This is a genomic window from Celeribacter halophilus (genome assembly GCF_018860305.1).
In the GTDB taxonomy this organism is placed as follows: Bacteria; Pseudomonadota; Alphaproteobacteria; order Rhodobacterales; family Rhodobacteraceae; genus Celeribacter; species Celeribacter halophilus_A.
In genome coordinates this window covers 226,944-324,927 of record NZ_JAHKPE010000013.1, presented here as the reverse complement: position 1 = coordinate 324,927, position 97,984 = coordinate 226,944, and the positions used below count along the sequence as shown (strand labels likewise).

Annotated in this window: 88 protein-coding genes (1 of these 88 running past the window's edge); 39 read left to right on the top strand and 49 right to left on the bottom strand. The window is 59.9% G+C overall.

Annotated features, from left to right (window positions below; translation table 11 throughout):
- From KO492_RS03195 to KO492_RS03185, 3 genes are all read left to right on the top strand, one after another.
- A partial coding sequence (locus KO492_RS03195; RefSeq protein ID WP_436835691.1) for an AMP-binding enzyme occupies nucleotides 1-471 on the top strand: 471 nt, incomplete at its 5' end.
- 151 nt (nucleotides 472-622) lie between these two features.
- On the top strand, nucleotides 623-1,477 hold the full coding sequence (locus KO492_RS03190; protein WP_216043639.1) for a GNAT family N-acetyltransferase: 855 nt from the start codon (nucleotides 623-625) through the stop codon (nucleotides 1,475-1,477).
- A 275-nt stretch (nucleotides 1,478-1,752) separates the two neighbouring features.
- On the top strand, nucleotides 1,753-2,379 hold the full coding sequence (locus KO492_RS03185; RefSeq protein ID WP_216043638.1) for a PRC-barrel domain-containing protein: 627 nt from the start codon (nucleotides 1,753-1,755) through the stop codon (nucleotides 2,377-2,379).
- A gap of 87 nt (nucleotides 2,380-2,466) precedes the next feature.
- On the opposite strand, the gene KO492_RS03180 is transcribed toward KO492_RS03185, so the two are convergent.
- From KO492_RS03180 to KO492_RS03150, 7 genes are all read right to left on the bottom strand, one after another.
- A complete protein-coding gene (locus tag KO492_RS03180) occupies nucleotides 2,467-3,450 on the bottom strand; it encodes an ABC transporter substrate-binding protein (RefSeq protein WP_216043637.1) in 984 nt (327 codons plus the stop codon).
- Between the two features lie 65 nt (nucleotides 3,451-3,515).
- A complete protein-coding gene (locus KO492_RS03175; RefSeq protein ID WP_216043636.1) occupies nucleotides 3,516-4,292 on the bottom strand; it encodes an ABC transporter permease in 777 nt (258 codons plus the stop codon).
- Nucleotides 4,289-5,158 carry an ABC transporter permease gene (locus KO492_RS03170; protein WP_216043635.1) on the bottom strand — a complete coding sequence of 290 codons (870 nt, stop codon included), beginning with the start codon at nucleotides 5,156-5,158 and terminating at the stop codon, nucleotides 4,289-4,291. Before KO492_RS03170 ends, KO492_RS03175 begins: the two co-directional genes overlap by 4 nt.
- Nucleotides 5,155-5,595, bottom strand: a complete 441-nt coding sequence (locus KO492_RS03165; RefSeq protein WP_216043634.1) for a GNAT family N-acetyltransferase — start codon at nucleotides 5,593-5,595, stop codon at nucleotides 5,155-5,157. Before KO492_RS03165 ends, KO492_RS03170 begins: the two co-directional genes overlap by 4 nt.
- A gap of 106 nt (nucleotides 5,596-5,701) precedes the next feature.
- On the bottom strand, nucleotides 5,702-6,478 hold the full coding sequence (locus KO492_RS03160; protein ID WP_066606432.1) for an ABC transporter ATP-binding protein: 777 nt from the start codon (nucleotides 6,476-6,478) through the stop codon (nucleotides 5,702-5,704).
- 92 nt (nucleotides 6,479-6,570) lie between these two features.
- Nucleotides 6,571-8,025, bottom strand: a complete 1,455-nt coding sequence (gene hydA / locus KO492_RS03155) for a dihydropyrimidinase (protein WP_216043633.1) — start codon at nucleotides 8,023-8,025, stop codon at nucleotides 6,571-6,573.
- Nucleotides 8,026-8,099: 74 nt separating this feature from the next.
- A complete protein-coding gene (locus KO492_RS03150) occupies nucleotides 8,100-9,356 on the bottom strand; it encodes a Zn-dependent hydrolase (RefSeq protein WP_216043632.1) in 1,257 nt (418 codons plus the stop codon).
- A gap of 346 nt (nucleotides 9,357-9,702) precedes the next feature.
- Here KO492_RS03150 and KO492_RS03145 point away from each other — a divergent pair, with 346 nt between their 5' ends.
- Together KO492_RS03145 and KO492_RS03140 are read left to right on the top strand one after the other, a co-directional pair.
- Nucleotides 9,703-10,344, top strand: a complete 642-nt coding sequence (locus KO492_RS03145; protein ID WP_216043631.1) for a TetR family transcriptional regulator C-terminal domain-containing protein — start codon at nucleotides 9,703-9,705, stop codon at nucleotides 10,342-10,344.
- A gap of 95 nt (nucleotides 10,345-10,439) precedes the next feature.
- Nucleotides 10,440-11,060 carry a hypothetical protein gene (locus KO492_RS03140; protein ID WP_216043630.1) on the top strand — a complete coding sequence of 207 codons (621 nt, stop codon included), beginning with the start codon at nucleotides 10,440-10,442 and terminating at the stop codon, nucleotides 11,058-11,060.
- A 138-nt stretch (nucleotides 11,061-11,198) separates the two neighbouring features.
- Here KO492_RS03140 and preA read toward each other — a convergent pair whose 3' ends face one another.
- Together preA and KO492_RS03130 are read right to left on the bottom strand one after the other, a co-directional pair.
- Entirely contained in the window at nucleotides 11,199-12,497 is a 1,299-nt protein-coding gene (preA, locus tag KO492_RS03135; protein WP_216043629.1) for an NAD-dependent dihydropyrimidine dehydrogenase subunit PreA, read from the bottom strand.
- 3 nt (nucleotides 12,498-12,500) lie between these two features.
- Entirely contained in the window at nucleotides 12,501-13,838 is a 1,338-nt protein-coding gene (locus tag KO492_RS03130; RefSeq protein WP_216043628.1) for an NAD(P)-dependent oxidoreductase, read from the bottom strand.
- Nucleotides 13,839-14,154: 316 nt separating this feature from the next.
- On the opposite strand from KO492_RS03130, the gene accB reads away from it, so the two are divergent.
- The 3 genes from accB to aat all read left to right on the top strand — a co-directional run bounded on the left by accB (nucleotide 14,155) and on the right by aat (nucleotide 16,730).
- Nucleotides 14,155-14,646: an acetyl-CoA carboxylase biotin carboxyl carrier protein gene (gene accB / locus KO492_RS03125; RefSeq protein ID WP_216043627.1), complete on the top strand. Its 492-nt coding sequence runs from the start codon at nucleotides 14,155-14,157 to the stop codon at nucleotides 14,644-14,646.
- A gap of 10 nt (nucleotides 14,647-14,656) precedes the next feature.
- Nucleotides 14,657-16,003, top strand: coding sequence for an acetyl-CoA carboxylase biotin carboxylase subunit (gene accC, locus KO492_RS03120; RefSeq protein ID WP_216043626.1), 1,347 nt, complete (start codon nucleotides 14,657-14,659; stop codon nucleotides 16,001-16,003).
- An 82-nt stretch (nucleotides 16,004-16,085) separates the two neighbouring features.
- The gene (gene aat, locus KO492_RS03115) at nucleotides 16,086-16,730 is read left to right on the top strand and encodes a leucyl/phenylalanyl-tRNA--protein transferase (RefSeq protein ID WP_216043625.1); all 645 of its coding nucleotides are present in this window, start codon (nucleotides 16,086-16,088) and stop codon (nucleotides 16,728-16,730) included.
- On the opposite strand, the gene KO492_RS03110 is transcribed toward aat, so the two are convergent.
- From KO492_RS03110 to KO492_RS03060, 11 genes are all read right to left on the bottom strand, one after another.
- On the bottom strand, nucleotides 16,694-17,236 hold the full coding sequence (locus KO492_RS03110; protein ID WP_303578268.1) for a DUF2155 domain-containing protein: 543 nt from the start codon (nucleotides 17,234-17,236) through the stop codon (nucleotides 16,694-16,696). The two genes, aat and KO492_RS03110, sit on opposite strands and share 37 nt — an antisense overlap.
- The gene (mlaD, locus tag KO492_RS03105; RefSeq protein WP_216043624.1) at nucleotides 17,233-17,700 is read right to left on the bottom strand and encodes an outer membrane lipid asymmetry maintenance protein MlaD; all 468 of its coding nucleotides are present in this window, start codon (nucleotides 17,698-17,700) and stop codon (nucleotides 17,233-17,235) included. The genes KO492_RS03110 and mlaD overlap by 4 nt, the downstream gene beginning before the upstream one ends.
- Before the next feature lie 118 nt (nucleotides 17,701-17,818).
- Complete coding sequence (locus tag KO492_RS03100; protein WP_216043623.1) at nucleotides 17,819-18,202, bottom strand: NADH:ubiquinone oxidoreductase subunit NDUFA12; 384 nt, start codon at nucleotides 18,200-18,202, stop codon at nucleotides 17,819-17,821.
- 173 nt (nucleotides 18,203-18,375) lie between these two features.
- Nucleotides 18,376-19,644 (bottom strand): ATP-dependent Clp protease ATP-binding subunit ClpX, encoded by a 1,269-nt coding sequence (clpX, locus tag KO492_RS03095; RefSeq protein WP_216043622.1) that lies wholly within the window; start codon nucleotides 19,642-19,644, stop codon nucleotides 18,376-18,378.
- A gap of 202 nt (nucleotides 19,645-19,846) precedes the next feature.
- Nucleotides 19,847-20,470, bottom strand: coding sequence for an ATP-dependent Clp protease proteolytic subunit (locus KO492_RS03090; protein WP_066606390.1), 624 nt, complete (start codon nucleotides 20,468-20,470; stop codon nucleotides 19,847-19,849).
- 285 nt (nucleotides 20,471-20,755) lie between these two features.
- Complete coding sequence (locus KO492_RS03085) at nucleotides 20,756-21,847, bottom strand: DUF1513 domain-containing protein (RefSeq protein ID WP_216043621.1); 1,092 nt, start codon at nucleotides 21,845-21,847, stop codon at nucleotides 20,756-20,758.
- Between the two features lie 50 nt (nucleotides 21,848-21,897).
- Entirely contained in the window at nucleotides 21,898-22,911 is a 1,014-nt protein-coding gene (locus KO492_RS03080) for an imelysin family protein (RefSeq protein ID WP_216043620.1), read from the bottom strand.
- An 8-nt stretch (nucleotides 22,912-22,919) separates the two neighbouring features.
- A complete protein-coding gene (locus tag KO492_RS03075) occupies nucleotides 22,920-24,437 on the bottom strand; it encodes a di-heme oxidoredictase family protein (protein WP_216043619.1) in 1,518 nt (505 codons plus the stop codon).
- 43 nt (nucleotides 24,438-24,480) lie between these two features.
- Nucleotides 24,481-24,966: a bacterioferritin gene (gene bfr / locus KO492_RS03070; RefSeq protein ID WP_216043618.1), complete on the bottom strand. Its 486-nt coding sequence runs from the start codon at nucleotides 24,964-24,966 to the stop codon at nucleotides 24,481-24,483.
- Between the two features lie 4 nt (nucleotides 24,967-24,970).
- Entirely contained in the window at nucleotides 24,971-25,213 is a 243-nt protein-coding gene (locus KO492_RS03065) for a (2Fe-2S)-binding protein (RefSeq protein WP_216043617.1), read from the bottom strand.
- Between the two features lie 130 nt (nucleotides 25,214-25,343).
- Nucleotides 25,344-26,597 (bottom strand): imelysin family protein, encoded by a 1,254-nt coding sequence (locus KO492_RS03060; protein ID WP_216043616.1) that lies wholly within the window; start codon nucleotides 26,595-26,597, stop codon nucleotides 25,344-25,346.
- Nucleotides 26,598-27,091: 494 nt separating this feature from the next.
- Between KO492_RS03060 and KO492_RS03055 the strand changes: the two genes are divergently transcribed.
- A complete protein-coding gene (locus tag KO492_RS03055; protein ID WP_066606365.1) occupies nucleotides 27,092-27,763 on the top strand; it encodes a L,D-transpeptidase in 672 nt (223 codons plus the stop codon).
- A 245-nt stretch (nucleotides 27,764-28,008) separates the two neighbouring features.
- Here the strand turns inward: KO492_RS03055 and KO492_RS03050 are convergent, their stop codons facing one another.
- Nucleotides 28,009-28,305 carry a hypothetical protein gene (locus KO492_RS03050; protein WP_252735188.1) on the bottom strand — a complete coding sequence of 99 codons (297 nt, stop codon included), beginning with the start codon at nucleotides 28,303-28,305 and terminating at the stop codon, nucleotides 28,009-28,011.
- A gap of 118 nt (nucleotides 28,306-28,423) precedes the next feature.
- Nucleotides 28,424-29,377 carry a 2-hydroxyacid dehydrogenase gene (locus KO492_RS03045; RefSeq protein WP_216043615.1) on the bottom strand — a complete coding sequence of 318 codons (954 nt, stop codon included), beginning with the start codon at nucleotides 29,375-29,377 and terminating at the stop codon, nucleotides 28,424-28,426.
- 334 nt (nucleotides 29,378-29,711) lie between these two features.
- Here KO492_RS03045 and KO492_RS03040 point away from each other — a divergent pair, with 334 nt between their 5' ends.
- Together KO492_RS03040 and KO492_RS03035 are read left to right on the top strand one after the other, a co-directional pair.
- Complete coding sequence (locus tag KO492_RS03040) at nucleotides 29,712-29,876, top strand: hypothetical protein (RefSeq protein WP_170125644.1); 165 nt, start codon at nucleotides 29,712-29,714, stop codon at nucleotides 29,874-29,876.
- A 3-nt stretch (nucleotides 29,877-29,879) separates the two neighbouring features.
- Complete coding sequence (locus KO492_RS03035; protein WP_216043614.1) at nucleotides 29,880-30,509, top strand: ParA family protein; 630 nt, start codon at nucleotides 29,880-29,882, stop codon at nucleotides 30,507-30,509.
- A gap of 97 nt (nucleotides 30,510-30,606) precedes the next feature.
- Here the strand turns inward: KO492_RS03035 and KO492_RS03030 are convergent, their stop codons facing one another.
- Nucleotides 30,607-31,002: a RidA family protein gene (locus KO492_RS03030; RefSeq protein WP_216043613.1), complete on the bottom strand. Its 396-nt coding sequence runs from the start codon at nucleotides 31,000-31,002 to the stop codon at nucleotides 30,607-30,609.
- Nucleotides 31,003-31,265: 263 nt separating this feature from the next.
- Here KO492_RS03030 and KO492_RS03025 point away from each other — a divergent pair, with 263 nt between their 5' ends.
- From KO492_RS03025 to KO492_RS02980, 10 genes are all read left to right on the top strand, one after another.
- Nucleotides 31,266-32,261 carry an ABC transporter substrate-binding protein gene (locus tag KO492_RS03025; protein WP_216043612.1) on the top strand — a complete coding sequence of 332 codons (996 nt, stop codon included), beginning with the start codon at nucleotides 31,266-31,268 and terminating at the stop codon, nucleotides 32,259-32,261.
- A gap of 96 nt (nucleotides 32,262-32,357) precedes the next feature.
- Complete coding sequence (locus KO492_RS03020) at nucleotides 32,358-33,137, top strand: ABC transporter ATP-binding protein (RefSeq protein WP_216043713.1); 780 nt, start codon at nucleotides 32,358-32,360, stop codon at nucleotides 33,135-33,137.
- A complete protein-coding gene (locus KO492_RS03015; protein WP_216043611.1) occupies nucleotides 33,134-33,988 on the top strand; it encodes an ABC transporter permease in 855 nt (284 codons plus the stop codon). Before KO492_RS03020 ends, KO492_RS03015 begins: the two co-directional genes overlap by 4 nt.
- Nucleotides 33,989-33,996: 8 nt before the next feature.
- Nucleotides 33,997-35,295: a cytosine deaminase gene (locus KO492_RS03010; protein WP_216043610.1), complete on the top strand. Its 1,299-nt coding sequence runs from the start codon at nucleotides 33,997-33,999 to the stop codon at nucleotides 35,293-35,295.
- Complete coding sequence (locus tag KO492_RS03005; protein WP_216043609.1) at nucleotides 35,292-36,710, top strand: FAD-binding oxidoreductase; 1,419 nt, start codon at nucleotides 35,292-35,294, stop codon at nucleotides 36,708-36,710. The genes KO492_RS03010 and KO492_RS03005 overlap by 4 nt, the downstream gene beginning before the upstream one ends.
- On the top strand, nucleotides 36,707-37,318 hold the full coding sequence (locus KO492_RS03000) for an NAD(P)H-dependent oxidoreductase (protein WP_216043608.1): 612 nt from the start codon (nucleotides 36,707-36,709) through the stop codon (nucleotides 37,316-37,318). Before KO492_RS03005 ends, KO492_RS03000 begins: the two co-directional genes overlap by 4 nt.
- 37 nt (nucleotides 37,319-37,355) lie before the next feature.
- On the top strand, nucleotides 37,356-37,976 hold the full coding sequence (locus KO492_RS02995) for an NAD(P)H-dependent oxidoreductase (RefSeq protein ID WP_216043607.1): 621 nt from the start codon (nucleotides 37,356-37,358) through the stop codon (nucleotides 37,974-37,976).
- Nucleotide 37,977: 1 nt separating this feature from the next.
- A complete protein-coding gene (locus KO492_RS02990; RefSeq protein ID WP_216043606.1) occupies nucleotides 37,978-38,904 on the top strand; it encodes an isopenicillin N synthase family dioxygenase in 927 nt (308 codons plus the stop codon).
- The gene (locus tag KO492_RS02985) at nucleotides 38,901-39,689 is read left to right on the top strand and encodes a creatininase family protein (protein WP_216043605.1); all 789 of its coding nucleotides are present in this window, start codon (nucleotides 38,901-38,903) and stop codon (nucleotides 39,687-39,689) included. Before KO492_RS02990 ends, KO492_RS02985 begins: the two co-directional genes overlap by 4 nt.
- Before the next feature lie 230 nt (nucleotides 39,690-39,919).
- On the top strand, nucleotides 39,920-40,429 hold the full coding sequence (locus KO492_RS02980; RefSeq protein WP_216043604.1) for a hypothetical protein: 510 nt from the start codon (nucleotides 39,920-39,922) through the stop codon (nucleotides 40,427-40,429).
- Nucleotides 40,430-40,569: 140 nt separating this feature from the next.
- Here the strand turns inward: KO492_RS02980 and KO492_RS02975 are convergent, their stop codons facing one another.
- The 4 genes from KO492_RS02975 to KO492_RS02960 form a co-directional block, all read right to left on the bottom strand.
- A complete protein-coding gene (locus KO492_RS02975; protein WP_216043603.1) occupies nucleotides 40,570-41,760 on the bottom strand; it encodes an ABC transporter permease in 1,191 nt (396 codons plus the stop codon).
- Nucleotides 41,757-42,680, bottom strand: coding sequence for an ABC transporter permease (locus KO492_RS02970; protein ID WP_216043602.1), 924 nt, complete (start codon nucleotides 42,678-42,680; stop codon nucleotides 41,757-41,759). The genes KO492_RS02975 and KO492_RS02970 overlap by 4 nt, the downstream gene beginning before the upstream one ends.
- The gene (locus KO492_RS02965; protein WP_216043601.1) at nucleotides 42,677-43,768 is read right to left on the bottom strand and encodes an ABC transporter ATP-binding protein; all 1,092 of its coding nucleotides are present in this window, start codon (nucleotides 43,766-43,768) and stop codon (nucleotides 42,677-42,679) included. The genes KO492_RS02970 and KO492_RS02965 overlap by 4 nt, the downstream gene beginning before the upstream one ends.
- A gap of 82 nt (nucleotides 43,769-43,850) precedes the next feature.
- Entirely contained in the window at nucleotides 43,851-44,993 is a 1,143-nt protein-coding gene (locus KO492_RS02960; protein WP_252735186.1) for an extracellular solute-binding protein, read from the bottom strand.
- 287 nt (nucleotides 44,994-45,280) lie between these two features.
- Here KO492_RS02960 and KO492_RS02955 point away from each other — a divergent pair, with 287 nt between their 5' ends.
- The gene (locus KO492_RS02955) at nucleotides 45,281-46,756 is read left to right on the top strand and encodes a PLP-dependent aminotransferase family protein (protein WP_216043600.1); all 1,476 of its coding nucleotides are present in this window, start codon (nucleotides 45,281-45,283) and stop codon (nucleotides 46,754-46,756) included.
- Nucleotides 46,757-46,920: 164 nt separating this feature from the next.
- Here the strand turns inward: KO492_RS02955 and KO492_RS02950 are convergent, their stop codons facing one another.
- Nucleotides 46,921-48,411, bottom strand: a complete 1,491-nt coding sequence (locus tag KO492_RS02950; protein WP_216043599.1) for an aldehyde dehydrogenase family protein — start codon at nucleotides 48,409-48,411, stop codon at nucleotides 46,921-46,923.
- Between the two features lie 169 nt (nucleotides 48,412-48,580).
- Between KO492_RS02950 and KO492_RS02945 the strand changes: the two genes are divergently transcribed.
- Nucleotides 48,581-49,954: an aminotransferase family protein gene (locus tag KO492_RS02945; RefSeq protein ID WP_216043598.1), complete on the top strand. Its 1,374-nt coding sequence runs from the start codon at nucleotides 48,581-48,583 to the stop codon at nucleotides 49,952-49,954.
- Nucleotides 49,955-49,986: 32 nt separating this feature from the next.
- Here KO492_RS02945 and eutC read toward each other — a convergent pair whose 3' ends face one another.
- The 3 genes from eutC to KO492_RS02930 all read right to left on the bottom strand — a co-directional run bounded on the left by eutC (nucleotide 49,987) and on the right by KO492_RS02930 (nucleotide 52,929).
- Complete coding sequence (gene eutC / locus KO492_RS02940; RefSeq protein WP_216043597.1) at nucleotides 49,987-50,748, bottom strand: ethanolamine ammonia-lyase subunit EutC; 762 nt, start codon at nucleotides 50,746-50,748, stop codon at nucleotides 49,987-49,989.
- Nucleotides 50,745-52,127 (bottom strand): ethanolamine ammonia-lyase subunit EutB, encoded by a 1,383-nt coding sequence (locus KO492_RS02935; protein WP_216043596.1) that lies wholly within the window; start codon nucleotides 52,125-52,127, stop codon nucleotides 50,745-50,747. The genes eutC and KO492_RS02935 overlap by 4 nt, the downstream gene beginning before the upstream one ends.
- Before the next feature lie 133 nt (nucleotides 52,128-52,260).
- On the bottom strand, nucleotides 52,261-52,929 hold the full coding sequence (locus KO492_RS02930; protein WP_216043595.1) for a TetR/AcrR family transcriptional regulator: 669 nt from the start codon (nucleotides 52,927-52,929) through the stop codon (nucleotides 52,261-52,263).
- Between the two features lie 222 nt (nucleotides 52,930-53,151).
- On the opposite strand from KO492_RS02930, the gene KO492_RS02925 reads away from it, so the two are divergent.
- Nucleotides 53,152-54,318 carry an efflux RND transporter periplasmic adaptor subunit gene (locus tag KO492_RS02925; protein ID WP_216043594.1) on the top strand — a complete coding sequence of 389 codons (1,167 nt, stop codon included), beginning with the start codon at nucleotides 53,152-53,154 and terminating at the stop codon, nucleotides 54,316-54,318.
- An 18-nt stretch (nucleotides 54,319-54,336) separates the two neighbouring features.
- Nucleotides 54,337-57,447, top strand: a complete 3,111-nt coding sequence (locus KO492_RS02920) for an efflux RND transporter permease subunit (RefSeq protein WP_216043593.1) — start codon at nucleotides 54,337-54,339, stop codon at nucleotides 57,445-57,447.
- A gap of 75 nt (nucleotides 57,448-57,522) precedes the next feature.
- Here KO492_RS02920 and KO492_RS02915 read toward each other — a convergent pair whose 3' ends face one another.
- The 8 genes from KO492_RS02915 to KO492_RS02880 all read right to left on the bottom strand — a co-directional run bounded on the left by KO492_RS02915 (nucleotide 57,523) and on the right by KO492_RS02880 (nucleotide 71,353).
- A complete protein-coding gene (locus tag KO492_RS02915) occupies nucleotides 57,523-59,154 on the bottom strand; it encodes an alpha-D-glucose phosphate-specific phosphoglucomutase (RefSeq protein WP_216043592.1) in 1,632 nt (543 codons plus the stop codon).
- A 19-nt stretch (nucleotides 59,155-59,173) separates the two neighbouring features.
- Entirely contained in the window at nucleotides 59,174-61,051 is a 1,878-nt protein-coding gene (gene malQ / locus KO492_RS02910) for a 4-alpha-glucanotransferase (RefSeq protein WP_216043591.1), read from the bottom strand.
- Nucleotides 61,044-63,134, bottom strand: a complete 2,091-nt coding sequence (gene glgX, locus KO492_RS02905; protein WP_216043590.1) for a glycogen debranching protein GlgX — start codon at nucleotides 63,132-63,134, stop codon at nucleotides 61,044-61,046. Before glgX ends, malQ begins: the two co-directional genes overlap by 8 nt.
- Nucleotides 63,131-64,564 (bottom strand): glycogen synthase GlgA, encoded by a 1,434-nt coding sequence (gene glgA / locus KO492_RS02900; RefSeq protein WP_216043589.1) that lies wholly within the window; start codon nucleotides 64,562-64,564, stop codon nucleotides 63,131-63,133. The genes glgX and glgA overlap by 4 nt, the downstream gene beginning before the upstream one ends.
- Nucleotides 64,561-65,823 carry a glucose-1-phosphate adenylyltransferase gene (gene glgC / locus KO492_RS02895; protein ID WP_216043588.1) on the bottom strand — a complete coding sequence of 421 codons (1,263 nt, stop codon included), beginning with the start codon at nucleotides 65,821-65,823 and terminating at the stop codon, nucleotides 64,561-64,563. The genes glgA and glgC overlap by 4 nt, the downstream gene beginning before the upstream one ends.
- A gap of 31 nt (nucleotides 65,824-65,854) precedes the next feature.
- The gene (gene glgB, locus KO492_RS02890; protein ID WP_216043587.1) at nucleotides 65,855-68,059 is read right to left on the bottom strand and encodes a 1,4-alpha-glucan branching protein GlgB; all 2,205 of its coding nucleotides are present in this window, start codon (nucleotides 68,057-68,059) and stop codon (nucleotides 65,855-65,857) included.
- Between the two features lie 63 nt (nucleotides 68,060-68,122).
- Complete coding sequence (locus KO492_RS02885) at nucleotides 68,123-70,513, bottom strand: glycogen/starch/alpha-glucan phosphorylase (protein ID WP_216043586.1); 2,391 nt, start codon at nucleotides 70,511-70,513, stop codon at nucleotides 68,123-68,125.
- Nucleotides 70,514-70,873: 360 nt separating this feature from the next.
- On the bottom strand, nucleotides 70,874-71,353 hold the full coding sequence (locus KO492_RS02880; protein ID WP_216043585.1) for an Lrp/AsnC family transcriptional regulator: 480 nt from the start codon (nucleotides 71,351-71,353) through the stop codon (nucleotides 70,874-70,876).
- Nucleotides 71,354-71,474: 121 nt separating this feature from the next.
- Between KO492_RS02880 and putA the strand changes: the two genes are divergently transcribed.
- From putA to metH, 4 genes are all read left to right on the top strand, one after another.
- Entirely contained in the window at nucleotides 71,475-74,933 is a 3,459-nt protein-coding gene (putA, locus tag KO492_RS02875; protein WP_216043584.1) for a bifunctional proline dehydrogenase/L-glutamate gamma-semialdehyde dehydrogenase PutA, read from the top strand.
- A gap of 125 nt (nucleotides 74,934-75,058) precedes the next feature.
- A complete protein-coding gene (locus KO492_RS02870) occupies nucleotides 75,059-76,129 on the top strand; it encodes a CobW family GTP-binding protein (protein WP_216043583.1) in 1,071 nt (356 codons plus the stop codon).
- 135 nt (nucleotides 76,130-76,264) lie between these two features.
- Nucleotides 76,265-77,296 carry a homocysteine S-methyltransferase family protein gene (locus tag KO492_RS02865; RefSeq protein ID WP_216043582.1) on the top strand — a complete coding sequence of 344 codons (1,032 nt, stop codon included), beginning with the start codon at nucleotides 76,265-76,267 and terminating at the stop codon, nucleotides 77,294-77,296.
- Nucleotides 77,293-80,028, top strand: a complete 2,736-nt coding sequence (gene metH, locus KO492_RS02860) for a methionine synthase (protein WP_216043581.1) — start codon at nucleotides 77,293-77,295, stop codon at nucleotides 80,026-80,028. Before KO492_RS02865 ends, metH begins: the two co-directional genes overlap by 4 nt.
- Nucleotides 80,029-80,137: 109 nt before the next feature.
- Here the strand turns inward: metH and KO492_RS02855 are convergent, their stop codons facing one another.
- The gene (locus tag KO492_RS02855) at nucleotides 80,138-83,230 is read right to left on the bottom strand and encodes an efflux RND transporter permease subunit (RefSeq protein ID WP_216043580.1); all 3,093 of its coding nucleotides are present in this window, start codon (nucleotides 83,228-83,230) and stop codon (nucleotides 80,138-80,140) included.
- Nucleotides 83,231-83,232: 2 nt separating this feature from the next.
- Nucleotides 83,233-84,423, bottom strand: coding sequence for an efflux RND transporter periplasmic adaptor subunit (locus tag KO492_RS02850; RefSeq protein ID WP_216043579.1), 1,191 nt, complete (start codon nucleotides 84,421-84,423; stop codon nucleotides 83,233-83,235).
- A 221-nt stretch (nucleotides 84,424-84,644) separates the two neighbouring features.
- Here KO492_RS02850 and KO492_RS02845 point away from each other — a divergent pair, with 221 nt between their 5' ends.
- The gene (locus KO492_RS02845; protein WP_216043578.1) at nucleotides 84,645-85,682 is read left to right on the top strand and encodes an AI-2E family transporter; all 1,038 of its coding nucleotides are present in this window, start codon (nucleotides 84,645-84,647) and stop codon (nucleotides 85,680-85,682) included.
- Between the two features lie 28 nt (nucleotides 85,683-85,710).
- Here the strand turns inward: KO492_RS02845 and KO492_RS18850 are convergent, their stop codons facing one another.
- From KO492_RS18850 to KO492_RS02830, 3 genes are read right to left on the bottom strand one after another with little or no spacing between them, the layout of a single operon-like run.
- Nucleotides 85,711-87,459 (bottom strand): sensor histidine kinase, encoded by a 1,749-nt coding sequence (locus tag KO492_RS18850; RefSeq protein WP_216043577.1) that lies wholly within the window; start codon nucleotides 87,457-87,459, stop codon nucleotides 85,711-85,713.
- Nucleotides 87,456-88,052, bottom strand: coding sequence for an RNA polymerase sigma factor (locus KO492_RS02835; protein WP_066606242.1), 597 nt, complete (start codon nucleotides 88,050-88,052; stop codon nucleotides 87,456-87,458). Before KO492_RS02835 ends, KO492_RS18850 begins: the two co-directional genes overlap by 4 nt.
- A complete protein-coding gene (locus KO492_RS02830; protein WP_216043576.1) occupies nucleotides 88,042-88,194 on the bottom strand; it encodes a NepR family anti-sigma factor in 153 nt (50 codons plus the stop codon). The genes KO492_RS02835 and KO492_RS02830 overlap by 11 nt, the downstream gene beginning before the upstream one ends.
- 154 nt (nucleotides 88,195-88,348) lie before the next feature.
- Between KO492_RS02830 and KO492_RS02825 the strand changes: the two genes are divergently transcribed.
- A complete protein-coding gene (locus tag KO492_RS02825) occupies nucleotides 88,349-89,161 on the top strand; it encodes a response regulator (protein ID WP_216043575.1) in 813 nt (270 codons plus the stop codon).
- A 105-nt stretch (nucleotides 89,162-89,266) separates the two neighbouring features.
- Here KO492_RS02825 and KO492_RS02820 read toward each other — a convergent pair whose 3' ends face one another.
- The gene (locus KO492_RS02820; RefSeq protein ID WP_216043574.1) at nucleotides 89,267-89,440 is read right to left on the bottom strand and encodes a DUF1328 domain-containing protein; all 174 of its coding nucleotides are present in this window, start codon (nucleotides 89,438-89,440) and stop codon (nucleotides 89,267-89,269) included.
- Nucleotides 89,441-89,594: 154 nt separating this feature from the next.
- On the opposite strand from KO492_RS02820, the gene KO492_RS02815 reads away from it, so the two are divergent.
- The 4 genes from KO492_RS02815 (at nucleotide 89,595) to KO492_RS02800 (ending at nucleotide 91,852) form a co-directional block, all read left to right on the top strand.
- Nucleotides 89,595-89,921 carry a DUF883 family protein gene (locus tag KO492_RS02815; RefSeq protein WP_216043573.1) on the top strand — a complete coding sequence of 109 codons (327 nt, stop codon included), beginning with the start codon at nucleotides 89,595-89,597 and terminating at the stop codon, nucleotides 89,919-89,921.
- 8 nt (nucleotides 89,922-89,929) lie between these two features.
- On the top strand, nucleotides 89,930-90,289 hold the full coding sequence (locus KO492_RS02810) for a phage holin family protein (protein WP_216043572.1): 360 nt from the start codon (nucleotides 89,930-89,932) through the stop codon (nucleotides 90,287-90,289).
- Nucleotides 90,290-90,516: 227 nt separating this feature from the next.
- Nucleotides 90,517-91,341, top strand: a complete 825-nt coding sequence (locus KO492_RS02805; RefSeq protein ID WP_216043571.1) for a universal stress protein — start codon at nucleotides 90,517-90,519, stop codon at nucleotides 91,339-91,341.
- A gap of 307 nt (nucleotides 91,342-91,648) precedes the next feature.
- The gene (locus KO492_RS02800) at nucleotides 91,649-91,852 is read left to right on the top strand and encodes a hypothetical protein (RefSeq protein WP_216043570.1); all 204 of its coding nucleotides are present in this window, start codon (nucleotides 91,649-91,651) and stop codon (nucleotides 91,850-91,852) included.
- Nucleotides 91,853-91,879: 27 nt separating this feature from the next.
- Here KO492_RS02800 and aroB read toward each other — a convergent pair whose 3' ends face one another.
- Nucleotides 91,880-92,989 carry a 3-dehydroquinate synthase gene (aroB, locus tag KO492_RS02795; RefSeq protein ID WP_216043569.1) on the bottom strand — a complete coding sequence of 370 codons (1,110 nt, stop codon included), beginning with the start codon at nucleotides 92,987-92,989 and terminating at the stop codon, nucleotides 91,880-91,882.
- A complete protein-coding gene (locus KO492_RS02790) occupies nucleotides 92,986-93,570 on the bottom strand; it encodes a shikimate kinase (protein ID WP_216043568.1) in 585 nt (194 codons plus the stop codon). The genes aroB and KO492_RS02790 overlap by 4 nt, the downstream gene beginning before the upstream one ends.
- 247 nt (nucleotides 93,571-93,817) lie before the next feature.
- Between KO492_RS02790 and KO492_RS02785 the strand changes: the two genes are divergently transcribed.
- Genes KO492_RS02785 through KO492_RS02775 form a run of 3 tightly spaced genes read left to right on the top strand, consistent with a single transcriptional unit; the run spans nucleotide 93,818 to nucleotide 96,455 of the window.
- Nucleotides 93,818-93,955 (top strand): hypothetical protein, encoded by a 138-nt coding sequence (locus KO492_RS02785; RefSeq protein WP_216043567.1) that lies wholly within the window; start codon nucleotides 93,818-93,820, stop codon nucleotides 93,953-93,955.
- Between the two features lie 56 nt (nucleotides 93,956-94,011).
- Nucleotides 94,012-95,526, top strand: a complete 1,515-nt coding sequence (locus KO492_RS02780) for a hypothetical protein (protein ID WP_216043566.1) — start codon at nucleotides 94,012-94,014, stop codon at nucleotides 95,524-95,526.
- Nucleotides 95,523-96,455 carry a site-specific tyrosine recombinase XerD gene (locus tag KO492_RS02775; RefSeq protein ID WP_216043565.1) on the top strand — a complete coding sequence of 311 codons (933 nt, stop codon included), beginning with the start codon at nucleotides 95,523-95,525 and terminating at the stop codon, nucleotides 96,453-96,455. Before KO492_RS02780 ends, KO492_RS02775 begins: the two co-directional genes overlap by 4 nt.
- A 27-nt stretch (nucleotides 96,456-96,482) precedes the next feature.
- On the opposite strand, the gene KO492_RS02770 is transcribed toward KO492_RS02775, so the two are convergent.
- On the bottom strand, nucleotides 96,483-97,292 hold the full coding sequence (locus KO492_RS02770) for a transglutaminase-like domain-containing protein (protein ID WP_252735216.1): 810 nt from the start codon (nucleotides 97,290-97,292) through the stop codon (nucleotides 96,483-96,485).
- 18 nt (nucleotides 97,293-97,310) lie between these two features.
- Complete coding sequence (locus KO492_RS02765) at nucleotides 97,311-97,505, bottom strand: hypothetical protein (RefSeq protein ID WP_216043564.1); 195 nt, start codon at nucleotides 97,503-97,505, stop codon at nucleotides 97,311-97,313.
- Nucleotides 97,506-97,796: 291 nt separating this feature from the next.
- Between KO492_RS02765 and KO492_RS02760 the strand changes: the two genes are divergently transcribed.
- A protein-coding gene (locus tag KO492_RS02760) for an HlyC/CorC family transporter (protein WP_216043563.1) crosses the window boundary here: on the top strand, nucleotides 97,797-97,984 show its 5' end (the start). 1,138 nt of this gene lie beyond the right edge of the window; only the first 188 of its 1,326 coding nucleotides appear in the window; it begins with the start codon at nucleotides 97,797-97,799; the stop codon falls past the right edge of the window.

Below are 97,984 nucleotides of genomic sequence, written 5' to 3'. Positions count from 1 at the left end.
TATTACTTCTCCGGCGACGGCTGCCGCCGCGACGAGGACGGCTATTACTGGATCACCGGTCGCGTGGACGATGTGATCAACGTCTCCGGCCACCGCATGGGCACGGCCGAAGTCGAAAGCGCGCTGGTCGCCCACGCCAAGGTCGCCGAAGCCGCCGTGGTCGGGATGCCGCATGAGCTCAAAGGTCAGGGCATCTACGCCTATGTCACGCTGATGAACGGTGTGGAGCCCACCGACGAGCTGCGCGCCGAACTGGAGAAATGGGTCCGCACCGAAATCGGCCCGATCGCCAAGCCGGACTTCATCCAATGGGCGCCGGGCCTGCCGAAAACCCGCTCCGGCAAAATCATGCGCCGCATCCTGCGCAAGATCGCCGAAAACGACACCGGCAGTCTGGGCGACACATCCACGCTCGCTGAGCCCGCCGTCGTGGATGAGTTGATCAGCAATTCGCTCTATAACAGGGGCTGATGAACAAAGTCTGAACCAGACCGATCCAATCAAAGAGAAACCGCCCTTCGGGGCGGTTTTTTTGAGTATTTTTACCATCAGAAAGCCGAAACCCGCGCTTTTGTGGCGATGTTTGCACCAAATCTTAACCTCTCGGCTGCACTCTCTCCCCATGCAAACGCGCGAGATTGACAATAAGGCCGAATGGGAGGCTCTGGCGGATCAGGTGATGGCGCCCCTGCCCCAGCGCTGGATTTACGGTGCGGCGGCACAGCAGATCGGGCGCGGGGTTCTACGACTATGCGTCTATGAGGCGGCGCACCCCATGGCGCTGGCGCAGGTTGTGTTCCGCTGTCTTTTCGGTTTGCACATCTGTTTGGTGACACGCGGGCCTCTGTTCTTTGCTGCCACACGAGAGGCGGAGGTGCTGCGCCTTATACGCCGCGCGCTGCCTGTCGGGGGGACGCTCATAAGTCCGGAGCGCGGTCTGGGCGGTCTGCCTCTGTCTGCCGCACCGGAGATTGCCGAACTGTCTCTAGCGGGGGATTTGGCACATCTGCGCGCGCGGATGGATCAGAAATGGCGCAACGGGTTAAAAAAGGCGGAAAAGTCGGCGGGGTCTGTGACCTGTATCCGACCACCGCCTGCGGCGCTCATGCCGCTTTTGCGTGCCGAGAAAGCACGCCAGAGCAAGGGCGCATATCGCGCTCTGCCGCCCGAGTTTAACCTTGCGATTCAGGCCGCATCTGCGGAGGCGCTCCGGCTGTTCTCCTGCGAGGATGCGCAGATGCTCTTTGTCACACATGGCAACACGGCCACGTATCAGATCGGTCACACGGGCCCGAGAGGACGGTGCAGCAATGCCCATAACCTGATCCTTTGGAAAGCAATGCAGCACCTTCGCTCTGAGGGCATCACACGTCTGGATCTGGGCACGATCAACCGCGCCAAAGCGCCGGGTCTGGCGCGGTTCAAACTGCGCACGGGAGCACAGGCCCGCACGCTCGCACCTGCGCGTTTGCTCTGATTGCCGGATGTGCGGGAAGGTGTCTGAGATGAACACGGACATATTGCCAGAACGCGCTGCATATTGGCGAGGATCGCAGCAGACAAACGATAGGTTCTTGAGTGGCGGGATGATGCGGGAAAATTAAAACCGAAATATATTAGAAAATTTATTGTTTTAAATCAGTATACTACAGGCAAAATCCGGAATGACTTCCGTATTTCTCGGAACAATACTCCGGCGGCATTCATTGTCTCTTCATACATCATGCCAACGCATGAACGAAAGGAAAGACAATGAAAACGCTGACACAAAACCTGATGATTTCTGCCGCCGCCATGGCCCTCGCAACCGCTCCGGCTCTTGCTGATACGACAAGCGAAAGCGATGCCACCGTGGAGGACAACGCAGCGGTGATCGAAAACGACACCACCATGACCACACCGGAAACAGACGACGCGATGGAGCAGACCGAAGGCGAAATGGAAGAGGTTTGGACCGACACCAAAGACACTGCCTCCGACATGGCGGACAGCACAGCCGAGGCCGCTGGCGATGCTTGGGCCGCCACCAAGGACGGGGCGCAAAACATGGTCGCAGCACTTGACGCATTTGGCGATGAAACCGTCTCCGAGATCGTCGGCACACAGGTTGTGACCGAGACCGGCGAGGACGTGGGCGAGATTGATGCTATTGTCTCGGACGACGGGGACATCATGGCGATTGTCGGTGTGGGCGGCTTTCTCGGCATTGCCGAACATGACGTGCTGATCGGCGTCGACCACTTTACCATGGTGGATGAAAACAGCGTCATGATCGAAGGCGCGAGCGAAGAAGAGCTCAAGTCCATGCCCGATGTGGACCAGTCCGATTACACCGCCATCGAGGGCGATATGACCCTTGAACAAGTGATGGGCATGTAACCCGTCCTTCTCCATGTCCCCTCGCGGACATGTAAACCCCGCCCCGGCATTGCGTCCGGGGCGGGGCATTTCACATCTGGCGCGCGCTTATTTCAGCGCAGCATCCGTGATGTCGAGCGTATAGGCCCCGACCGGCTCTTTGGTGATGACCGGATCGGACCCGCCGGCCAGCAAAGACGCAACCGTGCGTTCGTAATCCGCCACATCCAGCGCACCATCCGTGCCCTCAATCAGCTTGGCCACTTCGGTCATCATGCGCACCTGATGCGTCATCGTCTGCGCACCGGTCTCATCATATTCGAGCACAATCTCCGCGGCCTCTTCCGGATGTTCCGCCGCATATTTCCAGCCCTCCATAGAGGCCTTCACAAAACGCGCCATTTTGTCTTTGAACGCCTCGTCTTCGAGGCTCTCTTCGAGCACATAAAGACCGTCTTCGAGCGTGGCCACGCCCTGATCCTCATATTTGAAGGTCACGAGATCATCCGGAGAAATCCCCGCGTCAATCACCTGCCAATATTCGTTATAGGTCATGGTGGAGATACAGGCCGCCTGCTTTTGCAGCAGAGGATCGACATTGAAGCCCTGTTTGAGAACCGTCACACCGCCTTCGGAACCGTCGGTCGGGATGCCCAGTTTGCCCATCCACGACAGGAACGGATATTCGTTGCCATAGAACCAGACGCCAAGCGTCTTGTTGGGAAAATCATCCGGCCCCGTGATGCCGCTCTCTTTCAGACAGGTCAGCATCATGCCCGATTTTTTGAACGGCTGCGCGATGTTCACCACCGGCGCACCGTTTTCACGCGCCGCCAGAGCCGAGGGCATCCAGTCGACCATGACATCGGCACCACCGCCCAGAAGCACCTGCACAGGCGCAACATCCGGCCCGCCCGGCTTGATCGTCACATCAAGATCGGCCTCTTCGTAATAGCCTTTTTCCAGCGCCACATAATAACCCCCGAACTGGGCCTGTGTAACCCATTTGAGCTGCAAAGTCACCTCGTCGGCAGCAAAGGCTCCTGTGGTCATGGCGGCCAGAGCGGCCGCGCTCGTCAGTAGCTTTTTCATATTAAATACAACCTCCAAGTTGTTTAAATGGCCGGATTTTTCCCCGTGCCTTTTTATGACGGACCTTACGATCCGCGTTGTGAGGGGTGCCAGAAGGTCACCCGCTTTTCGATGCCCGCGACCAGCCCGTAAAGCGCTGTGCCGGTCACGGCGGACACCACAATTTCAGCCCAAACCATGTCGGTTGCCAAGCGTCCCATCTCTGTGGTGATGCGAAATCCCATGCCACGGATGGGAGAGCCGAAATATTCAGCAACAATAGCACCGATCAGCGCCAGAGATGTTGCAATTTTAAGACCGTTGAACACAAAGGGCAGCGCCGCAGGTCCGCGCAATTTGCGAAGCGTCTGCACATGGCTCGCCCCGTAGGTGCGCATCAGGTCGCGCTGCATCGGGTCAACTGCCGCCAGTCCGCCCAGAATATTCACCAGCATCGGGAAGAACACCATCACGGCGACCACGGCGGCTTTCGACTGCCAGTCAAAGCCGAACCACATCACCATAATCGGCGCGAGCCCCACGATGGGCAGCGCGGCAAAGAAATTCGCCACCGGCATCAAACCGCGTTTCAGAAAATCGAAACGGTCAATCACCAGCGCCACCACAAGCGCGGCCAGACTACCCATCCAGAGCCCGTTGAGCGCGCCTTTCACCACGGTCTGCACCCAGTCTTCCCACAGGATCGGCAGCGAGCCCGCCATCGCGGCAAGGATCGCACTCGGCGCCGGCAGAATCGCTGGAGAGATGGCGAACACCCGCACTCCGATTTCCCACAGGACCAGAACCAGAAGGCCGAAACCCACGGGCCATGCGAGTTTTTCAAATGTGCTGTCCGTTTTCATACCGCACGCCCTCCCATCATATATCGCGCCAGTTTCTCGAACCCGCCGACGAGGAAAATCAGGATCGCCGCAAGGATTGCGGCGGCAAAGAGCGCCGCCCACATGATCATCGGCTCCCCGAATTGCGAACCGATCAGCATCCGCGCGCCCAGCCCTGCAATCGCAGAGGTGGAGAGTTCCGCGACCACAGCGCCCACAAAGGCAGCGGCGACGGAGACTTTCAACGAGGCAAAGAAATAGGGCATCGAGGACGGCAGGCGCAGTTTCCAAAACACGTCGCGCTGGCTGGCCCCGTAGGTTTTCAACAGATCAAGCTGCATCTGGTCGGGGCTCGACAGGCCTTTGACCATAGAGACCAGCACCGGATAAAAGCTCAGATAGGCGGCGATGATCGCCTTGGGCACCATGAGCGTGCCCGTGCCTGCCGCATTGGAGAGCACGACGATGATCGGCGCGAGCGCGACAATCGGGATGGTCTGCGAAATGATCGCCCAAGGCATAAGCGTCAACCGCCCCACGCGGCTCAACACGATCACCGTGGCCAGCGCAATCCCGATCACGATCCCGAAGCCAAAGCCCAGAAGCGTGGTTTTCAGCGTGATCGAGCCTTGGTAGATCATCGAGCGTTTCGAGGTGATCTTTTTCTCCACCGTGGTTTTCCACAATTCGGTGGCGATCTGGTGCGGCGCGGGCAAGAGCGGGCGCGTTTGCGACATGGTGTCTTTGACCAGTTCGGAGAAGCTGACCTCGGTGCCCGCACGTTCGGCCTGATCAAAGGTCCAAGTGCTGTTCATCTTCACCGCCGCCGCATACCAGATCACGATCAGCACGGCGAGGACGGTGAGAACGGGAACGATCTTGTTCATGCGGCCCACTCCATCCGGTATTGCGCGGGGGTTCCTTCGGCGTCGGGGGCAATCTCGCCCGTGACTCTGAAACCTTCGCGTTCATAAAATCGATGTGCGCGGGTGTTCGGCTGATGTGTTTGCAGCCAGAGAAACCTGCGCCCTTGCTTGGCCTGATCGATCAGCGCCTTGCCAAGACCCTGCCCCGTCGCGGTCAGGTAGATCGCGCCAATTTTGTCCGTGTTCGGGTCCACCGACATATAGCCCACGATGGTCTCCGGTGGCGTCTCCGTGACCACATAGATGTCGCGCAGGTCAAAGACCTTGTCCATCGCCGTCTCGATCATATCCGAGGTCGGGCCTTCCGGCATCCACGGCATGTCCTTTTCCCACGCCACAACGATCACCGCCATGTCGGGGATGTCGTCACGCGTGGCTTGTCTGATCCGTGTTGTCATGCGCGGCCCCCTTCAAAACGGCCTCGCGGCTGTGCGCAAGCCTGACCGACAGGTGTCCGACAGAAGTCCGACAGTTTGCCGACCGCTATTTTTCCCGAAAAACCACTCATAGGTCATGCCCCGCCCGCAGCCCGTCCCGCACCCGATGCGCGATCTCGATGAACTCCGGCGTGTCGCGGATTTCCAGCGGACGCTCTTTCGGCAGCGGCGAGTCGATGACATCCGTGATCCGTCCGGGACGCGGGCTCATCACCACGATTTTGGTCGAGAGATAGACCGCCTCGGGGATCGAATGGGTCACAAATCCGATGGTCTTGTTGGTCGCCGCCCAGAGCCGCAGCACCTCTTCGTTCAGCTTGTCGCGCACGATCTCGTCCAAGGCACCAAAGGGTTCATCCATAAGGAGAATTTCGGCATCAAAGGCCAGAGCGCGGGCAATGGAGGCACGCTGCTGCATACCACCTGACAACTGCCACGGGTATTTCTTGCCAAACCCTTTAAGATCAACGAGTTCGAGCACTTTCTCGACCCGTTTTTCCTGATCCGCTTTCGGAAATTCCATGATCTCCAGAGGCAGTTTGATATTGCCTGCAATCGTGCGCCACGGGTAAAGCCCCGCCGCCTGAAACACATAGCCGTAAGCCCGTGATTTGCGCGCTTCTTCAGGGCTGATGCCATTGACGGTCAGCTTCCCGCCGGTCGGGGTCTCAAGCCCCGCAATACAGCGCAAAAACGTGGTTTTCCCGCAGCCCGAAGGCCCGATGAAGGAGACGAAATCCCCCTTGTTGATCTGGAGATTTACATCTTTGAGCGCATGGACGGGACCGTCACCCGTCTGGAACGTCAGGTCCACCGCCTGCGCGTCGATCACTGGCTTTTTCATTGGCTATGTCTTTGTTTTTGCCGCGTCTTCGCGGTCTGTCCCTGTTGGCAGGCGGGCCGTTTTCCGGCCCTGCCCGATCTCTTTGTGACGCCTCAGACGCCGGTCGCGGGAATACCCGTGCGCACCACCGGTTGCGGCGAGGTCAGTTCTTTCCACTTGGACAGCGCCTTGTTCACCGTCGCATTCGGATCGCGGGCCACAAATTCGCCGTGACCTTCCTTGGCCTTCAATTCGCCCTTGTCCACGGCGACATAGCCCCGTGTGAGAACGTAACGCGGCAGCGCCGTAACCTCGATCCCTTCAAAGACGTTATAGTCGATCGAAGAGGCCTGTGTATCGGCCGAAATCGTCTTGCCCATCGACGGGTCCATCACCACCAAATCGGCATCCGAACCCACCAGAACCGCACCTTTTTTCGGGTAACAATTCAATATCTTGGCGATATTTGTTGAAGTAACGGCGACGAATTCGTTCATCGTGATCCGCCCCGTCTCCACACCTTTGGTCCAGAGCACCGGCAACCGGTCCTCAAGCCCGCCGGTGCCGTTCGGGATTTTCGAGAAATCACCAAGGCCATAGCGTTTCTGCTCGGTCGTAAACGCACAGTGATCGGTCGCCACACAGGACAATGTCCCCGACGCCAGACCGGCCCAGAGGCTGTCCTGATGCTTCTTGTTGCGGAACGGCGGCGACATCACACGCCGCGCGGCATGGTCCCAGTCCTCATTGAAATATTCGCTTTCGTCCAGAACCAGATGCTGGATCAAAGGCTCGCCCCAGACCCGCTTGCCGTTCATCTTGGCACGACGGATCGCTTCGTGGCTTTCCTCGCAAGAGGTATGCACCACATAGAGCGGCGCACCAGCCATATCGGCCAACATGATCGCGCGGTTGGTGGCCTCGCCCTCGACCTGTGTCGGACGGGAATAGGCATGGGCCTCAGGGCCGGTGTTACCCTCGGACAGAAGCTGCGCTGTGAGTTCTGCGATCACATCGCCGTTCTCGGCATGAACCAAAGGCGTCGCGCCAAGCTCTCCACAACGTTTGAACGAGGCATAGAGCTCGTCATCATTGACCATCAACGACCCTTTATAGGCAAGGAAGTGCTTGAAAGTATTGATGCCCTTCTCTTCCGTGATGATCTTCATCTCGTCAAAGACCTGCTCGCCCCACCATGTGATGGCCATGTGGTAAGAATAGTCACAGGCGGCCTGACTGGATTTGTTGTCCCAGACCTTCAATGCATCCAACAGGCTTTCACCGGGGCTTGGCAGGGCAAAATCAATCACCATCGTCGTGCCCCCCGCCAAAGCCGCACGGGTGCCGGAGGCGAAATCATCGGCGGAGAACGTGCCCATAAACGGCATCTCCAAATGCGTATGCGGGTCGATCCCGCCGGGCATCACAAAACAGCCCTCCGCATCCAGAATTTCGTCTCCGCTCAGGTCCGGCCCGATCTCCACGATCACCCCGTCCTCGATTTTCACATCGGCTTTATAGGTCAGATCGGCTGTGACGACCGTGCCGCCCTTGATCACCTTGCTCATAATCTATCTCCTTGTTGGCAAAAAGCGGCGCGCCTTGTTCCCGACGCGCTCCGGCTTTCTGATGGCTCAAATACTCATTCGACGATTTCGGCGGTTTCCAGCACCGCATGCATCAGCACATCCGTGCCCGCAGCGGCCCATTCCGGCGTGATCTCTTCCGCTTCGTTGTGGCTCAGACCATCGACACAGGGGCACATGATCATCGTCGTCGGCGCCACGGCTGCGGCCCAACAGGCGTCATGTCCGGCGCCCGAAACGATATCCATATGGGAATACCCCAGTTTTTCCGCCGCATTGCGCACGTTCGACACAAGTTCTGGCGTGAAAGTCACCGGATCGAAATGTCCGACAGGTTCCACCGAACAGCCCACGCCGATCTCCTCACAAATTGCAGCGGCACGTTCCTCGATCTGGCTGCGCATGGAGGTCAGTTTCTCGATGCTCGGTGTGCGGATATCGACCGTGAACACCACCGTTCCCGGCAAGACATTGCGCGAGTTCGGATTGAATTGCATCTGGCCCACACCGCCCACGGCGTTCGGCTGGTGGTCCATTGCCACCTCCTGCACCATCTCCAGAATCCGTGCCATTGCCAGCCCGGCGTTGGTCCGCATCGCCATCGGCGTGGAGCCGGTATGCGCCTCTTTTCCGGTGAGCGTGAATTCCAGCCACCAAAGCCCCTGACAATGGGTCACAACGCCGATGTCTTTGCCCTCGGCTTCCAAAATCGGCCCCTGCTCGATGTGCAGCTCGTAATAGGCATGCATCTTGCGCGCGCCGACCTCTTCGTCACCTTTCCAGCCAATACGCTCCAGCTCTTCGCCATAGGTCTTGCCCTCAAGATCGGTGCGGGCATAGGCGTAGTCCATCGTGTGTTTGCCTGCAAAAACTCCGGAGGCCAGCATGGCCGGTGCAAAACGCGCGCCTTCCTCGTTGGCCCAGTTGGTCACAACAATCGGGTGTTTCGTCTTGATGCCCAGATCATTCATGGTCCGCACCGCCTCAAGCGCGCCCAGAACCCCCAGAACCCCGTCATATTTTCCGCCGGTGGGTTGGGTGTCGAGATGCGATCCGACATAGACCGGCAAAGCCTCATGATCGGTGCCTTCGCGAGTCATGAACATCGTGCCCATAGCATCGACCCCCATAGTCATCCCCGCCTCTTCACACCATTTCTGGAACAGCTTGCGGCCCTCGGCATCTTCATCGGTCAGCGTCTGGCGGTTACAGCCTCCGGCCACCCCGGGTCCGACCTTTGCCATCTCCATGAGACTGTCCCAAAGACGTTCCGAATTGATTTTGAGGTTCTCACCTGCGGCTGCGCTGGCCATGGGGTTTCCTTTCCATAAATCTGTCGTTCCAAACGGATCACCCTGATCGGCACTGCGGGCGCATCGCCCCTGTCGCACCGGGATTGCAGATCACCGCCAAAACCGTTCAAGTGTCCATGTCATACGACAGACCTCTTTGCTCCGGATGTGGTGACGCTCTATCTCCCTCAAGGTTTGACCATTTGGTCAAGGGAACCCTAACAGCAACTCGCGAAGACACAAAACAATGCGAGTGCCTAAAACCCATGCAAACTTGCACCACGAACGGTTTTAAGGCAATTCCCGCTTCGGTTTGACGTTTTTTTTAGCAAGTATGTCCCTACAGGTGACAGGAAGCAGGATCAGAATGGGAATCAATCGTGATACGTTGGGGCGAAAACCCCGCACAAGAATCCAGAAAAAGAACACAGAAGCCATTCTGGATGCCGCTCTCGATGTTTTTTCCCAATACGGATTTCGCGGCTCGACACTGGACCAGATTGCCAAAGCCGCAGGGCTGTCAAAGCCGAACCTGCTCTATTATTTTCCCTCGAAAGTCGCGATCCACCGCGCCTTGATCGACGAGTTGATGCAAAACTGGCTTGATCCATTGCGCAAAATGCAGGCAGACGGCGAGCCTGTAGAAGAGATCCTTGCCTATGTTTTACGCAAACTTGAAATGGCCCGCGAATTCCCGCGCGAGAGCCGGTTGTTTGCCAACGAGATCGTGCAAGGCGCGCCCAATATCATGGACAAGATCGAGGGAGAGCTGAAAACACTGGTCGAGGAAAAGGCCGCCGTGATCAACGGCTGGATCGCCTCGGGTGCGCTGGCTCCTGTCGATCCCTATCACCTGATTTTCTCGATCTGGTCGACCACCCAGCATTATGCGGATTTCGATGTGCAGGTCCGTGGCATTCTGAAGCCCGAGGGGGACGCCCATTTCAAAGATGCCGAAGCCTATCTCGACACGCTGTTCCGTCGGATGCTCACGCCACCTGCGGGTTAACCAAGAGTCAAAATAATTGGGGATATTAACCCCTGAAAAACCGTAATCTCTTATAAAGATTCGTGGTGGGGGCTCCTGAGAAAAGGAGCTTGAGCATGACCAATGTGACGGGCGTGCCGGCTTTCGGAGGCGGTGGATTTGCATTCCGGCAACCACCTGATCCGCCAAAGCCGGACGTTCCCGAAATCGCGGAAACCGCGTTGAACGGAACGACGACTTATACCAAGGGGAACGAGCTTCCCGGCCAGAACGGCGATATCCTGACCTATCCACGCACAGAGGCCGCCGAGACTGCCTCTGGCGCAGTTCCGACATCTGTCTCGGAACACCCCTCCGCTGCGCAGAACGCCTTGCCCGAGGATGTGCTGGTCGGACCGACACCGGCATTTCAGGCCTCTGTTCTGGAGGTCAGGATGGACCTGCGCAACGCCATCGCCGAACATGCCGCCAAACGCACGCAATCAGAGGACGAGGCCGCAATCGCGCCATCGGCTCGTTCGCAGAGCACCGGAATGTCGGACGCAAGATCGGCTTCAATGCCGGATAGAGTGCCGCTTGAGAACGGGAACGAAGCGACTAGAGACGCGCACGCAGAACAACAGGCCGTCGAGCAGACATTATCTCTGAGTGCCGTGCCCGCTGAGGCCATAGATCCGGAAAGCCGTTATGCCGGACCGGCAGCGGTGCAGCCGACACCTTTTGACGGCGGATCATAGGCCCGCCTTAGGCACCGCGTCTCACATAACAAAAAGAAACCCCCGCGACATCACGGGGGTTTACTCTTTTGCACAAACTGCGCCTGCAACATAAAGACCAGCACCGAAGGAAAGCACCCTCACCTCCGGCGCGCCGGATCACTCCGCCGAGCAAGCCGCCACATTGTTGGGATGCGTCGTCCAGTTGGCATAGTCGCCAACCGTCTCTCCCGTGCGCGGATCCACCTCGCCTTTTTCAAGCGTTTTCATTGTGATGCACCCTTCAACCGGACAGACATTCACACAGAGATTACAGGCCACACATTCCTCATCCTTGACGGTAAATATCCGGTCCGCCGACATTTCAATCGCTTGGTGCGACGTATCCTCACAAGCCGCATAGCAGCGCCCGCATTTGATACAGTCGTCCTGACTGATCTCCGCCTTGGTGACGTGGTTGAGGTTGAGATATTGCCAATCCGTCACATTCGGCGTGGCTTTACCGACCAGTTCGGAAAGCGCCATCTCCTTTTCATCAAGGTATTGGCTCAGACCCGAAATCATCTCCTGCACGATCTTGAACCCGTAGGTCATTGCCGCCGTGCAGACCTGCACATTGCCCGCACCCAAAGCCATGAACTCCGCCGCGTCGCGCCATGTAGTCACGCCGCCGATGCCGGAGATCGGCAGGTTTGCGGTTTCACGATTGCGCGCGATCTCGGCCACCATGTTCATGGCAATCGGCTTGACCGCCGGACCGCAATAGCCGCCATGCGTGCCTTTGCCATCAATCATCGGCTCGGGCGCAAACATATCAAGGTTCACAGTGGCAATCGAATTGATCGTGTTGATCAGAGACACCGCATCCGCCCCACCGCGCAGAGCCGCCTCGGCGGGGGCGAGAATATTGGTGATGTTCGGCGTCAGCTTGACGATCACCGGCAAGTCCGTCGCCTCTTTACACCAGCGCGTCACCATCTCGATATACTCAGGCACCTGCCCTACGGCTGCGCCCATGCCGCGCTCGGCCATCCCGTGCGGACAGCCGAAGTTCAACTCGAACCCGTCGCAACCGGTTTCGGCAATGCGCGGAATGATGCTCTTCCAGCTTTCCGCATCACAAGGCACCATCACGGAGGCAATCAGCGCCCGATCAGGATAGTCTTTTTTGACCCGCGTCATCTCTTCGAGATTCACCTCCAAGGGACGGTCGGTGATCAATTCGATATTGTTCAGCCCAAGCAAACGCCGGTCCGCGCCGTAGATCGCGCCGTAACGCGGGCCGTTGACGTTGACGACCGGCGGGCCTTCCTCGCCAAGCGTTTTCCAGACCACACCGCCCCATCCGGCCTCGAAGGCGCGGCGGACGTTGTATTCCTTGTCAGTCGGCGGCGCGGAGGCCAGCCAGAACGGGTTGGGGCTTTTGATGCCGCAAAAAGTGCTCGTCAGATCGGCCATGGCTCAGCCCTCCATCAGCTTGGCGTGGATATCTTCAGCGGCATCGCGGCCCTCGGCCACGGCCGTCACGGTCAGGTCTTCCCCCCCGGTGGCACAATCGCCTCCGGCCCAGATGCCCGGCACGGAGGTCCGCCCCACAGCATCCACAGCAATCTTGCCACCCGTGATTTCGATCTCTTCCGGCACACCATCAAGCGCCTGACCGATGGCCTTGAACACCTGATCCGCAGGCAGACGGAAAGTCTCCCCCGTGCCTTTGAGCGTGCCGCCATCCTCGGCGGTATATTCGAATTCCACCTCGGTCACAGACCCGTTGCCGTAAACCGCGACAGGGGCGGCATTGTAGAAAATCTGCACGCCTTTGGAGGCGGCAAGATCCTGTTCATACTCGGAGGCCGACATCCGCGCGCGGCCACGACGGTAAACCATAGACACGTTTTGCGCGCCCAGAAGCTTGGCCTGCACCGCCGCATCCACGGCGGTCATCCCGCCACCGATCACCACAACATTGCGCCCGATTGGCAGTTTCGAAAGATCCTCTGCCTGACGCAATTCCGAGATGAAATCGACAGCATCAAGAACACCGCTCTTGTCTTCGCCCTCGGCACGCAGGGCGTTCACACCCGCAAGACCAATGGCAAGGAACACCGCATCATATTCGGACTTGAGCCCCTCAATCGAGAGTTCCGCACCAAGTTTTTTGCCATTCACAACGGTGATCCCGCCGATCTGCATCAGCCAGTCCACCTCTTTTTGGGCAAACCCGTCTGGTGCCTTGTAAGACGCGATGCCGTATTCGTTCAGGCCGCCGGACTTCGGACGCGCGTCAAACATCACCACATCGTGACCATACATGGCCAGACGATGCGCCGCCGAAAGCCCCGCCGGACCGGCTCCGACCACAGCGACGGTCTTTCCGGTCGGCTCTGCGCGGGTAAAGGGATGCACCCCCTTCTCCATCAGAATATCGGTCGCATAGCGTTGCAAACGGCCGATCTCGACCGGCTTGCCTTCCGCCACCTCGCGCACACAGACCTCTTCGCAGAGCGTCTCCGTAGGACAGACGCGGGCACACATGCCGCCCAGAATGTTCTGCTCCAGAATGGTCTTTGCAGCGGCCTCCGGTGTGCCTGTCATGATCTGCCGGATAAACAAAGGCACATCAATCGAGGTCGGACAGGCCGTCATACAGGGCGCGTCGTGACAAAAGTAACACCGATCCGCAGCCACCAGTGCCTCGTGTTCATCGAGCACCGGATGCAGATCGGAAAACTGCGCCGCATAGCTTTCCTCGGGCAGGCGTCCGGCTGTAATGCCAGGCGTCAGCGGGGTGTTGGACATCGGCTTGCTCCCTATTGGCTTGCTTTTCTTGTGACTCGAAGGTGGCAGGCTTCATTTTTTTATCAAGCGGTAAAATTTAAGACATGGTCATTTTCAGTCTTTTGCGCCGCCTCAAGCCACATAATCATGCGCAAACGCCCAAAACATGGGCAGAGTTTACGTCATTCTCCGGCGCGGCCGGCCGGATAGCGGGTTTTCACGCAACGTCACAACCCCTATATACGGAGATCAGAAGATCAATCAGCCTGGGCTCAAACGGCATGTCCAAACGGGCATCGCCAGAGAACCGGGCGGCCATAAAAACCGAGTTGAACATATGACAAAGCAAAACGACGCCGACGTGGCCTTCATTCAGGCATTGGCCGAACTCCTCAGCGCCAACGAGCTCACCGAACTCGAAGTCATGCGCGAATACGGCGACAATGACAGCCTCAACGTCCGCGTAAGCCGCGCCGCACCGCAGGTTGTTCAGACCGTTGCAGCCCCCGCACCGGCCCCCGTGGCCGCCGCACCTGCCGCCGCCGCCGCTCCGGCCGCAGCCCCTGCTGCAGATGCAGGCGATCCGGCTAATGATCCGAACGCCGTGCCCTCGCCGATGGTTGGTACCGCCTACCTCGCCGCAGAACCGGGTGCTGCGCCTTTCGTCAAAGTAGGTGACAAGGTCTCCGAAGGCCAGACGGTCCTGATCGTCGAAGCCATGAAGACCATGAACCACATCCCCGCACCGAAATCCGGCACGGTCAAACGCATTCTCGTCGAAGACGGCACTCCGGTCGAATTCGGCGCTCCTCTGATGATCATCGAATAAGGGGCTCCCGATGTTCGATAAAATCCTCATCGCCAACCGTGGCGAGATTGCCCTTCGGGTGATCCGTGCCTGTCGCGAGATGGGCATCCAGTCGGTGGCCGTTCATTCGGAGGCCGACGCAGACGCCATGCATGTGCGCATGGCGGACGAAGCGGTCTGTATCGGCCCGAATTCTTCGGCACAGTCCTATCTGAACTTCCCCTCGATCATTGCCGCCTGTGAGATCACTGGCGCGCAAGCGATCCATCCGGGGTACGGGTTTCTCTCGGAAAACGCGGCCTTTGTGCAGATCGTCGAAGATCACGATCTGACCTTTATCGGTCCCTCCGCCGAGCACATCCGCCAGATGGGCGACAAGATCACCGCAAAAGAGACCGCCGAAAAACTCGGCATCCCTGTGGTACCCGGCTCCAAGGGCGGCGTGCCCGATGTGGCCTCGGCCAAGAAAGCCGCAGCCGACATGGGCTATCCGGTGATCATCAAAGCCACAGCCGGCGGCGGCGGTCGCGGCATGAAAGTGGCCTTGAACGAAGAAGAACTCGAAGTTGCCTTCCGCACCGCGCGTTCCGAATCCAAAGCCGCCTTTGGCAATGACGAAGTCTATATGGAGAAATATCTCCAGAAACCGCGTCACATCGAAGTGCAGGTCTTTGGCGACGGACAGGGCGGCGGGGTCCATTTGGGCGAACGCGACTGTTCGCTTCAGCGCCGCCACCAGAAGGTGTTCGAGGAAGCCCCCGGCCCCTCGATCTCTCCTGAAGAGCGCGCCCATATCGGCGGCATCTGCGCCAAGGCCATCGGAGAGATGGGCTATCGCGGCGCGGGCACGATTGAGTTTCTCTATGAGGATGGCGAGTTCTATTTCATTGAAATGAACACCCGCCTTCAGGTCGAACATCCGGTGACAGAGGCGATCTTCCGCCAAGACCTCGTGCGTGAACAGATTCGCGTCGCGGCGGGTGAGAAACTGTCCTTCACACAGGATGATCTGCTGCTCGACGGCCATGCCATTGAAGTGCGGATCAACGCAGAGAAACTGCCGAACTTCACACCCTGCCCCGGCAAGATCACGCAATACCATGCGCCGGGCGGCCTGGGTGTGCGGATGGATTCCGCGCTCTATGACGGCTACACGATCCCGCCCTATTACGACAGTTTGATCGGCAAGCTGATCGTCCACGGGCGCGACCGTCCCGAAGCCCTCGCGCGCCTCAACCGCGCTCTGGGCGAATTGATCGTGGACGGAGTCGACACGACGATCCCGCTGTTCCACGCGCTGTTGCAGGAAGAGGATGTGCTCACGGGCAATTACAACATCCACTGGCTGGAGAAATGGCTAGAGACCCATCTCGGCTGAAATCCCGCATACAAGAGATTTTGAAAGGCCGCGTCACTAGCGCGGCCTTTTCATTTGCCGAAAGCCGCGTCACATTCTCCCTATGAACCATGTCGAACTGTCCCCTGAACTGATCCTGCAAGCCTATGCCAACGGCGTCTTTCCCATGGCGGAAAGTCGCGAGGATGAAAGCCTGTTCTGGGTCGATCCGCGCGAAAGAGGCATCATCCCGCTGGACGGGTTCCACATCTCCCGCTCGCTCGCCCGTCTGATCCGGCAAGACCGCTACCGCGTGACTTTCGATCAGGATTTTTCCGGCGTCATGGAGGGCTGCGCCGACCGTGAAGAGACATGGATTAATGCCACAATCTTTGATCTCTACGGGCAGTTGTTCGAGATGGGCTTTGGTCATTCCGTGGAAATCTGGGACGGCCCGCGCCTCGTCGGAGGCTCCTACGGGCTTGCCTTGGGCACGGCATACTTCGGGGAGAGCATGTTTTCACGGGTGACAAACGCGTCCAAACTCGCTCTGGCCTATCTGGTCACCCATCTCAGACGCACGGGGTTTACCCTGTTCGACACGCAATTCCTGACTGAACATCTCGCCAGTCTCGGTGGTATCGAAATCTCGCGCGCGCAATATCGCAGTCTTTTGCATGAAGCCTTGCAGCACAACGCGGATTTCAACGCCGCGTCAGATCCGCTCACGCCTCAAGACGTGCTGCAACTCAGAGGCCAGATGTCGTAACGCTGATGGTCCATCGCATTCAAAGCAGGGCTTGAAGCCACCATCCAGCCGGAGAACACGGGGGCTTCCTCGCCCTGCGCACGCACGACGAGATAAGCATAGGCATCGCCCGACGGGTTGTTTTCAGGATAACGGCAATCGCCCAGAAACACTTCAATCCGGCCAAACGCCTGCGTCTCTCCGGTCTCAAGTGTCAAATCCGCGACTTCACCCGTCAACTTGTCCAGCGCGCGCACGGTGGCACCGGAGGCCGAGACGACTTTCTCCTGCAACTCAGTGGTGATGTCTTTCAACTCTTGCTGGAAGCCGCCATTGGGCAGGTCCTGCAAGTCCTCAAGCGACAGCCCGCCAGCCCCGAAACCGCCAATATCGGCATCCTCATCCAGCGGGGTGATGATAATTTCGTCGAGGCCGGTTTCCAGATCGTCGTCAAAGCCGCCCTCTTGCGCCCAAGCGGGAGCAACCAATAGCAAGGAGAGTGATGCGGCGCGCAGCAACGGAATCACTGTGCCGCCCCCGCGTCATCGCCGCTGCCTGTGACAAATTTGAGAAGGAGGTTAATCAGACTAACCGAACCCTGCGTGTCCGCGATCACCTGACCATCCTCGAAATTGAACATGGAGCCGCCAGGAACAAGCTCAACAAAATTGCCGCCCAGAAGCCCCTCGGACGCGATCATCGCCGCCGTGTCATCCGGCAGGACAATATCGCTGTCGAGGGTGAGTTTGGCTTCCGCGCGGAATGTTTCGCGGTTCAAGTCGAGGTCCGTGACCGTGCCGACCTTGACCCCCGCCAGCCGCACATCGGTGCCGGTTGAAATCCCCTCGGCGGAGCGGAAAGAGGCGGTGAGTTGGTAATGCTCGGAGGCGCCGGAGCCAAGGCCGGTGATCTGGCCTGCATAGAGCAAGAAGCCCACAGCGAGCGCGATCACGCCTGCACCTACCGCAACTTCTGTCGGATTTTCTGCCATTTAAGCCTTCCGGAATGGACTTGAACAAGGTCGCGAGCGAGCGCCCGCAAGACATTGACGGGTTATCGACACTCCCGAAACCTTGCCGCCCCGCATTTCTGCGCGACGGTTGGTCGGGTTACTCGGGCTGCCACGCCTCATAGTCGCGGCGTTCAACCGGATGCACGCGGCGAATCGAACCGGCGGGCGCATAGGCGGCCACTGTGCCGGTCAGATTCTCGACATGCTCTTTTTCCCAAGGCTTGTGCTCAAGCGCGTCATGACCGGGATGGTTGTCGAATGTGCGATGCAGCCAGCCGTGCCAATCGGGGCTGACGCGTGTCGCCTCGACATCACCGTTATAGATGACCCAGCGGCGGCTGTCGTCTTTGTTGCGATAGAACACATTGCCCTGCGCATCCTCGCCGACCTTGATGCCCTTGCGCCATGTGAAAAGCTGTGTCCCGATGGTTTGACCGTCCCACCAGATCAGCGTGCGTAACGCCGTGTTCAAAATTCCCATGACCTTGTCACCTTTCGAATTTCGCTCGGTTCTTTCTATGAACCATCCGCGCGCGGAGGTCCAGAGGGCAGCAGCCGCAGAGGTTGCGTTTTCTTCCGCCCCATCGAGCGAAAAAGCAAAACCCCGCCGACATGATTTGCGGCGGGGTGTTCGAGAGTTTTATTCCGAAAGGATCAAGACGCAGTCTTTTCCTTGGCCTCATCCTCGGCAAAGATCATCAAAGGTTTGGCATCCGACGTCACCGCCTCTTCATTGACCACCACCTCGGAGACATTCTCCATCCCCGGCAGTTCGAACATCGTATCCAGAAGGATATCTTCAAGGATCGAACGCAGGCCACGCGCACCGGTTTTGCGTTCGATGGCGCGTTTGGCGATGGCGGCCAGCGCCTCTTCGGTGAAGGACAACTGAGCATCTTCGAGTTCGAACAATCGCTGATACTGTTTCACCAAAGCGTTTTTCGGCTGCGTCAGAATGGTGACAAGCGCGTCTTCGTCGAGGTCTTCCAGCGTTGCGAGAACGGGCAGACGGCCAACAAATTCGGGAATCAGGCCAAATTTCAGCAGATCTTCCGGTTCAAGCTCCTGGAACAATTCCCCTACGCCACGGTCGTCATCATTTTTGACATCCGCGCCAAAGCCCATGGCAGAGCCCTTGTTACGCTGCGCAATGATCCGGTCGAGACCGGCGAAGGCGCCGCCACAGATGAAAAGGATGTTCGTGGTGTCCACTTGCAGGAATTCCTGCTGCGGATGCTTGCGCCCGCCTTGCGGCGGCACGGAGGCCACAGTGCCCTCCATGATTTTGAGAAGCGCCTGCTGCACCCCCTCACCCGACACATCGCGGGTGATCGACGGGTTGTCGGATTTGCGGGTGATCTTGTCGACCTCGTCGATATAGACGATGCCGCGCTGTGCGCGTTCGACATTGTATTCGGAGGCCTGAAGCAATTTGAGGATGATGTTTTCCACATCCTCGCCCACATAGCCCGCTTCCGTCAGAGTGGTTGCGTCGGCCATTGTGAACGGCACGTCAAGAATACGCGCAAGCGTCTGTGCCAAAAGCGTTTTCCCGCAACCGGTCGGGCCGATCAGAAGGATGTTCGACTTCGCAAGCTCGATATCCCCCGCGCCTTTGGCGGCGTGGTTGAGACGTTTGTAATGGTTGTGAACAGCCACCGAGAGCACGCGTTTCGCGGTCGCCTGTCCGATGACATAATCATCAAGAACCTGACAAATCTCTTTCGGCGACGGCACACCTTCGGAGGATTTCAGACCGGAGGTCTTCGTTTCCTCGCGGATGATATCCATGCACAGCTCGACGCATTCGTCACAGATGAACACGGTCGGGCCCGCAATCAGTTTGCGCACCTCGTGTTGGCTCTTGCCGCAGAACGAGCAGTAAAGCGTGTTTTTGCTGTCACCACTGGACGAATTGCTCATCACATTCCCCTGAACCCCAGACGGGCTCTCTTGTGTTGTGCTTCAACCGACAGGGCCGGCCAAAAGGCGATATTTGACAGAGTGTAGGACAGCCGATTTTCGGGCACAATGGCAAAATCCCATTGACTGAACACCCGATCATGAGGCTGCCCTACCTCAAGAATGAAACGGCACACCGACCATAGCCGATGCGCCAAGCGTCTTACTCTTCGAGCGGCGCGCGGTTTTCGACGATTTCGTCAATCAAACCAAACTCTTTCGCATCTTCCGGCGACATGAAATTGTCACGCTCAAGCGCATCGACCACGGTCTCGATGCTCTGGCCAGTGTGTTTCACGTAGATCTGGTTCAGGCGATCCTTGAGCTTTTGCGTCTCTTGCGCATGGATCATGATATCGGTCGCCTGCCCCTGATAGCCGCCAGAAGGCTGGTGCACCATGACGCGGGAATTGGGCAGCGAGAAGCGCATCCCTTTTTCGCCCGCCGTCAGAAGCAAAGATCCCATAGAGGCCGCCTGCCCCATCACGAGGGTCGACACTTTCGGACGGATATATTGCATCGTGTCGTAGATCGACAGACCGGAGGTCACGACACCACCCGGGCTGTTGATATACATCGCGATTTCTTTTTTCGGATTCTCGGCCTCAAGGAACAGAAGCTGGGCACAGATCAGCGAGGACATGCCATCATGGACCGGCCCGTTGAGGAAAATGATGCGTTCTTTCAAAAGACGCGAGAAAATATCGTAAGCGCGTTCACCACGGCTCGTCTGCTCGACCACCATGGGAACGAGTGTGTTCATGTAGGTATCAATCGGATCTTTCATCGGGCCCTGCCTGTTGCTTCATCTGATGTGTTAGCGCGGAAGTGTTACTCAAGTCTTAGTAGCGGACTTGGGGACCTGCAAGAGCACCCGGTGTCTGTCGCGGTTTTCCTCCGGTCATTTTAGGGGGCGCGTTATTTGCACAGGCACGCGAGAAAAACAAATTTTAATTTAATATCAATCCATTAGACAACCCCATAAGCAACAAGCCACCGTTCACAAAAGCGGCAACATGAGGGGTGTTGCCGCTTTGCCTCAAATTCGGAGAAAATTTTTGATAAATGTGATTCACCCGACCAGAGCAGGCAGGGCGACAAGGTGATTGTCCCACGCCAGCCCCGGAACCGCATTCAGCGGTGACATGCCCTCCTTGAGCGCCAGGAGCGCGCCGAATCCGTCAGAGCCGAGATACCCGTCCTCACGCGGCGCCAGACCACAGATGTCACCACGCAGCACCGCCCCGAGGAATGTGCCATCCGGCGCGAAACGGTGCAGCCGCCCGCCCCGTGGCGAGGTGATCCCCACCTCCGTGCCATCGCCCGAAAAGGAAATCGAGCCGGCATAACCCTTCATCGCATATTGCTCGCCCATCTCCGCCTGCGGCAACATCACCTCTTCACCGCGCCGGTGCAGACCGATCAGCGGGACAAGCTCCATCTCGTCACCTTCCCACTGCATCGCGAAAGCCACCTGATCGTCAGGCCCGATGGACAGGTGCCGGATCGAGTTCTGATGCAGTTCCGGCGCGAGGACATGCTTTTCTTCCAGCGCGAAACTCGGAGAAAGGTAAACCAGCGAAGGTTCCATATCGTCGATATTGAGCTTTTGCCGCCCCTCACCGATATCGGGATGGGTGAAAATACCGCCATTGGCGACCACCAACGTCCCGTCCGACAGCGGGCGCACATCATGCGGACCGATACCGTGGGTCGCCACCTCGCCCACACGGGTGTAGCCCTTGGCGCGGTCCCAGATGCCAAGAACCCCTTTCTTCTCGGCGTAATTGTTCTCCGGCGTGACCAGCAAAGCCCCGTCATTCACGAAGAGCCCATGCCCCATGAAATGCCGCCCTTTCGGCGCATCGAGCCGGTGGGTGATCTTGCCTGTGGCGCAATTCACCACCACGGCAAAGGTGCCCGGACGGCGGGCAAAGGCCACGGCCTCGGGCTTGGTCGGATGCGCCGCAGCGGCATGTCCCCGCGCAGGCAGAGGTGCGCGGAACAGAATTTGCGCATCATGATCCAGACCATAGAGCGCATAATCGCCATTGGTGTCCTTGGCCGCGCCCAAAAAGGCCGGAGACCCCGCATCGGCCCAGCTCAGGCGCGGAACGAAAGCGGCAGCCAAGGCGGCTTTAATGAATGTACGACGTGTACTCATAACGGAGTTTCCCAGTGTTTTTGCTTTTATTGCGGAAATTAGAGAGACGGTCAGTCGCCGTCAGAGGCGTTGAAACCAGCGGAGACGCCCAAAGGTGCGCCCACCTCATTGGCCAGATGCCCGAGAATCGTGTCGATGTTCTGGCCGATGATCTCGATCTTGAGCCGGCCCATCGGATCTTCGGCGCCTGCAAAGGCAGGATCATCAAGCTCTTCGGTCAGGGTGATCGTCTTGGCAAAGGCGGCCTCGGCCAAGGGCATCTCGCCAGGCGCAAGTTTGCGTGCCAGATCGCGGGCGGCTTCGAGTTGGAGCATAACATTGCGCGCGGAACGTGCGGAGCGGCGGGCTTCGGCACGGGTGGGGCGCGGGCGCTCGAAAGTGCCGATGGGCCGTCCGATGCGCTGCAATTTGGTGTTTTCCAAAGACGACGTGAGCATAGTGTAAAGCGCCTGCACGCTTTCCGTCTCGCTCAGATAAAGCGGCTGGACGGCGTCACCGGCTTTCAAAAGCGTGTCGGCAAACCCATCCGGCATGGTCCATTCCTGATCAATCTCATGCGCCATACGGCCCAAGTCATGCGCAATCGCCTGCACCAGATGGCAGGCATAGCTGCCGTCCTCATAGCCGTCGAACTGCGTATCATAGAGCATGTATTCCAACGCAAAGAGCCCCCGCACCGCGATAGAGGCGGTGGCAAATTCGGCGGGGTCTTCAATGATCGGATCCTCATCGACGATATAGCTGGCTAGAGTGCGCGGAGTCATACCCTTTTTGTCCGGCCAGAAGGCAATGGCGAGGATACGTCCGTTGGCCTCGACCGGCCCCATGTGCAAATGCTGCAATCCCATCCACGCATCAAAGGCCGCATGATAGGCGGGCTTCACCGCTTCGGGCAGACAATTCTGCGCTGCCACATCGGCAAGTGCTGCGGCCTCGGCATCAAAGGTTTTGACCGCCGGTATTGTGTGGTCATTCACAGCCCGCACCAGCGCTTCATGAAGCGGATCGGCCGCCAGCGGTGTTGCACAGGAGAGCGAGAGACAAAGAGCAGTGAGCTTGCGCATGGGGTCCTCTAAAGGCTTTCGAGAAAACGGATCAGTGCAGCGCGGTCCTCGGGCGGCATTCGGGTAACGGCATCACAGGCACCTTGCGCCTCGCCGCCGTGCCAGAGCACTGCCTCCAGAAGCGAGCGCGCACGCCCGTCATGAAGGTAGGTCGTAGGCCGAGAAACACGTGAGGTCAAACCGATCCCCCAGAGCGGCGCGGTGCGCCATTCCCGTCCTGTGGCACGATGTTCGGGACGATGGTCGGCAAGCCCCTCGCCCATGTCATGCAACAGAAGATCGGTATAGGGCCAGATCAGCTGGAACGAACGCGGCGCGTTTTTGTCACCGGTCAACCGCGCCGTGACGTGTTTGGGCGTGTGACAGGCGCTACATCCGGCCTCGAAAAACATCTCCTTGCCGCGCAGCACCTGCGGGTCGGACAGGTCCCTGCGGGCCGGAACCGCAAGATTTCCTGCATAAAACGTCAAAAGATCCATGCCGATCTGATCAATCTCCGCCCCGCGCACATCATCTGCGCCGTGCGGGGCTGCGAGGCAGTCGACCTGCTCCGCCGTGCAGTCACCGGAGGGCGCGGGAAAGAGCGGAGAAGAAATGCCGATGTCGGAATGGAAGGCCGCGGCGGACTGTTCCTCCACCGTCGGCTCGCCCGCCTTCCAGCCGAAACGCCCCAACATGGGCTGTTCAAAATGCCGTGACCACACGATATTCGGACGGCCAGAGATACCATCTCCATCCGCATCATCAGGATCGGCCAGCGCCAGAATGTCTTCGGAGGGAATCGCCTCCAGAAGTCCCAGCCCGATCATCGGGTTGGCCACACGTGGCGAGAGTTGCAGCGTCTTCGGCAAGGGGCCATAGGCCGGCGCGGAAATCGAGTAGACCGGTTTGCGCAAGGAGACGATCTCGCCCCCGTTGAGCGTCACGGGCTGCTCTTCGTAATCGATCTCCAACCGCCCCTCGGGCGCAAACCCCACGAGCGACAGGTCTTGAAGCTGCCCGCCATAGCCCGGCACAGGGCGGGTGCGCGGCGTGGCGGCCTCCCCGTCGATCTGCGCAAGATAGGCTTCCAGTTCCGTAAGCGGCGCATCTTCTGCGGGCACCGAGAGACGCAAGAACATGGAGGTCCGCGCATCCTCCGGCCCTTCCGGCGGATGGCCCCGCCCGTCATTGACGTGGCACCGCTGACAGGAGCGCGCGTTATACAGCGGCCCAAGCCCGTCGGAGGCCTTTGTCGAAGAGGGCGATGACACCCAGAGCTTGGCAAAAAGCGCATTGCCCAGTTCAAAGTCGAGTTTCGTCTCGAAGGGCAAGGTTGATGGCGGCTGGCTGAAAACAGTCTCGTCGCCCGTATCCGCCACGGTTCCCGCACCGCCCTGATTGGCCTCGAACACCTCCGGCTGGGTAAAATCAGCAGTGGGCGCGATGACCTTGGCAATGCGTGCGTGTTCGGCCTGCGTGCGTGGCACGGCAGGCAGATGCGGGTCGGAGATCAGGAGAGGATCAGCACAAGCGCCCTGTCCCATGCTCGCCGCGAGGCTCAGGGACAGGGTGAGTGTCAGAGCGGTGTTATTCCGCTTCGTCCATCGGGGCCGCGTTAAGCAGCGCGTAGCCTTGCTCGCCAAGACGGCTGTAGAGATCGAGCTGGGTTTCGAGAAAATCAACATGGCCTTCCTCGTCGGCGATCAGCTCTTCAAAAAGCGCTTTCGACACATGGTCGCCAACAGATTCACAATAGCTGCGCGCCTCTTTATAAAGCGTGAGCGCGTCAAGCTCTCCGGCGAGATCCGCCTCAAGCGTTTCTTTCGGGGTTTCACCGATCCTGAGCGGATCGAGTTTTTGCAGATTCGGGTGACCTTCGAGAAAGATGATACGGTCGATCAGCTTGTCGGCGTGGTTCATCTCCTCGATGCTTTCCTCGCGCGACTTCTTGGCCATTTTTGCCAGCCCCCAATCGGCCTGAAGCCGAAAATGCAGCCAGTATTGAGAGACTGCGGTGAGTTCGGAGCGGAGCGCTGCGTTCAGGTACTCGATGACCTTTGCGTCGCCTTTCATAGGGTTATCCCTTTCGTCTGATGCGGTGTTCCTTCAACCCACGCAATTCGGCAGGCACTTCGAGGTTATCATTTTGACGCATGGAAGAAAGGAAAAGCGACATGCAGCCGCCGCAATCGGGCGTCTTGCCCAAGGCGCGGTAGACTTTGCCCGGTGTGATAATGGTCTGCGGGTCCGCCGCACGCATCCAATCAATCGCGGCATGGATGTCGCGGTCGGTGATGGCATTGCAGGAACAGACAATCATGGGTCACTCCGGTTATCAGGACCAGGACAGAGCACGGCAATCTCCTGCCCTTGGTTTGAAGGTGGCCTGACGGCTCACATGAACTGCGCAGGCAGGTGACGGGCCGGAAACCTCCGGCCCGTCAATATCGTTATTCAAACACGGCGTCGGGGTTGTCCAAACTGTCGGAGCCTTCGACTTCGATATCAGCTTCGGTCAACACGCTCACCGCACGTTCGATTTCACGGGTCTGCGCAACCAGCGCATCCACCGCAGACATGATCAACTCTTCGCCAGCCTCATTGCCGCGTGCGAGCATCTGGTCATAGGAGAAACCGGCTTCGGCTGCGGCTTTGATCTCGGCCAGTTCAGCCACGGATTTATCGAGGGCAGAGCCCAGTTCAGCGGCCAGATCGGCGTCTTTCTCGGCCAGCAGATCAGCAAGGCTTTCACCTTTCACCTGAGTGCCGTCCACGCGGGTGTATTTGCCGAAATAGACATTGTGCATGCCCATGCCGTCATAGAAATGCGAGTTGTGGGTGTTGTCAGAGAAGCAATCATGCTCTTCTTCCGGATCGTTGAGCATAAGACCGAGCTTCATGCGCTCGCCCGCCTGCTCACCGTAAGACAGCGAGCCCATGCCGGTCAGCATCGCGGTGATGCCTGCCGCCGGATCATCCACTACCGCCGCACGCGCAGCGCCACCTTCGGCCCATTGCGCGGTCATCCACTCCAGATCGGACACCAGAAGATCGGTGGCCGCCAGAAGATACTCGGCACGACGCTCACAATTTCCACCGGTGCACTCGTCGCCGGTCAGGTAATCGGTGTAGGGACGCTCGCCAGCGCCATGCTCGGTGCCGTGAAGGTCTTGGCCCCAGAGCAAGAATTCGATGGCGTGATAGCCGGTGGCCACGTTAGCTTCGACCTCGTCGGCCTCATGCAGCGTGTCGGATAGAAGCTCCGGCGTGATTTGGGAGGCATCAACCGTTTCGCCCGAGAGTTCAAACGTCGGATTGGCAATGACGTTGAGCGCGGCAAGCGGGTTTTCGTCCGTGGCGCCACCGTAGGAGCCGTCCACATAGTCGATCAGACCTTCATCGAGCGGCCAGGCGTTCACCTTGCCTTCCCAGTCATCAACAATGGCATTGCCGAAACGATACACTTCGGTCTGCTGATACGGCACGCGGGATTCGATCCATGCGGTTTTGGCCGCGGCCAGCGTGGCTTCAGACGGTGCCGCAACAAAGGCCTCGATTGCCGCATCCAGTTCTTTCGCCTTGATCAGGCTGTCTTCGTAACCGGCATGGGCAATATCGGCATAGTTGGTCACAACTTCGGCTTCACCTGCAAAAGCAGCGGCCGGAAGAGTGGCAGCAATCACCGCCGTCATCATACGTTTCATCTGGTCTGGTCCCTTTGTCTCATTGCCCCCGACGCGGAATAAAGCGCGGGGATTCCTGAATGCGCATTCTTGTGTCGCGCTCTCACGCAATATCTGACTTCTTTGGTAGGACAAGTCAATCCTGATTGTTTCGATAGGAATAAGGCAATACGGAACACGGCTTCACGCCTCTAGCAATCTTGCAGGCGATCAGGGCTCGGGAGATGCCGCAAACAATCGGCTTTATTTACGCAAAATCAACAACTTGAAGGATAAACTTCAACAGAAGCCCACCGCATAGACGCAACCAACACCAAACGCAGCGCTAACATTTCAAAGCCGGCACATGTAAATCACATCCAAAAACACACGCGTGCCCCTCGTGCAGCAAGACCACACAGAATCGTGACCCGACAGGGAATGACTTGCGTTTTTACGGGTTTAGCCTAGGTATGTGACTCAAAAGGCTGCCGCCAAAACTACGCACACTCTAGCTCAGTCGTAAGGATTCCACCATGTTAACCCGTCGCCATTTCATTCAGACGTCCACCGCTTTATTCTCTGCCACGGCCCTCGGAACCGTTGCCGGCACCCCTGCGCTGGCCGCATCCAAAAGCGACTGGGAACGCTGGGACGCGCAAGTGACACCTGCGGGGTTCGATCTTGAAACCTCGAACCCTTGGGGGCTGCACAAACGCTTCCTCCCGCGCCGCGTCGAGGCCAAGGACGGGCTGCGCCCCGGTGACATCCATGTGGATGCCGTTGCCCGCTACCTCTACCTCGTGGAAGAAGGCGGCACGGCCATGCGCTACGGTGTCGCCATCGGGCGGGACGGGCTATACGAGCCCGGCACTTACACGATCCGGCGCAAGGCGAAATGGCCGACATGGACGCCTACTCCCGCGATGATCAAACGCGAACCCGAAGTCTATGAACAATATGCTGACGGGATGGATCCGGGTCCGCGCAATGCGCTGGGGTCGCGTGCGCTCTACCTCTATGTCGGCAATCGCGACACCTATCTGCGCATCCACGGCACACCCTATCCGCGTTCCATCGGGACGCGGGCGAGCTCCGGTTGTGTGCGAATGGTCATGGCCCATGTCATCGACCTGTATGACCGCGTGGATACCGGTGTGACTGCGCATCTCTATCCGGCAGAAAGCTATGTGACCGCACTGAGCTAAAGCTCTGCGTGGTCCCTCGGAGACTTGATTGGAGACATAGAGCGGGCCATCAAGTGCCCGCTCTTGATTTGCGCGCGGTCGCTCTGCCTCTGTGATCTGTCTTGATCTGCAATCCCCATGCACGATCCGCACATGTGCGGCGCACAACATCCGCCTTTCGCGACAGACCCGTTATCCAGTCCATCGCGAAAGGTTTGGTCCAAGCGGATCAGCCCTTCCCCGCAGAGAGAGCCGAAGAAACCGTGTCACATCGCGGTTTCAAGCGTTTCCGGCGCCACGGTGCAGATCGGACGACCGTCCTTGGCCCTAAGCGGCAGCAATGTGTCCTCGACCGGCCCGTCATGACGATACCAGTAGCACCCGTCTTCGGCACTGATCTGCACAGCAGAAAGGTTCTGGTTCGGCGCAGCAATTGCCGCGAGACCCTCCGGCACTTCCTTGAGATAGCCTTCGTCAGTCAACGGGGCCTCACAACCCGCAAGAGCCAAAGCGCCCCCGAGCAGCAGCACATATTTCATCGACGTGTATCCTTTCACGTTCATTCTTTTATCCCGCCAGTTAAAGCCCTTTGACGCTCCGGCGAAACAGGTTTTGTCCAAAACCGCCATGCAAGGCGGCGGGTGTGGGCCTTTTGCCATGCCCAGCTTTCCCCAAATGCGCTCAGTTCACAGGTGTCAGCAGAGCCTCACCGGCGAAATAAGCCGACAGATTTGCACATTGCAGCAACGACATATCGCGGCGGGTCTCGACGGTTGCAGAAGCCTGATGCGGTTGCAGCAGGACATTGGGCAAGGCGATCAGGCGCGGGTCCACATGCGGCTCGTTGTTGAAGACATCAAGCCCTGCCCCCGCAATCTCCCCCGTCTCAAGCGCCTCGATCAGGGCCTCTTCGTCGATACAGGTGCCACGCGCAATGTTGATCACAACACCACGCGGGCCAAGCGCCTTGATGGCCTCTTTCGACACATAGCCTTTGGTGTGTTCGCCACCAACAACCGCCACGACCAGCCACTCGACCGCATCCGCCATCGCGACAACATCCTCACCGTGATAGACCCAGCCCTCCGGTGTCTCCTTTTCGGACCGCGAGGTGTAATGCACCTCCATACCAAAACCGGCACAGCGGTCCGCAATGGCGCGACCAATCCGGCCCATGCCCGCGATCCCGACCGGCGCACCGGACATCTTGCGATTGAGCGGCATGGACTCGCCCGTATCCCATGTCCCGTCACGCACCCAGGCATCGCCCTTGATGATCTCGCGGCACCAGCCCAGCATCATCGCCAGCGCCAGATCGGCCACATCCTCGTTGAGCACATCGGGCGTATTGGTCACGCGAATGCCGCGCTCGGTAGCCGCCGCCACGTCGATGGCATCATAGCCCACACCGAATTGCGCAATCACTTCGAGGTTCGGGAAAAGGTCCATCTGCGCCCCGTCGATGGGTTTGTGACCCTTGTTGGCCATCGCCGTGATCCCTGCACGCAGGTCTTCAGGCAGCGCCGCGCGCTCTTCGGGCGTTCCGGCCAGCACACTCGGAGCAACGGCTTCAACCCGTGCCAGTTCGTCCGGCGTGAAAAACGGGGCGGAGATGAGAAGCTTTGGATGAGACATGGTTGTCCTTTGTGCTGAAAATAACGCGTTTCCTACTTGGTAGGGCAAAGCCTGCGCCGTGAAAAGCCCGCGCGTTGAAGGCAGAGGTAAACTTTGCGAAATCGCAGGCAGGACGCGGCAAGTTTGCAAAACTATGATCTATGTCATTTGAAACCCTTGGGAAAAGCGGCATCAACCTGTTATCATTCAAAACACGGACACCACGCACAGCATCGCTATGTTTGATTTTCCAACGCCTCGCCCCTCGGGCAGCCCCGCACCAAAAGCGCTTTTTCACCCCTTGACCCTCACCGCACAATGTATATACAACGTATAGGCAAAACAGGACGGAACGATGGCGCCGAAGAATAAAAAAGACAGCACGCTGATCATTCGCCTGCCAAAAGCGGACAGGGATGCCTTTGTCGCGCTTTGCGAGGATATGGACACCTCCGCCTCGCGCGAATTGCGCGATCATATCCGCAAATTCCTCAAGAAAAACGCCAAGAAAGGATCGTGACCCGTGAAAACGCTTCTCGTCGCCAATAGCAAAGGTGGCTCCGGCAAGACGATGACAGCGATCACTCTGGCTGCCGCGCTGAAAGCGGCCGGATGCAGGGTCGCACTGGCGGACGCAGATCCGCAGCAATCCGCACGGATGTGGGGCAAGCGCCGCTCGGCCTATGCCGCGCATATTCCGGTGCTCAACTGGTCGGGTGAGGTGCGGCCTTCCGTGCCGAAAAAGACCGAATGGCTGGTGATCGACAGCGGTGCGGGGCTTGAGGCCGACGAGGCCAAGCCCTTTCTCAAAGAGGCCGATTTCATGGTCACGCCGGTGATGCCCTCGATGTTCGACGAACTGGCGGTCAAAGGCTTTTTGAAGACCCTGCGCGATCTCAAGCGCATCCGCAAAGACAAGGTGGAGATTCTCCCCATCGGCTCGCGCATCGACCCGCGGCGCAAGGACGGGCGGTTGCTCAAGGAGTTTCTGGAGGCCAACGGGCAGGAGATCGTCACGATGATCTCCGAACGCGCGGCCTATGTCGATCTGGCGCGTGAAGGGCTGTCGATCTTTGACAAGACGCAGGCCAAATATGCGCCGATGAAAGAGCAGTGGAAACCCGTGCTCAAACGGCTCGGCGTCAAACTCTGAGCCAATCCTCTGCGCTGGCCAGATTGGGCACAGCCACAGAGCGAAACACTTCACCTCGGCCATATGCTGAAAAACCGTGCAAACACGGCGCCTCCGATTATGCGGGGGCGACAGCGGTGACTTCCACCTCGACCTTGAATTCTTCGCGGGTGAACCCCGTGACAATCAGGAGCGTCGAGGCGGGTTTGACCTCTACCTCCGCCAGCCACGCATCGCGCACCGCCATATAGGTCGGGAAATCTTCGCGTGCTGTCACAAAGCCACTCACTCGCACCACCGCTTCACGCCCCACACCGGCCTCTTTCAAAATCGCATCGATATTGGCAAAGCACTGTTCCGCCTGTGCTTTGACGCCCTCCGGCGTGCTGCCATCCGGAGCCAGCCCCAACTGGCCCGAGGTCACGATCACCCGCCCTGCAGGTGCGGAGGCGATACCATGATTATAGGCTCCGAAAGGCGCGGCGATGGAGGTGGGGGACAAAGGGCTGTGCATGAGATGCTCCGAGGTTATTGAAATCCGGGATTCGCCGGAACGGCTGCCTCCTGATGACATTTCGGCGCGCGGAGTGCTGCAATTGTGTACAATTCTGCATCCTAAATAACCTTCCCTTGCCCACAGTTTAACCGCACGGCCGGAATTACGCCCACAAATCAGGCAATTCACGTTTATGCACAGGAACCCGCCCCGCCCCGACTGCTAACCGCTCACAGCGTTGGCTAACGTGATCTGCGGAATTTCACCCACGGAGAGTTTACATGACTTTGAATCGCGTCCTCGCGGGGCTTGCCCTTGCCGCGACCACATCGACCGCAGCGCTGGCTGCGGACCTTACGCCGGTCACTTTCGGCACCAACTGGCTCGCTCAAGCCGAGCACGGCGGCTACTATCAGGCCGTGGCCGATGGCACCTATGCCGCATGTGGCCTTGACGTCACGATCCAGCCCGGCGGCCCGCAGGTGAACAACCGCGCGCTGTTGCTGGCCAACAAGATCCAGTTCCACATGGGCGGCGATCTTTTGCAGGCATTCAACGCCGCCAAAGAAGGCATCCCTGTTGTGGCTGTGGCTGCCACATTCCAGAAACACCCGCAGGTGATCATCGCCCATCCGGGCAAGGCAGAGAGCTTTGAAGACCTCAAGGACCTGACGCTTCTGATCGGGGACAACGGCTTTGCCTCCTATTACCAGTGGATGATCGCGGATTACGGCTTCACCGCCGAGCAACGCCAGCCCTACACATTCAACCCCGCGCCCTTCCTCGCCAATGAGGATTTCGCGATGCAGGGCTTTCTGTCCTCCGAACCCTACGTGATCGAGACTGAAGGCGGATTCACGCCCGATGTGTTCCTGATCGCGGATGCAGGCTACTCGACCTATGCGACCACGATCGAGACCATGCAAAAGACAATCGACGAAAGCCCCGAGGTAGTGAAATGCTTCGTCGATGGCTCCGCAATCGGCTGGTATAACTACCTCTACAACGACAATTCGGCGGCCAACGAGATGATCATGACGGACAACCCCGACATGACGCAGGACAAGCTCGACTATGCCGTTGAAAAGATGAAATCCGAAGGGATCGTCGACAGCGGTGATGCGCTTGAACTGGGCATCGGGGCAATGAGCGACGAGAAGATCACGGATTTCTACAAAAAGATGGTCGACGCCGGTGTGATCGAGGACGGGCTGGATTACTCCGCCGCCTACACGCTCGAATTCACCAACCAGAAAGTCGGCATGGACCTGAAATAAATCCGGTCTCATGACACTGTCGCGGGGGCGAGACCTTGCCCCCGCATCCCCCGAATTCGAAAGACGCACATGACCCTCCCCACCTCCATCCCGCCCATGGGCCAACGTGAAAAACTGTTGGACATGTCCTCTGTGGACAAGGTTTTCAACGGCAATGTCGTGGCCCTCAAGGATATGAACCTGACCGTGAACCAAGGCGATTTCATTTCGCTTCTGGGCCCGTCGGGCTGTGGCAAATCCACGGCTTTGCGGCTGATCTCCGGCCTCATGCGCCCGACTTCAGGACATATCAACTGGGAAGGCGGGCAGGACACGGGCGATCTGGGGGTCGTGTTTCAGGAACCGACCCTGATGCCTTGGGCTACGGTTGAACAGAATGTCTGGCTGCCGTTCCGTCTGCGTGGCAAATCTCTTGCCGATGTGCGCGACGAAATCCTCTGGGCGCTCAAGATGGTCGGGCTGGAAAAATTCCAGAAGAGCTATCCGCGCGAACTCTCCGGCGGCATGAAAATGCGGGTCTCGATTGCGCGTGCGCTGGTGACGGAGCCGCGGCTGATCCTGATGGACGAACCTTTCGCAGCACTGGACGAGATCACGCGCCATAAGCTCAACAACGATCTTCTGGAACTGCGCGACAAGCTCAAATGCACAGTGATCTTCGTGACGCACTCGGTCTTTGAAAGCGTCTTTCTTTCTGACCGGATCGTGGTCATGGCGGCCCGTCCGGGGCGTGTGTCCTCGGAAGTGACCGTCGATGCGCCCTACCCGCGCACCGAAGAATTCCGCACCTCGGCAAACTATGCCGATCTGTGCCGCAAAGCCTCCGATGCGCTTCATGGCGCGATGAATGAACATGGGGAAAGGGCCTCGGCATGAGCAGCACTGATATGAACACCGCCCCGCTCGTTGATGAAGAAGAGCTGCGCTACGCCCGCGCCCAGAAACGCGAGAAGATCGCCAAATGGGTTTTGCCTGTCATTGTGATCTCCTTTGCAATTTTCATGTGGGACCGCGTCGTGGTCTGGAATGAAATCCCGCATTACATCCTGCCCGGTCCGGGGCTTGTGATCGAAACGCTCATCAAGGACTGGGCGATGCTGTCCTCCGCGCTGGTTGTGACGCTCAAGATCACACTGGCCGCGCTTGCGGTGGCCGTCATCGGCGGTGTGGGGCTTGCGATCCTGTTCACCCAGTCGCGCTATTTCGAGATGTCGTTCTACCCGTTCGCAGTGATTTTGCAGGTGACGCCGGTGGTCTCCATCGCACCTTTGATCTTTATCTATGTGGACAACCGTTTGGCGGGGCTGTTGCTCTGTGCGTGGATTGTGGCCTTTTTTCCGATCCTGTCGAACACCACGTTGGGGCTGAACTCCACCGACCACAACCTGCGCGATCTCTATAAAATCTACGGTGCGACGCGCTGGCAGCGGCTGCGCTACCTGCAACTGCCGACCGCGCTGCCCTATTTTCTGGGCGGCCTGCGCATTGCCGGTGGCCTATCGCTGATCGGGGCCGTGGTGGCCGAATATGTCGCCGGCACCGGTGGCATCGGATCAGGGCTTGCATTCCGCATCTTGGAGGCCGGATACCGTCTCAACATTCCACGCATGTTCGCCGCCCTCCTCCTGATTGCGGCCACAGGCGTCGTGATCTTCACCGCAGCGTCTCTTCTGAGCCATCTCTTGCTGCACAAATGGCACGAAAGTGCGATCAAACGGGAGTCATAAGGACTTATATGAGCTTTTGCGTTCTGCCCAGCGGCGCGAAGACACTTCAAAATGTCACGGTCCCGGCCTGCCTTATCGGTCAGCCCGGCGACCTCATCACCACCGATCTCACGATCAAAAACGGCACGATTGTACAAACGGACGCTGGTGCTTCAGCCGAAACTGCAATCTCCACGCCAAAGATCGACATGAAAGGCGCTATGGTGTTTCCGGCCTTCGTCGATATGCACACGCATCTCGACAAGGGCCACATCTGGCCTCGTGCGGCGAACCCAGACGGCTCCTTTATGGGAGCACTGGAAACCGTGCGCGCCGATCATGCCAACTGGTCGGCCGAGGATGTGAAAGCGCGGATGGATTTTGCCCTACGCTGCGCCTATGCCCACGGCACCAAGGCGATCCGCACCCATATCGACAGTCTCGATGATCTCGCGGCCTCCTCATTTGGCGTTGTCAAAGAGATGCAGGAGAAATGGGCCGGAAAGATCGAGATTCAGGCCTCCTGTCTGGTCGCCATTGACCGGATTTTCCGAGAGGAAGGTGACTTTGCCGCGATTGCCAAGATCGTGGCCGAGGCCGGACAGGTGCTTGGTGCCGTGACCTATCCGGTGCCAGACCTGAAAGAGCGGCTTCTGGATTTCTTCCATTTCGCCATGGCCTATGATCTCGATGTCGATTTCCATGTGGACGAGACCGATGATCCAACCTCCGACACCTTGCGTACCATTGCCGAGACCGTGCTGGAACTTGGCTTCAAGAACACCGTCACCGTGGGCCATTGCTGTTCGATCTCGGTCATGCCCGAAGAGACCGCTGACGAGATCATCGCGCTGGTCGCCAAGGCCGGTCTCAATGTCGTCTCCCTGCCCATGTGCAATATGTATCTGCAAGACCGCTACAAGGGCCGCACACCGCGCTGGCGCGGGGTCACAATGGCGCATGAACTACAGGCGGCGGGCGTGAATGTCTCTTTCGCCTCCGACAACACCCGCGACCCGTTCTACGCCTATGGCGATCTCGATATGATCGAAGTGATGCGCGAAGCCACACGGATCTGTCACCTCGACCACACCGATGTGCCTTGGGTGCAGGCCTTTCTCGCCAATCCGGCACGGGCCTGCGGCTTTGACACACCGACACTGACCGATGGCGCGCCTGCCGATCTGGTCATCTGCAACGCACGCGGCTGGAGCGAGCTGTTCGCCCGTCCGCAATCCGACAGGGTGGTGCTTCGGGACGGAGATCCCATCGATCGCACCCTGCCCTCCTATAGTGAACTTGATGAAATCGTGAGCATGAAATCATGAAACCCAATGTCGCCGCCGCCAAGGCCGAACTCTCCCATCTGGAGATGGACGAAAACCCCGCCACCGTGCGCAACAAATCACGGGACTTCTTTTGGTATTCGCCGGTTCTCAAGGCCGAGATGGACCATCTGGAAGCCGATTTCGTGGTCAATCCGAAATCCGAGGCCGAAGTCATCGAGGTTCTCAAAACCTGCTACAAACATGACGTGCCGGTGACCTGTCGCGGGGGCGGCACAGGCAATTACGGACAGGCCATCCCGCTTGCGGGCGGCTGCGTCATGCACCTCACCGGCATGAACAAGATCAAGGAGATCGGCGCGGGCTATGTCGTCGCCGAACCCGGTATCATCATCAAGGAGATGGATGCCGAACTCAAAGAGAAGAGCGGGCAGGAACTGCGCATGTTCCCCTCGACCTATTCACAAGCCTCGCTGGGCGGGTTCATCGCGGGCGGTTCCGGCGGGGTCGGGTCGGCCAACTGGGGCGCACTGCGTGATCTGGGCAATATCGACCGGCTGCGCGTGATCACGATGGAAGCCGAACCCCGCGCGCTCGAATTCACCGGCGAGGAATTGCACCGCGTCTCCCATGCCTATGGCACCAATGGTATCATCACCGAAATCGAAATGCCGCTGGCCCCCGCCTATGAATGGGTCGAAATGTTCGTGCGTTTCGACACCTTCCGCAAGGCGACAGAATTTGCCGGACAACTGACCGCAGAGCCGGGCATCCTGATCAAGCTGGCCTCGGTCTACGCCGCCCCGATCGCGCATAAATATTTCCAGCGCGTGAAGAAATATGTGACGGATCAGGATCACCTCTGCGGCGTTATGGTGGCCCCGCAATCCATGGCCGCCTTCCAGACGCTGCTCAACCGCTACGAGGGCGGCGAAGTGATCTACCGTTCGGACAATCTCGAATGGGAACGTCACCCTGGTCCGGTCTATGAATACGGCTGGAACCACACCACGTTGCGGGCGTTGAAGTTCCAAAAAGACCTGACCTATCTTCAGGTCCGTTACGGCGATGACATCGAAAAGATCATGAGTGCCTACGAGACCTTCAAGGACGATCTCTACATGCATCTCGAAGTCATGCGCGAAGGCGCGGGAATTTCCTTTGCCGGTCTGCCCATTGTCTTCCCGAAGGACAAAGCCGAACTCGACGATCTGGTCGCCAAACACGAGGCGATGGACTGCATGATCTTCAACCCGCACCGCTACACGCTGGAAGAAGGCGGACGGCAATCGACCGACCAGCGCCAGCTTGACTTCAAACGCGAAGCCGACCCGAAGGGCCTGCTCAACCCCGGCAAGATGATCTCTTGGGACGAACCGGATTTCGATTATGCGGATATGTATAGTTACGCCAAAATCCTGCCGAAACCGGCACCGGAAAGCGAAGGTGTGGAATGAGTTCTGCCTCGACCTCCACCGCGCCTAAGGGCCGCGTGCTTGTGCTCTACGCCCATCCCTGCCCCGAAAGCTTCAACGCTGCGGTGCATGAGGTGGTCGTGGAGACCCTCGCCAAATCCGGTTGGGAGGTTGATGATTGCGACCTCAACCGCGAGGGCTTCTTTCCGGTGCTCACCGAGATCGAACGTAGGGGCTATCACGACGAGCCGGAGAATATCGAACCCGTGCGCCCCTATGTCGAGCGCATTCAGGCCGCCGATGCCATTGTCATGGTGTTTCCGGTGTGGAATTTCGGCTATCCGGCGATCCTCAAGGGGTTTCTGGACCGCGTCTTCCTACCCGGTGTGTCGTTCAAACTCATCGACGGCAAGGTGCGTCCCGGCCTGACCAACATCAAAAAGCTCTACGCCTGCGCCACCTATGGCGGCACCCGCTGGCGTGCGATCCAGAATGCCGATCCGCCACGCAAATGCGTCACGCGGGCGGTCTGGTATGCCTGCGGGATGCCGAAGAAGAAATACATCGCCTGCTATGACATGAACCGGAACACGGAGCCGAAACTCAAGACCCATCTGGAACGTGTGCGTCGCGAAATGGAGGCCATGTGATGCCTGTTCGCCTGTTCTGCGCGGAGGGCGCGCTGTCATGAAACGCGCGCTCGTCCTCTACTGCCACCCGCGCGAGACCTCGTTCAACCACGCCATCAAGGAACTTGTGATCGCGCGGCTTGAACGTGCCGGTGTCGACTACCGCCTGCGGGATCTCTACGCCGAAGATTTCGATCCGGTGCTCTCGGCCCATGACCACGAGATATACGAAACCGTGCCCGACAACCGCGCCCTTGTGGAGCGGGACTGTCAGGACATCGAATGGTGCGACAGCCTGATTTTCGTCTATCCCACATGGTGGTATGGCTTGCCCGCAATGCTCAAGGGCTGGCTGGACCGCACGATGGTGCCCGGCGTGTCCTTCATCATGCCCGAAGAGGTCGGCGGCGACATCAAACCGGGTCTGACCCACATCACAAAGCTTGGCGTTTTCACCACCTGCGGCGCGTCCCGCTGGCTCACCTTTTTCGTCGGCGCACCGGGCAAGCGGACCTTGCTGCGCGGGCTGCGGGTGATCCTCGCCAAACGCTGCAAAACCGCCTTTGCCGCGCATTTCCTGATGGACAGTTCCACAGCGCAAAGCCGCGCCAGACATCTGAAGCGTGTGCAAAAGCGGCTCGACAAGCTCATTGCCGCCCCCACGCCCAAGGAAGGTTGATATGGATATTCCCGTGCTTGACTGGCAACGCTTTGCCTCCGGTTCCGATGTGGCAGGTTTCGTCAAAGACCTCGGCGCGGTCTGTCGCGACACCGGTTTTTTCCTTGTCAAAGGCCACGGTATTCCAGAGACCTTGATCCATGATGTCTTTGCCAAGGGCGACGCCTTCTTTGCCCGCCCGCAGGCGGAGAAAGCCGCGCTCGACATCCGCAACAACCCGCACAATCGCGGCTGGGCCTGTCAGGGCTCCGAAGCTCTGGATGAAACCTCCGGCCAGATGGACCGCAAGGAGGCATTCAACGTCGGCTTCGACCTACCCGCCGATGATCCGCGCGTTCTGAAGGACGAACCCTTTCGCGGCGTCAATATCTGGCCCGAGATCGACGGGTTTCGCGACACCATGCTCCGCTATTATGACGCGATTCTGACGCTCGGCATCGGGCTGCACCGCGCTTTCGAGATGGATCTGGACCTGCCGGAAGGCTATTTCGCGCCGCATTTTTCCGAACCCATGGCAACCCTGCGCGTGCTGTCCTATCCGGCGGCCCCAGACGGCGAAGGCATAGGAGCAGGCGCGCATACGGATTACGGCTCTGTCACCCTGCTGATGACCGACGGCGTCGGCGGGTTGCAAGTCAAACCTAGAGGCGGCGACTGGATCAATGTGCCCCATGTTGAAGGTGCCTTTGTGGTCAATATAGGGGACTGCCTGATGCGCTGGTCCAATGACATTTACGTTTCAACCCCGCATCGGGTCCTGCCGCCGAAAACCGCGCGCCGCTCGATCGCCTTTTTCCTCGACCCGAACCCCGACAGCGTCATCACCGCACTGCCGGGCACAGGAGAGGCCAAATACCCCGCCATCACGGGGGCCGACTATCTGCGGTCGCGACTGGATGCGACCTATACACCGAAGGAAGTTCAATGAGACGTTTTGATTGGGCAGAGTTCCGCACCACGGAATTTGCCGGTTTCGACCCCGAGAAAACCATCGTGATCCTGCCCACGGCCGCCGTGGAACAACACGGGCCGCATCTGCCGGTCGGGGTGGATCAATATATCAACGAAGGCATGCTCGCGCATCTGCGCAATACCTGCCCCGATGATGTGAACATCCTGATCCTTCCGGTGCAATCCGTGGGCAAGTCCAACGAACATATCCACGCCAAGGGCACGCTGACCTATACGGCCAAAACGGCGCTCGACGCATGGACCGAAATCGGGCTGTCGGTCGCGCGTGCGGGTCTCAAGAAAATGGTGATCGTCAATTCCCACGGCGGCAACCTTGATCTGATTTCCATTCTGGGCCGCGAATTGCGGGTGCAGGCGGGCATGATGGTCGTCAAATGCCAATGGGGCAATTTCGGCAAACCCGAGGGCATGTATTCCGAACAGGAAAACCGCTTCGGCATCCACGGCGGCGATTTCGAAACCTCGCTCATGCTGCATTTCAAACCGCATCTGGTGGATATGTCCAAGGCCGAGGATTTCCGCTCCACCGCAGAAACCGCGCCGATCTCGCCCATCGGGCCGGTCAATCTGGCGTGGGTGTCGAAAGACCTCAACCCCAAGGGCACCGTCGGCGAAGCGCATCTGGCCACCGCCGAAAAAGGCGCCGCCACCTGTGCCCATCAGGTCGCGGGCTTCATCGAAATGCTCAAAAAATTCCGCGACCTTCCCGTCGAAGGCTACGACCGCACGATCCCCGACTGATCGGGCGCCAAAGACCACTGATCAAAGGGGGCAATCAAGGCCGCCCCTTGCACTTAATGGGTCAGTCGTCACCGAAACTGCTTATGACTGCAACGGCACATCGAAACCGAGCGTACTTGACGTCTGCTCAGCGGACAAAGCCGCCATTGCACGGAAACGTGGTTATAGCTATTCGGAAATACATGAACATTGGCTCGCCTGAGTTATTTGTAATGTCTGAGGAGTTTCGGATGCAATGTTTCCAATCAAACGAATTTGATAGAATAGTTATCATCGGTAACACTGCATCAGGAAAAAGCTGGCTTTCAAAACGTCTGGGCAAAAAGCTTTCTTCAAGTGTTGTCGACCTTGATCAAATACATTGGGTTGATGGGGACTATAGCCGCAAGGAATCTGTGCCGGTCGCTATCGCGAAGACATCAGAAAAGGCTCAACAGGAACAATGGATTATTGAAGGTGTCTATGGATGGTTGATCAGTCCAATCATTGATCGCGTTACGTGCCTAATCTGGACCGATATCCCATGGTCCGAAAGCCGCAAGAACCTGTTTGCGAGAGAGACGGAGCGTGGATCAACTGAAAATTTAAAAGAACTAGAGGCTTGGTCAGCAGACTACTGGAACAGGAAATCTGCTTCATCCTACGGTGCACATCTTGCTATTTACGAAGGCTTCAAAGGTTCAAAATACCGTTTGACTAACATGAGAGAAACTTCAAGTTTTATCGAACGCATAGAGTAGATCTGAAGAACGTTAGGTAGGTCTGGGCTCGAAGCCGACAATACACTCCAAGCCTAGGTATCACTCCCCTACAGCACGACACACAAAGGGGGCCAATCGCGGCCCCCTTTTCTATGATCACACCTTAAGGAGCCGCGCCCCTAGTCGTCACTCTGCGGTGGAGCGATCCCGCCAAATGCACCGCCAAAGGCCGACGGGCTTGCCGGTTTCGGGGCCACAGGTTCCGGCGCGGGAGCGGAGCCGCCCAAGCCTCCGAACGCACCGCCAAACGCCGAATTGGATTTCGGCAGGGTGTTTTCTTGCGCTTGTTGGGCTTCAATCTTCTCCTGTTGAGCTGCGCGCAGGGCCTCTTGGCGGGCCATCTTGTCTTGCAGCACCGCCGCTTCACACACCGAACTGTCGTGACGCGAACCGGCGTAGCTCAGACCTGCGATCACCGCGACGAGAATGGCAAAGACCACCCCCGGATGGGTCAGCGCCCGCGTGATCGGGTTCGCATAAAGTGGAGAGCGCGCCGAAGGGCCACCCGCTTGTGCGGCCTTGCGGCGCTGGTAGGCTTCGTTGGTCAAAGCGCCCACAAGCGTGATGGTGATGATGATCACCGCCAGCGCGGACAGGGACGGGTCCGTGCCGTGCCGCACTTTGGAGGCCAGCGCCGTGGTAAAAGTGCTCTCCGAAAGCACCGTGAACACCGTGGTGTTGTAATTCTCGAAAGAGGCCAGAAGCGTGATAAAGGCGGCAGAGCCGATGGCCGGCGCCATGAAGGGCAAAAGGATCTTGCGAAAGGCCTGACCCGGCGTGGCCCCAAGATCCAGCGCCGCCTCGGTCTGTGTCGCATCAAATCGCTGCAACCGCGCGATAAAGACGAGCATCGCATAGGCCGAGACAAAGGTGATCTGGCCGACGATGGTCAGGAAAAACCCGTTGTAAATCGCCCCTGCCCCCAGCCCCCGCGAGATTTGTCCCCAGAGCACAATGGTCGAAATCCCCAGAACCACGCCGGGGATCAGGATCGGCAGGATCAGCACCGTGTAGAGCATGGCACGCAGCTTGGCCGGAAGCTCCGAGAGCGCCAACGCCCCCGCCAGCCCGATCGGCACGGCCAGCGCTACAACGCCCAGCCCGATGATGACCGAGTTCAACAGCCCGTCCATCAAACGCGCATTGCCCAGCAACTCGCCGAACCAGCCTGTCGTAAAACATTCCCACGGCACCACACGCGGAAACCGCGAGGAGTTGAAGGCCGTGATCACCATGATCACCAGAGGGCCGAAGAGAAAGGTGAAAAAGGCGATGGCATAGGCCCCGCCAAAGAGCGTGTTGCGGGTCATTTGCCAATCTCCCCGACCGAGACCTTGAAGACACGCATGGTCAACAGGACAAAGGAGATACAGGTCAGCAACAGCATCACCGCATAGGCCGAGCCTCTGGGCCAGTTCGAGGATTCATTGAACCACTGGTATATCAACTGCGTGAACCAGAGGCTCGAAGGTCCACCCAGAATTTGCGGCGCGGCCAGTGCGCCTGCGGTGAGCATAAAGACCATGGTCGCACCCGACACGATGCCCGGTTTGGCCAACGGCAGTACCACCCGCCAATGCACCCGCCACAAAGGGGCACCCATATCGCGGGCGGCCTCGACCTGTGTGTGATCCAGCGCTTCGATGGCGTTATATATGGGGAAGATCATCAACAGGATATAGGCGTAGGACAGGCCGAAATAGAGCGCCACATCGGCGCGGATAAAATCCACTGGCGCATCCCACAGCCCGATCTGCATCCCCACCGTATTGATCACACCCGTCGCGCCGAACAGCACGCGAAACGCAAAGGCACGCAGGATTTCATTGATCCAGTAGGGAATGATCAGACCGATCACCATAAGCCGCGCCGCCACCCCCTTGGCCCCGTGGGCAAGGATATAGGCGATGGGGTAACAGATGATGACATCAATCAAGGTCACAACAACCGCGGCCACAAGAGTGCGCACGAGGATCATCAGATCGAGACTGTTCAACGAGCCGTCCGCGTTAAAGAAAAAACCGCGATATTGCTCCAGCGTATAATGGTCCGCCTCTGTGCCGATCTGGTCGGCGGGAAGGTTGAAGCGGAAGGAATAATCCAGCATTGAAAGCTGCGGCAATGTGATGAACACCACAACCCAGAGCGTCACGGCAATGGCCACGAAAAGCGCGGCCCCCATGCCGTGTTTCGCCATCAATGTGCTATAGGCAAGTTTCAACTGTTTCATGCTTCGCTCGCCATATGTCCGACCGGAAGGATGGTGGCGTTCATCGGCGCAAAGCCCAGAGACAGGTTTTCCCCCTGCGCCAAAGGACTTCCCGCCAGCCCTGCGTTGACCATGGAAATGCGCAGCTCGGTGCCCGCGCTTCGGGCAAAGACATGGTTGGTCGCGCCTTCGAATTCCTGCCGCGTGAGCGTGGCCTCGAACCGGTTTGTGCTGGCACCGGGCGTCAACTGCTCAGGACGCACAAAGAGGATCGCCTCCTCCCCCGGCTTGTATTTGCGCCCGCCGCCCACACGGGCCTCAAAGGTTCCCATCGGGGTCTCAAGCGCGGCCACCTCGCCCGACTGGCCCTTGATGATACCTTGCAAACCATTGTTTTCCCCGACAAACGAAGCCACGAAAGCCGAGCGCGGGCGGTTGTAGATGAGATCAGGTTCTCCCACCTGTTCGATCACGCCGCGGCTCATCACCGCCACACGGTCGGACATGGTCAGAGCCTCGCCCTGATCGTGGGTGATATAGATAAAGGTCACGCCCACCTGTTTCTGGATCGCACGCAACTCCGTGCGCATGTGCTGGCGCAGTTTGAGGTCGAGCGCGGACAGAGGTTCGTCCAGCAGAAGAATATCCGGCTCCACCGCCAGCGCGCGCGCAATGGCCACACGTTGTTTCTGGCCGCCTGACAATTCGGAAACCTTTTTGTCCCCGATCCCCGGCAGAGCAATCATGTCGAGCAACTCGTCGGCCTTCTTGCGACGCTCTTTCTTCGACGCGCCGCGCACCTCCAGCGGAAAGGCGATGTTTTCGGCCACCGTCATCAACGGGAACAGCGCCAGATGCTGAAAGATCAGAGCGGTCGGGCGTTTGTTCGGCCCCACACCCGCCATATCCTTGCCACCAATCAACACGCGCCCCTCGGTCGGCTCGGAAAAGCCGGAGATACAGCGCAGCATCGTGGTCTTGCCGCAGCCTGACGGGCCGAGGAAAGAGAAAAACTCGCCGGAGTTGATCTTGAGATTGGCATTGTCGACAGCGGTGAAATTGCCGAAACGAATAGAGACGTGATCGAGGAGAACGGATCTGTCGGGCATTGTGTTCGCTTTTATGTGTATAGAAAGCCGCATCGGAAAAGACCCCGCACCCCGAAGAGGCGCGAGGTCCCGAAAACGTGCTTTATGCGGAGAGGAACTTGTTGGTGAATTCGGAGCGCATTTCCGAATACCACGGAGCTTCCGCAGGCCATGCGTTCAGGTTCGCCAGCGCATCCCCCGGATAGGCATCGGCAAAGTTCTTGGCATAGATTTCGCCACCATAGGCATCCGCGCCCAGAACCGGCGAGTTGTAGCCGTGGGTCTTGATCGCTTCACCCGCCCATTCCGGATTGTAGCAGGCGTCGATAAAGGCATAGATCTGGTCGATGTTCTTGGCGCCTGTGGGCATGGACATCCCGTCAACCCACGCCATAGCGCCTTCGACCGGCGCACGATACATCACCGGCTCGCCTTCGTTCTTGAGCGCAATCGGCGGGCCGTCCCACGTCTGGCCGACGATGACGCCTTCGTTCAACAGACCGTTTTTCTGCGCATCCGCATCGTTCCAGATCAGCTTGATATTGCCTTTCTTTTCAATCGCGTGATCGACGACCTTCGTCCAGACTTCGGTCATTTTCTCGGGGCTTTCATATGCCGCCCAGATGGAACCCGGCTCCAACATGCCAAGACGTTCCATGCCAAGCCCGAGGCCCAGAAGCATGGAGTGCCCGCGGCCCATGGTCTTGCCCGCATTGGCATCATCCCAGATGTCGTAATAGGACGGGAACTCGCCCGCCGGTGTGAACATATCGGTGCGCCATGCGACCCCTTCGGTGCCCCAGATATGCGGCACCCAGAAGGTGCCCTTGCCTTCAAAGTTCCAGTGTTTCTCCCCAAGCGCCATCGCCGGATTGACCTTTTCAATGGCGATTTTCGACATATCGAACGGCTGCAACAGACCAAGCTCGGCCCAAAGCAGGTTGCGGTTAACGGTCGGGGACACGAGATCGAACCCTTCGCCGCCCGTGGCCTTGAGCTTGTTAATGATCTCGTCGTTCGACCCGATGCCGGTGAAGTTGAGTTTGATCCCTGTGGACCCTTCGAATGCCGTCACGAAACTTTCCGGCAGATAGTCGGACCACATCATCACGTTGATCTCGCCCGAAGAGGCCAGCGCCCCACGGCTGACCAGGGCCGGAGCCGCCAGACCGCCCAGCACTGTGGCCGATCCTTTGAGAAACCCGCGACGTCCGACGCCTGCTGTGGTGAATTTGAGTTTTGTCATGTCACTCCCCGTGAACCTTTGTGTTTTTATGCGGCGGCCGGTCCATAAGGGATGCCCTCATGCCCGAAACCGCTCACGAAAAAGCCTAGGGGGACAAATTTTGCTGAATTTAGAGCCAGACCGTGTAATCTATGGTGCCAAAGGGGGTTTCGCTCTGTGGTCTTCTTCGCTGCACAATAGAGTGGCGCTTGAGCCAGGACTTTGCCCATATCCGTGCGGCTTCGAAAGATTTGGTTCATACCATTGCGATAGACCGTTCCAACGCCCAGACGACAGGACACAGACACATGCTGGACCGTTATTTCGAGCAGCCTTTCGACCAAAGCGCCTCGCTCCAGCACCAGATTCAGGAACGCCTCATTCAGGCCATTCTCGACGGTGCGGTTTCACCGGTCGATCCTCTGCCCTCCTCGCGCGCCTTTGCCACGGCGCTCAACGTGTCGCGCAACACGATCTCGATTGTCTACGAGCGCCTGCATCAGGACGGGTTCATCACCGCCAAACCGAGGCGCGGCTATTTCATCGACGAGAATTTCGTGCGCGAAAAGCTCAATGTCGCCCCGCCGCGCCGCAAGATCGGGACAGGCACCGTGCCGGACTTCGACCGGTTCCTGCCGCACCGCTTCACCGCCTTGCCCAATATCGACAAACGCAGCGACTGGCGGCGCTTTCCCTATCCGTTCATCTACGGTCAGGTCGGGCGCGACGAGACCTCTGTGGCGCGCTGGCGTGATTGCCTGCGCCGTGCAGGCACCTCGCGTCATGTGGGCACATGGGCGGACGATCTGGTGGACAGCGACGATCCGCTGTTGCTCGAACAAATCTCGCGCCGTGTTCTGCCCCAGCGCGGGTTTCGCGCCGACGCCGACGAGCTTTTGATCACCGTAGGGGCGCAAAATGCAATCTGGATGATCGCCAATCTGTTTCTGTCACCGGAGCGCGAAATCCATATTGAAGACCCCGGCTATGTCGATGCCCGCAATATTTTCGCCGCACAAGGCGCGCGGATCGTTCCCGTGCCTGTGGACCGCAAGGGCATGAAACCCGATCAAAATCTGGCCCATGCCGATATGGTCTATCTGACGCCGGGGCATCAAAGCCCGACAAATATCACCATGCCGATGGAACGGCGGCTGGCGATGTTACAGGCGGCTTCGGATTACGATTTTCTGATCCTCGAAGACGATTACGAGCATGAGTTGAACTTTGTCGGCGCACAGCATCCGACGCTCAAGGCGCTCGACGGCACGGGACGGGTGATCCATGTGGGCTCGCTTACCAAGCCGCTGTTTCCGGGCATCCGGCTTGGCTTTGTGGCCGCAGATCGCGCGGTGATCCATGAATTGCGCCACCTGCGGCGTCTGATGTATCGCCACCCCTCGGCACTGGCACAACGGGCGATGGCGCTGTTTCTCTCCGAAGGCCATTACGACGCCCACATCCGCCGCCACCGCCGCAGCATGGCGGACAAGTGGCGGGAAATGTTGCGAGAAATCGACCGCAACCTGCCCGATTGCGAAGCCACCATGACCACCGGCGGCTCCGGTGTCTGGGTCAGCCTGCCCGAAGGGGTCGAAGCCGCTGCGGTCAAGGCGGAGGCGGAAACCCGCGGCGTTCTGGTCGAGGATGGCACACCGCATTACCTGCGTGCCGACGCTCCGCGTAACCGGCTTCGACTGGGGTTCGGGGCGATTGATCTGGCAAAAATCGCACCGGGGATTGCGGAGTTGAAAGCGGCAATCGCCTCGGTGCGGGGTCTCTGATCCCGACGGTTTCACCGCGTCGGACTTGTGTCGGACTTCTGTCGGATATGTATCGGGCAGCCTACCATATACTGCCAAACCGCCCCGACCGGTTCCCGAGAGCCAAACGCCCGCCAAAACCGACAGAGTGCCCCGCCCCCTGACACACAGGGGACGGGAAGGTCTTAGTCCATCGCGATGACGATGGTTTTCGAGCGGGTGAAATGCGCCAGCATTGCCTCCAGAGAGGCTTCCTTGCCAAGTCCCGAACGCCCGAACCCGCCGTAGGAGACATTGGGCTGGATGGTGAGGTTCTGGTTCACCTGCACATAGCCCGCATTCAGACGCGATGTGGCGTCAAGCGCACGGGACAGGTTTTCGGTCCACACGGTCGCGGCCAGCCCGTAACGGCTGTCATTGGCCCGCGCAATCACATCCTCGTAATCGCTCCATTTCTGAATGACCGCCACAGGGCCGAAAATCTCGTTTTGCACACAGGGGTGATCTTCCGGCAGGTCGAGCAAGAGCGTCGGCAAGGCAAAGAGATCAGGCGAAAGCTCTGTGCCCTCGGGGACCGCACCACAACGGATTACGGTCGCCCCCGGCGTGGCCTCGGCCTGCGCCACATAGCCCGCGACAACAGCGGCCTGTTTGGCATTGATAATCGTGCCGATATCGGTCGCCTCATCCAACGGATCACCGATCTTGAGCGTGTCCAGCTCCGCCCGCAGTGCCGCAAGGAAGGCGTCATAGAGGCTTTCATGCACATAAATCCGCGACGACGCGGTGCAGCTTTGCCCCTGACGGGTAAACCGCATCCCCGAAATGGCACCGGCCACGGATTTCTCAAGGCTGGCATCGTCGCACACAATCATCGGGCTTTTGCCGCCCAGTTCCAAAGACACAGGCACGATGCGCTCGGCCCCCGATTTATAGACCGTCTCCCCCACGGCTTCGGAGCCGGTGAAGGTGATCTTGGCCACATCCGCGTGCGAGGTCAGCGCCGCGCCACAATCGGCCCCTGTGCCGTTGATGACATTGAGCACACCGTCCGGCAGGTGCTGCATCAGGATTTCAGCCGCCAGATAGGTCGCAAAGGGGGCTTCTTCGGAGGCTTTCACCACCACAGTGTTGCCCGCCACAAGCGCGGGGGCGATTTTGAGCATCATCAGCACCAGCGGCACGTTCCACGGCAGGATCGCCGCCACAACGCCAAGCGGTTCGCGCGTGGTCATGGTCAACATGCGCGGGTTGAACGGGATGGTTTCGCCCTTCAACTCGGAGCCGAGCCCGCCGTAGAATTCCAGAATATCTGCGGAGGTTTTCACTTCGCCACGGCACTCGGTGCGGATGGCCTTGCCTGTCTCGCGCGCCAGAACCTGCGCAACGATTTCGAAATGCTCCAACAGGGCACGACCACCGGCGGCGACGGCCTTGCCACGCTCACGCGCAGGGATCGCGGCCCATGCGGGACCGGCGGCCTTGGCAGCACGCACAGCCGCATCGGTCTCGGCCGCAGTTGAGGCAGCAGCCTGCCCCAGAACCGCGCCTGTGGCAGGGTTGAGGACATCAAGGCTGGCGGAGACGGGCACATGGCGACCGCCTACGAGGTTAAGGTTGCGATAGGCCGCAATCGCGGCCTGCGGATCGGCGGGAGGGGTGAATGAATCTGTCATGCCCTTTTCCTCGCCGGAAATTATCGCGCCGCAAAGGTGCCAGAGAAATCAAAGAATGAGTCCAGATATTTTCCCGTCTTGAACTGGACTGATATTTGTCTTTCACTGGCTCTAACACCTCCCCCGAAACCCATGATTTGATCGGGATGATCAAAGAAGGAATCCCCCTATGCACGATAATGATCTCTCCGCCATCGTCGAGGCCGACCGCGCCCATGTCTGGCACCACATGTTCCAACACCAGCTTCTGGATAGCCGCGACCCGCGCATCATTGTCGAGGGCAAGGGCATGTCGGTCTGGGATCAGAACGGCAAGGAATTTCTTGATGCCGTCTCCGGCGGGGTCTGGACCGTCAATGTCGGCTACGGGCGTGAACGCATTGCCAATGCGGTGCGTGACCAGCTGATCAAGATGAACTATTTCGCAGGCTCTGCCGGCTCGATTCCCGCGGCGCAATTCTCGGAAATTCTCACCGCGAAAACCCCCGGATTGAGCCGTATGTATTACTGCAACTCCGGCTCTGAAGCCAATGAAAAGGTTTTTAAAATGGTGCGCCAGATTTCGGCGCAGCGCTATGGCGGCAAGAAATCGAAAATCCTCTACCGCGAGCGCGATTATCACGGCACGACCATCGCCACGCTTTCGGCCTGCGGCCAGAAGCAACGCGCCCAGCATTACGGCCCCTTCGTCCCCGATTTCGTCGAGGTTCCGCATTGCCTTGAGTATCGCAAACAGTGGGATGTGGAGAATTACGGCGAGCGTGCCGCAGAGGCCATCGAAGAGGTGATCCTGCGCGAAGGGCCGGACACGGTCGGCGCGCTGTGCCTTGAGCCCGTGACTGCGGGCGGTGGCGTGATCGTGCCGCCGAAAGGCTATTGGGAGAAGGTGCAGGAAATCTGCACGAAATATGACATCCTGCTGCATATCGACGAGGTGGTCTGCGGCATGGGGCGCACGGGCGAGTGGTTCGGCTACCAGAACTACGGCATCAAGCCGGACTTCGTGACCACGGCCAAGGGGGTCGCCTCCGGCTATGCCGCGATCGCGGTGATGCTGACCACGGACGAGGTCTTTGGAATGTTCAAGGACAATGCCGACGATCCTCTCAACTACTTCCGCGACATTTCCACCTTTGGCGGCTGCACTGCCGGACCGGCTGCGGCCATCGAGAACGTGGCGATCATCGAGGAAGAAGGCCTTCTGGACAACACCAAGGTTATGGGCAAGCGCCTTCAGGACGGTCTTGTGGCTTTGATGGACAAGCACCCGCTGATTGGTGACACGCGCGGGGTCGGCCTGTTCTGCGGCGCGGAACTTGTGGCAGATCGCGAGACCAAGGAGCCGCTCTCCGAGAAACTCGTGCAGGCGGTTCTGGGCGAGTGCGACAAGCAGGGAGTCATCATCGGCGCGACCATGCGCTCCCTGCCGGGCTTCAACAACACGCTGTGTTTCTCGCCCGCCTTGATCTCGAAAGAGGACGACATCGACCGTATTCTGGATGCGGTGGACAACAGCCTTACAATGGTTGAAAAATCACTTTAATTCTGACGATCAATGGTTTGATATAATTCGGATTATGCCCCGTCGATCAGCGGGGCATTTTCCACATCCAGCGCACCGCTTTCTTCCTTGAGCCCTGTGCCGGTCAGCTTGCGTTCAAGAGCAGCGCGGGTGAGCCATGCAATCTTTCCGGCGGCCTGCTCATAGCTCATTCCGCCTTGGCCGTGGATGTTCGAGAGGCAGTTGCGCTGGCTGTCTTTGGTGCCGGGTTTCGGATCATAGGTCAGATAGGCACCCAGACTGTCTGCCACGGTCAGGCCGGGGCGTTCACCGACCAGAAGCACCACCAGACGCGCGCCCAAGGCTGCGCCGATCTCGTCCCCGATGGCGACCCGCGCTTGCGAGGCGATCACAACAGGTCCAAGGCTCAGCCCCTCAAGTCGGGCGCGGGCGGCATGGGTCACGGCGGCGGCATGGGCCTGCACCGCAGCGGAAGACAGCCCGTCCGCGATCACAAACGCCACGTCGCAGACCGGTCTGGCGTTGAGTTTCTCCGCCTCGCCCTCAGCCAGTTTCCGCCCCAGATCGGGACGGCGCAGATAGCTGGCCCGATCCGGCGCGGCAGAGGCCACGCGGATCACCTCCAGCGGCGCAAGCTCCGCCTCCAGCGCGTCCAAATCAAGCCCCGAATGGACCGCATCGCGAGCGCGGGCATGGGCGAACTGGAACTCCAGATTGGCCCGTGTCGGCAGCCCTGCCCCTGACCGCCCGAGCGCGATCCGCGCCGGTGTCGCCTGACGCAAGGCCGCCCATTTGTCTTTCGCCACATCACTCATGGGGCGGCCTCCAGCAGGCACGCACTGGCCTGACCATTGTCCAGAAGCTGTCCGCTCTCACTCACAAGCCCCATGCCCGTGAGCCATGCCTCGAACTCCGGCGCGGCCTTGAGGCCCAGAGAATTGCGCAGATAGGCGATGTCGTGGAAGGACAGGCTTTGATAATTCAGCATGATGTCATCGGCACCGGGCACCCCGATGAGGAATTGCGCACGCGCATTGGCCAAAAGCGTCATCAGCACATCCATGTCATTCTGATCGGCCTCGGCATGGTTGGTGTAGCACACGTCACAGCCCATCGGCAGGCCGAGGAGCTTGCCACAGAACACATCTTCCAGCCCCGCGCGGATGATCCCCTTGCCGTCATAGAGATATTCCGGCCCGATAAATCCGACCACCGTGTTGACGATCAGCGGATCAAAAGCGCGACAGACCGCATAGGCGCGGGCCTCAAGGGTCTGTTGGTCGATGCCGTGATGGGCGTCAGAGGACAGGGCCGATCCCTGCCCCGTCTCGAAATACATCACATTGGAACCCACCGTGCCCCGCTTGAGCGAAAGCGCGGCCTCATGGGCTTCCTTGAGCATGGAGAGCGTCACGCCGAACCCGTCATTGGCCGCCTGCGTGCCCGCCACGGATTGAAACACCAGATCCAGAGGCGCACCGCGCTCGATGATCTCGATGGAATTGGTGACATGGGTCAGCACACAGCTTTGCGTCGGAATGTCGTAGCGCGACCGCAGGTCGTCGAGCATGGACAGAAGCGTCATCGCCGTGGGGATGTTGTCGGTCGCCGGATTGATCCCGATCACCGCATCGCCCACCGCATAGGACAGACCATCCAGTGTCGAGGCGACAATGCCCTTGAGATCATCCGCCGGATGGTTGGGTTGCAGACGCGAGCCGATCCGCCCCGCAAGGCCAAGCGTCGAACGAAAGGCGGTGATCACGGTGATCTTGCGCGCCACGGCGATCAGGTCGCGGTTGCGCATGAGCTTGCTAACTGCGGCGGCCATCTCCGGCATGAGACCGGGGGCGAGTGCTGTGAGCGTGGCGGCATCTGCGGCATCCGACAAGAGCCAGTCGCGGAACTGCCCGACGGTCATATGGGACACGGGCGCAAAGGCCGTGGCATCATGGCTGTCCACGATAAGCCGCGTGACCTCGTCTGTCTCATAGGGGACCAGAAGCTCTTCGAGAAAGGCTTTGAGCGGCAGATCGGCCAGCACCATCTGCGCCGCGACACGTTCCACATCGCTTTCGGCGATCAGCCCCGCCAGAGCATCCCCTGAGCGTGCAGGCGTGGCTTTGGCCATGACCTCGGCCAGCCCCGCAAAGCGGAACATCTCGCCTCCAAGCTGGCAATGATAGCTGCCCATGTCTTGCCTCCGTTATTCCCCTGCGACCCTAGTCATTGCGCGGGATGTTGCACGGGGGCGGCGCCGGATTTCCGAGGTTTTCCACATGACGAGCATCGTAGGCGCACATTCTTTAGGCGCTCATGCCCGAATTTCAAACAGAGCAGCCGTTCAGAAACAGGGAGATCGCCAAGTCGCGGCGCTCGGCCCGTTGTTCCGGCGTGGCCTCCGGACGTCCGGCGTCCAGAAGACAGGGTATCGGGTCTTCAAACACCATCGACACGAGAATCTTCGCCGCAAGGGCTGCCCGATCCTCGGTCAAACGCAAGCGTCCCGCCGCGATCTCGCGCCGAAGTTCCACAAGCACATAGCCGACGATCCGTTCATGCCCGTTCTGAACGAGTTCCCGCGCCAAGGTCGGATAGGTTTGTGCCCGCGCAATGATGGTCCGCATAAATTCCCGCTTTTGCTGGTCGGTGCCATGCGGCTTGTTGAAGGTCAGCAGAAAACGCAGCCGTTCCGCGAGAGGCTTGTCAGCATCTTCTGCGGGCAAAGGCCTGAAGAAACTGGCGCTCAGGCGGGCGATCACCTGCCCCAGCAAAGCCTCCTGCCCGTCGAAATATTCGTAAAGTGTGCGTTTCGACATGCCTGCACGCCGCGCGATGCCCGCCATGGTGACACGGTCAAAGCCCTGCTCCATCATCAACTCATGGGCTGCATCGAGAATCGCTGCCTCGCGGGCATCGTGATCCATCTGCACCGGACGTCCACGCCGCCGCGCCGGACAGCAGTCTTCCGGCTGCTCTGCCTGATATTTAGCCATCTGCACCTCCCCACAACCACTGAGCAATGTCGCACATCCCGCACCGCATACACGCGCTTTACAAAACTATCCAGTTTCTTTAATCGAATTTCAAGCAAACTTCGTATATGCCGTTGTAAAAGACGCCCAACATAAATGAGAAGTCGCGAAACCTGTCGGGTGCCACACCCGCATTCCTCCCCCCGACCCGCAAGGATCGGGTTATTTTCGTCGGAGACCTACATGCACAGCCCCTATTTCCCCTCCCTTCGTCGGGCCTTGCCCATTCTTGCTCTAAGCCTGACCGCATCGGCCTCTGCATTTGCACAGGATGGTCCGCCGCCCAGCCCTGTGACCGTGGTCACGCTGGAGGCCAAGGACATCACCCTGTCGGCCCCCTTGCCCGGCCGTGTGGCCGCCTCTTCGGAGGCCGAGGTGCGCCCGCAGGTCAGCGGCATTATTCAGGAGCGCCTGTTCAAGGAAGGCACACCTGTGCAAAAGGGCGACCCGCTCTACCAGATTGATGCTGCGACTTATGAGGCGCAGAAAGCTGTCGCAGAGGCCAGCCTTGCGCAGGCCAAAGCCGCGCTGAAATCGGCAGAAATCGACTACGAGCGTCAGGAACAGCTGCGCGCCCGTAACGTGACCTCGCAGCAGGATCTCGACAGCGCCGTTGCCGCACGCGATTCCGCCGCCGCAGCGGTCAAAGTGGCCGAAGCCAATCTGCTCTCTGCCGAAATTGATCTGGAACGCACAACAATCCGCGCGCCGATCTCCGGCGTCACGGGGTTGAGCGAAATCACCCAAGGGGCCTTGGTCACCTCCGGTCAGGCCAGTGCCCTGACCACGATCCGCGCGCTTGATCCGGTCTATGTGGATGTGACCCAAGCCGCCGCAGACATGCTGCGCTGGCGCCGGACCAATGCGGCCACGGGGCCGGAGGCCAGCTTTGACGAGAGCGTGTCGCTGACGCTTTCCGATGGCGAGCCTTACGAATACAAGGGCGAACTCTCCGCAGGCGAACCCTATGTGCATGAGGACACCGGCACAACCGTGCTGCGCCTGTCCTTCCCCAATCCCGACCACTTCCTGTTGCCCGGCATGTATGTGCAGGTGGAAATGCCCCAAGGGGTCGTGCCCGATGCCGTGCTGGTGCCGCAAGAGGCCGTCAGCCGCGACCGTCGCGGACGCCCGATGGCTCTGGTCGTCAATGACGAAAACGTGGTGGAGCAAAGCATCCTCAACGTGGTCAGCGATCAGGACGACATGTGGGTGGTTACCGAAGGTGTCTCCGCAGGCGACCGCGTGATCGTGGCCGGATTGCAGAAAGCCGCACCGGGGGCCACCGTGGCCCCGCAGGAACAGACCTCCCCCGAGAGCGCGGATGATGCCGCCGCCTCGAACAACTGATCCGCGAAAGGACCTTTCATGGCGCGCTTTTTTATTGACCGCCCGGTCTTTGCCTGGGTGATTTCCATCATGATCATGGGGATCGGCCTGTTGTCGATCTTCACCCTCCCCGTGGCGCAATATCCACAGATTGCCCCGCCCTCCGTCAGCATCAATGCGAACTATCCGGGGGCCTCTGCGGATACGGTGGCCAATACCGTGACCCAGATCATCGAACAGCAGATGACCGGTCTGGACGGGATGCGGTATATGTCGTCGTCTTCGACCTCATCGGGATCGGCCTCGATCACGCTGACCTTCGAGACGGGCACGGATCCGGACATCGCGCAGGTGCAGGTGCAAAACAAACTGGCACAGGCCACGGCGCTCCTGCCCGAAGCGGTACAGCGGCAGGGGGTGACGGTGGAGAAATCCTCCGCCGGCTTCCTCATGGTGATCGGGGTGATCTCCGAAGACGGCAGCATGGATCAGGCCGACCTTGCCGATTATCTCAACTCCAACCTCGTGGATGCGTTCAGCCGCGTCGAAGGGGTCGGCGGCACACAGGTGTTCGGGGCGAAATACGCCATGCGCGTCTGGCTCGACCCGTCGAAACTTGCGGCTTTCGACATGACGCCTTCGGATGTGGTGAACGCCATTTCCGGCTATAACGCCCAGATTTCTGCGGGCTCTTTCGGCTCCCGTCCGGCGCCGGAAGGTCAGGCGCTCACCGCCACGATCACCGCGCAATCGCTGTTGGAAACGCCGGAAGACTTCCGCAACATCATCCTGCGCTCCGAACAGAACGGCGGGCTGGTCCTGCTCGAAGATGTGGCCCGCGTCGAGATCGGTGCGGAAAACTACCTGGCGGTGGCGCAGTATAACGGCAAACCGGCCTCGGGGATGGCGATCCAGCTTGCTCCCGGTGCCAATGCGCTCGACACCTCGAAACGCGTTCGCGCGTTGATTGAGGACTATGCCGAGTATTTCCCCGAGGGCATGACCTATGTGATCCCCTACGACACCACGCCCTTTATCGAAATCTCGATCCACGAAGTGCAAAAGACCCTGATGGAGGCCATCGTTCTGGTGTTCTTCGTCATGTTGCTCTTCCTGCAAAACCTGCGTGCGACGCTTATCCCGACGCTCGCGGTGCCTGTGGTGCTGCTCGGCACCTTCGGCATCTTGGCCGCCTTCGGCTTTACCATCAACGTGCTCACCATGCTCGCGATGGTGCTGGCCATTGGTCTTCTCGTGGATGACGCCATCGTGGTGGTGGAAAACGTCGAACGGATCATGGAAGAAGAAGGGCTCGGCCCCCGCGAGGCCACCAAGAAATCCATGGGGCAGATCACCGGCGCGCTCATCGGGATCGCGCTTGTGCTCTCCGCCGTGTTCGTGCCGATGGCCTTTTTCGGTGGCTCCACCGGTGTGATCTATCGCCAGTTCTCGATCACCATCGTCTCCGCGATGATGCTCTCCGTGCTGGTGGCACTCACTCTCACCCCTGCGCTCTGTGCCACGCTTCTGCGCGGCAAGGATGTCCATCACGAGCGTCGTGGCCCCTTCGGCTGGTTCAACACCCTGTTTGAAAAGCTCTCCGGCGGCTATGGCGGCACGGTCGGCTATATCATCCGCCGTCCCCTGCGCATGTTCATGGTCTACGCCCTGATGGGTGGCGGCATCGTCTGGCTGTTCATGCAGACGCCCACGGGTTTTCTGCCGGACGAAGATCAGGGCATCATGATGGCGCTCATTCAGGGTCCGTCAGGCTCCACAACCGAAAACACGCAGGCCGCAGCAGACCAGATCCGCGACTACTTCCTCTCCGCAGAAAGCGACAATGTAGACTCGGTCTTCTCCGTGGTCGGCTTTTCCTTCTCCGGTGTGGGGCAGAACAACGGTCTGGCCTTTGTCCGCATGAAGGACTGGGAAGAGCGCCCCTCGCCCGCGCAATCCGTGCAGGCCATCGCAGGGCGCGCCTTTCCGGCGATGATGGGCATTCAGGAGGCTATGGCCTTCCCCATCGTGCCGCCTGCGGTGATCGAACTGGGCAACGTCTCAGGCTTTGACTTCTACCTGCAAGCACTGGGTGGTCAAAGCCACGAGCAGCTGCTCGAAGCGCGCAATATGCTGTTGGGCATGGCCTCGCAAAGCCCGCTCATCGCCTCTGTGCGCCCGTCCGGTCTTGAGGATGCGAGCCAGTTCAAACTCGACATCGACTGGCGCGCCGCCGGTGCGATGGGGGTTTCACCCTCCGAAGTCGGCAACACGCTGGCGATTGCCATGGCGGGGACTTACGTCAACGACTTCAACGACAACGGCCGCACCAAACGCGTCTATGTCCAAGGCGATGCCGATGCGCGGGCCACTCCGACCGACTTGCAGAAATGGCGCGTGCGCAACTCTTCGGGCGAGCTGGTGCCCTTCTCCAACTTCACCACCGAACGCTGGGTCTACGGCCCGCAGGGTCTCAGCCGCTACAACGGCACACCCTCGATGCAGATTCAGGGCTCCCCCGCGCCGGGCGTGTCCACCGGTGAAGCCATGGCGGAGATCGAAAAACTCGTCGAACAGATCCCCGGCGGCTATGCGGTCGCGTGGACGGGGCTGTCGCTGGAAGAACGCGAAAGCGGCTCGCAAGCGCCGATGCTCTATCTGCTCTCACTGGCGGCGATTTTCTTCTGTCTCGCAGCGCTCTATGAAAGCTGGGCGATCCCCTTCTCCGTCATGCTCGCCATGCCGGTCGGGGTTCTGGGGACACTGTTCACCGCATGGCACTTCGGCTTCCAGAACGGTGTGTTCTTTCAGGTCGGCCTTCTGACCGTGATCGGTCTGACCGGCAAGAACGCCATCCTGATCGTCGAATTCGCCCGCGAACAGGTCGAGGCAGGCAAGGATCTTGCCGAAGCGGTTCTGACGGCGGCGAAACAGCGGTTCCGTCCGATCGTCATGACCTCGATGGCGTTTTCCTTGGGGGTTGTGCCTCTGGTGCTGTCTTCCGGCGCGGGTGCCGGTGGCCGGATGGCCGTGGGCGCGGCAGTGCTTGGCGGGACCATCACAGGGACGGTGTTCGGCATTCTCTTTGTGCCGCTGTTCTTTGTGATCGTCTTCAAACTCTTCGGCTCGCGCAAGAAAGCCGCGGCCTGATCCGTCAGGCAGACCCTAGAAAAGCAAAAGGCCGGGCAATCGCCCGGCCTTTTTCATTGTCTGTTTCTGACCAACTCAGGTGATCACATCCGGCGCATCGCGACCGGTGCGCAAACGGATTTCCGCCAGCTTTTCCGCCGCCGCAATAATCCCCGACAAAGCGTTCTGCGGGTTGTCCTGAAGCGCGGCCACATTGGTTTCCACCTTTTCGAGATAGACCCTGAGCGTCGCACCCTCTGTGCCTGTGCCGGACAGACGGAACACGATGCGGCCCCCGTCCTTGAACATGATCCGGATGCCTTGATGCTCGGAACGCGATCCATCCACCGGATCGTCATAGGCAAACTCGTCGGCAGCCTCGATGGTCATGCCTTCGACCACACGGCCCGGCTGGTTCGGCAGACGGTTGCGCAGCGCCTCCATCAGCCCGTTTGCCGCATCACTGTCCACCGCTTCGAAATCGTGGCGCGAATAGTAGTTGCGTCCGAATTTCGCCCAATGCTCGGCCATGACCTCCGCCACGCTTTGCTGACGCACGGCCAGAACATTGAGCCAAAACAGAACCGCCCACAGCCCGTCTTTTTCGCGCACATGGTCCGAGCCCGTGCCCGCGCTTTCCTCGCCACAGAGCGTTGCGCGCCCTGCATCCAGAAGATTGCCAAAGAATTTCCAGCCGGTGGGCGTCTCATAACAGGGAATGCCCAGCGACTCGGCCACGCGGTCAAGTGCGCGCGAGGTCGGCATGGAGCGCGCCACGCCTTTGAGCCCGTCCTTATAGCCCGGAACAAGGGTCGCATTGGCCGCCAGAACCGCGAGGCTGTCAGACGGCGTCACATAGGTGTGGCGGCCTACAATCATGTTGCGGTCCCCGTCCCCGTCCGACGCCGCGCCGAAATCCGGCGCATCGCAAGAGAACATCAGATCCATCAGCGGCTTCGCCCAGATCGGATTCGGATCGGGATGCCCGCCGCCAAAATCCGGTGACGGCACCGCATTGACCACGGAACCTTCCGGCGCACCCAGAGAGCCTTCCAGAATGGCTTTGGCATAGGGGCCGGTCACGGCATGCATCGCGTCAAAGCGCATGGTGAAGCCGGAGGCAAACAGGTCACGGATCGCCTCGAAATCGAAAATCTCCTCCATCATGAGATGGTAATCGACCACAGGATCGACCACTTCGATCTCCATGCCGAACAGCGTGGTCACGCCCAGTTTCGACAGGTCCACATCCTGCGCCTCGCAGATGGCATATTCGCTCAGGGTTTTCGTCTGTTCGAAAATGGCCTCTGTAACCGCTTCCGGCGCGGGGCCGCCATTTGCGGTGTTGAACTTGACGCCGAAATCCTCGGTCGGACCACCCGGATTGTGCGAGGCGGACATGATGATCCCGCCATCGGTCTGGCGTCTGCGAATGAGGTTGGAGGCCGCCGGTGTGGAGAGCAGCGCATTTTGCCCGACGATGACCTTTTTCGCCCCGTTGGCCGCCGCCATACGCAAGATCACCTGCGCCGCGCGGTCGTTGAAATAGCGCCCGTCCCCGCCCAGCACATAGGTCTTGCCCTCGGCCCCGCCTGTGCCGTTGAAAACCGCCTGCACGAAATTCTCGAGATAATGCGGCTGCATGAACACAGGCGTCTTCTTGCGCAGACCGGAAGTGCCGGGTTTCTGGCCATCAATCGGAGTCGTGGCAACCACATATCGGGTCATAACGTGTTGTTCCTCTCGTTTATCGGTCATTTTTGCGCATGATCTCGGCCACACGTTCGAGTTTCTCGTGACGGGCCAAGGCCCGCGCCCCGCCCGGCAGTCGCAGCCGCCAATTCGGGTATTCGCTGGTCGTGCCCGGCAGATTCTGTTGCTCTACCATATCAAGAATTACCTCCGCTTGCACCGCGACAAGTCGCGAGGGGGTGCGGGCCAGAAACATATGCAGCGCATCCTGATCTGTGGCGGGCAAAAGCCGATCGAAAGCTGTGGTCTCACGGCGGCGGTGGACCTGTTCCTGCGCGGCCTGATCCGGTTCGATCCCGCCCGCTTGCAGCCGCGCCGCAATGTCCGCCCCTTGCCGCCAGCCCTGCCACGTCGGCAGGTCATGGGTGGAGAACGAGGCAATCGCTGCCGCGTCATAGACCTCTGCGGGTTTGAATTCCGGATCATCCCAGTTCCAGCGCTCGAACATTGCCACGCGACAGCCCAGCACGCCGGAGCCCGCCAGTGCGCCACTCAACCCGTCGGGGATGTTGCCAAGATCCTCGCCAATGATGATCCCGCCCTCTCCGCCATTGCCCCGCGCCGCCTCGATCCGCGCCACGGCGAGCATCGAGTCGCGTGGCATGGTGACATAGGTGCCCGGCGCATCCTGTGGCACCCAGAAGGTGCGTTCGAACCCGAGAATATGGTCGATCCGCAGCATACCGGAGACCCGTAGCTGACGCGCAAAGGTCTCCGCCAAGGGCGCATAGGCCTTGTCCCGCAGCGCGATGGGGTTGAACGGCGCAAGGCCCCAGTTCTGCCCCTCGGCCGAAAAGGCATCCGGTGGCGCGCCCAAGGCGGCTCCGAAGGCAAAGCTCTCGCGATCCTCCCAAGTTTCCGCCCCGTGCGGATGTGTGCCCACGGCGAGATCGACGTAGAGCCCGTGGCGCATCCCTGCCGCCTTGGCCGCCTTCTGCGCCTCGGTCAGAGCGGTTTCGGCGCGCCACTGGAGCCAGCTGTGAAAGGCGATCTCTTCGCGCAATTCCGCACGCGCGGCGGCACAGGCGGGGCTATCAGGGTGCTGATAGACCTCCGGCCAGCCGGACCAGAACGGCCCGTACCGTTCTGACAAAGCCTGATGCAGGGCGAAGGTCTCCAGAGAGCGGCCCTCGGCGGTCACATAATCAGCAAAGGCTTTGGGTGGCGAGCTGGCCTTGAACTCCGCCCGCAGCATCTCGCGCCGCTCCGGCCCGTCTGTTTCATAGGAGACCAAAGGCCCGTCTGTGCCGCCCGCGGTCTGCAAATGCAGCACGTTCAGGCGTCTGCGATGCGAGGGCGTATAGGGGCTGAACAGACCCGGATCGGTGGGAAAACCCGCATGGACCGGATTCATGCCGAGAAAACTGCCGCCGCGCGCGCCCAAGGCGTCGATCAGCGGCAAAAGATCGTCATAGGCGCCGATGCCCGTCTCCGAGAGCGCGTAGAGCGGCACAGTCATGCCCCATGCCCGCGCGGGCATGGGAATGGTCTTCGGCGCGGCCAGAAGCGTCATGCGCTGCGGCCCGTGCGGCAGATCGGCCACGAGGCGATGGATGCCCAAGGGCAGAACAGGCAGGCTCTCCACCCCCTGCCCCTCGGCCTCGACCCCGTCCTCGCGGGTCAGCCGCCACGACGCGCCGCCGATGTCGACCCAAGGCTGCGTGCCCGCCTCGAACACAATGTCCCACGGCAGATCGGCATCCCCCGCCGCAAGATGGGCGCGGGCTTCCTCCTCCGTCTGCGCCGGAATCCCCAGAGCGCCCAGAAGCGCCACGGCGGTCTCGACACCGGTTTCGTGATAGACGCCCATCTGGTCGTGATAGCTGGCATGAATGCCGCGCGCATAGGCAAGCTCCAGACGGGCGTCACTCATTATAGGCCTCCAGCACCAGTGCCAATGTGGTTTCCCGACCGGCAAAGACCGTGGGAAGGGTGATCTGTTTGCCATCAATCTCGGGCCGTCCCGTATCGATCCAGAGCCGCCAGCGCCGCCCTTCGGCACAGTCCGGCAGCTTGACCTCCACATCGTGACCACGGTTGAAGATCAGGAATAAAGCCTCTTCGCGTTGGGCATAGACCGGCGTGCCCGAGGCAATCCGCATCTCGACACAGAGCGTTTTGAGTTCCGGCCTGCCCCAGTCCTGATCCTGCATCGGCCGCCCGTCCGCACGCCACCAGAACAGGTCTTCGATCCCGTCGACGATCCGTTCGCGCGAATGGAGAAACCGTTTCTGGCGCAGGATCGGGTGTTCGTGGCGAAAGGCAATCAGGCGGCGGGTGAAGTCGAGAAAATCCGCGTCATAGGACGACCAGTCGATCCAGCCGATCTCGTTGTCCTGACAGTAGGCGTTGTTGTTGCCCTGCTGGCTGTTGCCCAACTCGTCACCGGCCAGAAGCATCGGCGTGCCTTGCGAGAACAGCACCGTGGCCAGCAGGTTGCGCCGCCGTTGCGCCCGTGCACGCAAGATCTCCGGATCATCGGTCGGCCCCTCGACGCCCATATTGTCGGAAGCATTGTCATTGTGCCCGTCGCGATTGCCCTCGCCATTGGCCGCATTGTGTTTCTGCGTGTAGCTGACCAGATCCATCAGGGTGAACCCGTCATGGGCGGTGACGAAATTGACCGAGGTGGTGGCGGGCCGTCCCGAATGGTCGAATTGCAGCGCCGATCCGGTGATCCGGTCGGCCAGCACCGCCACATGCCCCGCATCTCCGCGCCAGAAACGGCGTATCCCATCACGGAACTTGTCGTTCCATTCAAGAAACGGCGGAGGGAAAGCCCCGACACGGTAGCCGCCGGGACCGATGTCCCAAGGTTCGGCAATGAGTTTCACGCGGGTCAGCACGGGGTCTTGCCGGATCGCATCGAAAAAGCTCGCACCGCGATCAAACCCTGTGGGGGTGCGGCCCAAGCTGGCGCAAAGATCAAAGCGGAACCCGTCCACATGCATTTCCTCGACCCAGTAGCGCAGACTGTCGAGCACCATACGCAGCACCATCGGGTGATCGATGTTGAGCGTGTTGCCGGTACCCGTGTCGTTGATGTAGTGGCGCGGATTGTCGGCGAGGCGGTAATAGCTGCGGTTGTCGAGACCACGGAAGGACAGGGTCGGCCCCATCTCGTTGCCCTCGCCCGTGTGGTTGTAGACCACATCCATGATCACCTCGATCCCTGCGGAATGCAGCCGCGCGACCATGTGCTGGAATTCAGCGATCTGGTCATGGGCGAGATAGCGCGGATCGGGGGCGAAAAAGCCGATGGTCTGATAGCCCCAGTAATTCACCAGCCCCTTTTCCACCAGAAACCGGTCATTGAGAAAGGCCTGTGCGGGCAAAAGCTCGATGGCGGTGATACCGAGATTCACCAGATGGTCGAGGATCGCATCTGAAGCAAGGCCGAGGAATGTGCCCTTCTGCTGCACATCGGGGTGCAGCTGCGTCAGCCCTTTGACATGAGCTTCGTAAATCACCGTTTTAGAGGTCGGCGTGCGCGGCGGCTTGTCGCGCCCCCACGCGAACAGCCCGTCCTCCACCACACAGCGCGGCATGTAGCGGGCGTTGTCGCGCGGATCAAAGGAGAGATCCCCCTGCGCATCCCCGACCTTGTAGCCCATCAGCGCATCATGCCAGACGAAATCACGGGTCAGGCGTTTGGCATAGGGGTCGAGCAGAAGTTTGTTGTAGTTGAAACGGTGGCCCTCCAGCGGCGCATAGGGACCGTCGGCGCGCAGGCCATACATCTGCCCCGGACGCAGCCCCGGCACATAGCCGTGCCAGACATCGCCATCACGCTCCGGCAGGTCGAGCCGGTGGGTTTCCGTCTGCCCGTCCGGCGAAAAGAGACAGACCGAAATCCGCTGTGCATGTTCGGAGAACACCGCGAAATTGACGCCCTCTCCGTCACATGTCGCACCAAGCGGCGCGGAGTCTCCGGCAAGGATCGTCAGCGAGGTCATGCGCGATTGCCCTCTGTTTCATCCTCGGCCACCATCTGCGCGAACAGCGCGGCATAGGCCTTGGCCGAGGTATCCCATCCCACGGGCTGGGCCATGGCGTTGGTCATCATCTGCGTCCAGACCTCACGCTGGCGGTAGAGATCGCACAGCCGGATCAAAGCCTGCGTCAGCGCCTCTGTGGTCAGCGGATAGAATTGCAAGCCAGTCGCCACGCCTTGCGCCAGCGCCGCCGGATTGGCGTTGATCACCGTATCGGCCAGCCCGCCGGTAAGCGAGACCACAGGGATCGTGCCAAAGCGCAGCCCGTAGAGCTGTGTCAGCCCGCAGGGTTCAAAGCGCGAGGGCACAAGGATTGCGTCCCCCCCTTCGATCAGGCGGCGGGCGAAAGCCTCGTCATAGCCGATCCGCACGGAAACACCGGCGTGTTTGAGCGCGGCCTCGCGAAAGGCGCTCTCGAAATGCCCTTCGCCAGAGCCGAGAAGCGCCAGTTGCCCGCCCTGTTCCAGAAGCGAGGGCAAGGCTTCGAGCAACAGATCAAAGCCTTTCTGACCGGTGAGCCGCGAGATCACAACGCACAAAGGCCCGTCACTGTCCGGCAGGCCCATCTCCTCGCGCAGCGCGGCCTTGAATGCCACCTTGCCTTCGGGCGATCTATAGGGCGGCGACCAGACCTCTTCATCGATGCCGTTGAGAATGCCGGAGAAATCCGCCCCCCGAGAGGCCAGCACCCCCTCCATCCCCATGCCAAACGCGCCATCCATCAGCTCGCGCGCATAGGTCGGAGAGACGGTCGTGACCTTGGTCGCGGTCATAATCCCCGCTTTCAGCGTCGAGATTTGCCCCCAATATTCATAGCCGCTCATGGTAAACCCCTGCGGCGGCAGGCCCAGCGTGGAGATCATCTGTGCGGGGAAACAGCCCTGAAACGCGACGTTGTGAATGGTCATCAACGTCTTGACCCGCTCGGCCGCGCCCAGTTCGCGCAGATAGATCGGGGTCAGCCCCGCCTGCCAGTCATGCATATGGATCACGTCCGGAAACCAGTCCTCGATCCCGTGCGCGGCGATCATCGCGGCGGCCAGAGAGAGCGCGGCAAAACGCTCCGCATTGTCCGCCCAGTCATGGCCATCGGGGGCGAGGTAGGGCGTGCCGTCACGGTCGTAAAGATGCGGCGCGTCGAGGATATAGAGCACCTGCGCGCCAAGATGGCCGCGCCGGATACGGGCAAAGCCGCCGAAAAGATCCCAGATCTCGAACACTGTCTCGGCCTCCGGCTGGGCCTCCAGCACCGCGCGATAACCGGGCAGCAGCGTGCGCATCTCCACACCCAGCGGCGCCAGTGCTGCGGGCAAGGCCCCTGCCACATCGGCCAGACCGCCGGTTTTCACCAAGGGCACACATTCGGACGCGACAGACAGAACCTGTGTCATAAGCCCCTCGCCCTCGCATCAATCATGTCCTGTGTGATCAGCGTGATCCCTCCGGGCGAGACGCTGAACCAGCGGGCGTCCACCTCGGGGTCCTGCCCGACGACAAGCCCCTCGGGGATATGCACCCCGCGGTCGATCACCACGTTCTTGAGCTGGCAATGCCGCGCGATATAGGCGTTGGGCAGGACCACAGCCCCCTCCAACGAGGAATAGGAATTGGTCTTCACATGGGTGAACAACAGGCTTTCGCGGATTTCCGTCCCCGAAATGATACAGCCGCCCGACACCATGGAACTCACCGCAGAGCCGCGCCGGTCGGGACGGTCATGGATGAATTTGGCCGGTGGCGTGTTCTCCGAATAGGTCCAGATCGGCCAGTCACGGTCCCACAGGTCCAGCTCCGGCGTGAAATCCGTCAGATCGATATTGGCCTTCCAATAGGCGTCAATCGTCCCCACATCGCGCCAATAGGCGGGTGCTTCGGGATGGCGCACGCAGCTTTCGGTAAAGCGATGGGCCTGCGCCTTGCCTTTGGAGACGATCTCGGGGATCAGATCATTGCCGAAATCATGGCTGGAATTCGGGTCTTCCATATCGGCCAGAAGACGTTCGCGCAGGAATTTCCAGTTGAAAACATAGATGCCCATAGAGGCGAGCGATTTGTTCGGATTGTCGGGAATGGCGGGCGGATCGGCGGGCTTTTCGAGAAACGAGGTGATCCGGTCGGTGGCATCCACCCCCATCACGCCAAAGGCCGTGGCCTCCTTGCGATCAACGGTGAGGCAGCCGACGGTGACATCGGCGCCGGTTTCCACATGCTGACGGACCATGATCTCGTAATCCATCTTGTAGATGTGATCGCCCGCAAGGATCAGGATATAGTCGACATCATAGCTGTCGATAATGTCGATGTTCTGCGCCACCGCATCCGCCGTGCCGCGATACCATGTGCTTTCCTCATAGCGTTGCGAGGCGGGCAGAATGTCGAGGAACTCGTTGCGCTCGGCGCGGAAAAAGGTCCAGCCGCGCTGGATGTGGCGGATGAGAGAATGTGCCTTATACTGGGTCGCAATCGCCATTTTGCGAATGCCGGAGTTGAGCGCGTTGGAGAGCGCGAAATCGACGATCCGGTTCTTGCCCCCGAAATAGACCGCCGGTTTCACCCGACCGTTGGTCAATTCCTTGAGCCGCGAACCACGCCCGCCTGCGAGAACGAAAGCAACGGTGCGGCCAGACAGTCTGTTTCTGGAATATGGCATCTTATTCTCCCTCTCGTGCGGCCTGTGCGGCTCACGTCCTCTCCCGAATGAAAATCAAAGTGGACAGCGGCGGCAAGGTCAGTGTGGCTTGTGCAGGTTGCCCCTGCCAAGTGCCGCTCACCGCTTCTACCTGTCCCATATTGCCGCACCCACTGCCGCCGTAGCAGGCCGCATCGCTGTTGAGCGCCTCGACCCACTTTCCCTCGGAGGGGAAGCCGAGCCTGTAGCCCGTCCGCTCCACAGGGGTGAAGTTGCAGACCACGACCGCTTCCGCATCCTCCGGCCCGCCGCGCCGCACCCATGCGTAGACGGAGGCTTCGGCATCATTGGCCTCGATCCACTGGAAACCCTCCGGCTCGCAATCCTTGGCGTGAAGCGCAGGCGTGGCGTAGTAGAGCCGGTTCAGGTCGCGCACGAGGTTCTGCACGCCCTCGTGCATGTGATAGTCGAGACAGGCCCAGTCGATCTCCGCCTCGTGGTTCCATTCGTGCCACTGGCCGAACTCCTGCCCCATGAACAGAAGTTTCTTGCCCGGATGGCCCCACATAAAGCCGTAATAGGCCCGCAGGTTGGCGAATTTCTCCCATTCATTCCCCGGCATTTTCGAGAGCATGGATTTCTTGCCATGCACCACTTCGTCATGGCTGATCGGCAGGATGAAATTTTCCGAGAAGGCATAGTGCAGGCCGAAGGTCATCTGGTGGTGGTGATATTTGCGATGCACCGGCGTGTGCGACATGTAATCGAGCGTGTCGTTCATCCAGCCCATGTTCCACTTGAAGCCGAAGCCAAGCCCGCCCGTATCCACCGGCGCGGAGACCCCCGGATAGGCGGTGCTTTCCTCGGCCACGGTCATGATACCCGGCACCTCGCCATAGCTGAGCGTGTTCATGGTCTGGAGCATGGAGATGGCTTCGAAATTCTCGCGCCCGCCTTGGGAGTTGGGGATCCACTGGCCCTCCTCGCGCGAATAGTCGCGGTAGATCATCGAGGCCACCGCATCCACGCGCAGCCCGTCGATGTGATATTCTTCGAACCAATACAGGGCGTTGGAGGTCAGGAAATTTGCGACTTCGTGGCGACCGTAATTGTAGATCAGCGTGTTCCAGTCCTGATGGAAGCCCTCGCGCGGATCGGCATGTTCATAAAGCGCCGTGCCATCGAACTGGGCCAGCCCGTGACTGTCGGTCGGGAAATGCCCCGGCACCCAGTCGATGAGAAGCCCCAGCCCCGCCTCATGGGCCGCATTCACCAGATCGCGGAACTCGTGCGGCGGGCCGAAGCGGATCGTCGGCGCAAACAGACCCACCGGCTGATAGCCCCAAGAGCCGTCGAAGGGATATTCGGAAATCGGCATCAGCTCGATATGGGTAAACCCCATGTCTTTCGCATAGCCCACCAACTCAACCGCGGCCTCTTTGTAAGAGATCGGGCGTGTCCCGCCGCTGGCATCCGGTTTGTGTCGCCACGAGCCTAGCTGCACCTCATAGATCGAGATCGGCTTGTCACGGGCTTGCGCCACGGCGCGGGTCTCGATCCAGTCGGTATCCGACCAGCCATAGCCGGAAATATCGCGCACGATGGACGCGGTTTCCGGCGGGTGCTCGCTGCCAAAGCCCACCGGGTCTGCCTTGAGACGCGCCTCGCCATAGGCACCGATCACCTCGTATTTATAGGCCGTGCCGTCGGACACGCCGGGCATGAAAACTTCCCAGACGCCTGTGGCGCCGCGCCGACGCATGACATGACGCCGCCCGTCCCATGCGTTGAAATCCCCCACCACAGAGACCCGCCGCGCATTGGGAGCCCAGACCGCGAAATGCGTGCCCGCGACGCCCTCATGGGTCATCACATGCGCACCCAATGCCCGCCAGATATGGTGATGCGTGCCCTCGCCCAAAAGGTATTCGTCAATCTCGCCCAGAACGGGGCCGAAACGGTAAGCGTCCTCAACTTGCCACGTTGTGTCCGCCAGACGTCCCTCCAGAAGATAGGGCTTTGTCCCCGCAACCTTGCCATGAAACACGCCGGGATAACCACTCACAGCGGCCAGCGGAAAGCGTTTGCCACCCGAGATTGCGGTCATTTCCTCGGCTCCGGGATCAAAGGCGGTCACATAGCGCAGCCGCCCCTTTTTATGCGGCCCTAGAACAGCGAACGGGTCGTCAAAAAGCCCCTCGCAAATCAGCGACAGTGTCTTCGGCGCGGCGAAGTCGTTTTCAACGGACAGGGCCATGTCTTTTTTCCTTTATTCATGGCGAGATTAAAGGTTTCGCTCCTTCGCACAACCCTTTGAATTTTAGGGTATAAGGCTTTTGGCTCCCCAAATATCGCACATATAGCCGTGAATTGTGCGGTCAGAGGAGAACCAGCCGGAGCGTGCGGTGTTCAGCGCGGCCATTTTTGCCCATGCCTTGCGGTCCTGATAAGCCTTGTCCACTTCGCGCTGCGCCCGCCAGTAATCGGTGAAATCGGAGCAAACGAGGAAGTAATCCGACCATGTCAGATTGTCGGCGATATGGGTGTAGCGGCCCGGATCCTCGGGGCTGAATGTCCCGTCGCGCAGTGCCTCAAGAGCGCGACCAAGGCGCGGGTCGGCGTTGATGGCCTGTTGCGCGTGATCGTGCATCATCCGGCGCTGCATCACCTCATCGGCCAGCATCCCGAAGAGGAAGAAATTCTCCTTGCCCACATGTTCGCGGATTTCCACGTTGGCCCCGTCAAGCGTGCCAATCGTGGGTGCGCCGTTGAGAGCGAATTTCATATTTCCCGTGCCGGAGGCCTCCTTGCCCGCGGTCGAGATCTGTTCCGACAAATCCGCCGCCGGCACCAAACGTTCGGCCAGAGAGACGTTGTAATTGGGCAGGAAAATCACCTGCAACACATCGCGCGTGGCGGCATCGGCATTCACCAGCTTGGCCACATCGTTGATCAGACGGATGATGTCCTTGGCGAAATGATAGCCCTGCGCCGCCTTGCCCGCGAAAATCTTGACGCGCGGCACCCAGTCGGCATTCGGGTTGTCCCTGATTTCCTGCCAGTGCGCGATGGTCTCGAGAATGTTGAGATGCTGGCGCTTGTATTCGTGCATCCGCTTGATCTGGATGTCGAACATGGCTTCGGGATTGAGGTTCACCCCGTGCACCCCAGCCACATAGTCGCAAAGCGCGGCCTTGTTGGCGTTTTTCACATCCATAAAGCGATCGAGCCAGCCCTGATCCTCGATGGAGGGTTCGAGTTTTTCAAGCTGTTCGAGGTCAGCGATCCAGTCCTCTCCAATGGTCTCCGTGATCAGACCCGAAAGCGCCGGATTGCACGAATGCAGCCAGCGGCGCGGCGTGACCCCGTTGGTCTCGTTGACAATCCGGTCGGGATGCAGCGCGTTGAGTTCCTTGAACACGGTCTGTTTCATCAGATCGGTGTGCAGAGCCGAGACCCCGTTCACACGGTTGGCCATGATGAAGGACAGCTCGCCCATCTTCACCTGCCCGTCGGAACGCGCGGAGAGCGTGCGGTGCGGGTTGGCCTTGTAATGCGCGTCGTCAATGCGGTTGATGATGTCCAGATGGCGCGGCAGCAGCCGCCCGAACAACCGCTCGTCCCACCGCTCCAGCGCCTCCGGCAGAAGCGTGTGGTTGGTGTAGTTCATACAATGATGGGTGATGTGGAGCGACTCTTCAAAGGACAATCCGCGCTCGTCATGCAGGATCCGCAAAAGCTCCGGTCCCGCAATCGCAGGGTGCGTGTCGTTGAGCTGGATCGCGATCTTTTCCGGCAGGAGTTTCAGATCGTTGTGGTGGCTGTCAAAGCGGCGCAGGATGTCGCGGATCGAGGCGGCGGAGAAGAAATATTCCTGTTTGAGACGCAATTCCTTCCCCGCCTCGTTGCTATCTTCGGGATAGAGCACACGCGAAATGGTGCGCGCCAGTGCTTCGTGTTCAGAGGCGGCCGCGAAGTCACCGGAGTTGAACAGGTCCAGATCGAAGGGATCAACCGCACGCCCCGCCCAAAGCCGCAGCGTATTGGCCCAGCGCCCCTGCCAGCCGACGATGGGCGTGTCGAAGGCTTCGGCCTGTATCATCTCGGCGGGCCGCCAGACGGTTTTGCCGTTCTCGAAATGCACATCCCCGCCAAAGCCGATGTTGATGCGCACTTCGGGCCGTTCGAATTCCCACGGGTGCGGTTCCTGCAACCATGTTTCCGGACTTTCGACCTGACAGCCGTCGACAAAGCTCTGTTTGAACAGGCCGTTCTCGTAGCGGATGCCATAGCCATAGGCCGGACAGCCGATGGTCGAGAGACTGTCGAGGAAACAGGCGGCCAGTCGCCCCAGCCCGCCATTGCCCAGCGCCGCGTCCGGCTCGTCATCCAGAATGGTGCGCATATCCATGCCAAAGGACTCCAGCGCTTCTTTCGCCTCTTCGACCATTTCCAGATTGAAAATCCCGTCCTCAAGCAGACGCCCGATCAGAAATTCCATCGAGAGGTAATAAACCCGCTTGCCGTCCTGTTCGTAGGTCTTGCGCGTCGAGGCCACCCAAGTGTCCACGATCCGGTCGCGGATTGCATGGCTGAGCGCCATCCGCCAGTCGAAGGGCTGCGCATGTTCCGGATCCTTGCCCATCGTGTAGGTGAGATGTCGCAGCAGGGCATCGCGGAAATTGGAGGAGGTCTGAACTGATCGCGCCATGAATCACCTTTTGACTATAGAAAAGACACCGGAGAACACTCGTACTCTATACGCTCCCCTCCAGCTAACTCCCAAAGCCCCTGTCGTGGCAAGCTGGAGCCGCCTGTTTTCGGGCCGCGCTGCGGCATTTGCATCCAAATCGCACATTTTCACCCCCGTATAGCGACAGGAAACAGGCATTGCATGATCCTCCTGCGCCATCTCCCTGCGCCGAAACGCCGCGCCTGTGCCGACACAGAGCAAAGCACGCCCCTACGTCTTAGGGGCCAAGTGTGACGCTTTCATGCAAGCCGCTGCGCCCTCCTGTCTTTGACGCCCCTATACACTCCCCTTACAAACAGCCGCCCTCAGTCCAGCCCCTCAGTCCAGCGCCTCCGGCAGCGGCGGGTTGGTCTGTTCCACCACCGCTTCCATCACCACAAAGGTCGAGGTCGCCTGCACATGCGGCAGGCTAGAAATGCGCCGCCCCATGACCTCTCGGTAAGCCTCCATAGAGCCCGTGCGCACTTTCAGCAGATAGTCGAAATTGCCCGCGATCATGTGACATTCGGCAATCTCCGGCACGTTCTTCACCGCATCGTTGAACTTCTTGAGCGCCGCATCGCGCGTGTCGTCCAGCTTCACCTCTACAAAGGAGACATGCGAAAGGCCCAGTCGTTGTGTCGAGAGGATCGCACGGTAGCCGACAATGATCCCCGCCTGCTCCAGCGCCTTGACCCTGAGCGCCACGGGATTCTTCGACAGACCGACCCTTTGGCTCAATTCCGTCAGGGACATCCGCGCATCCGTTGACAGGCAATCGAGAATCTTTCTGTCGAAACGATCCAGCTCTTTTACCATTTCCCATATATCCCGAAAATTTTGGTCATTTTGATCAGCCAAAATCACGTTAATGGGAAAAATGAAAAGTTGAAATCCTGTATATTAAACAAAACGCATTTTCTCACATAGGATCACGCTCATGGGCCAGTCTGCTTCCCTTCCGGACCTCATGTCCGCTCTCTCTGCACAAAAGTTCACAGATGAAGCCACAGTGCTTGAGAACCTGATTGCCTCTGCCGGTATATCCGAGGCCCAGCGCGCGACGATATCGGCCCGTGCGACCGATCTTGTCCGCCGCATCCGCAAAGAGTCCGCCCCGACCCTGATGGAGCATTTCCTTGCCGAATACGGGCTGTCCACCCGCGAAGGCGTGGCGCTGATGTGTCTGGCCGAGGCCATGCTGCGCGTGCCGGACCGCGAGACCATCGACGATCTGATCGAGGACAAGGTCGCCCCCTCCAACTGGGGAGAACACCTCGGTCACTCCTCCTCTACGATGGTCAATGCCTCCACATGGGCCTTGATGCTCACAGGGCGGGTTCTTGATGATGAAAAGCCGGAGCAAAGCTCCAACGTGGCGGGCACCCTGCGCGGGCTGGTCAAACGTCTGGGCGAGCCGGTGATCCGCACCGCCGTCTCCCGTGCCATGAAGGAAATGGGGCAGCAATTCGTGCTGGGCCAGACCATAGAAGCCGCCATGACCCGCGCCAAAGGGCAGGAGAAGAAAGGCTACACCTACAGCTATGACATGCTCGGGGAAGCCGCCATGACCCAAGCGGATGCCGAGTCCTATGCCAAGGCCTATTCAGACGCCATGACGGCGATTGCCAAGGGCTGCACCAAGGGCTCCGTGGCCGCCAATCCGGGGATTTCCGTCAAACTCTCCGCGCTCCACCCGCGTTACGAAGTGGCCCAAGAGGCCCGCGTCATGGAGGAACTGGTCCCCGTGCTGCGCCGCCTCGCCCGTCAGGCCCGCGCTGCCGATATGGGGTTCAACATTGATGCCGAGGAACAGGCCCGCCTGTCGCTCTCGCTCAAAGTCATCCGCGCCACGCTTGAGGACGAGGAACTGGCCGGTTGGGACGGTTTCGGCGTTGTGGTGCAGGCCTATGGCAAACGTGCGGGGCTTGCCCTCGACTGGCTCTACAAGACAGCCGAAGAGCTGGACCGCAAACTCATGGTCCGTCTGGTGAAAGGCGCCTATTGGGACACGGAGATGAAACTCGCACAGGTCGAGGGCCACCCCGGCTTCCCACTCTTCACCACCAAAGACGCGACCGATGTCAGCTATATCACCAATGCCAAGAAACTTCTGGGCTATAGCGACCGGATCTATCCGCAATTTGCCGGTCACAATGCCCATACGGTTGCAGCCATCCTCGAACTGGCCCGCGAGGCCGGCAACCCCGCCTTTGAATTCCAGCGCCTGCACGGGATGGGCGAGCGCCTGCATGACATCGTGCTCAAAGACGAAGGCACGCGCTGCCGCATCTATGCCCCTGTGGGTGCACACCAAGACCTTCTGGCCTATCTGGTGCGGCGTTTGCTGGAAAACGGCGCGAACTCTTCCTTCGTGAACCAGATCGTCGACGAGAGCGTCGCCCCCGAAGAGATTGCCACAGACCCGTTCCTCTCCGTCACACAGGCCAAGCCCCCTGCCGGTCTGGTGCAGCCCTCCGAGATTTTCGGACAGAGGCAGAACTCCACAGGGTTCGACCTCTCCGATGAAGGCACATTGGCCCGCATCAATGCCGCGCGTCAGGCCCCGCTTGATCTGAAAGCCGCGCCGATGACTGCCGCAGAGGCCACGGGTGAGACACATACGGTCTACAATCCCGCCACAGGCGCCGCCGTCGGCGAAGTGATCCATGCCGATGCCGACACGGTGTCGCGCGCTTTGGAAGCCGCCGCACCTTGGTCCGCGCCCGTCTCCGAACGCGCCGCCGTGCTGCGCCGTGCCGCCGATCTCTACGAGCGCGACTTCGGACCGATCTTTGCCATTCTGGCGCAAGAGGCTGGCAAGACCATGCTGGATGCCGTAGGTGAACTGCGCGAGGCGGTGGACTTCCTGCGCTACTATGCCGATGAGGCCGAGCGCCGCCCCGACGCCAAGCCGCTGGGCCGTGTCACCGCGATCTCGCCGTGGAACTTCCCGCTGGCGATTTTCACCGGCCAAATCTCCGCCGCGCTGGCCACAGGCAATGCGGTTCTGGCCAAACCTGCCGAACAAACGCCGCTTATGGCCGCCCATGCGGTCGCGCTTTTGCATGAGGCCGGTGTCCCGCGCACCGCGCTGCAACTTCTAACCGGAGACGGACCGACCGTGGGCGCGGCTCTCACCTCGGATGCGCGTATTGATGGCGTGGTTTTCACCGGTTCGACCGAGACCGCACAAGTGATCCGCCGCGCGATGGCCGCCAATCTTGCCCCCTCTGCGCCGCTCATTGCCGAGACCGGCGGGCTCAATGCGATGATTGTAGACAGCACGGCGCTACCGGAACAAGCGGTGCGCGACATTGTCGCCTCCGCCTTCCAGTCCGCAGGTCAACGCTGTTCCGCGCTGCGCTGTCTTTATGTGCAAGAGGACGTTGCCCCCCAGATGATCGAGATGATCAAGGGCGCGATGGACGAGCTGTCCGTGGGCAATCCGTGGCACCTTTCCACCGATGTCGGACCTGTCATCGACCGCGAGGCCCGCGACCAGATCGCCGGTTACATCGCAGCGGCTGGCAACCGTGTGCTGCACCAGCTGTCCGCCCCTGTCGAACGCACTTTCGTCGCCCCTGCCCTCATTCAGGTGGACGGGATCGAGGCGCTGGAACGCGAGGTCTTCGGCCCCGTACTGCATGTCGCCACCTTCAAGGCCCGCGAACTGGGTCAGGTGATCGAGACCATCAATGCCACGGGATACGGGCTGACCTTCGGGCTGCACACGCGGATCGACGATCGGGTGCAACAGGTCTGCGACAGGCTCCATGTCGGCAACCTCTATGTGAACCGCAACCAGATCGGCGCAGTGGTCGGCTCCCAGCCCTTTGGCGGCGAAGGCCTGTCGGGCACGGGGCCGAAAGCCGGTGGTCCGCGCTATCTGGACCGTTTCTGCGCCCCGACGCCCCAAACCGCGAAAGAAAGCTGGGACAGCACCACCGATGCCGCCACGCTCCAGCGGGCCATCTCCGCGCTCACCGTGCCCGAGACCCCGCTGAGCAAAGAGCAGTTGCCCGGACCGACCGGCGAGGCCAACACGTTCTCGACACATGCGCGTCCGCCCTTCCTCTGCCTTGGGCCGGGCCGCGAAACAGCGCAAGCACAGGCCAAGGCTGTCGAGGCGCTGGGCGGGCTTGCGGTGCGTGCCGAGGGACTTTTGCCGCCTCATGCGCTCAAGACGCTCACGGGGTTTGGTGGCGCTCTGTGGTGGGGCGGTAAAGAAGACCCGACCACCCGCGCCTATTTGCAAGCCCTGTCGCAACGGACGGGCGCGATCCTGCCGCTGGTGACATCGCTGCCCGATGCCGCCCATGTCCTGCATGAACGCCATCTCTGCGTGGACACCACCGCCGCAGGCGGCAATGCCGCGCTCCTGTCCGGCGCGGCCTGAACACAAAGCCTGAACAGGAGGCAAGGCTTTGGGAACCGTCCCCAAGGCCTTGCCGCTTCGCCCACACCCAAACAGCGCAAAGGCGCAACCTTGTTCGTGACGGTGAGGCGTGACAGAAAGGGGCCATGACACGCCCCGCCTCCGAACAGCTTCCCGTCTATCTGGTCACCGGTTTTCTCGGCGCGGGGAAGACGACCCTGCTCAACCGCCTGCTGGATGATCCGACACTTCAGGACACGGCGCTGATTATCAATGAATTCGGCCTTGTTCCCGTCGATCACGATCTGGTGCAACAGGGCTCGGAACGCCCCATGCTCACCACCTCCGGCTGTATCTGCTGCACGGCGGGCAGCGATCTGCGCTCCTCGCTGGACCGGCTTCTGGCCGGACGCAAAGATGGCAGCCTGCCGCCGTTTCGCCGCGTTATTGTGGAGACCACCGGTCTTGCCGATCCGGCCCCGATCCTCAACAGCCTGATCCCCGGCGGACTTCCGGCGATGGGCCTGCGCGATCACATGGTGGCCCGCGCCTTCCGTCTGTCCTCCGTCATCACCGTGGTGAATGTCGCAGGGATTGAGGCGGCTTTGGCCAACCATCCCGAAAGCCTGCGCCAGATCGCCTTTGCCGACCACCTCGTGCTGACGCGCAGCGCTGAGGTGACGCCGGACAAGGCCGAGGCCGTGCGCGCACGGTTGCGCAGCCTGAACACATCGGCGCAAATCCATGACAGCAATGCAGAGGGTTTTGCCCCCGCTGCTCTGCTCAAGGCCGGAAGCTATTCCGCCTTTGGCAAGGGGGAGAATGTCACCGACTGGCTGAGCGCAGAGACCGGTCATGACGCCTGCGGGGCGTTCCACGATGTGAACCGCCACGGCTCGGTCACCGCCCTGCCGCTGACCGCCGATGCGCCACTGGCCCCCGAAGCGGTGCGATCCTTTCTCAATGCGCTCTGCCTGTCCACCGACAACGGCCTTTTGCGGATCAAGGGCCTTGTGGCACTCAGTGACAATCCCGCCGCGCCTGCGCTGGTCCATGCGGTCGGGCACAAGCTCTATCCGCTCCAACGGCTGGAGGCATGGCCCAACGGTGATGCACGCACGCGGCTTGTGGTGATAGGCACCCGTCTTGATACGGCCGGAATTCAGGAACAGTTTACCCGCCTCTCCGGCCCGCGCCGGAACATCCTCCCAATATGAATCTGCCTCATCATAATCATAAGAATTATTCGCTACCGCTCATGTTGGACTGCGACTATACCGCATGTTTCAACGCCCTCCGTGCCTCGCGCAGCCCCGCGCGCCTTTCAACATGCCTGTAGCCAGAGTAGAGCCATGATCAATTTTGCACTGCCCGACGCCCCGTCTCTCGCCCCGCTGCGCAAGCTGGCGGCTGAGCGTATTGTCATTCTCGACGGTGCCATGGGCACACAGGTCCAGACCCTCGGTCTGGGCGAAGAGGATTTTCAGGGAGACGGGCGTTATGACCTCAAGTCCGATCTCCCGCAGAAGGGCAACAACGACCTGTTGTCCCTGACCCAGCCAAAAGCAATTGAGGATATCCACTTCAGCTTCGCTATGGCGGGTGCGGACATCATGGAGACCAACACCTTCTCATCGACCACCATCGCGCAGGCCGATTACGGGCTGGAACATGCCGTTCATGATCTCAACGTGGCCGGTGCGCAGGTCGCACGCCGCGCCGCCGAACGCGCCGAGGCCGAGGACGGGCGCAAGCGCTATGTCGCGGGCGCGGTCGGCCCGACGAACCGCACCGCCTCGATCAGCCCCGATGTGAATGATCCGGGCTACCGTGCCGTGACCTTCAACGATCTGCGCGTGGCTTACGGCGAGCAGATCAGAGGCCTCATCGCGGGCGGGGCCGATATCATCCTGATCGAGACGATTTTCGACACGCTCAACGCCAAGGCCGCGATTTTCGCCAGTTTTGAAGCTTTCGCCGAAGCCGGTGTGCGCCTGCCGGTCATGATCTCCGGCACGATCACCGATGCGTCGGGCCGGACCCTTTCCGGCCAGACCCCCACAGCGTTCTGGCATTCCGTCATGCACGCACGGCCCTTTACCGTCGGGCTCAACTGTGCGCTGGGGGCCGAAGCCATGCGCCCGCATCTGGCCGAACTTGCCAGCGTCAGCACCTCGCTGATCTGCGCCTATCCCAACGCGGGCCTGCCCAACGCCTTCGGCCAATATGACGAGACCCCCGAGCAGACCGCCGCACAGGTGGGCGGCTTTGCCCGTGAAGGTCTGGTCAATGTTGTCGGCGGCTGCTGTGGCACCACGCCCGACCATATCCGCGCCCTTGCGGATGCTGTTGCTCCTTTTGCTCCTCGTGAGGTGTCCGTATGACCCCCTATCTGCGCCTTTCCGGTCTTGAACCCTTTGTTCTGACGCCCGACATCCCCTTTGTGAACGTAGGGGAGCGGACCAATGTCACCGGCTCCGCACGGTTTCGCAAACTGATCGTCAACCGCGACTTTACCGCAGCGCTCGACGTGGCGCGCGATCAGGTGGAGAACGGGGCCCAGATCATCGACATCAACATGGACGAGGGTCTCATCGACTCGAAAGCCGCGATGGTCGAGTTTTTGAACCTCATCGCCTCCGAACCCGATATCGCCCGTGTGCCGATCATGATCGACAGTTCCAAATGGGAGGTGATCGAGGCCGGCCTGCAATGTGTGCAGGGCAAATCGGTCGTGAACTCCATCTCGCTCAAAGAGGGTGAGGATGCCTTCCGCCATCACGCGGGGCTTTGCATGGCTTACGGCGCGGCTGTGGTAGTCATGGCCTTCGACGAACAGGGACAGGCCGACACGTTCAAGCGCAAGACAGAAATCTGCGCCCGTGCCTACCGGATTCTGGTCGAGGAAATGGGTTTCCCGCCAGAAGACATCATCTTTGATCCGAACGTCTTTGCGGTTGCGACCGGCATTGAGGAACATGACAATTACGGCGTGGACTTCATCGAGGCGACACGCTGGATCCGTGAAAACCTGCCGCATTGTCACATTTCGGGCGGGGTCTCGAACCTCTCCTTCAGCTTCCGTGGCAACGAACCGGTGCGCGAGGCGATGCATGCGGTGTTCCTCTATCACGCCATCAAGGCGGGGATGGACATGGGCATCGTCAACGCAGGACAGCTGGCGGTCTATGACCAGATCGACCCCGAACTGCGCGAGGCCTGCGAAGACGTGGTGCTCAACCGTGCGCCCAAGGCGGGCGGCACGGCCACAGAACGGCTGCTCGACATTGCCGAACGCTTCCGCGGTGACAAGCGCGAAGAGAAGGTGCGCGATCTGAAATGGCGCGAATGGCCGGTGGAGAAACGGCTTGAACATGCGCTGGTCAACGGCATCACCGAGTTTATCGAGGGTGACACCGAAGAAGCCCGCCTTGCTGCCGAACGTCCGCTCCATGTGATTGAAGGCCCGCTGATGGCGGGAATGAACGTGGTGGGCGATCTCTTCGGTGCGGGCAAGATGTTCCTGCCGCAGGTGGTGAAATCCGCCCGCGTGATGAAACAGGCCGTCGCGGTGCTTCTGCCCTATATGGAAGAGGAAAAGCGCCTCAACGGGGGCGAGGGCCGCGAAACGGCGGGCAAGGTGCTTATGGCCACGGTGAAAGGCGATGTGCATGACATCGGCAAGAACATCGTGGGCGTTGTGCTGGCCTGTAACAACTATGAAATCGTCGATCTCGGCGTCATGGTGCCGCCGCAGAAAATCCTGCAGGTCGCACGCGAGGAAAAGGTCGATGTAATCGGCCTCTCCGGTCTCATCACGCCGAGCCTTGACGAGATGGTGCATCTGGCCTCCGAGATGGAGCGCGAGAAGTTCGACATTCCGCTGCTCATCGGCGGGGCCACCACGTCCAAGGTCCACACGGCGGTGAAAATCGCGCCGCGCTATTCCGGCCCTGCGGTCTATGTGCTCGATGCCAGCCGCGCCGTGGGTGTCGTGGGCAAACTGTTGTCTGCCGCCAACAAAGACGAATATGTCGCGGAAATCCGTGCCGAATATACCAAGGTCACGGAACGCCACGAACGCTCCGAACGGGACAAGGAGCGCCTGCCGCTGGCAAAGGCGCGGGCGAACCCCTTCCGGATCGACTGGAGTGATTACACGGTTGCTGCGCCGGAGTTTCTTGGCACGCGGGTCATTGAGGACTGGGATCTCGCCGAGATTGCGAACTACATTGACTGGACGCCGTTCTTCCGCACATGGGAGCTCAAAGGCGTCTACCCGAAAATCCTCGACGACCCGAAACAGGGCGAAGCGGCGCGTGCGTTGTTTGATGATGCGAAAGCCATGCTCAAACGGATTATTGACGAGAAATGGTTCACGCCGCGCGCTGTGGTCGGGTTCTGGCCGGCCAATGCGACCGGTGACGACATCCGGCTCTACACGGATGACGCGCGCCGCGAGGAACTGGCCATGCTGCACACGCTCCGCCAGCAACATTCCAAACGCGCGGGCAAGCCGAATGTGGCCCTGTCCGACTTTGTCGCGCCTGAGGGCGGGCCTGCGGACTATGTCGGCGGCTTCGTTGTCACCGCAGGGCCGCAAGAGGCCGAGCTTGCCGCACGGTTCGACCGCGAGAACGACAATTACTCCTCCATTCTGGTCAAGGCCCTCGCGGACCGCTACGCCGAGGCTATGGCGGAGATGCTGCACGAACGGGTGCGCCGCAACTATTGGGGCTATGCCAAGGACGAGACCTTCGCCCCCGAAGAATTGATCGCGGAACCCTATCGCGGCATCCGTCCGGCCCCCGGCTATCCGGCGCAGCCCGACCATACGGAGAAAAAGACCCTCTTCCGCCTGCTCAATGCCCAAGAGGCCACAGGCGTCGAACTGACCGAGAGCATGGCGATGTGGCCGGGCTCGTCCGTATCTGGGCTCTATCTTGGACATCCGGACGCCTACTACTTTGGCGTCGCCAAAATCGAGCGCGATCAGGTTGTGGATTATGCCGCACGCAAGGGGATGGAGATCGAGGAAGCCGAGCGCTGGCTCGCGCCGATCCTGAACTACATCCCGAAAGCCGCGCGCAGCACATCCGCCGATCAGGTGGCCTGAGTGGTAGACCCCGCGGCTCCGACCGGCGGGACACCGGTTTTCATCGTGATAAAATAGCACAAGAGGCGCTCAGTGCGCCTCTTGTTGTTTCTTGTGATGGGTGACGGGATCAGGCGGAGCGATGTGTCAGCTTGCGCACGATCACATAGAACGCCGGCACCATGAAAATCCCGATAAAAGTTGCCGCGGTCATCCCGCCCAACACGCCCAGACCGATGGCATTTTGCGCCGAGGCCCCTGCCCCCGACGCCGTAGCCAGCGGCAGAACCCCCAGCATAAAGGCCAGAGAGGTCATCAGGATCGGCCGCAGACGCAGCTTGGCGGCTTCAATCGCGGCGGCCACGGTTTTCATGCCCTTCTCTTCCAGCCCGCGGGCAAATTCCACGATCAGGATCGCGTTTTTCGCCGCAAGACCGATAGTGGTGAGAATACCGACCTTGAAATAGACGTCATTCGACTGCCCGAAGATCCATGCAAACGCCAGTGCCCCGAAGACCCCCACGGGCACCGCCAGCATGACGGAGAACGGGATGGTCCAGCTTTCATAAAGCGCGGCCAGACAGAGGAAGACCACCAGCACGGACAGCGCGTAGAGATAGGGCGCCTGATTACCGGATTGCTGTTCCTGATAGGACAGGCCCGTCCAAGCCACCCCGTAGCCGCCGTCCAGAGACTCGGCGAGCTCCTGAATGGCGGTCATCGCCTCACCGGAACTGACGCCTGTTGAAGGCTCGCCGGAGAACGCGATGGAGCTGATCGCATCGATCCGCTTCAAGGTCGGCACGTTGGACACCCATTCGGTGGTCACAAAGGCGGAGAACGGCACCATTTCCCCGTCATCATTGCGGGCATACCAGTTTTCCACATCTTCCGGCTGCATCCGGTAGGCCGCATCGGCCATCACAATCACCGGACGCAAGGAACCGTCGAGGTCGAAGTCATTGACCTCGGAGCCGGAGAAGATCGTGGCGAGGATGCTGTTGACCTCGCTCACGGAAACCCCGAAGCTCTCGGCCTTTTGCTGATCGATGTTGAGTTTCAACACGGCTTCCGTGTCGGTCCCCGTCACCCGAATGTTCTCAAGGCGGCTGTCGGCATTGGCCAGCGCCTCCAGTTCCTCCGCCGCCGCGCGCAGGGCGTCGGTGCCATTGCTGGCATAATCCACCAGTTCCATGGAGAACCCGTTGGTGTTGCCAAGCCCCTGAATGGCAGGCGGCTGCACGAACAACACAGTGCCTGCACGCAGACCCGCGAATTTCATCGTTGCGCGATTGGCCACCGCTGCCGCCGACAGGGCATCATCTGTGCGTTCCTCGAAGTCCTTGAGCTTTACAAAGACCATTGCATAGTTCTGCCCCGAGCCTTGGAAGCTGAAACCGAAAGTTGCGAAGGTGCTGTCCACCGCATCGGCTTCCTCATTTTGCAGGTAGTTTTCGACCTCAGTGACGACGCTTTCGGTCTGCGGTGTGGTCGAGCCTTCGGAAAGCTCGATCATGACCATGAGAACGCCTTGGTCCTCTTGCGGCAGGAAGGAGCTTGCAAGCCGTGTGTAAAGCCCCGAGCCGCCCGCGATGAGAAGCACGAGCACTCCCAGCATAATCACCGGCTTTTTGAGAATGCGTGACACGCCCGAGGTATAGCTCCCGTTCAAACGGTCGAAATTGCGGTTGAACCAGCGCGCGGGCGCAATGCCGTCGCCATGATGGGTCGGACGCAAAATCGTAGCGCAAAGCGCAGGCGTCAGGATCAGGGCCACCAACGCGGACAGAGCCATCGCCGAGATGATCGTCACCGAGAACTGGCGATAGATCACCCCCGTCGAGCCGCTGAAAAAGGCCATCGGCAGGAACACGGCGGACAGCACCACAGCAATCCCGATCAGGGCGCCGGTGATCTCTTTCATGCTTTTGATCGTGGCTTCCAGAGGCGAAAGGCTTTCATCCTCGATCATCCGCTCGACATTCTCCACCACCACAATCGCGTCATCCACCAGCAACCCGATGGCAAGCACCATGGCGAACATGGTGAGCGTGTTGATCGAAAATCCGAGCGCGGAGAGTACTGCAAAGGTCCCTGCCAGAACCACAGGCACGGCGATGATCGGAATGATCGTCGCGCGCCATTTTTGCAGGAAGACGAGGATCACGAAGAACACAAGCACGATGGCTTCGATCAGCGTATGGTAGACTTTCTCAATCGACAGCACGACAAAGGGCGAGGTGTCATAGGCAATCCGGAACTCGACCCCTTCGGGCAGGGATTTTTCCAGATTGTCGAGGGTTTTATAGACAGCTTCGGCGGTATCGACGGCATTCGCACCGGTGGCGAGGTTCACCCCGAAACCGGAAGCATTGACGCCATTGAACCGTGAATCCGATCCGTAATCTTCCTGCCCGATCTCGATCCGTGCCACATCGCCCAGAAAGACGGAACTGCCGTCTTCGTCCGTGGTCAACAGGATGTTTTCGAACTCATCGACCGAGGTCAACTGGCTCTGCGCCGTGATTGTGGCGGTGAACTGTTGGCCCGACACTGTGGGTTGATCGCCCAGACTGCCGACCGTGACGGTGCTGTTTTGTTCCTCCACCGCGCTGGTCACATCGGAGGGCGTCAGGCTGTATTTCGCAAGACTCAGCGGATCGAGCCAGATGCGCATGGCGTAGCCGGACCCGAAACTGTTGATGCCGCCAACGCCTTCGGTCCGTTCAATCGGGCCTTCGACCTGTTCTTCGAGAATATTGCCAAGTTCGATGGTGGAATATTTTCCGTCCGTGGAGACGATCGCGCCGATCATCAGGATGGAAGATGTCGAGCGCTCCACCGTGACACCGGCATCCTGCACCGTATCCGGCAACTGGCTTTCAATCTCAGAGATTTTCGTCTGCACCTCGCTGAGCGCCGTGGTCGCATCAATCGAGCCGTCAAAAACAAGCGAAATGGAGGCCGAGTTTTCCTGCGAGGTGCTCTGCATGTAGAGCATCCCGTCAATATCCGTGAGGTTGTCCTCGATCACCGAAGTCACCGAGTCCTCAACGGCTGAGGCTGTTGCCCCCGAATAGGTGGCGGAAATGCGGATGGTTGTTGGCGCAATGTCGGGATATTGCGACACAGGCAGTTGCGTATAGGCGAAGATCCCCGCCAACATGGTCACAATGGCCAGAACCCATGCGAAGATGGGACGATGGATAAAGAAATTTACCATGGTTATTCAGCCTCGGATTGGGTTTCGGACTCCGCGACCACCACATCCTCGACCACGCCGGACTCATTGATCGTCACCGGCACAGTGGTGATCTCCGCCCCGTCTTTGAGATTGGTCAGCCCGTCGAGAATGATCATATCTCCGACTTCGACACCTTCCGTCACGATCCATGCGTTCTCTGCCGTGCCGCTATAGGTCAAGGTGACCTGATGGGCCGTGCCATCCTCGGCGACAAAAGCCGTCAGCGTGCCGTCACTCTGGCGCGTCGTGGCGCGTTGCGGGACCAGAATTCCGCGGGTGGTGCCGAAGATCACTTCCGCGCGCAGGAATTGTCCGGGCATGATCTTGTGTTCCGGATTGTCGAATTCGAACCGCGAGTCGATGGAACCTGTTGTGGTCGAGACCGTCACACCGGGGCTCACCAGCGTGCCTTTGCGGTCGTAGACATCACCGTTCTCCAGCGTCAATTCCACGTCAAGCTCCTTGCCCGGCGTCAAGGTGCCGTCATCAAAGAGTTCGCCGATGCGCATCCGGCGGGCCGAACTTTCCGAGACATCAACATAGACCGGATCAAGCCGCGTCACAGTGGTCAGCGCATCGCTCTGGTTGGCCGTCACCAGCGAGCCGATGGAAAATTCCGGCACATCCGGAATACCGGCAATCGGGCTGCGGATTTCCACGCGCTCAAGATCAAGCTGCGCCTGCTGCAAATCGGCTTCGGCGCTTTTCACACCGGCTTTGGCTTGCGCCAGAGTGGCCCGTGCGCTCTCCAGATCGGAGGTCGAAGCCCCAACGCCTTCAAGTTTTGCATAGCGGTCATAGAGGGCCTGCGCGGTGCTGAGTGTGGCCTTGGCGCTGTCGAGCGCGGCTTCGGCAGAGACCAGCGCCGCCTCATAGGTTTCCGAATCGAGGCGGAACAGCAAGTCCCCCTCCTCGACGCGCCGTCCGGGAGTATAGGCAATCTCCTTGATCACGCCTTCGACGCGGGGCCGGATTTCTGTTTCCTCTTTGGCCACGGCCCGTCCCGGCATGGTGGTGGACACAGGCACCTCGGACTCGGTCAGTTCCATGACACCGACCTCGGTGACCTGCCCCGGACCGCCCATCGGCGCGCCTTGAGCATAGCTGAAAGAGGGAATGGCAAGACAAACTAGTGCGGCGGAGAAACGAAGCGCCCGCAGGGATAGAGGCATGAAGATGTGTCCTTTTATTGTAGTTTTTGACCGAGGGTGCGTGTGGCAATACCGCCGTTATACGCAACCTGTCCGGTTTTCTGTCTCAGGGTTTTCCAATTTATACTGTGCTCATGTGAACAGGTCTGTGACACGATTGCACAACGCGCCTCCATGCCAAATCAGAGCAAACGGGAACCAATTGCGCTCCGGCGGCGTTCTTTGTGCAAACGGAGAACAACATGACACAGATCACGACGCAGATTTTGCGGGGGCATTGGGCCTTAATCCTTCTGACCCTGCTTGCGGTCGTGGCCGCTCTCGATGCCTCCCAAACCCTTGTTGCGCCCTTTGTGCTGGCCTTTGTCTGCGCCGTGGTGCTTTCCCCCGTCTCTGCCTTCTGGGCACGTATCGGCCTGCCGCCGACAGCGGGTGCCCTGTTGAGCTTCGGCTCTGTCCTGAGCCTCTTGGCCGCTTTGGTATTTTTCGCCGAACCGCTGGTCGAACGGGCCTATGCGCAAATCCCCAGCATCAAATCCGAACTGCAAGAAGGCCTCGGCCATCTGCGGCAACTTTTTCGCGGCATCAGCGATGTGACGCAGGAAGTGCAAGACACGATCTCACCGGAAAATGCCGCCTCCGAAGACGGGCAGTCCGTGAACCTGCCCTCACTCGGCGATGCTCTCTTTGCCGCGCCGTCTCTGGCGGCTCAGGTTCTGCTTTTTGCAGGGGCGCTGTTCTTCATCCTTCTGTCGCGGGACGAGCTTTATGGGGCCATCTCCAAACTGCACCCGCAAAGCCCCTCCATCGCCTGTCTGCGCGACGCGGATGCGCGGGTGTCTCGGTATTTCCTGACCATCACGCTCATCAACACCTGTTTCGGCGCCATTGTGGCACTGGCGCTGGCGGCAATCGGTCTACCCGGTGCGATGCTTTGGGGCGGGATTGCCGCCATGATGAATTTCATTCTCTATGTCGGCCCTGCAATGGTCGCGCTTGTGCTGCTGGTGGCGGGGCTCATGTCCTTTGACGGTGCGTTGTCCTTTGCACCCGCGGCGGCCTTTGTGATGCTGAACATGATGGAGGGCCAGTTCATCACCCCGACCCTCGTCGGACGTCATATGCAGGTCAACCCGCTGCTGGTCTTTCTGTCCCTGTGCTTCTGGCTCTGGCTTTGGGGACCGCTCGGCGGTTTCATCGCCATTCCGCTGCTGGTCTGGGGGCTGGCCGTGTTCAAAGGGATCGGTCCTGCACCCTGCCCTGACACGTCGCGCCCCTGAGGCCAAATGGCCCCAGAGGCGCTACAGGTCATTCCATCTCGGAAATCCCGCTGTCCGTCTCTGCATCATCGAAATCGGCTATCGGGAAATCCACGATGACACTGTAATGCAGATCATCTTCCTCCACCGTCAACTTGCCGCCAAGCTGCTGGGCGAAAGCCTTGATCAGGTTGGAGCCAAGCCCCGTGCCGGAGACCTGTTCCGGCGGCACAATCGCCACGCCCTTGCTGTTCTCGATCGCAAGCCGCGCCATATCTGGGGCGATCTGGGTCAGGCTGACATAGACATAGGGCGCGCCGCCTGTCGGACGCCCGACATATTTCAGCGCATTGGTCGAGGCCTCCGCCGCCAAAAGCGACAAGGGCACCGCCTGATCGGGATACAGCACAACCGGCTCATAGGTTTCCGCGCTTTTCAGGCCGGTCTCATGGCCGACACCGGCGCGGATCAATTTGCCGATTGTGCTGCCCAGCAATTCATCGGCACGCACGCGACCCTCGGTGGTCGTCTCGTAAAGGCTGCGATGAACCGTGGCGATGCTCATCACACGGCCCTGCACCTCCTTGAGCGCAAAACGCGCCTCGGGCGTCCGCGCCTTTCGCACCTTCATATTCACAATAGAAGCAATGAGTTGCAGATTGTTCTTGACCCTGTGATGCACCTCTTTGAGCAACACGGATTTGTCGTGGATATTGTCCTCAAGCTCCGCCTCGTCGCGGATCACCGTGTCTGCAAGATCATGCCAAGCCTCGTCGATCTCGCGCAACTCACGCGGCAGCGCCATGTCTTTCGAGCGGCGGGCATGGCGTCGTGTGGAAGCAAAATCCCGCATATCGCGGCTGAGATGGCGGATGTGTTTGATCGCCAGCCGGTGCACAGCGAAATAGGCCACGCCAAGGCTGGTGAGCCACATGGCAATCGGAAAGATCATCGGGGTCGTCATGGTGAACCCCGGCGCAACCGACAGGCGTTCACGCGGCCAGCTGCCGATGGCATAGACCTGATTGCGCAGGATCGGAACCACGGCGAAAATCCGGTCTTCACCGTCATTGGTCGTGCCGAGGAAGGACATGCGATACTGGCCGGTCAGATTGGCCAGAGGGCGCCCCTTGGGCAAACGGTCCTGAATATGGTCCAGCCCACCCGCAGCGCTCAGGATTTCGCCTTCCCGGTTGAAGGTGATGAGTTCCACAGGGCGGTCAACCGGCGCATTGTCCAGCACCATCCGGCTTTCGTTATGCGGCAGGGACACCGCCACATAACCCGCAAACGCCCCGTCGATATTCACGGGCGAAGACAGGACAATGACAGAGGTTCCGCTGATCGGCGCACTAAGCGTCAGATCGCTGCGCGGAGCGGGGTTTTCGATCATGTCGTGGTAAACTTCGCCCTCGCTAAAGTCATAACCGACCGAGCTTGTCCCGCATTTGAGAATACCATCCAACCCGACAAAACCCGCGAAAGAAAACGCGGGGCTTTGCGCGACAAAGTCCAGAAAAATCTGACTACACGCCGGTGAGTCCGTATCCATGGAGGGGATCACCGCAGCCAGCGCGTTGGTCGCGCCGAAACCGGAGCGGATAAACCCCTCTTCCCCCGCCGCCGCCTGTGCGGTCAGAGCGAGAAGGTTGCTCTTTGCACGGTCGTCGGCGGCGTTCGAGAACTGATGCGTCAGCGAGACGGCAATCAACCCGATCGGGAAAAGCGCGATGGAGAGAAGTGCGGCCAGCCGCACGCCCAGCCCGTCGACATACCGCCGCCAGCCCCCGCCTGTCACGCGGCATTCCCCCGTCCGGGGATGGCCGAACTCATGACCGCCATGGTTTCCTGATCGGTCAGTTCCAGACTGGCACCTTCCTCCAGTCCCAAAATCCCGACCAAACTCTGACGCGCACGGTTGACGCGGCTCTTGATCGTGCCCACAGCCACCTCACAGGTCTCTGCGGCTTCCTCATAGGAAAACCCCATCGCGCCCACCAGCATCAGCGCCTCGCGCTGTTCGGGTTTGAGTTGAACGAAAGCAGTCTCGAAATCGGCCATCGCAAGACGCCCGTCATGATCCGGCTTCTCCGCAAGCGTGGCCGCAAAGGCCCCGTCCGTGTCCTGCACCTCGCGCCTGTGTTTGCGGCGGTCGGAATAGAACGTGTTGCGCAGGATCGTGAAAAGCCACGCCCGCATATTTGTTCCGGCCTGAAAGGATGCCATATTTTTCCACGCCTTGATCACCGCATCCTGCACCAGATCGTCGGCTTGTGAGGAATTGCGGGTCAAGCTAAGGGCAAAGGCACGCATGGCGGGCAAATGGGTGACGATCTCTTCGCGCGGATCAAGAGCGCTTTCGTCCTGCGGAGGGCTATCTTTATTTGTCATGCTGGGCGTCCTGCTCCTTGAGTTGCTCAAGCAGGCTCAAGAAGCGGTCAGGAATCTCTTCCTCCAGCGTCTTTTGATATACCCGTCGCAAATTTTCCTCGATTTGCTCGTCAAGCTCGTGTTTTTGTTCGTTCTGCGCCATTGTCTTTCCTGTAACCTGAGCCGTTTCGGGGCGTCTGAGGCCCCTCTCATCCCCATCTCTTCGAATGTTAGCCCGAAAAATTTCTACTGTCTTCGGAACCAAACGCTTCGTCTGTGCGTTTGGTTCCGAAGAATTCGAAAAAAGGACGATATTTATGTCGACAGCTGTGAACGAGAAGTCCCTGTCCCTCACCGTGGCCAGCCTTCTGCCCTACCTGCGCCGTTATGCGCGTGCTTTGACCGGAGACCAGCAGACCGGCGACAAATATGCCGCGACGACGCTTGAGGCGCTTTTGAGCGACCGCTCCGTCTTTAAACAGATCGAGAGCCCGAAGGTCGCGCTGTTCCATGCCTTCCATCTGATCTGGTCCAGCGCAGGCGCGCCCACGGGCGAGGACGAGACCGGTCTTGCCAAACGCGCACAGGCCCATTTGCGACGCCTGACGCCCAACACGCGCGAGGCGCTTTTGCTTCACACGATCGAGGAATTCACCCTTGATGACGTGGCGCAGATCATGGGCAACACCGTCGACGAGGTCGAGCACCTTTTGAGCATTGCCGACGCGGAAATGGCCGAGAGCATTCAGGGCCGTGTGATGGTGATCGAAGACGAGGCCATCATCGCGCTGGACCTTCAGGGCATTGTCTCCGACATGGGTCACCAGATTACCGGCGTGGCCAGCATCGCCAGCGAAGCGGTGACACTCGCCGCCGAGACCAAACCCGATCTGATCCTCTCGGACATCCAGCTGGCCGATGGCTCTTCGGGCATCGACGCGGTGAACGCCATTTTGAAAAGCGCCAAGGATGTGCCTGTGATCTTCATCACCGCCTTCCCCGAACGCCTGCTGACAGGCGAGCGACCCGAGCCGGCCTTTGTGATCACCAAACCCTACAGCGAGGATCAGGTGCGCTCTGCCGTGTCTCAGGCGATGTTCTTCTCCAGCACGGAAACGCTTCTGGCCTGACGCTTCATGCCTGGCAACGGCTTTGACATTGTGTGAAATGCAAAACGCCCCGTCGATCTCTCGGCGGGGCGTTTTTCTATGTTTTCAGCGGGATGCAAATCCTCCTTAAACCGGAGGTTTGCCCCGCACCGCCCGCGCGATCATCGCCACGAGAAACAGCACGATAAAGATAAAGAACAGAACTTGCGCGATCCCTGCGGAGGCGCTGGCGATCCCGCCAAAGCCGAAAACCGCAGCGATAATTGCGACAGCGAGAAAAGTAAGTGCCCAGCCAAGCATGAGTGTCTCCTTCGTTATTTCGATCAATGCGCCTGTTTGGCGCGGTCTGTAAAAGAAACGATCCGCCGCACACAAAAGTTCCCAAAACTTATTTCGGAACTTTTCGCAGGAGTTGCGCATTGGGTCTGTAACAACGCAACAAAGGAGAACCATCATGGCACGTGCTCAAACCAATGGCACCACGCAAGAGACCTCCGCCGAACTCTCGGCACAGATCGAAACCCTGAAAGCCGATGTGGCCGAACTGACCAGCACGCTGGCGGATTACGGACGCGCTCGCAAAGACCTGCTCGAACACAGCGCCGAAGAGAGCTTTGACGCGGCCAAACAAAAAGGCGTGGAAACCGCCGAGCAGGCTCGTCAACAGGCCCGCGACGCCTACGCCGGTGCGGAAAAGACGGTGCGCGCCAACCCCGCCGCATCAGTCGGCATCGCGGCCGGTGTCGGCTTTCTCGCCGGTCTTCTGGCCACCCGCCGGTGAGCCGCGCCATGTTCAGCGCTGCGCAATCACATCTGGCTCGGGGCGCACGTCGTGCGGCCTGGGCCACCGCCGGTGGCGGCCTGCTTGCCGTGGGCACGGCATTTCTCACCGTCGCGGCATGGCTTGTGCTCACCGAGACCCGCGACGCACAGTTCGCCGCTCTGGTGATCGGGCTGTTTTATGTCGGGGCCGGCCTCGTCGCTCTGGCGCTCGGAACCAAGGGCAAATCCAAGTCCCCAGTCACCGCCGCCGCGCCGCACACGCCCCAAGACGGGCAACACGACGTGTTCGAGCGGATCGCTGCGGCCTTTGGCGAAGGGTTTCAGGCGGGCAAGGCCATGAAACGCACGTCCTCGCGCGCGCCCTGAAAGCTGGCGCCCGCGTTTCTCTTTGTGCCCGCCGGTTGTTCTTGCCGGTTGATCCTCCTTGCGCCAACCTCCTCCCTGAAAAATCGCATTTTTCTGCGTTTTTTCTGCATGTCACCTCTCAAAACCCCCCGCCAACATTCCTATGTCGAAGGTAGGCCTGCACGGCAACGGCGATACAGCACTGGCCAGAGCGGGGGGACATTAGATTTGAGTGGAGGAAATTCTTGATGAAAAAAATTCTTGTTGCCAGCGACATGACATCGCGGTCTGACCGGGCTATGGAACGCGCCGTGCAACTTGCAACCCAACACGGGGCCAAACTGGTCGTCATGCATGTGATTGACGATGACCTGCCAAGTCAGGTGGTCTCCCAGATGCGCCAGACGGCCGAAGAAACCCTTGGGGCTATTCTCTCCTCCGACCATGCGCCGAAAGATGCGGAAATCCGCATTGAAACCGGCGAGACAGTCGAAACCATTTCTCAGACGGCCAAAGATATTGATGCGGATCTCGTCATCCTCGGGATGCACAAACCACGCCTTTTCTGGGATATGTTCTCCGGCACCACGATGGAACGTCTGGTACGTGCGCAGAGCCGTCCGGTGCTTCTGGTCCGCGACCCTGTGACCGGCCCGTATAAATCGGTGCTTTGCGGGATCGACCTCTCGCCCTCCTGCCTTGCGGCAGGCAAAGCGGCGCTGGAGATGGTGCCCGAGGCAAAGTTCGCCACATTCCACGCGGTCCATATCCCCTACCGCGGTATGCTCGCCCCCGAGGCCAGCGAAAAACAGCTCGCGCCTTTCGTCAAGGATGCCAATGCAGAGCTGGACAAATGGTGGGAAAGCTCGGCCATTCCCAAAGGCCTGCCCAAACCGACGGTCACACCCTCCAGCGTCCAGGACGCTTTCCAAGGGGCTATGGAAGAGTCCGAGGCCGATCTCTTTGCTCTGGGCGCACACGGGCGGATGCCACTGTCTCCGACCCTCTTGGGCGGGTTCACCGAATACCAGATCCGCAACCCGCGCACGGACCTTCTGATCGTGCGCGACTGACACGAGACTGGATCACAAGGCTCGCCCCGCACTCCGGCTCCGCGCCGGACCGCGGGCGGGTCTTTTTGCAAAATACAAACGCCGTGGTGTAAAAATCGCTTTTGGCATGGATTGCGCTCCTTGTTCGGCGTAGAGGTAGAGCACGGGTTCTGGTTATGTCGCACGGAGCACATGCTCCCTTGGCGATGTACTGTGACCAGAGGCCGCGAATATACGTCGCCTGCCTTCTCTGATCCAAAGGACACGGAAAAAGGCACGCAAGGATCACAGCGCGCTTTACCCCCGTGCCTTCTAAGGATCACATCAGATGAAAACAGTTCCCAAACCGACCACGGATGACGCGCTCATTCAGGCTTTCCTCGACAAGGGCGGCAAGGTCAAAAAGGGCGAGACCAAGCCCCAGCCCCATGACCTCGGCCTGAGCAAGAACGTCTGGGGCAACAAGCTCACCAAAGAAGAAAAAGCCGCCCGCGACGCGGTGGATGCCGAGACCGCAAAACTCAAGAAATGAGCCCGCGCACGCTTCAAAGATGCGCCATCACAGCGCGTCTTTGAGCACCTGTAGCACCGCCTCGCGCGGCACATCGGCGGTCACGAAGGCCGACCCGATGCCGCGTGCCAGAATAAAGCGCAACTGGCCGTCGACGACCTTTTTGTCCTGCGCCATAAGATCGACCAGCGCCTCGGCGGAGGGCAGATCGCCCTCGATATCCGAGAGATCGCATTTCATCCCCATCGTCTTGAGATGCGCACGCACACGGCTCGGGGCCTCTTGCGAACACAGGCCGAGACGGGACGACAGTTCGAACGCCAAGGCGCAACCGATCGCCACGCCCTCCCCGTGCAGCAAACGGTCGCCATAGCCAGTTGCCGCCTCCAGCGCGTGACAGAAGGTATGGCCGAGGTTGAGCAGCGCACGGTCGCCCTGCTCCGTCTCGTCCCGCTCGACAATGTCAGCCTTCATCTGCACAGACCGCCGCACCGCTTCGGCACGCAGGGCCATATCCCCCGCTGCCAGCGCAGGGCCGTTCTCTTCGAGCCATTCAAAGAACGCCTCGTCGCCCAGAAGCCCGTATTTCTGCACCTCGCCGTACCCCGCAAGGAAATCGCGCGGGGTCAATGTACCGAGAATGGAGATGTCGGCCAGAACCAGAGAGGGCTGATGGAACGCGCCGATCAGGTTCTTGCCCTGCGGCGCGTTGATCCCCGTCTTGCCGCCCACAGAACTGTCCACCTGCGCCAGCAGCGTGGTGGGGATTTGCACGAACCGCACCCCGCGCCGCAGCACGGAGGCGGCAAACCCGGCCAGATCGCCGATCACACCGCCGCCAAACGCCACAACGATGTCTTTGCGCTCGCATTTTTCTTCCAAAAGCCACTCGACCGCACGGGTAAACTGCGGCCATGCCTTGGTGCTTTCTCCCGCAGGCAGAGCCAGAGCAACCATCTCGATCTCTTGCGCCGCCAGCCCCGCACGCAGGGTCTCAAGATGCAGCCCCGCCACGGTCTCGTCGGTCAGCACGAACACCTTTTTCTTCGTGCCCAGAAGCGGCGCGATATGTGCGCCGGCCTGCGCCACCAGTCCCTCGCCGATCCGCACATCATAGGCGCGATCCCCCAAAGGCACATGGACGGTTACATAGCTCATTGATCTTCCTCCAGAATACCACCGTGGGCGGACAGCGCCTCGACCACCTTTTCCGCCATTGCCTCAATCGACAGCTTCGGGGCCGCCGTGACCACGATACCGGCCTGCGCATAAAACGGTTCGCGCTCGGCCACCAACGCCTTGAGCGTCTCGTATGGGTTGTCGGTGCGCAGCAAAGGCCGCGTGTTCTTATGTCTCACACGGCTCCACAACAGATCGAGATCGGCCTTCAGCCACACGGCCACACCTTTGTCGGCAATCATGTCACGATTGGTCTGCGACAGGAACGCCCCGCCGCCCGTGGAGAGAATCGCGCGTTCGTTCTCCAGAAGCCGCCCGATCACTTCGGTCTCGCGACTGCGAAAGAACGCCTCGCCATGTTCGGCGAATATCTCGGCGATGCTCCGGTCGGCAGCCTTGACGATCTCCGCATCCGAATCCAGAAACGGCACCCCAAGTCGGGTGGCCAGCGCCTTGCCCACAGCGGTTTTCCCCGCGCCCATCATACCGACCAGCGCCACGGTTTTCTTCAATCCCCGCGCGTTACGCCGCGTGCTGCCTCCGTCTTCGCCCTGTGCCATTGTCCTCGCCATCACCGGCCCATCCCGCGCATTTCCGATCCTGCCACCGCCTCATGATCCACCTAGAGACCCCGAAGCGCGGCAAAATCCTGCCTATCAAAATTTCGTTCCTTCAATGGCGTGATCTTACAAAAAATGCCATATATAAAACCAAGAAAACCGGACACAGGCGGAAAAACCGCGGAAAACCACCTGTGCGACCGGATATAAAACAGCCCGTGACGGGCGTGATTGGAGGCAGTCCACCTTGCGTAAATTCCTGTTTCGACTACTCGCCATCCTTATCCTTCTGGGCCTGATCGGCTTTGTCGGATTTGCCTATGTCGGCGACCTGTCGCCCGAGCGCACAGAGCAGACGATTCCCACGGAGATCGAACTGAAGTGATCGCAGTCAGGCTCCTCTCGCGGCGTGTTCCTGCCGTTCTCGGCACAATGTTGCTCATGACCCAGCCGGTTTGGGCGCAGACCACTGACGCGGCGGACAAGCCGCTTTCCGCCATCGACTGGCTTTCCGACTCACTCGATGCGCCGCGAATGGTGAACCCGCCTGCGCCCAGTGACATTGCCGAGAGCGCCCTACCCGAAAATGTAACCGTTCTGCCGCTGGATGCGCCCGATCCGGATGCGGCGGGATTGTTGCCAAGCTCGGTCACCGGTCTGCCGCGTGCGCTTTGGGGCGGGTCCACCGCCAGCGACATCGCACGCCGCATCAGCACCATCGCGACGCGGCCCGACCTGCTTCCGGCCTCGCGGCGTCTGCTCAACACGCTGGTGCTGGCCGAACTGGACCCGCCTGTGCTTTCCGATCGCGACGGGCGGCTGTTTCTTGCCCGTGTGGACGCGCTTTTGACACAAGGGCTTCTGGAAGAGGCCGATGCGCTAATGGAACTGGCGGGTCTGAACTCGCCGGAGATTTTCCGCCGCTCCTTTGACACCAAACTGCTTCTGGGCACCGAGGACGACGCCTGTGATCGTCTTACCCACACGCCCGGCCTGTCGCCCACCTTGCAGGCGCGTATCTTCTGCCTTGCCCGCAGCGGCGACTGGGATGCCGCAGCACTAACGCTGGAGACCGGTGAAGCGCTGGGGCTTATTCGCGAGAGCCAAGGCGAGCTTCTGGCCCGTTTTCTCGACCCCGAGATTTTCGAGGGCGACCCGCCTTTGCCGCTACCCGACAACCCGACACCTTTGACCTTTCGCCTGATGGAAGCCGTTGGCGAGCCGCTGCCCACAAGTTCGCTGCCTCTGGCCTTTGCCCAAAGCGATCTGCGGGCCAGTTCCGGCTGGAAGGCCCGCGCCACGGCGGCCGAACGTCTTGCCCGCGTCGGCGCACTCTCTCCCAACCGCTGGCTCGGCATCTGGTCCGAACATCTTCCGGCCGCCTCCGGCGGCATCTGGGACCGGATCGACGCCTTGCAGAATTTCGAGACATCTCTCTCGACCAACGATCCCGAAGCGGTGGCCAAGACCCTGCCGCCGGTCTGGGATTTGATGCGAGCGTCGGGGTTGCAGACCGTTTTTGCCGAACTCTACGCCACCCCGCTCTCCAACCTGCCCTTGAGCGGCGAGGCCTCCGAGATTGCGTTTGAAGTGGCGCTTTTGTCGCCGGACTATGAAAAGATCGCCCTGACATGGGGGCCGCCGCTGACAAAGGATCAGGTGTTCTTACACGGCATCGCCACCGGTGACTTGCCGACCCAAAGACAGAGCGACGCGCAAGCCCGCGCCATCGCGCAAGGGTTTCGCGCCACGGGTATTCCGGTGCGGCTCTCCTCGCTTGTGACGGAGAAACGACTGGGCGAAGCCATCCTGCGCGCCATCGAATTGCTCGAAGGCGGTGCCGCAGGCGATCTGGACGAGCTGTCCGATGCGATCCAGTTTTTCCGCGCCATCGGCCTTGAGGCCACCGCACGGCGGGCGGCTTTGGAGCTTTTGCTGCTGGAGCGGCGCGGATGAGCCGCGATCACAGCTGGATCTCGCGCTTTGCCGAGGCGCAGCTGGCCGAACTGGGGGCGGCCGAGAACACGCGCGAATCCTACGGGCGTGACCTGCTCGGTTTCTCGGACTGGCTGGCGCAGCGCGGAATGGATTTCACCACCGCCTCTCGCGCCGATATCGAGGACTATCTCGTTGCCTGCGAAGCCGAAGGGCTGGCGCAGTCCACCCGCGCGCGGCGGCTCTCGTCGATCAAGCAACTCTATCGCTTTGCCTTTGAGGAAGACTGGCGCACGGACAACCCCGCGATCCAGATCAAGGGACCGGGACGCACGAAACGTCTGCCGAAGACGCTCACGGAAGAGGAGGTCTCACGGCTTCTCGATGCGGTGAAGGATGTGGGCCGGACGCAGGCCGACCGGAAGCGCAACATTTGCCTGATGGAGCTTTTATACGCCACGGGTATGCGGGTCTCGGAACTGGTCTCCCTGCCCGTCTCGGCCACGCGCGGCGACCCTAGGATGCTTTTAATCCGCGGCAAAGGCGGAAAGGAGCGCATGGTGCCCCTGTCCGATCCGGCCCGCGCAGCCCTCAGGGACTGGCTTGAGATGCGCGACGAGGTGGAAGACCTCGCCAAGCAGGAAAAGGGCACAAAGCCCTCCACCTTTCTCTTTCCCTCGCGCGGCAAGGCCGGACATTTCACCCGCATCCGGTTTTATCAGCTCATCAAGGACATCGCCGTGAAAGCCGGTGTCAGCCCGTCGAAAGTCACCCCGCACACGCTGCGCCACGCGTTTGCGACGCATCTTTTGGCCCACGGTGCGGATTTGCGCGCGATCCAGACGCTTTTGGGCCATGCGGACCTCTCGACGACAGAGATTTACACCCATGTGCTGGACGAGAGACTGAAAGAGCTTGTGCTCACCCATCACCCGCTGGCTGGAGACTGACACGCGGGAAATCTGCGAAACGCGGCGTCAGCTTTCCTCGTCGGTCCAGACCTCAAACCCTGCCAATTCGTTCTGTCCGAAAGACTGGAGCATCGGCACATCCGCCGCATCGCGGCCTCGCGCCATGAGCACCCGCCCGATCCGTGGCATGTTGTTGCGCGGATCATAGACATACCACGCCCCGTCAAGCCAGACCTCCATGAAGGCCGCAAAATCACCTGGCGGATAGGGCGGCGCCATGCCGATATCGCCCAGATAGCCGGTGCAATAACGGGCCGGAATGTTCATGCAGCGGCAAAAGGCAATGGCCAGATGCGTGTAATCGCGACAGACACCAACGCCTTCGCGGTAGGCTTCGGAGGCCGAGCGCGTGGAGCGGGCCTGCATGTAATCGAAGGTGATGTGGTTATGCACGAAATCGCAGATCGCCTGCACCCGTGCTGCCCCCGGAGGGGTGTGCTCGAACAGACGCCATGCTTCGTTGGACAGAATATCCGTATCGCAATAGCGCGAGCCCAGCAGGAACGGCATGGTCTCGTCGGGCAAGAATTGCACCGGCGCCTGGCCAAGCGACAAAGGCGGCTGGACATCCGGCAGACCATCGTCGCGAATGACCGCCTGCGTGCCAATGCTGAAGGCGCCCTGCGGCGCAACAAAGCGCGTGCACCAGTTTCCGAAACCGTCCCGATAGGCGGTCAAGGGCACCGGCGGGGTTGTGACCAGATGATCCGGATATTCCAGATCGCTGGCTCGTGAGAAATGCACATTGAGTAGCGCAATCATCGGGGTTGGCTGGGGGAGGTTAAGGTCGAACCGACAGCCAAGACGTATCCGCATCATGGGACTCCTGTGATATTATTTACGTTTGGGATCAAAGCGCGTCCACTGTTTGCGGCGCTCTGCCCCTTCCGGCGCGAAAGACGTGTCGAAAATCGACTGGCGTTTCGGCGCTTCCTTGGATTTCGGCGGCACAGCGCGTTTTTCCGCACCCTTTGTGGCATCGGACTTGTCGCCGGATGTGGCCGGATTGGCGGGTTTCGAGGTGGTCATGGAAACTGTCCTTTGAATAAGCGAAATAGAAACGAGGCCGGATAAACAGGCTTGAGCGCACAGACGGACGGCTCAAGAGTGAAATCACGGGCAGTAAAGCGACATAGAAAGTCCGGCACGTTATCCGGGCTCCCAAAGGGACCAACCGACGCATATCCCACACGGCCATCGGCCAAGGGGCGCCTCAAGGAAAGGTGCATGATGCAATCATAGTCCAACATGACAGAAATAGCGAGGACTGAATATGATCCACCTCTTGCACAGAAGGCCCCGCGTGCCCATAACCAACCCATGACAGAGACCACAGTTTTAGACGCCGCATTCTGGATCACCGCCGCAGCTATTGTGGCGCTTTTGCTCATGTCCGGATTCTTTTCCGGCTCGGAGACCGCACTGACGGCGGCCTCGCGCGGAAAATTGCGCGCACAGGCCGACAAGGGCGACAAAGGGGCCGAACGCGCGCTGGAGATCACCGACGA

Coding starts and splice junctions, on each gene's coding strand:
- KO492_RS03190 (WP_216043639.1), top strand. CDS start 623: ATGCAAACGCGCGAGATTGACAATAAGGCCGAATGGGAGGCTCTGGCG.
- KO492_RS02845 (WP_216043578.1), top strand. CDS start 84,645: ATGACACAGATCACGACGCAGATTTTGCGGGGGCATTGGGCCTTAATC.
- KO492_RS02810 (WP_216043572.1), top strand. CDS start 89,930: ATGTTCAGCGCTGCGCAATCACATCTGGCTCGGGGCGCACGTCGTGCG.
- eutC (WP_216043597.1), bottom strand. CDS start 50,748: ATGAGTGATGTGGCGAAAGACAAATGGGCGGCCTTGCGTCAGGCGACA.
- aroB (WP_216043569.1), bottom strand. CDS start 92,989: ATGAGCTATGTAACCGTCCATGTGCCTTTGGGGGATCGCGCCTATGAT.
- KO492_RS03090 (WP_066606390.1), bottom strand. CDS start 20,470: ATGAAAGATCCGATTGATACCTACATGAACACACTCGTTCCCATGGTG.
- KO492_RS02820 (WP_216043574.1), bottom strand. CDS start 89,440: ATGCTTGGCTGGGCACTTACTTTTCTCGCTGTCGCAATTATCGCTGCG.
- clpX (WP_216043622.1), bottom strand. CDS start 19,644: ATGAGCAATTCGTCCAGTGGTGACAGCAAAAACACGCTTTACTGCTCG.
- KO492_RS02765 (WP_216043564.1), bottom strand. CDS start 97,505: ATGACCACCTCGAAACCCGCCAATCCGGCCACATCCGGCGACAAGTCC.
- KO492_RS03185 (WP_216043638.1), top strand. CDS start 1,753: ATGAAAACGCTGACACAAAACCTGATGATTTCTGCCGCCGCCATGGCC.
- KO492_RS02985 (WP_216043605.1), top strand. CDS start 38,901: ATGAGACGTTTTGATTGGGCAGAGTTCCGCACCACGGAATTTGCCGGT.
- KO492_RS03145 (WP_216043631.1), top strand. CDS start 9,703: ATGGGAATCAATCGTGATACGTTGGGGCGAAAACCCCGCACAAGAATC.
- KO492_RS02805 (WP_216043571.1), top strand. CDS start 90,517: ATGAAAAAAATTCTTGTTGCCAGCGACATGACATCGCGGTCTGACCGG.
- KO492_RS02970 (WP_216043602.1), bottom strand. CDS start 42,680: ATGAAACAGTTGAAACTTGCCTATAGCACATTGATGGCGAAACACGGC.
- accB (WP_216043627.1), top strand. CDS start 14,155: ATGACAAAGCAAAACGACGCCGACGTGGCCTTCATTCAGGCATTGGCC.
- KO492_RS03100 (WP_216043623.1), bottom strand. CDS start 18,202: ATGGGAATTTTGAACACGGCGTTACGCACGCTGATCTGGTGGGACGGT.
- KO492_RS03015 (WP_216043611.1), top strand. CDS start 33,134: ATGAGCAGCACTGATATGAACACCGCCCCGCTCGTTGATGAAGAAGAG.
- aat (WP_216043625.1), top strand. CDS start 16,086: ATGAACCATGTCGAACTGTCCCCTGAACTGATCCTGCAAGCCTATGCC.
- KO492_RS02925 (WP_216043594.1), top strand. CDS start 53,152: ATGCACAGCCCCTATTTCCCCTCCCTTCGTCGGGCCTTGCCCATTCTT.
- KO492_RS02835 (WP_066606242.1), bottom strand. CDS start 88,052: ATGACAAATAAAGATAGCCCTCCGCAGGACGAAAGCGCTCTTGATCCG.
- KO492_RS02935 (WP_216043596.1), bottom strand. CDS start 52,127: ATGGGCAGCTATCATTGCCAGCTTGGAGGCGAGATGTTCCGCTTTGCG.
- accC (WP_216043626.1), top strand. CDS start 14,657: ATGTTCGATAAAATCCTCATCGCCAACCGTGGCGAGATTGCCCTTCGG.
- KO492_RS02930 (WP_216043595.1), bottom strand. CDS start 52,929: ATGGCTAAATATCAGGCAGAGCAGCCGGAAGACTGCTGTCCGGCGCGG.
- KO492_RS02980 (WP_216043604.1), top strand. CDS start 39,920: ATGCAATGTTTCCAATCAAACGAATTTGATAGAATAGTTATCATCGGT.
- glgA (WP_216043589.1), bottom strand. CDS start 64,564: ATGACACAGGTTCTGTCTGTCGCGTCCGAATGTGTGCCCTTGGTGAAA.
- mlaD (WP_216043624.1), bottom strand. CDS start 17,700: ATGGCAGAAAATCCGACAGAAGTTGCGGTAGGTGCAGGCGTGATCGCG.
- KO492_RS02780 (WP_216043566.1), top strand. CDS start 94,012: ATGACCCAGCCGGTTTGGGCGCAGACCACTGACGCGGCGGACAAGCCG.
- hydA (WP_216043633.1), bottom strand. CDS start 8,025: ATGAGCAAGGTGATCAAGGGCGGCACGGTCGTCACAGCCGATCTGACC.
- KO492_RS02995 (WP_216043607.1), top strand. CDS start 37,356: ATGAAACGCGCGCTCGTCCTCTACTGCCACCCGCGCGAGACCTCGTTC.
- KO492_RS02855 (WP_216043580.1), bottom strand. CDS start 83,230: ATGGTAAATTTCTTTATCCATCGTCCCATCTTCGCATGGGTTCTGGCC.
- KO492_RS03040 (WP_170125644.1), top strand. CDS start 29,712: ATGGCGCCGAAGAATAAAAAAGACAGCACGCTGATCATTCGCCTGCCA.
- KO492_RS03130 (WP_216043628.1), bottom strand. CDS start 13,838: ATGTCCAACACCCCGCTGACGCCTGGCATTACAGCCGGACGCCTGCCC.
- KO492_RS02775 (WP_216043565.1), top strand. CDS start 95,523: ATGAGCCGCGATCACAGCTGGATCTCGCGCTTTGCCGAGGCGCAGCTG.
- KO492_RS03065 (WP_216043617.1), bottom strand. CDS start 25,213: ATGATTGTCTGTTCCTGCAATGCCATCACCGACCGCGACATCCATGCC.
- KO492_RS02790 (WP_216043568.1), bottom strand. CDS start 93,570: ATGGCACAGGGCGAAGACGGAGGCAGCACGCGGCGTAACGCGCGGGGA.
- KO492_RS03000 (WP_216043608.1), top strand. CDS start 36,707: ATGAGTTCTGCCTCGACCTCCACCGCGCCTAAGGGCCGCGTGCTTGTG.
- glgX (WP_216043590.1), bottom strand. CDS start 63,134: ATGACCTCGCTGACGATCCTTGCCGGAGACTCCGCGCCGCTTGGTGCG.
- KO492_RS03165 (WP_216043634.1), bottom strand. CDS start 5,595: ATGACAACACGGATCAGACAAGCCACGCGTGACGACATCCCCGACATG.
- KO492_RS02815 (WP_216043573.1), top strand. CDS start 89,595: ATGGCACGTGCTCAAACCAATGGCACCACGCAAGAGACCTCCGCCGAA.
- KO492_RS02885 (WP_216043586.1), bottom strand. CDS start 70,513: ATGGCGCGATCAGTTCAGACCTCCTCCAATTTCCGCGATGCCCTGCTG.
- KO492_RS03045 (WP_216043615.1), bottom strand. CDS start 29,377: ATGTCTCATCCAAAGCTTCTCATCTCCGCCCCGTTTTTCACGCCGGAC.
- KO492_RS02945 (WP_216043598.1), top strand. CDS start 48,581: ATGCACGATAATGATCTCTCCGCCATCGTCGAGGCCGACCGCGCCCAT.
- metH (WP_216043581.1), top strand. CDS start 77,293: ATGACCCCCTATCTGCGCCTTTCCGGTCTTGAACCCTTTGTTCTGACG.
- preA (WP_216043629.1), bottom strand. CDS start 12,497: ATGGCCGATCTGACGAGCACTTTTTGCGGCATCAAAAGCCCCAACCCG.
- KO492_RS02880 (WP_216043585.1), bottom strand. CDS start 71,353: ATGGTAAAAGAGCTGGATCGTTTCGACAGAAAGATTCTCGATTGCCTG.
- KO492_RS03005 (WP_216043609.1), top strand. CDS start 35,292: ATGAAACCCAATGTCGCCGCCGCCAAGGCCGAACTCTCCCATCTGGAG.
- malQ (WP_216043591.1), bottom strand. CDS start 61,051: ATGAGTGACGCCCGTCTGGAGCTTGCCTATGCGCGCGGCATTCATGCC.
- KO492_RS02915 (WP_216043592.1), bottom strand. CDS start 59,154: ATGACCCGATATGTGGTTGCCACGACTCCGATTGATGGCCAGAAACCC.
- KO492_RS03075 (WP_216043619.1), bottom strand. CDS start 24,437: ATGGGACAGGGCGCTTGTGCTGATCCTCTCCTGATCTCCGACCCGCAT.
- KO492_RS02950 (WP_216043599.1), bottom strand. CDS start 48,411: ATGACAGATTCATTCACCCCTCCCGCCGATCCGCAGGCCGCGATTGCG.
- bfr (WP_216043618.1), bottom strand. CDS start 24,966: ATGAAAGGCGACGCAAAGGTCATCGAGTACCTGAACGCAGCGCTCCGC.
- KO492_RS03080 (WP_216043620.1), bottom strand. CDS start 22,911: ATGCGCAAGCTCACTGCTCTTTGTCTCTCGCTCTCCTGTGCAACACCG.
- KO492_RS02960 (WP_252735186.1), bottom strand. CDS start 44,993: ATGACAAAACTCAAATTCACCACAGCAGGCGTCGGACGTCGCGGGTTT.
- KO492_RS02990 (WP_216043606.1), top strand. CDS start 37,978: ATGGATATTCCCGTGCTTGACTGGCAACGCTTTGCCTCCGGTTCCGAT.
- glgC (WP_216043588.1), bottom strand. CDS start 65,823: ATGCCATATTCCAGAAACAGACTGTCTGGCCGCACCGTTGCTTTCGTT.
- KO492_RS03170 (WP_216043635.1), bottom strand. CDS start 5,158: ATGAACAAGATCGTTCCCGTTCTCACCGTCCTCGCCGTGCTGATCGTG.
- KO492_RS03180 (WP_216043637.1), bottom strand. CDS start 3,450: ATGAAAAAGCTACTGACGAGCGCGGCCGCTCTGGCCGCCATGACCACA.
- KO492_RS02965 (WP_216043601.1), bottom strand. CDS start 43,768: ATGCCCGACAGATCCGTTCTCCTCGATCACGTCTCTATTCGTTTCGGC.
- KO492_RS02865 (WP_216043582.1), top strand. CDS start 76,265: ATGATCAATTTTGCACTGCCCGACGCCCCGTCTCTCGCCCCGCTGCGC.
- KO492_RS02770 (WP_252735216.1), bottom strand. CDS start 97,292: ATGCGGATACGTCTTGGCTGTCGGTTCGACCTTAACCTCCCCCAGCCA.
- KO492_RS02920 (WP_216043593.1), top strand. CDS start 54,337: ATGGCGCGCTTTTTTATTGACCGCCCGGTCTTTGCCTGGGTGATTTCC.
- putA (WP_216043584.1), top strand. CDS start 71,475: ATGGGCCAGTCTGCTTCCCTTCCGGACCTCATGTCCGCTCTCTCTGCA.
- KO492_RS02830 (WP_216043576.1), bottom strand. CDS start 88,194: ATGGCGCAGAACGAACAAAAACACGAGCTTGACGAGCAAATCGAGGAA.
- KO492_RS03020 (WP_216043713.1), top strand. CDS start 32,358: ATGGGCCAACGTGAAAAACTGTTGGACATGTCCTCTGTGGACAAGGTT.
- KO492_RS02870 (WP_216043583.1), top strand. CDS start 75,059: ATGACACGCCCCGCCTCCGAACAGCTTCCCGTCTATCTGGTCACCGGT.
- KO492_RS03140 (WP_216043630.1), top strand. CDS start 10,440: ATGACCAATGTGACGGGCGTGCCGGCTTTCGGAGGCGGTGGATTTGCA.
- KO492_RS03025 (WP_216043612.1), top strand. CDS start 31,266: ATGACTTTGAATCGCGTCCTCGCGGGGCTTGCCCTTGCCGCGACCACA.
- KO492_RS02955 (WP_216043600.1), top strand. CDS start 45,281: ATGCTGGACCGTTATTTCGAGCAGCCTTTCGACCAAAGCGCCTCGCTC.
- KO492_RS03050 (WP_252735188.1), bottom strand. CDS start 28,305: ATGAACGTGAAAGGATACACGTCGATGAAATATGTGCTGCTGCTCGGG.
- KO492_RS03085 (WP_216043621.1), bottom strand. CDS start 21,847: ATGAGTACACGTCGTACATTCATTAAAGCCGCCTTGGCTGCCGCTTTC.
- KO492_RS03060 (WP_216043616.1), bottom strand. CDS start 26,597: ATGAAACGTATGATGACGGCGGTGATTGCTGCCACTCTTCCGGCCGCT.
- KO492_RS03055 (WP_066606365.1), top strand. CDS start 27,092: ATGTTAACCCGTCGCCATTTCATTCAGACGTCCACCGCTTTATTCTCT.
- KO492_RS02975 (WP_216043603.1), bottom strand. CDS start 41,760: ATGACCCGCAACACGCTCTTTGGCGGGGCCTATGCCATCGCCTTTTTC.
- KO492_RS03175 (WP_216043636.1), bottom strand. CDS start 4,292: ATGAAAACGGACAGCACATTTGAAAAACTCGCATGGCCCGTGGGTTTC.
- KO492_RS03030 (WP_216043613.1), bottom strand. CDS start 31,002: ATGCACAGCCCTTTGTCCCCCACCTCCATCGCCGCGCCTTTCGGAGCC.
- KO492_RS03160 (WP_066606432.1), bottom strand. CDS start 6,478: ATGAAAAAGCCAGTGATCGACGCGCAGGCGGTGGACCTGACGTTCCAG.
- KO492_RS02825 (WP_216043575.1), top strand. CDS start 88,349: ATGTCGACAGCTGTGAACGAGAAGTCCCTGTCCCTCACCGTGGCCAGC.
- KO492_RS03010 (WP_216043610.1), top strand. CDS start 33,997: ATGAGCTTTTGCGTTCTGCCCAGCGGCGCGAAGACACTTCAAAATGTC.
- KO492_RS03150 (WP_216043632.1), bottom strand. CDS start 9,356: ATGGCCAGCGCAGCCGCAGGTGAGAACCTCAAAATCAATTCGGAACGT.
- KO492_RS02800 (WP_216043570.1), top strand. CDS start 91,649: ATGAAAACAGTTCCCAAACCGACCACGGATGACGCGCTCATTCAGGCT.
- glgB (WP_216043587.1), bottom strand. CDS start 68,059: ATGGCCCTGTCCGTTGAAAACGACTTCGCCGCGCCGAAGACACTGTCG.
- KO492_RS02850 (WP_216043579.1), bottom strand. CDS start 84,423: ATGCCTCTATCCCTGCGGGCGCTTCGTTTCTCCGCCGCACTAGTTTGT.